We start from the raw sequence: 114,058 nt of genomic DNA on the forward strand, positions 1-114,058 counted from the left end.
GCGACGCCGCGGTGCACTGAGGCGAGTGGCGCCGCGGTGCCGCCGAGGCGAGTCGCGCTGCGGGGCCGCCTCCCCCGGAGGCGGACAGCGCCGCGCTTTATCATCGCCGGTATGTCCACCCCCGCGACCCCGAACAGCGCAGCGACGAACGCCGCCAAGGCTCGGGCGGCCCAGGCACCCCCGCCGCCGCCCGAGCCGCTGGCCTTCCCGGTCGCGGACTCCCACACCCACCTGGACATGCAGGAGTCCTCCGTCGCCGACGCGCTGACCGCGGCAGCCGCCGTGGGTGTGACGACGGTCATCCAGGTCGGCTGCGACCTGGAGCGCTCCCGGTGGGCCGCCGAGACGGCCGCCGCCTGGAAGAGCGTCTGGGCCGCCGTCGCACTGCACCCGAACGAGGCGCCCCGGCTGAGCGCGGAGGGCGGCCAGGAGGCGCTGGACGAGGCGCTCGCGGGCATCGAGAAGCTGGCCGGGCTCGGCCAGGTGCTCGCCGTCGGCGAGACCGGACTGGACTACTTCCGCACCGGCCCCGAGGGCATCGCGGCGCAACAGCGCTCGTTCCGCGCCCACATCGAGCTGGCCAAGCGGCTGGACAAGGCCCTGGTCATCCACGACCGCGAGGCCCATGCGGATGTGCTGCGCATCCTGGACGAGGAGGGCGCCCCCGAGCGGACCGTCTTCCACTGCTACTCCGGCGACGCCGAGATGGCACGGTTGTGCGCCGACAAGGGCTATTTCATGTCCTTCGCCGGAAACATCACCTTCAAGAACGCGCAGCCGCTACGCGACGCCCTCGCCGCGGCGCCGCCCGAGCTGCTGCTGGTGGAAACGGACGCGCCGTTCCTGACCCCGGCACCCCACCGGGGCCGCCCCAACGCGCCGTACCTGATCCCGCTGACCCTGCGGGCCATGGCCGCGACCAAGGGCATGGACGAGGAGCGGCTGGCCCGCCATGTGGCGGCGAACACGGCGCGCGCCTTCGGCTACTGAGAGCGGACGCCGGGCGTCGGGCGCCGGGCGGGGCCGTAAACTGGCGCGGTGAGCGCTGCCCCTTCCGACCCGTCCGCCGTCTCCGACGCCTCCGGCAGCGGTGTGCTGCTCGGCCCCGCGGAGGTGCGGGAGCTGGCCGAAGCGCTGGGGGTGCGGCCCACCAAGCAGCGCGGGCAGAACTTCGTGATCGACCCGAACACGGTGCGCCGCATCGTGCGCACCGCCGAGCTCGGTGGCGACGACGTGGTGGTGGAGGTCGGCCCCGGGCTCGGCTCGCTCACCCTGGCGCTGCTGGAGACGGCGGCGCATGTCACCGCGATCGAGGTCGACGACGTGCTGGCCGCTTCCCTGCCCGCGACCGTACGGGCCCGGTTGCCGGAGCGCGCCGGGCGCTTCTCCCTCGTGCACGAGGACGCCCTGCGGGTCACCGAGCTGCCCGGGCCGCAGCCGACCGCGCTGGTGGCCAACCTCCCCTACAACGTGGCCGTCCCGGTGCTGCTGCACCTGCTGGCGACGTTCCCGAGCATCGAGCGGACGCTGGTGATGGTGCAGTCCGAGGTCGCCGATCGGCTGGCCGCGCCGCCCGGCTCGAAGGTCTACGGGGTGCCGTCGGCGAAGGCCGCCTGGTACTGCGAGGTCAAGCGGGCCGGAGCGATCGGGCGCAACGTGTTCTGGCCGGCGCCCAACGTCGACTCGGGGCTGGTCTCGCTCGTACGCCGGGCGCATCCGCCCCGGACCCGCGCGAGCCGCACGGAGGTGTTCGCCGTCGTCGACGCCGCGTTCGCCCAGCGGCGCAAGACGCTGCGGGCCGCGCTGTCCGGGTGGGCGGGGTCGGGCGCCGCCGCCGAGCAGGCGCTGCGCGCCGCCGGGGTCTCCCCGCAGGCGCGCGGGGAGTCGCTGACCATCGCCGAGTTCGCCGCGATCGCGGAGCACGGCCCGCGCCGGGAGGCCGCGCCGGGCCGACGGGACGGAGACGACGAGGAGCACACCGCGTGATCCAGCCAGCCGCTGCCACCCCCACCGGCCCCACCGGGACGGTCACCGTGCGTGTTCCCGCCAAGGTGAATGTGCAGTTGTCGGTGGGCGGTCTACGTCCCGACGGCTTCCACGGCCTGGCCAACGTCTTCCTCGCCGTCGGTCTGTACGACTCGATCAGCGCGACCCGCGCCGACGCGCCACTGCTGACCGTCTCCGGACCGGACGCCGCGCAGGTGCCGCAGGACCGCACCAATCTGGCGGCACGCGCCGCCGAACTGCTGGCCGAGCGGCACGGGCTGGCACCCGATGTGCATCTGCACATCGCCAAGGACATCCCCGTGGCCGGCGGTATGGCGGGCGGCAGCGCCGACGCGGCGGGCGCCCTGCTGGCCTGCGACCGGCTGTGGGGCCTGAACACCCCGCGCGAGGAGCTGCTGGCGCTCTGCGCGGAGCTGGGCTCGGACGTGCCGTTCAGCTTCGCCGGCGGCGCGGCGCTCGGCCAGGGCAGGGGCGAGCGGCTGACCCCGCTGGAGGTGGGCGGCGCCTTCCACTGGGTGTTCGCGGTCGCGGACGGCGGCCTGTCGACACCGGACGTCTACCGCGAGTGCGACCGGCTGCGGGAAGCGGCCGGTACCGGCTCCTCGGCAGCCGATGTGCCCGAACCCGTCGCCTCCGAGGCCCTGTTGGCGGCGCTGCGGGCAGGCGAAGCGCAGGCGCTGGCCGCGACCCTGCACAACGACCTCCAGCCGGCGGCGCTCTCGCTGCGGCCGTCGCTCGCCGAGACTCTTGAGACCGGTCTGGCCGCGGGCGCACTGGCGGCGCTGGTCTCCGGCTCCGGCCCCACCTGTGCGTTCCTGACGGCCGACGCCGACTCGGCGAGCCGCACCGCGCACACCCTCACCGCCTCCGGCACCTGCCGCACGGCCCGCGCCACCACCGGCCCCGCGCCGGGCGCGACGGTGGTGTGACGGCGCGCACCGTCAGGGGCGCGGGGAACTGCGCGAGCGACCACAGCACACCCGCAGACTGCGACGAACAGCAAGGGGCAGCCCCTTTTCAGCCTGCGGCAGCCACAGCGGAGCGCAGCGCCCGGATCACAGCCTGCGGGCGGGGGTCGCTGGTGACGGAGCGGTGGTGGGTGTTGGTGACGTAGCCGAAGGACGTGGCCGTCTCCGGGTCGGCGAAGCCGAGGGAGCCGCCCCGGCCGGGGTGGCCGAAGGAGCCTGGGCCCAGCAGCGGGCAGGCCGGGCCGTGCAGCATGTAGCCGAGTCCGAAGCGGGTGCCCACGACCAGTACCCGGTCGGGTCCGTCGGACTCCAGCGAGCGTGCCTGGGTGAGCGTTGCGGGGGTGAACAGCCGGCGCGCCGTACCCAGCGGGCCCAGCAGCGCCGCGTAGAAGGCGGACAGGGAGCGGGCCGTGGCGATACCGTTCGCGGCGGGGAGTTCGGCGGCGCGGTAGGCGGGGTCGTTCTGGTCGGGTTTCGGCGCGATGGCGCCGAAGGCGCGGCGGGTCAGCGAGCCCGGGTCGGCGTAGGCGTCGGTCACCGCGCGCTTGGGGCGGGTCCGCAGCGCACCCGGCTCGGGCGCGGGCGCCTCCCGTTCGGCGACCCGGGCCACCCGGCCCTGGGCCGCGATCCGGTCGGGCAGCCCGATCCACAGATCGAGTCCCAGGGGCCCGGCCACCTCGTCGGCGAACCAGCGCCCCAGGGTGCGGCCGCCGCTGGCGCGTGCCACCAGTTCGCCCAGCAGCCAGCCGAAGGTGTGCGGGTGGTAGCCGTGTGCCGTGCCCGGCTGCCACTCCGGCGTCTGAGCGGCGAGCGCCCGGGCCGCCCGCCCCGGCTCCAGCGCCTCCTCCAAGGTGAGCGGGACGTCCAGCGCGGGCAGTCCCGCCCGATGTGTCAGCAGGTGGCGGACCAGGACGCGTTCCTTGCCCGCCCTGTTGAACTGTGGCCAGTACGCGCCGACCGGCGCGTCCAGGTCGAGTTGGCCGCGCTGGTGCAGCAGATGCGGGACGGCCGCCGCCAGCCCCTTGGTGACCGAGCGGACGACGACGGCGGTGTCCTCGCTCCAGGGCGCCGCCTGCGGGTCGGCCGGGTCGGTGCTGCCTGCCCACAGGTCGACGACCTTGCGGCCCTCCCGGTGCACGGCCAGCGCGGCGCCCTGCTCGCCGCGCTGCTCGAAGTTGCGTATGAAGGCGTCCCGGACGGGCTCGTACCCGTCCGCCACCGTGCCGTGCACCGCGATCTCAGTGCCGTGCCCCGCCACCGCTGTGTGAACGACCTCTGCCACGGTTCCTTCGCTCCTGTCGCCTTGAGGGCGCTTTTGTGACGCCGCGCCCCCCATGGTCCTACGGAGGGCTCAAGGCTGTGCGACGGGGGCAGGGCTGCACCCCGTCAGGCAACCGGCACCGTCACCGACCGAGGGTCGAAACCGAAGGGCAGCTCCAGCCGATGGGCCCGCATCAGCTCCACGTCGGAGAGCAACTCCTGCGTCGGCCCGTCGGCAACCAGCACCCCGTCGCTGAGCACCACCGAGCGGGGGCACAGCTCCAGCGCGTACGGCAGGTCGTGGGTGACCATCAGCACCGTCAGCTCCAGCGAGAGGATCAGATCGGCCAGCTCGCGGCGGGCCGCCGGATCAAGGTTGGAGGACGGCTCGTCCAGTACGAGGATCTCGGGCCGGCCGGCCAGCACGGTGGCGACCGCGACGCGGCGCCGCTGGCCGAACGAGAGGTGGTGCGGCGCCCGGTCCGCGTGCTCGGCCATCCCCACCCGCTCCAGCGCCTCGTGCACCCGCGCCTCCAGCTCGGCGCCGCGCAGCCCGGCGGCTGCCGGTCCGAACGCCACATCCTCCCGCACCGTCGGCATGAACAGCTGGTCGTCCGGGTCCTGGAAGACGATGCCGACCCGGCGCCGGATCTCCGCGAGATGAGGGCGCCCGGCCTTGAGCCCGGCGACGGTGACCGATCCGGCACCCGGCGTCAGGATGCCGTTCAGATGCAGCACCAGCGTGGTCTTTCCGGCGCCGTTGGGGCCGAGCAGCGCGACGCGCTGGCCGCGCGGCACGGTCAGGTCGACGCCGAACAGCGCCTGGTGGCCGTCGGGGTAGGCGTAGGCGAGACCGCTCACCTGGAGGGAGGGCACCTCGGCGGCGCCGGGGGCGGGGTCGGCGGTGCCGGGGGTGCGGGCGGTACCGGGGTTATCGGCGGTGGAGGTCAAAGGGTCCATCCCAACAGGCAGATCGCGAGGGCGGTGAGCGGCAGGGCGGCCGAACGGGCCCACTCGGCCCGGCCGGCGGGCCCGTCACCGAGGGCGGGCGGCATGGTCCCGGTGTAACCGCGGCTGAGCATCGCCAGGTGCACACGTTCGCCCCGCTCGTAGGAGCGGATGAACAGCGAACCGGCCGATTTGGCCAGTACCCCCCAGTGCCGGGGGCCGCGTGCCTCGAAGCCGCGCGAGAGGCGGGCGGTGCGCATCCGGCGCATCTCCTCGCTGATGACGTCGGCGTAGCGCACCATGAAGGTGGCGATCTGGCACAGCAGCGGCGGCATCCGCAACCGCGCCAGCCCCAGCAGGAGTTCGTCGAGCCTGGTCGTCGAGGCGAGCAGCACCGAGGCGGCCACTCCGAGGGTGCCCTTGGCCAGCACGTTGAACGCGCCCCACAGGCCCGACTCGGACAGCGTCAGCCCCCAGACGGTGATCCGCTCCCCCTCCGCGACGAACGGCAGCAGCACCGCGAACGCCACGAAGGGCACCTCGATCGCCATCCGGGTCAGCAGATGGCGCGGCGGCACGCGGGAGACGGCGGCGACCGCGGCCAGCAGCAGCGTGTAGGCGCCGAACGCCCAGACGGCCTCGCGCGGGGTGGCGACGACCAGCAGGACGAAGCAGAAGACCGCCGCCAGCTTGCAGTGCGCGGGCAGCGCGTGCACGGGCGAGTGGCCGTGCTTGTAGAGCTTGTGCGCGTGTCCTGCGCCCATCCCGGCCGGCCCCTAGCCCTCGGTGGCGGGCGGGGCGGTGGGGGCGCCCTCGGCGGTCCGGACCCCGGCGGCCTCCTGCTGGGCCTGGTCGCGACGGCGGCGCAGGAGGACGAAGACGCCCGAGCCGACGGCGAGGGTGGCACCCACCCCGATGACGCCCGCCAGACCGCCGGAAAGCCGTGCGTCGGCGATGTCCTTGACGCCGTAGTCGGCCAGCGGGGAGTCCTCCGCCGCGTGCTTCTCCGCCTTCTTGTCGATGCCGTGGTCGGCGGCGACCTTCTCCAGCCCGTCGGGGCTGGACGAGGCGTAGAAGCTGAGCCCTCCCGCACACAGCAGGGTGACGACGAGGCCGGTGATCCACAGCGGCCGGGTGGAGCGGCGCCGAGGGGTGGCGGGGGCCGCCGGGGAGGCGGGCGCGGGCGCGGCAGCGGGCCGGGGTGCCGCGTCGGGGTCGGCGGACAGCGGCGAGGGGCGCAGTTGGAGCCGTACGGTGAGCCGGTCGCGTGCCGCGTACACCAGGTCGGGTCGGACGGCCACCACCGCTCCCACGGTCGCTGCGGTGATCACCGCCTCCCCGATGCCGATGAGCACATGCACGCCGACCATCGCGCCGAACACCTTGCCCAGCGCGACGTCCGTCGTCCCGCCGAGCGCGTAGAGAGCGGTGAAGGCGACCGCTGCCGCCGGGACGGAGACGAGCGCGGCGACGAAGGAGGTGCCGGTCACCATGGACCGCCGGCGCGGCAGCACCCGCAGCAGCCCGCGGAAGATGCCGTAGGCGACCAGCACGGTCACCACGCCCATGTCCGTGATGTTGGTGCCCAGCGCGGTCAGCCCACCGTCCGCGAACAGCACGGCCTGCAGGAGCAGTACGACGGACACGCACAGCACGCCCGTGTACGGCCCCACGAGTATCGCCGCCAGCGCGCCACCCAGCAGATGGCCGCTGGTGCCCGCGGCCACCGGGAAGTTGAGCATCTGCACGGCGAAGATGAACGCGGCCACCAGTCCGGCCAGCGGCGCCGTCCGCTCCCCCGCCTCGCCGGGACCGCCGCCCAGTTCGCGCCGCGCGCCACGCAGGGAGACGGCGACAGCCGCGGCGGCGACGACTCCCGTACCGGCCGAGACGGGGGCGTTGATGAATCCATCGGGTACGTGCATCGAGGCACTCCGCTTCCTCACGGCTTCTCACAACGGCCCGGCAATGGCCTGGCAGCGGCCGTCTCCAGCCTTTTGAGAATAGCGGTCAGATGCAAAGAGTTCGCAAGAGGGCGATTCGAATGCCCGGAATTGGGAGGGCTCGTGGGGTCCTGTCCCCCACCCTGTGGCAGAGCTCACCAGGCCGTTCGGGTGACTGTGCCGCTTCAACAAGCGTCTGACAGAGCGAAGGGGCAACCCGGTCCGAGCGATGAGCGCACCGGGAACCCCCGACCCAGAGGAGCAGAAGTGTCCAAGGTCATCACCCGCATCGTGCAGGCTCAACTGATCACCCGGCCGCCCGCGACCCGGCCTTTGACACCCGCTCTCCGGTACGACACGGACGATCCGCTGGCCGTGCGGATCGTCTTCCCCTCCGAGATCTCCCTGGACGGCGAGGAAGTCGCCTGGGCCTTCTCCCGCGAACTGCTCGCCGAGGGGCTGCGCGGGCCCGCGGGCGAGGGCGATGTCCACATCTGCCCCTGCGGGCAGGAGCGGACAGTGATCGAGCTGTACGCCGGCGAGGGCGTCGCGGTGCTGGAGTTCCGCGCCGCCGATCTGGGGCGGTTCCTCCAGCACTCCTACGACCTGGTGCCGGCCGGTGCCGAGACGGCGCTGCTGGACCTGGAGGAGGGGTTCGCCGCACTGCTGCGCGGCGTATGACCGGGCGTCGGCGGGCCCGTCCGTCGGCCCGGCGGCCGACCGCCGCCGCTCCCGGCATGGGAAACCCCCGCCCACCCGCTCCCTTCGGGAGACAGCTGGACGGGGGCTCTTCTTTCAGCGTCGGCTCACACCCCGGTGCGCTCCGGCTCCCGCGGCGGGGGAACCACAGCGGGGGCCTGGTCCGAGTGCAGCTGCTTTTGCAGGCGTTCGCCCTCCACGTCGACATTGGGCAGGGCCCGGTCCAGCCAGCGCGGCAGCCACCAGGCGTGCCGCCCCAGCAGGGCGAGCACCGCGGGCACGATGGCCATCCGCACCACGAAGGCGTCGTAGAGGATGGCGACGGCGAGGCCGAAGCCCATCATCTTGATCATGGATTCGGACGAGCCGATGAACCCGGCGAACACGCTGATCATGATGACGCCCGCCGCGGTCACCACTCGCGCGCCCAGCCGGAATCCGCTGACGATGGCCTGGCCGGGGTTCTCCCCGTGCACATACGCCTCGCGCATCCGCGTGACGAGGAAGACCTCGTAGTCCATCGCGAGCCCGAAGATCACACCGATCATGAAGATCGGCATCATGCTCATGATCGGCCCGGTCTGTTCGACGCCGATCAGGCTCGCCAGCCAGCCCCACTGGAAGACGGCCACCACGGAGCCGAGTGCCGCCAGCACCGACAGCAGGAAGCCGAGCGCCGCCTTGAGCGGCACCAGCACCGAGCGGAAGACCAGCATCAGCAGTACGAAGGCCAGGCCCACGACCAGCGCCAGATAGGGCACCAGTGCGTCATTCATGACCTGCGAGAAGTCGATGGCGACCGCGGTGGCGCCGGTGACCAGCAGGGTGGCACCCGTCTCCTTCTCGATCGCGTCCGACTGGTCACGGATGTCGCGCACGATGTCCTCGGTGCGCGCGTCGCTGGGGCCGTACTTCGGGATGGCGGTCAGAGTGGCGGTGTCAGCGGCGTCCCACTGCTTCTTGTTCGGCTGCGCCGGGGTGACGGCGACGACGCCGTCCACCTTCTGCAGCCGCTTCTGGATCTCGGCGGCAGCGGCCTGCGGGTCGTCGGCGCCCTTCATATCGGCCACGGCCATCAGCGGGCCGTTGAAGCCCGCCCCGAAGCCGTCGGAGAGCATGTCGTACGCCTTGCGCTGGGTGGTCTTCTCCGGCTGGTTGCCCTCGTCGGGCAGGCCCAGCTTCATGGCGCCGACCGGCAGCGCCAGGGCGCCGAGCGCCAGTACGGCGGTGACCAGCACCAGTACGGGACGGCGCAGCACGAAGCTCGCCCAGCGGGCGCCGGCCTTGGGGCGCTGGCCCTCCGCGTCCGCGGCGGGCGGCACTCCGGTGGCGGGGTTGGCCTTGCGCACCCGGCGGCCGAAGATCCGCTTGCCGACCATTCCGAGCGCGGCGGGCACCAGCGTGAGTGCCACCAGCACGGCGATGACCACGGTGCCGGCGGCGGCCATACCCATCTTGGTGAGGACCGGGATGTTGACGACGGAGAGCCCGACCAGCGCGATCACGACGGTCAGACCGGCGAAGACCACGGCGGAGCCCGCCGTTCCGACGGCACGTCCGGCCGCCTCCTCGCGGTCCCGGCCCTCGGTCAGCTCCGCGCGGTAGCGGGAGGCGATGAACAGCGCGTAGTCGATGCCGACCGCGAGGCCGATCATCATGGCCAGCGTGGTGGTGTTGGCCGACAGGCCGAGGGTGGCGCCGAGCGCGGTGATCGAGGAGATGCCGATCATCACGCCGATCAGCGCGGTGATCAGCGGCAGCCCGGCCGCGATGAGGGAGCCGAAGGTGAGGATCAGTACGACGGCGGCGATGCCGATGCCGAAGATCTCCGCGTTGCCCATCTCGGGCTCGACCAGCAGCGCGTCACCACCGGTCTCCACCGTCAGGCCGGTGCCGCGGGCCGACTGTGCGGCGTCCTTGATCGTCTCGCGGGTCTTGTCGGTGATGTCCTGGGCCGGGACCTTGTAGGTCACCGAGGCGTAGGCGATGCTGCCGTCTTTGCTGATCGCCCCGCTGCCCTTGGCGAAGGGGTCGGAGACGGCTGCCGCCTGGCCGCCGCTCAGCTCCTCGCGCGCCTCCTGGACAGCGGCCTTGTTGTCGGAGGCGGTGATCTTCTCGCCGGTGGGCGCGCGGAAGACCATCCGGGCCGTCGCACCCTCCGCGTTGGCGTCCGGGAAGCGCTCTTCCAGCAGGTCGAAGGCCTTCTGGGCCTGGGTGCCTGGCAGTGCGAAGTCGTCGTCGGGCGGGCTGGAGGCAGTGGACGCGCCACCTATGGCGAGCGCCAGCAATGCCACCCATATCAGGGCGACGATGCGGCGGCGCCGGAAGGCGAGTCTGCCGATCTTGTACAGGAACGTGGCCACGAGAGAGGTTCTCCGGTCTCGAGGTCGGACAGTCGGACGGTGGATGGAGCAGAGCGGAACGGAAGCAGCAGAGCCGGGTGAGCCGAGGGATCTTGAGGGAACACGGCGGGGAGGTGCCGAGCCCGACAATGAGAGCTCATGTCAATCGACGCTCGCTCGCACCCGTAAGGGTGAGTCCGGACTCGGAAATGAGGGACACGTCACAACTTGCTTGGGTGCAAATACACACGAAACATGGAATAGATGACCGACGACGGCGCGTATCTCCGCTTTCCACATCTGCATGGCGATCTGCTCTGCTTCGCCGCCGAGGACGACCTTTGGGTGGCTCCTGTCCCCGAGGCCGGGGAGCCCTCGGAGCGGGCGTGGCGGCTGACCGTGGACCGGACCCGGATCGGCCACCCGCGCTTCTCGCCGGACGGGCAGCGCATCGCCTTCACCAATTGGCGCAGCCTGGACCCGGAGATCTACCTGATCTCCGTACGGGGCGGCCCCGAGCGGCGGCTGACGTACTGGGGCGCGACCGACACCCGGGCGCGCGGCTGGACCCCCGAGGGCGATGTGCTGGCGGTGGCCTCGCACGGGGAGCCGTTCGCGCACCGGGCGTGGGCGTACCGCATCCCCGTCGACGGACCCGACGGCCCGCCCGCCGGCCGCCCGGATGTCTCGTGCCCGGGCAGCAGGCTGCCGTGGGGGCCGGTCTCGGACATCGCCGTGGCCGAGCAGGAGGGCGAGCGCCGCACCCTGCTGCTGACCGGGACACCGCCGCATGAACCCGCAAGCTGGAAGCGGTACCGGGGCGGGGCCACGGGGCGCATGTGGCTGCAGGGCGAGCGGCTGCTGCCGGAGTTGGAGGGGAATCTGGACTCGGTGATGCTGGTGGGCGACCGGGTCGCCTTCCTCTCCGACCACGAGGGCATCGGCAATCTGTACTCCTGCCGCCCGGACGGCACCGATCTGCGCCGCCACACCGACCACGACGCCTTCTACGCCCGGCACGCGGCCACCGACGGACGGCGCGTGGTCTACCAGTGCGCGGGCGAGCTGTGGATGGTCGACGACTTCGCGCACGTGGCACGCCCCCGGCGGCTCGACGTGCGGCTGGGCGGCCCGCGCGCGGGACGGCGCTCCTACCAGGTGCCCGCCGCCGCGCATGTGAACGCGCTGGCCGTCGACCCCACCGGGCGGGCGAGCGCAGTGGGCGTACGCGGCAGCCTGTACTGGCTCACCCACCGCGACGGACCCGCGCGGGCGCTGGCGGACACCCCCGGGGTGCGGGTGCGGATGCCCACCATGCTGGGCGACACCGGACGGATCGCCTATGTCACCGACGCGGAGGGCGAGGACGCCATCGAGATCGCGGACCTGCCCCGCGCCTCCCGGCCCCGGCCCGCCTACCGGATCGCCGCCGGCCGGCTGGGGCGGGTGCTGGAACTGGTCGCCGCACCCTCCGGTGAGCGGCTGGCGGTCGTGGCGCACGACGGGCGGTTGCTGCTGGTCGATGTGCCCGACACCACCGAGACCCCCGAAGCGGACGGCGAGCCCGCTGCGGAAGTCCCCGTCAGCGAGGTGGCGTGCTCCGAGAACGGGCCGGTGCACGACCCGGCGTTCTCCCCCGACTCGCGCTGGCTGGCCTGGGCGCACCCGGGGGTGGGCCGGTCGCTGTCCTGCATCCGTATCGCGAAGGTCACCGGGAGCGTCGGCGGGCCGGAGGGCGAGCGCACGGTCCTCGACGTCACCGACGGGCGGTTCGAGGACGAGCAGCCGGTCTTCACCCGGGACGGGCGCTATCTCGCGTTCCTCTCGTGGCGCGGCTTCGACCCGGTCTACGACGTGCACACCGGAGATCTCTCCTTTCCGCTGGGCTGCCGTCCGTATCTGGTGCCGCTCTCCTCGGCGACGCTCTCGCCGTTCGCGCTGACCCCCGAGGGGCGCCCGGCGGCGGGCGGGCTCGACCCGCAGGACCGCCCGGCCCCCGGCGAGGAGGAGGGCCCCGAGGCGTCGGTGCTGGTGGAGGCGGAGGGACTGGCGAACCGGGTCACCCCGTTCCCGGTGACGGCCTCCAAGTACACGGCGCTGTGCCCGGTGGCCGGGGGCGGGCTGATCTGGCTGCGGTACCCGATCTCCGGCGCACTCGGCGAGACGTTCGTCAACCCGGCCGACACCTCCGGCCGCCCGACACTGGAACACTTCGACCTGACCACCGCCAAGCGCACCGAACTCACCAGCGACGTCGACTGGTTCGCACCCAGCGGCGACGGCACCCGGCTGGTCGTCAACGACGAGGGACTGCTGCGGGTCGTCCCGGCCGACCAGCAGGCCGACTCCGACACCACCACCTACATCGACCTGCGCCGCATCCTGCACGACGTCGACCCGGCGGCCGAGTGGCGGCAGTCCTACGCCGAGGCGGGGCGGCTGATCAGGGCCTACTTCTGGGACCCGGGGATGAGCGGCATCGACTGGGAGGCCGTCCTCGACCAGTACCGGCCGCTGGTCGAACGCGTCGCCTCCCCCGACGAGTTCGCCGACCTGCTGCGCGAGGTGCTCGGCGAACTCGGCACCTCGCACGCCTACGTCACCCCCGCCCGGCGCGACGAGGGCCCCTCGCACTACCAGCGGCCCATCGGCTTTCTGGGCGCTGATCTCATCCACACCCCCGAGGGCGACTGGCAGATCGGCCGCATCCTGCCGGGCGACTCCTCCGACTCCCGGGCCCGCTCCCCGCTGGCCGGCTCACCGGTGCGGGAGGGCGCGGTGCTGACGCATGTGGACGCCCGGCCCGTCGACTCCTGCAGCGGTCCGGCACCGCTGCTGGCCGCGGCCGGCGGCACCACCGTGGAGCTCACCCTTCAGCAGGAGGGACCGCGCCGGGTCGCGGCCGTCCCGCTGATCGACGAACGCCCGCTGCGCTACCAGGACTGGGTGGCGCGGCGCCGGGACGTCGTACGCGAGTTGAGCGACGGGCGCTGCGGCTATCTGCACATCCCCGACATGGGCGGCTCCGGCTGGGCGCAGTTCAACCGGGACGTACGCCTGGAGGTCTCCCGGCCCGCGCTCATCGTGGATGTACGGGGCAACGCGGGCGGGCACATCAGCGAACTCGTCCTGGAGAAGCTGACCCGCACCATCCTGGGCTGGGACCTGACGCGCAACGCGCAGCCCGTCACCTACACCAGCAACGCTCCGCGCGGCCCGGTGGTCGCCGTCGCCGACGAGGCCACCGCCTCCGACGGCGACATGATCATCGCCGCGTTCCGGCTGCTCGGTCTGGGTCCGGTCGTCGGCGCCCGCACCTGGGGCGGGGTCGTCGGTATGACGGGCAGGCACCGGCTCGGCGACGGCACGGTGATCACGGTGCCGATGAACGCCGCGTGGTTCGAGGGCTACGGGTGGTCGGTGGAGAACCGCGGTGTGGAGCCGGACATCGAGGTGCTGCGCACCCCGCTGGACTGGGCCGAGGGCCGCAGCTCCGTGCTGGGCACCGCCGTGAGCACCGCCCTCGACCTGCTGGAACGGCACCCGGCCCGGACCCCGCCCGACTACCGGGACGTCCCCGACCGCTCCCGCCCCCCGCTCCCGCCGCGTTACTGACCCGCACCGCTCCGCACCACCCCGCAGCGCTTTGCAGGCTTTGCACCTTTTGATACGGAATGCGGGTTACGGCGTGGCGTGGCAGGGTGGAAAGTGCCCATGAGGACATGCCCATGAGGACACGTATCCGATCCGTCCGAAGGAGTGACGATGGGCTTCGCAGACCAGTTCAAGTCCAAGGCAGAGCAGCTTCGGCACAAGGGCAAGGCAAAGGCGGAGGAGAGCAAGTCCCGCTCCGGCGGCAAGCAGGGCGGCGGCGGCCAGGACGCCCGCGAGAGGGCGCAGGAGCTCAAGGACAAGGCCCAGCAGCGCGCCCAGGAGTGGAAAGACAAGAACCGCTGACGCGCTCCCACGGCCGACAAGGGGCACCCTCCTGCTACGGGGGTGCCCCTGTCCGTCTTCCGCAGGCTGCGGGTGCGCTTGTGGTTGCTCGCGCAGTTCCCCGCGCCCCTTACTGGGCGCGGGGAACTGCGGGGCAGGCCCTACCGCGAGGCGCGGGCCTTTTCGTCGGCTTCGCCGCCCGCGCCGACCAGCCCCATGGACACCCCGCCCGCCGCCTGGAGCCTGGCGGCCACCGCCCGCATCTCGCGCCGCCCCAGCGGGCCGCCGATCAGCGGCGGCAGATAGCCGCGGATGCCCTGCATGCCGCGCAGCCACCACTGGCCGTACACATGCGGGGCGCGGCGCTCGATACCGGCGACGAGGCGGTCGACGGCGGGACCGAGCGGGTAGGTCTTGTTGGTGGGCCACGGCAGCCGCTGCCGTACGTCCCGCATCACCTCGTCCGCGTCGGCGCCGCGCACCATGTCGGTGTCCGTCCAGCTCAGATAGCCGACACCGACGCCCACCCCCTTGTAGCCGACCTCCGCGCGCAGGCTGTGCGCGAACGCCTCCACACCTGACTTGGAGGCGCAGTACGCCGTCATCATCGGGGCCGGCGTGATGGCCGCGAGCGAGGCGACCTGCAGGAAGTAGCCGCGCGACTCCTCCAGTACGGGCAGGAACGCGCGCCCGGTGACGGCGCCGCCGATGAGGTTGACCTCGATCACCCGGCGCCAGGCCACCGGGTCGGAGTCCATGAAGGGCCCGCCCGTGGCCACCCCGGCGTTGGCGACGGTGATGTCGACCTTCCCGAAGTGCTCCTTGACCTCGTCGGCGACCCGCGCCATGGCCTCGTGGTCGGTGACGTCGGCGTACCAGTGCGCCGAGTCCGTGTGCAGGGACTCGCTGACCCGCTTCAGCTCGTCCGGCTCCAGCCCGACCAGCGCGATCCTGGCACCGCGCGCCGCCATCTTCCGCGCCAGCAGCGCCCCCACACCACGGGCCGCACCCGTGATGACGGCGACCTGCCCCTCCAGACCGACCCTGCTCATGCGCTCTTCTCCTTCGTCATGGCTGCGGCGTCGTCGGCGGCGACGTCGACAGCCGGGAGGTGGTCCCTGGCGAGCCCCGCGAGGACGGCACCGACCGTCTCCGGCTCCTCCAGCGGCGTCATGTGCCCGCGCCGCTGCAGTTCGTGCACGCCTGTGCAGTCGGGCAGCATCGCGGCCAGCCGGTGGGCGTGCGGGAGCGGGGTGAGGCGGTCGTGGGTGCCGATGACGACGGCGGTGGGCGCGTCCAGCCGCGGCACCTTGGCCGCGAGGTCGAGCCCGGCCAGCACCCCGCCCCAGGCGGACCGGACGCGCGTCGGACAGGCGTGCACGATGTGCGCTGTGGCCTGCACGGTCTCCGGCTCCGGACGCGGCCCGAGGGTGCCGTACGCGAGGGCCTTGCGGGTCAGCGGGGTGACCGGGCCCAGCGGCGCCGCCGAGCCCAGCAGCGCCCGGTGTGCGACGGCGCGCACCGACTCGGAGCGGAACGGCAGCACCCGCGCCTGGCCCGTCAACTGCTCGGCGCCGGTGCTGCACAGCAGCAACGCGGCAGCGTGCTCGCGAAGTTGCCTTCTGCCCGCCGCCGCCATGATCGTCATGCCGCCCATGGAGTGACCGCCGACGACGGCCTGTTCGCCCGGCTCCAGTGCGGCGTCCAGTACGGCGCACAGGTCGTCGGCGAGCATGGCGGTGCTGTAGGCCAGGGGGGCGTCGGCGGCCGGGCTGCGGCCGTGCCCGCGCTGGTCGTAGACGATGACGCGGTGGCCGCTCGCGGTCAGCTCGCGGATCACCGGCGCCCAGAAGAGGGTCGAGCAGGTCCAGCCGTGGGCGAGGACGACGGCGGGGTCCTCGGGGCTGCCGTGCACCTCGACGGGGAAGCGCACCCCGTCCCCGGAGCGTGCGGTCAGCTCGCGCGCGGGCGCGGGCGGCGCATAGCGCCCGGTCAGCCCCTTGCGCGGACGGGTACCGGCTAGGCGGCTCATCGCACGTCCTCCCGCACATCCGAGGACGCGGCCGAGGGCAGATCCCCCGCGGCGGGGAAGGCGTCGATGGCGGCTCCCTTGCTGACGCTCCCGGCCGGCAGCGGCGCCTTGCCGCGCGCGGCCCTGCGCCCCGCGGCCTCTCCGGCACGCGGCGCGCGCAGCACCTCGTACTCCTCCAGCCACACCTCGCGGGTGATCTTGCGGAACTCGGCGGTGGTGCCCGGCCACACGGCCACCGGCCGCCCCTGCGCATCCAGATACCAGCTCGTGCAGCCGGTCTCCCAGACACTGGATTTGATGCGTTCACGCAGTTTCGCGTTGTAGGTGTGCTGCGCGATGGGCCGTACGTCCAGCGCGACCTTGTCGCCGCCGCCGAGGGTGTCCAGCTTCCGCATGTAGTCGATCAGATAGTTCAGCTGCGCCTCGATGATCAGCACCATCGAGCTGGTGCCCAGACCGGTGTTGGGACCGATGACGAACAGGAAGTTGGGGAAGCCGGTGGTGGTCGTCCCGCGCAGCGCGTTCATCCCGTCCGCGGCCCAGGACTCGGCCAGTGTCTCGCCGTCCGCGCCCTTGACGAGTTGGGCGACGGGCATGTCGGAGACGTGGAAGCCGCTGCAGAAGACCACCGCGTCGACCTCGGCCTCACGGCCGTCCGCCGACACCAGGGTGTTGCCGCGGATCTCCTTGAGCCCGGAGTCGATGACGTGGGTGTTGGGCTGGGCGAGCGCCGGATAGTAGTCGTCCGACAGCAGGGTGCGCTTGCAGCCCACGCGGTAGTCCGGCGTCAGCTTGCGGCGCAGCTCAGGATCCTTGACGGCACGCTTCATGTGCAGCTTGGAGACCTGTTCCACCGCGGGCAGCAGCTTCGGATAGTTGGCGAAGACCTGCGTCTCCAGCTCCCGTACGCCCCACAGCGCGAAGCGGCGCAGCTTCTGGGTGGCGGGGAAGCGGGTGTGCAGCTTCCGCTCCACCTTGCTGATCCGGCGGTCGCCGCGCGGCAGCACCCACGCGGGGGTGCGCTGGAAGACCGTCAGCTCGCCGACGACCGGCTGGATGGCGGGGATGATCTGGATGGCCGAGGCGCCGGTGCCGACGACGGCCACCCGCTTGCCGCGCAGGTCGTAGTCGTGGTCCCAGGTGGCGGAGTGGAAGACCTTGCCCTCGAAGGAGTCCAGCCCGGGGACGTCCGGCAGCTTCGGCTCGGACAGCGGCCCCGTCGCGGAGACGACGACATCGGCCGTCAGCGTGCCCGCCGAGGTCTCCACCCGCCAGTGCAGCTCTTCCGCGTCCCAGCTCAGCTGCTGGACCTCGGTGTTGAAGCGGATGTGCTGGCGCAGTCCGAAGGTGTCGGTGACCTGCTCCAGGTAGGCGTGGATGTCCGGTTGGGGCGAGAAGCTGCGCGGCCACTGGGGGTTGGGCGCGAAGGAGAACGAGTACAGGTGCGAGGGGATGTCGCACGCGCACCCCGGATAGGTGTTGTCGTGCCAGGTGCCGCCGACGGCGTCCCTGCGCTCCAGGACGACGAAGTCCGTCACCCCCGCGCGGCGCAACCGGACGGCGGCCCCCAGGCCGCCGAACCCGGTACCGATCACCGCCACCCTTACGTGCTCCTGCTCGTGCTCGGCCGCCATGCCGCCGCCTCCCGGGATCTGTCGCGTGCTGCTGTGTCGCTGCGCGCGCCGCGTCTGCTGCGCTGTTGTGTGCCGTGGTGCGCTGCGCCGTGCGCGTTGCCGCACACCGCGCTCCCGCGCCGCGGACCCACAACCGTGCCAGTAATCACTGGCACGGTCACGAGAGTAGGGCAGAGGGATACCCATGGGTAGGGGTCGGCGGCAGGAAAGTTACCGCCGGTTGCACCGAGGTGGTGCCGTACGGCGTCCGCCTAGGCTGGGGGACGTGGCGAGCAGGAACGAACGACAGGCGACGGACGGGGCGGGCGAGCCGACCGGGGGCGCTCCCGGCGAGCAGGCCGGGCACAGCCGGGAGTTCCGCGCGCACGAACTCGCGGAGGCCGCCGGCATCACCGCCCGCACCCTGCGCTTCTACCGCGAACGCAAACTCCTCCCGCCGCCCCGCCGCGAGGGCCGTATCGCCTGGTACGACGAGCACCACCTGGCACGACTGCGCAGCATCACCGCGCTGCTGTCCCGCGGCCACACCCTGGGCGGCATCGCCGACCTGCTCGACGCCTTCGAGAAGGGCCGCGACGTACGCTCGGCAGCCGAGGTCATGGGGCTGGACAGCACGGTCGTCACCCCGTTCTCCGAGGAGACCCCCGTCCGGCTCACCCCGGAGGAGCTCGCCGACTACTTCCAGGGCGAGGTCACCGTCGACAACCTGGCCGCCTCCCTGGATCTGGGCTACGTCGCGATCGACGGCGACGAGTTCGTCCACACCAGCCGCCGGCTGCTGGAGGGCTCCGCCGAACTGGTCGCCAAGGGCATCCCCCTTGCCGACGTCCTGGAAGCCGGCCGCGAACTGCGCGCACAGACCGACGAGATCGCCGCCACATTCGCCCGGCTGCTGCGCTCCCACCTCCTGCCCAGGGAGCGGTCCACCGACCCGGGCGAGCTGAACCAACTGCTCGCGCGCGTGGCCCCCGTCGCCAAACAGATCGTCGAGGCGGAACTCGGCCTCGCCCTGGACCGCCGGGTGCGGGCCGAGCTGGAGGAGTGGCTAGCCGGCCGGACGGATGGGGAGGGCCTTGATGCCGTGGATGAAGTTGGAGACTAGGCGCCGCACTTCCCCTCCCGCCCCGCGCGCCCGCTCCGGCGGCGGCAGCAGAGCGTACGGCGGCAGCAGCCGGGCCGCCTCCTGGTACAGGACGCGCAGCTGGAGGCGGGCGAAGTGGGCGCCCAGGCAGACGTGCGGCCCCTCCCCGAACGCCAGATGCGGATTGGGGGTACGCGCCAGATCCAGGGTGTGCGGCGCGGTGAAGACCCGCTCGTCGTAGTTGGCGGAGGCGTGGAAGACCACCACCTTTTCCCCGGCACTGATGCGACGTCCCGACAGTTCGAGATCCCGCGCTGCCGTACGCCGGAAACTGAGCACAGGAGTGTGCCAGCGCAACAGCTCCTCCACCGCGACGGACTGCGCCTCGATGTCCCCCTCGCGCACCAGGTCGCGCATGGTGCGCTGGGCCCGCGGGTGCTCCGCCAGTGCGAGCAGCCCACCAGGTGCCGCGCTGCGCACCGTGTCGTTGCCCGCGACGGTCAGCAGGAAGAAGAACATCTCCAGCTCGGCACCGGTCAGTTCATGGGCGAGCCCGGTCATCACATCGTCCGCCGGGTGTGCGCGTTTGTACGCCGCCAGCCCACGCGCGTAGTCGAACATCTCCGCCAGCATGGCGGGCGACCTCGGATTGGCCGGACGGCCGTCCGGCCCGAGCACGGTGTGGGCCTGATCGGGGTCCTGGTAGCCGATGATCCGTTCGGTCCACTCCAGCAACAGCCCCCGGTCCCCGGCCGGGACGCCCAGCAGATCGGCGAGGTTCAGCAGCGCGAAGTCGTCGGTGACGGCGGCCACCAGGTCGCAGCTGCCCCGCTCCCGCAGTTGCTCGCACGCCGCCGCCAGCGACCCCCGGGCCCGCGCCCGCACCTTTGCCTCGAACCGCTCCACCCTGCGCCGTGTGAAGGCCCGGCTGACCAGGGTGCGCAGCCGGTGGTGCGCGGGCGGGTCCTGGTTGAGCATCATCCGGCGGATGAACGGCAGATCCTCCGGGTCGGGATCACGGATCTGGGTCGCACCCTCGTGGGAGGAGAACTCGGCGGGCGAACGCAGCACCCGCAGCACATCCGCATGCCGCGTCACCGCCCAGAATCCCGGCCCCGCCGGCCAGCCCAGCACCTCGTACTCCTCCTGCCAGGCGACCGGAGCGCTCTCCCGCAGCACACGGAACGCCTCGTGCGGCAGACCGGAGGCGTAGCGGCGCGGATCGAACACGTCCACATCGGACGCTGCCGCGGCCGTCGCGGCGCTGCCCATCACGCACCGCCTTCCGCACGGAGGAAGTCCTCCACCGCGCGGACGGTCTCCAGCGGCGTCTCGTCGAGCGGATAGTGCCCTGCCGCAGGCACCTCCACCAGCTCGGCGGCGGTGTACCAGCGCAGCCATGTCGTACGCACCACCTCCGCCGACAGCACCGGGTCACCGTCTCCGACGACCAGCCGCACCGGTACCCGGCAGCCGCGCACCTGCTCGTGGAAGTCCTCCAGGGCCCACGAGTCCAACCAGGCCCGGAAAGCACCCGGGTCGGTGCACGACAGCGACCGCTCGACCATGAGGTCCAGCCAGGCGTCCGGACGGCGGTTGCCCGTACTCAGATCGATGATCGCCCTGCGGTTGGCCGGTCGCTGCGCGGCCTGCGCGAACAGCTCCCACTGCTCGCCCTGCAACGGCACCCCGCTCGCGGGCACCGGCGCGATGCCCACCATCCGGCGCACCCGCTCCGGCGCCGCCAGCACGACCCGCTGGATGACGGCGCCGCCCATCGAGTGCCCTACGAGCGAGAACCGCTCCCAGCCGAGCGCGTCCGCCAGCGCCAGGATGTCCCCGGCGGCCTCATCGGTCGTCCAGGAGCCGGGGATGTCCCGCGCCTCGCCGTAACCGCGCAGATCGGGAACGGCGTAACTGAACGTGCTCCGGTCGAGTACGTCGAAGACCGGCGCATACGCCCGCCGGTCGGCGAACCAGCCGTGCACGGCGATCACATGGTGCGCTCCGTCGCCGATCCGGGCGGCGGGCAGTGCAACGGCACCGGTCCCCTCTCCGACACCGGCCCCCGTCCCGTCCTCGGTACCGGACTGCGCTGCACCGTCCATGGCGGCCTCCCCTGGGCACGGCAGGGCCCCGTCACCCCGCCTGCTCCACGGTGGCCCGGCTTCTACCGAGGACACAAGACCGCGGCACGACCGGCCGACGGCCTCCGCGGGTTCCACGACCCGTCAGCCGTCAAAGCGCCCGCCAGCCGTCGAAGGCCCGTCAGGCGGCGAAGCGCCCGTCAGCCGTCGAAGCGACGGCGGGCGGCCTCGATGTGGCCGAGGTACTGGTGGGTCCAGCCGCACATTCCGTCGACCGTGGCCCGCAGTGCCCGGCCGGGCTCGGTGAGGGCGTACTCGACCCGTGGCGGCACGGTGGGATGCACCGTCCGCTCGACCAGCCCGTAGCGCTCCAGCATGCGCAGATTCTGGGTGAGCATCTTGTGGCTGACGCCCTCGACCTCGTTGCGCAACTCGCTGAAACGCAGGGTGCGCTCACCGAGCGCCTCGATGATCAGGAACGCCCACTTGTTGGCGACGTCCGAGAAGATCTGCCGCGCCAGGGAGTCCGCCCGCCGCAGGTCCGCGTCCTCGGGCGAGCCGCTGAACTGCTTGGTCACCATAAGGTTCCTCAGTTGCCGAAAAGTGCGTTCTTCCAGGTCAGCGAACACTCTCTTACAGTTCCGGGGTAACCACAAGAGAGTGGTGAGCCCGGGTTCGACGCAGCCGCAGGAGAACCCGAGCGCACTCCCGGCAGAAAGGCAGGCAGCATGGCCACCATCGGCGTCTTCAACCACAACGTGCCGGCCGAGAGCAGCTTCGGCTACTCGCAGGCGATCAAGTCCGGCACCCTGATCCACGTCTCCGGACAGCTCTCCCTCGACGAGGCGGGCGACTTCCTCCACCCGGACGACTTCGCCGCCCAGCTCGCGCAGGTCCACCGCAACTTCGACAAGGTCCTGGACCACTACGGCGCCACCCGCAACCAGATCGTCTCGCAGACCGTGTACATGGTGGACCTGCAGCGAAACGCCACGGCGATGTCCGAAGGAAACCTGGCGTACTTCGGCGACCACCGCCCGGTCAGCACGGTCCTCGGCGTCACCGGACTGTACTTCCCCGGCCAGGTCGTCGAGATCAGCTTCATCATCGACACCGAGCTGCCCGCCTGAGCGCCTGTTCGCAATGCCGATGTGCGGGCCGGGCCCGGTGTTTCGGAGTGGACCGAAACACCGGGCCCGAACCGTGTGCGGGGCGCAGGATGGCACAACAGGCCCCGCACACGACAACAGAGGGAGCCACGATGAAGAAGGCAGCAGCACGCGCAATGGCCGTCGCGTTGATCGCCACCGGATGCCTCACAGCCAGCACGGGCACCGCCCTGGCCGGCGACAACAGCGGTGCCCCCGGCGGGGGCGTGGCGCCGACGGGTGACAACAGCGGCTCGCCCGGCGGGGGCTTCGCGCCGACGGGCGACAACCACGGCGCGCCCGGCGGAGGCGTGGCGCCGACGGGCGACAACCACGGCTCGCCCGGCGGGACATAGGGGTCTGCATCCGGCGGCTTCCCAGGCGGTGGCCGTCGTGGGGTCTTCTTGGGGAGACTCCTGGGCATGCCTGACAACTCGTTGTTCGTCGCCGGCCTCACAGGGGTGACGGCGATCGCTGCAAGCTCGCTGGCGAGCTGGCTGACCAGCAGGGGCAACGCCCGCGCTGCTCGCGTCCAGGTCGATGCGACTACTGAGGCGCAGCGCCGCGAAGGCACCCGTCAGACCCGGCGGGCCGCCTACCTGAACCTCATTGAGCAGGCCCAGGTCGTCGCTGACGGACTCCGAGGAGTCGACGGTCTCTCGATCACCGAGTGTGAAACCGCGTTGGCCGCTCACCGCGACCGGCACCAGCAGTTGCGTCGGGCGGTGACGCTGGTCGACTTGGAAGGCCCTTCCACGGTTCAAGTCGCAGCATCGAACCTCTTGATCATGTCGGGCACGCTCGCCACAGCCCTGGCGGCCATGGCCGAGAACGCCGACCGGGAGAACCGCCGTGAGTTCCAAGAGACGTTACGTGCCTACATTCGGCTGATCACGCCCCTCGTTGACGCAGCTGCCGCAGCACTGAACGAGAGGTAGGCGCACCTGGGGGCAAGATGCCCGGCTGCACCGACTCGCCCGCACGACGTCGGGCCCATGGCGCCGGGCTCATCGCTGCCGGCTGCACGAGGTGCTGGTGCTCAGGGGCCGAAGTCGACGGTCACCGGCGCATGGTCGCTCCACCGCTCGTCGTGGGTGGCGGCCCGCTCCACGTACGCCTTCACCGCGCGCCCAGCCAGCCCCGGTGTGGCGATGTGGTAGTCGATCCGCCAGCCCGTGTCGTTGTCGAAGGCGCGCCCCCGGTACGACCACCACGAGTACGGGCCCGCCACGTCCGGGTGGAGCGAGCGGACGACGTCCGTGTAGCCGCCGTCGGCCGGGTCGAGGACGCGGGAGAGCCAGGCACGTTCCTCGGGCAGGAACCCGGAGCTCTTCTTGTTGCCGCGCCAGTTCTTCAGGTCGGCTTCCTGGTGGGCGATGTTCCAGTCACCGCAGACGAGCACCTCGCGCCCGGACGCCGCCGCGCGTTCCCGAAGGTCGCACAGGTAGGGCAGGAACGCGGCCATGAACCGCTCCTTCTCGTCCTGACGCTCCGTTCCCACCTCCCCGGAAGGCAGATACAGGCTCGCAACGGTCACCCCGGGCAGATCCGCCTCCACGTACCGGCCCGACGCCTCGAACTCGGCTGTGCCGAATCCCACACGTACGCTGTCGGGCTCCCGGCGGGTGAGCAGCGCCACACCGGCCCTGCCCTTCGCCGAGGACGGCGCCCAGAAGGCATGCCACCCTTCGGGAGACCGCACCGCCTCGGGCAGCTGCTCCGGCTCGGCGCGCACTTCCTGCAGGCAGACCACGTCTGCCTCACTGGTCGCCAGCCACTCCGCGTAACCCTTCTTGGCCGCCGCCCGCAGTCCGTTGACGTTCACCGTGCTCACCTTGTGCATCCGTGCACCTTACGATGCCCGCATGCAGATCGTTCCCGCCCCTTTCGATCACCCGGACGCCCGGAAGCTCAACGATCTCGTGCTCCAGGAGTACGCGCTGCGCTACGGCGACCCGGAAGGTGACGCGACCCCGCTGGACCCCTCGATGTTCCAGCCGCCGCGCGGTCTGTACGTGCTGGCCTACGACGACGAGCAGCGACCGGTCGCCACCGGCGGCTGGCGCTCCAGGGACGCCGCGCGGGGGCCGGACGAGGAGGACGAGAACTACGCGGACGGCGACGCCGAACTGAAGCGCATGTTCGTCCTGCCGGAGGCGCGGGGCCAAGGGCTCGCCCGCCGAATACTCGCGCTGCTGGAGCAGGACGCACGGGAGGCGGGACGCACCCGCATGGTGCTGGAGACGGGCCTCAAGCAGCCGGAGGCCATCGCGCTGTACACCTCGGAGGGGTACAAGCCGGCTCCGGCGAAATTCGGCCACTACCGGTTCCACGAGGAGAGCCGGTGCTTCGCCAAGCCGCTGCGCCGAACCGCCTGACCCGCCGAGCTGACGACCAGCCGAGCTCACACCGGCCGGGCTGACGACCGGCCGGGCTGACCGGTTCCACCGGGGCACCTGGCCCTCGCCGGGTCCCGTCGGCCGACGCCGTCGGCCGAAGTCGTCGGCTGGCGCCATGGGCCAACGCCGTCAGCCGACTGGCGCGACCCCTTCCCCGGCCGCACCGCGCGCGATGTCCGCGGCCTCGGCGATCCCCCGCTCCTCCACCGAGACCACCCGCACCATGGGCCCCACCGCGCCGGCTCCCCCTCCCGTCAGATCGGCGGTCAGTGCGCGACCGGGCGACAGCTCCACCCATCGGTCGGCTCCGGTGCTCCGCAGCGCCGCCGTCATCGCCTCCCAGCGCACCGGCAGGGCGACCGAGCGGGCCAGATCGTCGAAAACGCCGTTCGCGTCCCCGCGCAGACACGCACCGCTCGTGCCCGCCACATAGGGCAGCGTGTGCGTGCGGCGCGGAATGGTGGCCAGGTGCTGCGCCATCCGGATCCCGATGTCGTGCACCGGCTCCTCGGCACGCTCCAGCAGCTCGGCGCGCAGCCGGACCGCCCGCAGCGCCTCCTCGAAGGTGAGCAGGTCGGCGACGAGAGCCGCCGCGAAGCCCCCGAGGCCGTGTCCCGCCACGGCGGACGGGAGCACGTTCTCGTCCTCGATCAGCGCCCTGGCCCCCGCCACTCCGGCGACCAGCAGACACACGTGCCGCGCCACCTCCGACTCCGCCAGCGCCTCGGCCGTGTCCAGCTGCGCCACCCCTCCCGGGTGACCCCACTCGGCCTCGGCCAGCACGGTCGCCGAGGCTGCGGTGTCCGGCAGCCGGTGCAGCATGCCCGCCCGTAGCGAGGCCAGGCCGGGGAAGAGGAACGCGACGCTCATGGGGCCACCCTGACCCGGAGCACCCCGGCCGTGCCAGTCGCACCCCCGAACGGCTGCGGATGCCGGACGCCGCCGGAGCGCCGATGGTGGGCGTATGACGGAAAACATCTTGTTCGCCGACTTCACCGAGCGGGGCACCAGGGCGGCCCTGCACGCACTGGACGAGCTGGAGCAGGCGCATCGCCAGGGCGCGCTGGAACTGCGTGAGGCGCGTGTGATCGGCCGGGACGCGGACGGGAAGGCCGAGGTCGCCGGTGAGGTGGACCACACCGACAGCGCCACCGGCCTCGCCGTGGGCGGGCTCGTCGGCGCGTTGCTCGGTCTGGTGGGCGGCCCGGCGGGGGCGCTGCTCGGTTTCGGCGCCGGCGGGCTGATCGGCGGCAGCCATGACGCCCGCCGGGTGATCGAGACGAACGAGGGGCTGGAGGAGCTGACCGCGGAGATCCCGCCCGGCAGCACGGTCGTCGTCGCCGATGTCAAGGAGACCTCCACCGATCCGGCGGACCGGGCGCTGGGGCCGGGCGTCAGCCGCTATCTGGCCGCCACGGTGCGTCAGGAGCTGGAGGACATCCTGTCCACCCCGCAGCCGGCGCCCAACCCGTCGGACGCCCCCACCGGCCCCCCGACAGCGGGGCACGAGGTCGGGCCGCACGGCGAGGGCGAGCGGGAGCGGGCGAGCGGACGGGAGGAGCACTGGTGGCGGCGGTAGTGGGTACGTCGCCGCACCGACACGGACGGTATCGGCGGCGAGGGAGCACCGTATGGGGCTGGCGTGGGGCGTACTGATCGTCTCCGGGTGTCTGGAGACGCTGTGGGCGACCGCTCTGGAGGCGTCGAAGAACTTCCACCGGCTGTGGCCCACGTTGCTCTTCCTGGTCGCTCTCGCGGCCAGCATGGCGGGCCTGTCGTACGCCGTGTCGCAGATTCCGTTGGGCACGGCGTACGCGGTGTGGGTGGGGATCGGCGCGGTCGGTACGGCGCTCTACGGGATGGCCGTGTTGGGGGATGCGGTCACCGTGGCCCGGCTGCTGTGCCTGCTGCTGATCGTCGGCGGGGTGGTGGGGCTGAAACTGCTGCACTGATGCGTGGTCGCACTGCCTTACGCCTCCCGCACCGGGCGCCGGGCACGGAAGCGCAGTCCGCCGCTCTCCGGATGGCGGTCGACGGCGATGTCGGTGAACCCCGCGCTGGACAGCCGGGCGGGCAGTGTGTCGGGGTCGAGGGTGTTCATGGTGTCCCCGATGTGCAGCAGCCGGAAGCGGAAGTTGGGCTGGCTGTCGGCGCCGGCGAACGTCCCACCCGGTCGCAGCACGCGGTACGCCTCGGCGAAGATGTGGTCCTGCAGGGTGTCGGTGGGTACGTGGTGCAGCATCGTGAAGCACACCACCGCGGAGAACGCCGTGTCCGGCAGTGGCATCCGAGCACCGTCCGCGTGCAGGATGCGCGCGCGATCCCCCCACTTGTCGCGCAGCAGCTCGGCCGTCTTGCCGTCGATCTCGACGGCGGTCACCCGGGGCACGCTCTCGATCAGGACCCGCAGATTGGCTCCGTACCCGGGGCCGATCTCGACGATGTCCTCACCCAGTTCGACGTCCTCCAGCGCCCACGGCAACAGGTGCTCCCGCACACCGGTGGCCCACTTCTCGGAACTGCACAGTCTGCGGTGCGCTCTGTTCATCGGCATACGGGGAAGCTAAACGGCCCTGCCGGAAGTCCACTACGCCCTAGCTGCCAACTGATGCCGCCATACGGACAGCTTCCTGACCCGCTGCCCGGATGCGACTCCCCGCCCGGACAGCAGGCTGGTCGTGCGCAGCTTCCCGCTCCCACGGGACTCATGGTTCGGGGAGCACCGCCATCCGGCGCACCAGTCGGCTTGGTACGCCTGCGGTCTGCTGTCGGTACGCGCACCGGGCGGCACCTGGCTGCTGCCGCCCTCTGATGCTTCCGGCCCGGGAGCGTGCCAAGGGCGTGCTCTTCGATCCGCTCGGCCGGTGCCCGCGCGGGACATCGGGCTGACCTGGCCGACCGATCCGCGGGCCCGCACGGTGGCCGAGTCGCTCCTCGCCGATCTCACCGACTCCCGCCCGCTCGCCGACTGGAGTCGGTCCGCGGGTGCCGGCGCCCGCACGCCGGCGCGGCTGTTCGTGGCCGAGACCGGTCACGGTTTCGGCCGCTGGCGGGAGCGGCTCCGGGTGCAGGAGGCGATGCCGCTGCCGGCCCAGGGCCGTTCGGTCGAGTCCGTCACGCACCGGGTGGGCCACGCCTCTTCGAGCGCGTTCATGCCCGCGTTCCGCCGCACGGTAGGGCCTTCTCCGGGGCAGTTCTTCCGCTGACGGCCGGGGCGTACGGAAGGGCCGAGGGCGGGTCCCGCGCCGCCAATGGCCGTACCACTCCTGCACGTTGTTTACACGTCCCCGCCACCCCGCTACGTTGACGCCCGACCGCCGCCCGGACCCCGATCCGCGAGTCGTGCACCCCCCACCCGCCCCACCCCACTCGGGAAGGTAGGACCCATGAGACTCACTCGCCGTGCTGTGACCGGACTCCTCGGTACCCTGGCCGCCGCCGCCCTGACGCTCTCCGGAACGACGAGCGCCCAGGCCGCCCAGATGGCCCCTGCCGCCACCTCCCAGAGCCCCTCACAGGCCGCCGGGAGCCCTCAGCTCCTCGCGAAGCTCACGCACGCGCAGGCGACGGCCAAGTTCCGGGCCGCGGGCATCACCTGGACGTCCTCCGGCGGCTGCTCGGACCGCAACAACCCCACCTGCACCTCGTTCGACGGGCTGCGCTCGGCCACCGCTGACGGCGCCATCACGCTCAAGAGGGCATCCGGCTGTGCCGTCCGGCTGACCGGCGGAACGGAGACGGGGCACGCCTCCGGAACCTACAGCCACTGGAACGGCTACAAACTCGACATGTCCCTCTCCAGCTGTCTGACCAACTACATCACCGGGACGTTCACCTCCATCGGCGGCTCCAAGTGGAAGTCCGCCTCCGGCAACATCTACTACCGCGAGAGCAACCACTGGGACGTCACGTACTACAACTGCGGCGGCTGCTGAACCTCCGGCGTTTCTTGCAGCTGTTGCAGCTGTTGCGACGGTCGCAACTCCCGCACCTGAGCGAGCCACAGCTTGCGGTGCTGCTCACCGAGGACGTGGGCGCCGCCCGGGATCTCCACCAGGGTGGCGCCAGGGATGGCCTCGGCCAGCCGGCACTCGCCGCCACCGCGGCCTCGAACGCCTCGGCCGTGAGCTCGGCCAGATCGCTGCCCGGCGGTGGCCCGACGGCGGATCGACGACGGACCGACGGCCGTTCGAGCCTGCTGCAGCCTGGTTCAGGCCTGAACGCTGGGTGAGGAATCCGCCCGGTGGACCGAGACGCCGAAGGACGCCGTCACATCCACCGGCCCGCCCAGCGCGGCAACCCGCTCCCGCAGTTCCTCGGGGTCGATGTGCCGCGCGGCCGGTCCCATGGCAGCGAGGTTCTCCACATCCTGCGGGGGCAGCTCGACGGTGTACTCCAGTGCCTCGGTCCGCTCCCTCACGAAGTGGCCGGACAGTGTGCGCTCCAGGCGCTCCTCCTTGTCCGGGTCGACCTCCAGCAGCCCCAACCGGTCACGCAGCTCGTGCAGATGCCGTTCGGTCGGGGTGACCACCAGCAGCACTCCGTCGGGCTTCAGTACCCGGTGGAACTCCGCACTGTTGCGCGGCGCGAAGACGTTCAGCACAACGTCCACACAGCTGTCCCGTACCGGAAACGGCCGCCATACGTCCCAGCTGGCCGCGCCCGCCCGCGGGTGTGCCCGGGCGGCGCGGCGCAGCGCGTACGGCGACGCGTCCAGCGCCAGCCCCACAGCCCCCGGCAACGCCTCAAGAACAGCGGCGAGGTAGTGGCCGGTGCCCGCACCGGCGTCCAGCACGGTGCCGTCCTCGCCGCCCCCGGGCAGTCCCAGCGAGGCCGTGATCCGGGCCAGCGCCCGGGTCAGCGGCGCATAGTGTCCGGCCTCCAGGAACGCCGTCCGGGCCTGCACCATCGCCGCGCTGTCGGCGTTCACGGTGGGCTTGGCGCCCGAGAGCAGGCTGACGTAGCCCTGTCGCGCCATGTCGAAGGTGTGCCGCTGCGGGCAGCGCAGTGATCGTTCCACCACCTCAAGGCCGTCCCCGCAGACGGGACACCGCACCAGCCGCGTCAACGCCGCCCACGGCCCGCGGCCCGCCGGCGCACGGCCCGCCGACTCGCGGTCCGCCGACTCGCGGCGTACGGGCTCGTGGCGTGCGGTGGGGGGTTCGGACATGGTGCGGCGGCTTCCTCGGACGGCGGGGCTTCCAGGCTACCGTCGGACCGACCCGCCCCCGCCCTACGGAGCGGCCGGCCGGGACAGGCGCGCGGTGAAGCGCTCCGCCGCCTCGCCCCCCAGCCGACCAGGCGGCAACCTGCGCCCGAACGCGACCAGCAGCAGGTCCTGCGCCGCTCCCGACACGGGCGCCCCGGCGCCGTACGACCAGTCGAGGTCGTCGGCCCGAAGGGTGACTCCACCGAGGTCGGCACCGAAGAATTTCGCGCTCCTGGGTGTGATGCCGTCCAGCAGGACGCGGACCCGCTCCTCGGGTACGCGCCGCTCGTGGCCCAGCGCGACGGTGATGTCCAGGCCGTGCACCACGTCATGCCCCAGCGCCGCCGGCAGGCCGCCCACCGGGGGCTTCCATGGGTGGTGGGCGTTGTCCCGGAGTGCAGCCGCGATCTCGGTCGTACTCAGGGCCGCCGCGTCCCGGCGCGCACAGTGGTCGGTCATCCGGTGCAGATTGCCGCGTGCCCGCAGCAGTTCGCGCAGCACCTGGGAGCGGGAGGAGCGGAACCCGGACGACATGTGGGCCGCGACTTCCCGTACCCGCCACCCCGCGCACAAGGAAGGCGCCTGCCAGTCGGCTTCCGGCAGGTGCTCCAACAGCTCCGCGAGCTCCGTGCGTTCGGCAGCGATCGCCTGCTTGATGTCCATGGCCGCTCCCCGTGCAGCATCTGCGGTGATCTTCCCAGGGTGGCGTCGGGGCGGCGCATAAGTCCAAGACCAGGTGGTTCTGGCAACCAGAAGCAGCAGTTATGGAGCCGACTAGGCTGCCGGGCATGGATCTGCGGCAGCTGGAGTTCTTCGTCGCCGTGGTGGAGGAGGCCGGCTTCACCAGGGCCGCCGAACGCCTCCACCTTGCCCAGCCCGGCATCAGCGCCCGCATCCGCCGGCTCGAACGGGAACTGGGCCACCCTCTCCTGGATCGCACGGGGCGTTCGGTGACGCCCACCGAGGTCGGTGAGGCCGTACTGCCGTACGCCAGGGCCGCCCTGGAGGCCGTCGAGAACGTCCGCCACGCAGCGGACGCGTTCACCGGTCTGTTGCGCGGCCATGTGGCGGTCGGCCTTGTCTCCGGCGCGACCGGTCAGTTCGACATCGCCTCCGTGCTGGCCGACTTCCATCGTGAGCACCCGCGTGTCGAGATCGCCCTCACCGAGGACACCTCCGAGCGCATGCTCCAGGCCCTGCGCCGGGGCGAGCTCGACATCGGCGTACTGGGGCTCGCGGACGAGCATCCGCCCGAGGGCACCGCGGCCGAGATCGTGGTGGACGAGCCGGTCGTCGCGGCTGTCGCACCGGGCGACCCACTGCTGGCGCACGGGGCGGGACCTGTAGGCGTCACCGCCCTGCGGGACCGCGCCCTGATCAGCCTGCCCAGCGGCACCGGCCTGCGCGGCGTCCTCGAGCGTGCCTGCGCCGAGGCCGGGTTCCGGCCCCGGGTGGCCTTCGAGGCCGCCGCTCCGCCTCTCCTCGCCCGGCTGGCGGCGCGCGGGCTGGGCGTCGCCGTCGTACCGGACATGCCGCCACAGGTGGCCGCCTCACTGGGGCTGCGGACGCTGCGTCTGACGCCTCAGCCGCGGGCCCGGATCGCCCTCACCTGGCGCACCGGCGGCCCGGCAGCCCCCGCCGCCCGCGCCCTGCTGCCCCGGCTGCGCACCGCCCTGGAGGCGCCCAGAACGGGCGACCGCGGCCACGCCCTGGGTGAATGGAGCGCATGACGTACTTCCTCACCACCGACGTCGGCGAGTGCATCGACGAGCTCGACGACGCCACCGCGTGGCCAGGGCGGGGGCGGGGAGACCGTCCCCGCCCCCGGCGCACTGCCCGTCAGCCTTCGCGGCGGTCTTCCTGACGGCCTTCCGGTCGGCTTTCCAGCGGCCTTCAGTGGACCTCCGGCGGGCCGCAGGGCGGCTGTCGGCGGGGTCGGTCAGTCGTCGAACCCGCCGTACTGCTCGATGAGCTCCACAGCGCGCCGCGTACCCCCCTCGGCGCGCGCTTCGGCGCTCAACTCGGCGCACCGCCGGGCGACCTCCGGGTCACTGGTGAGTGCGGACAGCGCCGCACGCAGCCGCTCCGGGGTCGCCTCCTCGGTGTCGATCCGGTGAGCGACGCCCAGACCGACCAGCCGGTCGGCGTTCTGGAACTGCTCGGCCCCCTGCGGCACAGCGATCATCGGCGTCGCGGTGCGCAGCCCTTCGGCGCTGCCGCCCATCCCCGCGTGCGTGACGAACGCGTCGGCCTGCTCCAGGATCGCCAGCTGCGGCACCCAGGAGTGCACTTCCACGTTCTCCGGGATCTCTCCCAGCTCTGCCGGGTCGGTGTACTTGCCGATCTGCAGCACCACATGCCAGCCCGGCAGCCCGCCGAAGGCCGCCAGACAGTGCCGGTAGAACTCGGGCTGTCTGGTGTAGGCGGACCCCAGTGACACCAGCAGCACCCGCTCGGCGCCGTCGGGACGCCGCCATGTGCCACGGGCCGACGGCCCCTCGGCGGAGGGCACGCCGAAGCAGGGGCCGACGAAGGTGACGCGGTCGGTGTCCACCCGCTCGGCGTTGGGCTGCATCGCGCGCGGGATCAGGGCCAGTGCCCGCTCCGGCAGGCTCAGATAGGTGTCGACATCCTTCGTGGTCGCTCCGCAATCGGCCAGCCAGGAGGCGCACTTGGCGCGGAGGGCGTCCGCGCCCGGCAGCCCCCACAGCTGCGCCCCGACCTCCTCCCGGTAGCCGTCCCAGGCCACGAACGTGGGCGAGAGCTGCACAACGGGCCGGTCCTGCTCCTCGGCCAGTGCCCGGGCCGCCAGCGATCCGATGTCGTACAGGTACAGGTCCGGCCGGTCCTGGTCGTAGGCGGCCCGCAGCTGAGGAAGCACGGCTATCGCGTCGTCCAGGAAGAGCTCCATGGCGGCGATCGGATCGCTGGGCCAGTTGTTGTCCGCGACGGGCAGCGAGGAGGTGTAGGGCACCGGCTCGGCGCCCGTGGAGGCGAGGTGCGCGGCGGTCTGTTCGACCGCCGCCGGGTCGTTGGCGTAGGTCACCCGGTGCCCCCGGGCGACGAGTTGCCGGATGATCTCCAGGCTGGGCAGCACATGGCTGACCGCGGGAATGCCGATCATCGCGATATGGGCGCGGCGGTCAGCGGGCCGGGCCCCCGGAATGGCGTCGGACGAACGGGCCGTCGGGGAAATACGGAATTCACCGGATGTGCGGGACGCACGGGATGCGCGGGATGTACGAGACATGAGTGATCACTCGTTTCAGATCTACGGTTTCGCGCCGCGACGAGAATCCGCGGCGGGAAATGGACACGCTGAGCAGACCGGTGTGCGCATGCGCACCGGTGCGAGAGGGGGACGGGGCGCCGCCCCGCGCGTGTCAGCCGTAGATCTGGTGAAAGTACATGCCGCCCACAATACCGACATCCCGCTGTCTCACGCAGGAGTTACATACGTCGTGAAAAGCGCATGCTCATAAGTCTGAGTACTGCCCACAGGGGTTTCCGCTGGCTGGAGTAGTCGTTGACGGGGTTGTACCCGAGACGGTCATCCCCGGCATCCGCCCCTGGCGCTGGTCATCGCGGACGACACAGGGCTGCGCGCCATCGGTCACCACCGGAAGCGTGCGCGTGCGGGACCAGTCTCGACACAGTCGTCTGAACCTGCCCGCAGAAAAGAGAGTTCAGTCTTGACCGAGACGTCGCACTCGTACGCGCCCTATGCACCCCCTGATCCGGACACCGGCTTTCCCGGGCCGAGAAGAGCCGCCGAACCGGACCTGCACTCAGCTCACGCGTACGGCGCCTCGCCGGTCAGGAACGAAACCGCGGCGCGTCTGGGCCTCACCGATCCGACCGATACCGGCACTCTCGGACTGACCCGCTTCGGCTCGCCGCACTCCGAGCACGGCGAGCGCCCCGAGCACGCCGAGCACCCGGACCTGGACGCCGAACTCGCCCACTTCCTCGACACGGTCGAACAGCAGGGGTTCGCCGACTCCCCGGCCGCGCTCACCCGGGCCAGACACCGCAAGGAACGTCCCTTGGAGCGGGTGAAGCAGCAGCGCGGGGCGCAGCTGAGCTGGCGACGGATCCTCAGCGCCTTTTCCGTCACGCTCACTGCCATGATCGTGGTGCTGGTCAGTTTCCTGGGCGCCAAGGCGTCCTACCCGTCGCTCTACGACCTCGCTCAGGAGTCGGCGCCCCCGAGCGTCGCGCACGCCTGGCCGCTGCTGATCTACGCACCCTGGGTCGCCGCCACGCTCTCCATCCTGCGGACCCGCGCCTACCGCCGCCGCACCGTGCACTCCTGGCTCGTCGTACTGTTCTTCGCCGCCGTCGCCTCACTGCTGTGCGTCGCCGACGCACCCCCCACTCCGGCCGGCATCGCGGTGGCCGGCCTGCCGCCCATCACGGCGCTGCTCTGCTTCCACCAACTCGTCCGACAGCTCGACCTCCCTCCGGTGCCCACGGCCCCCTCCCGGCACGCCCGCCCTCCCCGTGGGACCAACCGCCACCGGTCCGCGGGCTGAGGGGCGGTCAACCGGGTTGACCACAAATGGACAACCCGGTTGACCGCTCCCCGCTCAGCACCGGGGACGACTCCGACAGCCGACCGGACCAGCGCTGCGGTCGGCACACTCGTCACCCCTCGTCGACGGCCCGCTCGCTCCCGTCGACGGCCCGGTCACTCCCGTCGGCGGCCCGGTCACTCCGGTCGGCGGGACGGCCTGCTCCCTCGACGGAACGGGCCTGACGGGGCTGCGCCCGGACATGCAGGCGCTCCCCCTGACGACCGAAGAGGCTGAGTATCTCCACGGGGCCGCTGCCCGTGCTGCCGAACCAGTGCGGCAGCCGGGTGTCGAACTCGGCGACCTCACCCGGGCCCAGCACCAGGTCGTGCGCGGCCAGCCGCAGTCGCAGCCGCCCCGAGAGGACATACAGCCACTCGTGGCCCTCGTGCGTGCACAGGTCCGGCTCGGACCGCTGTGCCGGGAGCACCATTTTGAACGCCTGCTGCGGCCCCGGCTGGCTGGTCAACGGCAGCACCGTGTTGCCGTTGACCCGCTGCGGCTTGAGCCGCACCCGGGGATCACCGACCTCCGGAGCGTCGACCAGTTCGTCCAGCGGCACCTGGTGGGCCTGAGCGAGAGGCAGCAGCAGTTCCAGGCTCGGGCGGCGTCGGCCGGACTCCAGCCTGGACAGCGTGCTCTTGGAGATACCGGTCGCCCGCGCGAGGGCGGCCAGGGTGAGCCCCCGCCGGGTGCGCAACCGCTTGAGCCGCGGACCGACCTGGGCGAGAGCCTGTGCGAGGGCGTCGGAGTCTGCCACCCGCCCATTGCACCCTGCTTTTCCCGGAAACGGCAACAAAGTTTGCCGCTCTGCCGCGGCTGGTCGCAGCCTGCGTCCAGGAGGTGATCGCGATGAGCGACACGAAGTCCCCCCGGCGCGCCGACGAAGTCGGCAACAAGGCGGCCGGGGCAGTCGAGAAGGTGTACGACGCGGTGGTGATCGGCGCGGGCGCCGGCGGTCTGAACGCCGCCCTCGTACTGGCACGGGCCCGCTGCACGGTGGCAGTGGTGGACGGCGGCCGACCCCGCAACGCACCCGCCGCACACATGCGGGGTTTCCTCTCCCGAGACGGCATGCCCCCCGCGGATCTGCTGGAGGCCGGCCGGGCGGAGCTCACCGGCTACGGTGCCGACATCTTCGACAACCACGTTGACCGGGTAGCCCCCGGCTTCTTCGTCCATCTGTCCGGCGGAGCAGTACTGAGGGCACGCCGCATCGTGGTGGCCACCGGACTGCGCGACCAGTTGCCCGACATCCCCGGCGTCCGCGAACGGTGGGGACGCGATCTGCTGCACTGCCCGTTCTGCCACGGCTACGAGGTCCGCGACCAGCCGCTCGGCGTACTGGGCACCCACCCCGACTCGGTCGACCAGGCGCTGCTGCTCGTCCAGTGGTCTGCCGACGTCGTCCACTTCCCGCACACCCGGCCACTGAGCGACCAGGACCGCGAACGGCTGACCGCGCGCGGCGTCCGCACGGTCGAGGGCGAGATCAAGCGCCTGGCGGTGACCGACGACCGGCTGGAAGGCGTCGAGCTGACCGACGGCCGCGTCGTACCGCGCAGCGCGGCGTTCGTCTTCCCCCGGATGGTGCCGAACGACTCCCTCCTGACGGAACTGGGCTGCGCCAAGGACGAACGGGGACTGGTGACCACCGACGGCTCGGGCCGCACCAGCGTGTACGGCGTCTGGGCAGTCGGCAACGTCGTGGACCCACGCGCCCAAGTGGTGACAGCCGCGGGCATGGGCGCCGCGGCGGCCTTCGCCCTCACCCACGACCTGGTGGACGAAGACATCGACCGGGCCCTCGAAGCACACCGCGCGGACGCTCTCGCCGTGCCCGCCCCGCAGGGAGCCGCCGTATGACGCAGACTCGCCCGACGGACGTGGACTGGGAAGCGCTCGGCGCGGCACTGGAGCGCGAGGCCGAACTCCACCTGCCCGCCCTGGAATCGGCGACAGCCTGGCTGCGCGACCTGCTGCGTACCGACGCCACGGACGACAGCGCGGTCGGCCGCGTCCTCGACATCGGCAGTGGACCGGGCGTCATCAGCTGCCTGCTCGCCGACCGCTTCCCCGGCGCGGAGGTCGTCGCCGTCGACCAGGCGCCCGGCCTCCTGGAACGCACCCGGGCCCGCGCGGACCGCCAGAACCCGGCCGGCAGAGTCGTCACCCACCGAGCCGACCTGCCCGAAGAGCTGGCCGACCTGGGAGCGGCCGAACTGATCTGGACGAGCCACGCGGTACACCACCTCGGCGACCAACAGGCCGCCCTGGACACCCTGGCCACCCGTCTGCGCCCCGGCGGCATACTGGCTGTCGCCGAACGCGGACTGCCCCCGCGCTTCCTCCCCCGCGACATCGGCATCGGCCGCCCGGGCCTGCAGGCGAGACTGGACGCGGCGTCCGAGGAGAGCTTCGCAGCAATGCGCGCCGCCCTCCCCGGATCGACGTCAACCGTGGAGGACTGGCCCGCCATGCTCTCCCACGCCGGCCTCGTCCCCACCGGCACCCGCACCTTCCTCACCGATCACCCGTCCCCCCTCGCCCTGCCGGCCCGGGAACACCTCCACCACCTACTGACCCGCCTGCGCCACCAACTGGCCCCCTACCTGCCCGAGGAGGACCTCACCACCCTCGACCATCTGTTGCACGGCGACGCCTGCACCGGCATCCTCTGGCGCCCCGACGCCTTCTTCCTCACCGCCACCACGATCCACACCGCCCGCGCCTGCCACCGCTGACCGTTCCCCGACATACGAAAGAGCCCCTGCCGGATGACTCCGACAGGGGCTCTGACGTGCGGTGGACCTGAGGGGATTTGAACCCCTGACCCTCTCGTTGCGAACGAGATGCGCTACCGGACTGCGCCACAGGCCCTTGCGACGGATGAAACTTTAGCATCCTCGCCGGGGCGGGAGGAAATCCGTTCCTGCGCTGGTCACAGGGGGAGGATCATTCGTTGGCGGCGCGGGGGCGGTGCTCGTCCTCGTACTGGTCGAAGAGGGGCGTGCGGTCGCGGCGGGGGTGCGAGGCCTCGTCGCCGGGGGCCGAGGGCTCGGCGGGGTGGGGCTCGGCGACGGGGGCGGTGCTGGAGCGGGCCGAGCTCCACGCGTCCGGGGCCTCCAGGTCGACGCCCCGGGTGGAGCGGGGGGCGACCGGGGCGCTCACATAGGTGGGCAGCGGGACCGGTACGGGATCCCAGCCTTCGCCCTCGGAGGAGTCGCGGTCCCGGGCACGCTGCTGGTCGACCCATTCGGCGTGGTCGGTCTGCTCGACCAGGGCACGCCGTTCGGCCGCCTCCTGCTGTTCCGCTTGGACGCGGGCCTCCTGCCGGGCGTCCATCCGGTCCTCACCGGAAGCGTCAGCGTGGGCACTGCCGCGCTCGCGCTCCCGCTCGGGCTGCGCACCGTCCGGAGCGGCAGCCGCCCGTGGGCGGCGCCCCTCGCGACCGGCTCCCTGCGCCGGACGGGCGGAGAGGCCTGGTTCGGTGTCCGTTTCCTGCGCCGCGGCCCGGCGGCGGCCGGAAGCGCTCTTGGCGCTGCCGCGCGGCCGCTGGGCGTGCAGGCTGCGCGCTGCCGCCTCGGCCTGGCGCCGGTCCATGGTGAACGCGAAACGGCGCCGCTCCTGCGCGCGGAGGTAGACGATGTAGGTGCTCAGCAGGACGGCGGGAACGGCGGGCACCCACAGGAGGGCGAGTCCGCGGACTGCCGCGATGACGGTGCCGACGGTGAAGGCCAGGAACAGCAGCATCGTCGTACGCCGCCGTCGCGCCAGCAGCTTGGCGCGCTTGGCCTGCTTGGCGCGTCTGCCTTCCAGTGCGGCAGCACGCGCGTCCGCCACCTGCCCCCGTACCGCGCCCGTGCGCGGGCCGTCGGGGCCGGCCTGGACGGGGTCCTCTCCGGCGCGCGGGTCTCGCCCGTGGTGCGCCTGCCCGGGACGGGCCTGCCGGGGATGCGCCTGCCGGGCGTGCTCCGCCGCGTCAGGGCCGCCTTCTGCGGCAGCAGGACTTTCGTGCGCGGCAGAGACTCGGTGAGCGTGCACTTCGGTCAGCGCTTCGGCACCGGGCGCGCCGACCATGGTCTTGGGGTCGGCAAAGGCCCGGACGTCCACCGCCTGCTCGGTGACGGCGTCCGGGTCACTCGTGTACGCGTCATCGTCGAAGCCGTACGCGGCGGGACCGCTCGGCTCTGCTGCGGCTTTCCGCTCGTACGGATCGTCCGCTGCCCACCCCTCGCGTGCCCGGCGTCGCTCCGCTTCTCTCGCGTAACGACGCTCCATGCCGGCCTTGCCGGACAGCAGCCGGATGGCGGTGCTGAAGCGTTCCGTCGGACGGGCTTCGTTCAGCTCGTCCTGTCGGCGAAGCCACATCGGCACCAAGTAGGCGGCCCAGGCCCCGACGATGACTGCGTAGATGAGGCCACTGCTGCTCACCCTCACACGGTAGAGGGGATCGCATGAGCCCATCTGCCAAATAGCCCGGTGTGTCGCACGATCTGGCTGATCCCTCGAACTTTTTTTGTGACTGCTCGTCCGGGCTACGCGGAAATGGCCGATAAATGGCCGGGCAGGGGCTGGCTATCCCGACAACCCCACAATTCGAACGTTTATTTTATTTCTGTCGAGCGACCGGGCTGCGACCGGTGCCAGCGGGCCAGCAGACCCTCTGGAACCTCCTCCGCCGTCAGGGCGAACACCAGATGGTCGCGCCAGGCGCCGTCGATGTGCAGATAGCGCGGGCGGGTGCCTTCTTCCCGGAAGCCGAGCTTTTCCACCACACGGCGGCTTGGGAGGTTCTCCGGTCGGATGCAGACTTCGACGCGGTGCAGTCCGACGGAACGGAAGCAGTGGTCCACGGCGAGTGCCACCGCTGTCGGCATCACACCCCGTCCCGCTACCGCGCGGTCGATCCAGTAGCCGATATGCCCGGAGCACATGGAGCCCCAGGTGATGCCCGCCACGGTCAGTTGTCCGGCGAGTTTTCCCTCGTACTCGATGACAAAGGGAAGCATCCGACCGGCCTGCGCCTCGGTCCGCAGATGCCGCACCATCTGGCGGAAGGTGGGGCGGCGCGGCGGCAGATGGCCGGGAGGCGCCGGCGGAATGGTGGCCTCCCATGGGCGCAACCAGTCGCGGTTGCGCTGGTTGACCTCACGCCAGGCTCGCTGGTCGCGCAGTCTTATCGGGCGGAGGGCCGTGGGACCGTCCGCCAGCTCGGCCGGCCACGGGGCGTTCAGCGGGGGTCGCCCCCTCTTGGGCCGCCGGACCCGTCGTCGGAACGGCTCTCGGGCCGGCTCTCCGACCGGCTCTCGGACCGACTGTTGCGCCGGCTGTCGGACTGATGTCCTGCTGACTGGTGTCCTGCCTGATGTCCTGCGGAGCCCGGTTCGGCGGGATGGTCACCGCCGTGCACCTGGTCGACAGCGTGCGGCAGCAGGCGGGTGAGGACGGCCAGCCCGTCCTTGACGCCACCGGTGGAGCCCGGCAGGTTGACGACCAGGGTGCGGCCCGCGACGCCGGCGACGCCGCGCGAGAGAGCCGCTGTGGGGACCTTCGCCAGCCCTTCGGCGCGGATCGCCTCGGGGATACCGGGGATCTCGTAGTCCAGAACGGCGCGGGTCACCTCGGGCGTCCGGTCGGTCGGGGAGATGCCGGTGCCGCCTGTCGTCAGAACGACGGCGTAGCCCGCCTCCACAGCCTCCTCGAGCACCTCGCGGACCGGCTCCCCGTCCGGCACCACCCGTGGCCCCTCGGCGGCGAATCCCATGGCCCTCAGGCCCTCCACGAGGAGCGGCCCGCCCTTGTCGGCGTAGACCCCCGCGGAGGCGCGGTTGGAGGCCGTCACAGCGAGGGCACGGTAGGGCTGCGCGGGGCGGCCGGAGCCGTCGTCGGCCCGGGTGCCGACGCTGGGGCCGGCACCGGTGCCGGGGTCGGTGCTGTGCGTGTGCGGGTGCCGCTCGGCCGCCCGCTGCTCGGGACCGCTCATGCGCCCTCCTCATCGGTGAGCGGCTGCCGACGGGTCCAGTCTCCGGACTTGCCGCCGGTCTTCTCCTCCACCCTGACGTCCGTGATGGCTGCCGACTTGTCGACCGCCTTCACCATGTCGATGACCGTCAGAGCGGCGACCGTAACCGCAGTGAGCGCTTCCATCTCGACGCCTGTGCGGTCGGTGGTCCTGACCTGGGCCGCGATCTCGACGGCGTCGTCGGCGACCGACAGGTCGACCTTGACCCCGGAGACGGCCAGGGGGTGGCACAGGGGGATGAGTTCCGGTGTCTTCTTGGCGCCCATGATCCCCGCGATACGGGCGGTGGCCAGTGCGTCTCCCTTGGGCACGCCCTCGCCCCTCAGCAGTGCGACGACCTGCGGGGAGACGAGCACGCGCCCGGTGGCGCGGGCCGTCCTGGCGGTGACGTCCTTCTCGGACACGTCGACCATCCGCGCGGCCCCGGACGCGTCGACATGGGTGAGGTGCTGCTGGGGGCTGGTCATGGTTCTCCCGGTCCTGTGCTGTGCCCAGACACGGTACCGGCAGCGGCAAGGGCGCGGCCTGCTGCATCAGTCCAGGGGGACGACCGTCACTCAGTCCAGCGGGACGACCGTCACTTCTTCGCCGGGGGCGAGCCGGTCGGTCTTCTCCGGGACGTCGATCAGGGCGTTGGCCTGTGCGAGAGCGGCGATCAGATGGGAGCCCGCTCCCCCGACCGCCCGAACGGTGCCCAGTTCGCCCTCCTCGCCGGGCGGTGTGTAGTCGCCCCGCAGGAACTGCCGTTTGCCTTCCGGTGAGGTCAGCGGGGAGTCGACGGCCAGACGGGCGCGCACTGTCCGCCGCCGGACGGACTCCTGGCCCATCAGCGTGCGCAGTGCTGGGCGGACGAACAGTTCGAAGGAGACATAGGCGCTCACCGGGTTGCCCGGGAGGGTGAGGATGGGCGTGCGGTCGGGACCGATCAGACCGAAGCCCTGGGGCTTGCCCGGTTGCATCGCCAGTCGGCGGAACTCCACCGCGTCACCGACGGCGTCCTCGCGGTCGTCCTCCTCGCCGCCCCGGAAGGCCTCCACCCGGGAGAGCGCCTCCTTGACGACGTCGTAGGCGCCGACGCTGACCCCGCCGCTGGTGATGACCAGGTCGGCACGGATCAGCTGGTCCTCGATGGTGGCCCGCAGCGTGTCGGCGTCGTCGGCCACGGCTCCGACCCGGTAGGGGATGGCTCCGGCCGCGCGTGCCGCGGCGGTCAGTACGAAGCTGTTGGCGTCGTGGATCTGTCCGGGCCCCAACGGTTCCCCTGGTGTGACGAGTTCGCTCCCGGTGGAGAGGACCACCACACGGGGACGCGGACGGACGGTCACAGCGCCGCGTCCGATGGCTGCCAGCAGTCCCACCTGTGCGGGGCCGAGGACGGTGCCCGCCTTGAGTGCGACAGTGCCCGGTTTCACGTCGCTGCCCTTGGCCCGTACGTGCTGGCGGGGAAGGACCGGGCGGTGCACACGTACCTGGCCCGAGGCGCCCTCCGGTGCGTCACTGTGCGCGGGCATGGCGTCCGCCGGACCGCCGCCTGTGCCGCCGTCGGTCCACTCCACCGGTACGACGGCTTCCGCCCCGGGCGGCAGCGGTGCGCCGGTCATGATGCGGGCCGCCTCGCCGGACGCCACGGTGGGCAGGCCCTGGCTGCCCGCCGCGATGTCGCCGATGACGCTGAGCACCGCGGGGAACTCCTCGCTGGCCCCGTCGACGTCGGCCGTGCGCACGGCGTAGCCGTCCATGGAGCTGTTGTCGAACGGCGGGAGCGCGGTCGGGACGACGACGTCGTCGACCAGGATGCAGCCCTGCGCGTCGAGCAGGTTCAGCTCGATGGGGTCCAGCGGGCGGACGCTGCGGAGGATGTCCTCCAGGTGCTCATCGACCGACCAGGTCTTGCTCAAAACTTACATCTCCTCGGTGACGTAACCGCGCAGCCAGTCCCGGAACTCCGGGCCCAGGTCCTCACGTTCGCACGCAAGCCTGACAATGGCACGCAGGTAGTCTGCCCGGTCTCCGGTGTCGTAGCGACGGCCGCTGAAGACGACACCGTGCACGGGGCCGCCCAGGGACTCGTCGGCGGAGAGGGCCTGGAGGGCGTCGGTGAGCTGGATTTCGCCGCCCCTGCCGGGCTCGGTCTTGCGCAGGACCTCGAAGACCGCCGGGTCGAGCACATACCGGCCGATGATGGCCAGATTGCTGGGTGCTTCCTCGGCCGAGGGCTTCTCCACCAGGTCGGAGACCCGCACCACGTCGCTGTCGGAGGTGGGGCCGGCCGCTGCTGCGCCGTACAGGTGGATGCTGCCGGGGTCGACCTCGAGCAGTGCGATGACGCTTCCGCCGCGCTCCTCCTGCACCTCGATCATGCGCGAGAGCAGTGGGTCGCGCGGGTCGATCAGGTCGTCGCCGAGCAGCACGGCGAAGGGCTGGTCCCCCACGTGCGGTGCGGCGCACAGAATGGCGTGCCCCAGGCCGCGCGGGTCGCCCTGTCGGACGTAGTGCATGGTGGCCAGATCACTGGATTCCTGCACCCGGGCGAGCTTCGAGTCGTCACCCTTGTCCCGCAGCACCTGCTCCAGCTCGTAGTTGCGGTCGAAGTGGTCCTCCAGGGGGCGCTTGTTGCGACCGGTGACCATGAGGACGTCCGAAAGACCGGCTGTCACCGCTTCCTCGACCACATACTGGATCGCGGGTTTGTCGACGACCGGGAGCATCTCCTTGGGTGTGGCCTTTGTCGCAGGCAGGAAGCGCGTGCCCAGGCCGGCGGCGGGGATGACTGCCTTGGTGATCGGTGCGCGGGGAGAAGTCATGTCCCGCACCATAACCGCTGACTTGATGTGGGAGATAAGCGTCCACGGCGTTTATCGCGTTTGTTGGGTTTGTTGCGTTTTACGGCGCGGAAGGGGCTGGGTTTTCCATGGGCGGACCGAAGGTCGTCGGCGACGGTAGTAAGCGTGAGTTGCGCCGCGCTGTCCTGTCGGTGAGGAGAACGTTGACTGCGGACGACCTCCAGGCAGCCGCACACGCACTGGCTCGTCACGTACTGGAGCTGCCCGAGCTCGCCGGTGCGGCCACGGTCGCCGGTTATGTGTCGGTGGGCAGCGAGCCGGGCACCGGCCCGCTGCTGGAGGCGCTGCGCGGGCGGGGCGTACGGGTACTGCTGCCCGTACTGCGGGAGGACAACGACCTCGACTGGGCGGCCTACGAGGGGCCTGACGCGCTCGTGGCGGCCGGGCGTGGGCTGCGCGAGCCGTCCGGGGCCCGACTCGGTCCGGAGGCGGTCACCCAGGCGGACGCGGTGCTGCTGCCGGGGCTGGCCGTGGATCGCGGCGGACTGCGGCTGGGTCGGGGCGCCGGCTGCTACGACCGGGTGCTCACCCGGCTGGCGGCCCGGGGCGCACAGCCGGCCTGTGCGGTGCTGCTGTACGACGGTGAAGTGGTCGACCGTATCGAGGGCGAGGAACACGACCGCCGGGTGGACACGGCCGTGACCCCGAGCGGAGTACACCGCTTCGGGGTCACGGAGGGCCCGGCGGAAGGCCCGGCGAAAAGCTGAGCACGGGACTGCCCGCAGGGGCGAGCCCAGCCGCTTGCCCCCGCGGGCTGAGCCCAGGCGCCGCTGAGCCGAGTGGCTCAGCGCATCGGCTCAGCCCAGTGGCTGAGCGCAACAGCTGAGCGCCGGGCCGTCAGGGAGTGAGGGCCATCTGGTCCTCGGTCGCCTTGTCGACCGCCTTCTCGCTGAACGGCCACTTGAGGAACTCGCCCTTGGCCCACTTGTCGGTCTGGTCGGTGTAGTGCGCGTTGTAGGCGTGCCCGGAAGCGCCGGTGAGGTTGATCCACCGGGAGTTGTCCATGTCGCTCAGGTCGACGACCATCCGCATGGACGGCACCCAGGTCACGTCGTATCCGCCCGCCGCGTTCCAGCCGGTGGCGTTGACGGCCGCCTCGCCGCCGCCCAGGTCCCAGGGACCGCGGTTGAGGAGCCACTGCATGAAGCCCGGCCCATCGGTGCCGATGGTCTGGTTCTTGAGCATCAGCCGGTGCAGCCTGCCCCAGCTCCAGGTGTTGATGTCCTTGCCGAGCTTGGAGGTGAGCTCCCAGCGCGCGTCCTTCATGGCGTGGGCCAGCAGGTCGTCGCGGTTCTTGTCGCCCTTGCGGGTCGAGGTGTCGCGAGTCTTCCACCACTCGCTGTCGGGCTGCTTGAGCAGCTTGCGTACGACCTCGAACCACCGGTCACCGCCGTCGGGCTGTGCGTCGTCGGGCGAGCGCTGTCCGCACTCGCGCACCAGTCGCTGGTTGCCGTTCAGATCGTCGACAGGGCCGGAGTCGTCGGAGGGCGCGACGTACAGGCAGTCGCCCTTGACCCGCAGCTCCTTGGGGAGCTTGTCGCCGAAGGCGAGCTTGAGCAGGTTGCGCCAGACGGCGTTGAAGTAGGCGGCCGGAGCCGAGTCGGAGTCCTGGGTGTAGTCCCAGCCCTCCAGCAGCTTCTGCGCGTTCCGTACGTACTTGTCGTCCACCTCGATCTTCAGCAGGTAGGGCACCAGCAGCTTGGCGATCTCGCTGCTGTTGTCCATCTGCATCGTCTCCATGTCGTCCATGGAGACCTTCCCGCCGTCCTTGATCTTCGACTGGATGAGGTCGTTGATCCGCTGACTGCGCGCTCCGTAGCCCCAGTCGTCGGTGAGCAGGTAGGGGTACTTCTCACGGTCCACGACGGCCTGGTTGGCGGTCACGATGTAGCCGCGCTTCGGGTTGTACTCCCACGGAAGGGCGCGCTGGGGGATGTAGCCCTTCCAGCGGTAGCTGGGGTCCCAGCCGGGTGCCGGGTAGCGTCCGTCGCCCTTGCCGCGCACCGGGATACGGCCGGGTGCCTGGTAGCCGATGTTGCCCTTGGTGTCGGCGTAGATCAGGTTCTGCGAGGGGACGGCGAACTCGCGGGCCGCCGCCCGGAACTCGGAGAAGTTCGAGGCCCGGTTGAGCTTGAAGACCGCGTCCATGGTCTTGGAGGGCTCCAGCGCGGTCCACCTCAGGGAGACCGCGTAGCCGTCACCGCGGTCCGGTGCGGCGTTTCCGACCGGGGACTGGTCGCCGACCTTGCGCAGTTCCTTGTCACGGTCGGAGATGATCGGCCCGTTGTTGGTCTCGCGGACGGTGATGGTGCGGTCCTTGCCGCCGGCGACCTTGATGGTCTCCTCGCGGGTGCGGTACGGCACCTGTTTGCCGTCGTACAGGTAGTGCCCGTCGCTGACCTTCTCCAGGTAGAGGTCGGTCACATCGGCGCCGAGATTGGTCATCCCCCAGGAGATGTCCTGGTTGTGGCCGATGACCACGCCGGGCATGCCCGAGAAGGTGAAGCCGGAGACGTCGTAGGGGCACGACTTGTCCACCGAGCGGCAGTGCAGGCCCATCTGGTACCAGACGGAGGGCAGTTGCGGCGCCAGGTGCGGGTCGTTGGCCAGCAGCGGCTTGCCGGTGGTCGTGTACTTCCCGGACACCACCCAGGAGTTGGATCCGATTCCGCTGCCGTTCGGGCCGAGCAGCCCGGGGATCTTGTCCAGCTTCTTGGCCACGGCCCCCAGTTGCGTCCTGGCCCCCTGAGCCGCCTCACCGGCTCCCTGAGCGCCGTTCCCGGTCCCGGAGGCGTCAGGGGTCGTCCCGCCGGCTCCGGCGCCCGCAGCGGGCAGCTCACCGCCGCCCGTACCCGATTGTCCGGTACCGGTGCCGGTGCCGGTGCCGGCCGAACCGTTCTCGCCGCCCTCGGCCTTCGGGTCGAACTTCTTGGTGGCGGGGTCGACCGAGCCCTTGTCGACGATGGGCTTGTTCCTGTCGAACGGGTACTCCGGATACAGGTCCTCGATCTGGTCCTTGTCCAGGCGGCTGGTCATCAGCGCCCGGTCGGTCTCGTCCGACAGGTTGCCGCGCAGGTCCCAGGCCATCGCCTTGAGCCAGGCGACCGAGTCGACGGGGCTCCAGTCGGCGGGCTGGTAGTTCTCGCCCGCCAGGTCGAGTGCCGCGTACTCGACGGAGAGCTCCGAGCCCTTGTGGTCCTTCAGATAGGCGTTGACACCCGCGGAGTACGCCTTGAGGAAGCCCTTGGTCTCTTCAGGGAGTTGCTTGTACTCCTTCTCGGCCACCCTGCGCCAGCCGAGGGTGCGCAAGAACGCGTCGGTCTTCACCTGGCTGTCGCCGAACATCTCCGACAGGCGCCCGGAGGTCATGTGGCGGCGCACGTCCATCTCCCAGAAGCGGTCCTGCGCCTGCACATAGCCCTGGGCGAGGAAGAGGTCCTTGGAGTTGTCGGCGTAGATCTGCGGAATGCCGCTGCTGTCCCGCTTCACGCTGACCGGCGCGGTCAGCCCCTTGAGCTTGAGCGTCCCGGTGGTCTGCGGGAAGGAGTCCCGGACAGTGCTGACGCCCCAGTAGGTGCCGCCGCCGATGCCGCCCACGAGCAGCAGCACGACGACGATCACGATGAGGCGGGCGCGTCGCGAGGTCTTCTTGGCGGGCATCGCTGTCCTTCGAGGGGCAGGGTGAACCTTGACTGAGGGGACCGGACGGGCTCGATCCGTACGGAGCAACCATAGGCCGACCCCCGACGCGCCCGGACAGCGAGTCACCCCCTGGGAATTCTCCCGGCGGCATATTCAAGCAATGGTAAATTGTTAGCTACCCAAACGAACTAGCCGCTGCCGGACATCCGTCCGGGAGCCGCGCCCCGCCATGGGCGGCGCGTTAAGAACTCATCAGGAAAGCGTCAGGAGACCGTCAGGACCGCCCCACGTACCAGTCCGCCCGCTCAAGAACCCGCCTTCAGGCGCCGATTCCCCGCGCCCGGAGCAACCGACTCGTGCACTCAAGGAGAGAGCCCCGGCCAGAGAGGACCGTGCCCTGACCGTCCACAGCCTCAACCAGCTACTGCTCTTCAGCGCCCTCGTCCTGCTCATCGCCGTCGCGGCGGTCCGTCTCTCCTCGCGCAGCGGGCTGCCCAGCCTGCTCGTCTACCTCGGGATAGGCATCGCCATAGGCCAGGACGGCATCGGCTTCGCCTTCTCCGACGCCGCGCTGACCCAAGTCCTCGGATACGCCGCCCTGGTGGTGATCCTCGCCGAGGGCGGACTCAGTACGAAATGGCGTGACATCCGGCCCGCTGTGCCTGCGGCCGCCGTGCTGTCGACGTTCGGCGTGGCCATCAGCGTGACCGTCACGGCGCTGGCCGCCCACTACCTGATCGGACTCGACTGGCAGGCCTCGCTCCTGATGGGCGCGGTGGTCTCCTCGACGGACGCCGCCGCCGTCTTCTCCGTGCTGCGCAGGGTGCCGCTGCCCAAACGGCTCACCGGCGTGCTGGAGGCCGAGTCCGGGTTCAACGACGCACCTGTCGTGCTGCTGGTCGTCACCTTTGCCTCGCTCGGCACGGAGCACCACACCTGGTACTTCCTACTGGGCCAGATCATCGTCGAGCTGGCCATCGGACTGCTGGTGGGTCTGGTCGTCGGCAAGCTCGGTGAGCTGGGCATGCGCCATGTGGCGCTGCCCGCGTCCGGGCTGTACCCCATCGCCGTGATGGCGCTGTGCTTCCTGGCGTACGCCGGCGGCGCGATGGCACACGGTTCCGGCTTCCTCGCCGTCTATGTCGCAGCGCTGATCCTGGGCAACGGCAAACTGCCGCACCGTCCCGCTGTCCGCAGCTTCGCCGACGGAGTGGCCTGGATGGCGCAGATCGGCCTCTTCGTACTGCTTGGGCTGCTGGTGACACCGCACGACCTGTGGAAGGACTTCTGGCCCGCCGTGCTGATCGGGCTGGCCCTCACCCTGGTCGCCCGCCCGCTGTCGGTCTTCCTCTGCCTGGAGCGGTTCCGCCTGCCCTGGCAGGACAAGGTGCTGCTCTCCTGGGCCGGGCTGCGGGGGGCCGTGCCCATCGTGCTGGCGACCATCCCGATGGTCGCCGACGTCGAGGGCAGCCGGCGCATCTTCAACATCGTCTTCGTGCTGGTCGTCGTCTTCACCGTGCTCCAGGGACCGACCTTGCCCTGGCTGGCCCGGAAGCTGCGGCTGAACGAGAGGGACGAGGCGGCGGACCTCGACATCGAATCCGCGCCACTGGAGCGGCTGCGCGGACATCTGCTGTCCGTGGCGATCCCCTCGACGTCCCGGATGCACGGCGTCGAGATCACCGAACTGCGCCTTCCGGCGGGCGCCGCCGTCACCCTGGTGGTGCGCGACGGTGCCAGCTTCGTACCCCTGCCCTCCACCGTGCTGCAACACGGTGACGAGCTTCTGGTCGTCACCACGGACCAGGTGCGCGACGCCGCCGAACGACGCCTGCTGTCGGTCAGTCGCGGCGGCAAGCTCGCCGGCTGGCTGAGCTCGGGAGGCAGCACGGCCATACGCCGGTGACCGCCGGGGCCGAGCGGCGACTGCCGAGACAGTGCGCAGTGCGCCGGTGGCCGCCGGCTGATGCAGCGGTGGCCACCGTGGCGGCGCTGTGGAGCCTGGGTGGTGCAGTGGCGCACGCCGTGGCGGCGCGGCAGGGCTGTGGGCCGGTGCCGCCGGGCTTGTGTCACGTTTTACGAAAAACTGCCTGAGCCCGTTATCCTCAGTGCGGAAAGAAACACCCCGACTCTGCCTGACGCAGAGCTGGCGCGACCGCTCGGCGGCCACGGTCCGGAAAGCCCACCCCTGCATCGGACCGGGTATCTACCCCGGTCCTGCGCGAGAGGACAGCTCTCGGCGCGTCACACCGAACGCGCTACCAGGCGGCAGAAAGGCCCGGCCGTGGAATCCCCGGCCACCGAGACCAACCACGCACAGACCGACGAGGCGCGAGAGAACCGGCGCTCCGGGCGCTCCTCCCAGCGCCCGGGATACGGACAGCTGCTGCGCACCGAGGGAGCTTGGTCCTTCCTGCTGCCCGGCTTCCTGGCCCGCCAGCCCTACGCGATGCTGACGATCAGCATCGTGCTGCTCGTCCAGCACACCACCGGATCGTTCGGCCTGGCAGGTGCCGTCTCGGCGACGGCGGGCATCTCGATGGCCCTCATCGCGCCGCAGAGCGGCAGGCTCGCCGACCGGTTCGGACAGGGCGCCGTCCTCGTCCCCCAGGTGTTCTTGCACGTGCTCACCGTCGCGGCCCTGATCGCCGCTGCCCTCCTGGGCGCGCCGCTGTGGGTGCTGTTCGTCGCGGCGGTGCCGGCCGGTGCCACCGCACCGCAGATCAGCCCCATGGTGCGAGCCCGCTGGGCGGCGCGGCTGCAGGGGTCCCCGCTGATGAACACGGCGGCGGCCTTCGAGTCGGTGACGGACGAGTTCACCTTCGTGGTCGGCCCGGTGCTCGCCACGGCGCTGTGCACGGGAGTGCATCCCGCCGCGGGTCTCGCCGCCGAGGCAGGCGTCTCGCTGGTGGGCGGCCTCGTCTTCGCCGCACAGCGCCGTACACAGCCTGCTCCGGCCCGTGCGCGCGCCGGCGCCGGTGAGCGGACCGGCACCGACGTCCCGCAGGCCGCCGGGCGGTCGACGTCCGCACTGGCCGTGCCGGGGGCGCGGGTGCTCGTGGCGGCGCTGCTCGGAATCGGGATGGTCTTCGGCGGGATGCAGGTCTCGCTCACCGCGTTCACCGAGTCGATCGGTCAGCCGGGCATCAACGGCGTGATGTACGGCGTCTTCGCGGCGGGCAACATGCTGGCTGCCGTCGTCGTGGGCGCCATCCGCTGGAAGCGCGGGCCCCAGACCCGGCTGCTGACCGCCTACCCGGCGCTGGTGGCGGCTGCCGCGCTGGTGGCGCTGACTGCGCAGCTGGGGCCGTGGGCGGTGCTGCTGGGCGCGCTCGGTGCGCTGACCGGGCTGTGCGTGGCCCCGTGCATGATCACCTGCTTCACGCTGATCGAGACGCTGGTCCCGGCCGGTGCCCGGACCGAGGCGCTCACCTGGCTGACCGGAGCGGTGGCGCTGGGCCAGGCGACGGGTTCGACAGTGGCGGGGCAACTCGCGGACCACTCCGGAGCCGGGTCGGGCTTCCTCACCCCACTGGCCGGTACGGGTCTCGCCCTGCTGGTGCTGCTGAGCTTCAAAAAGGCGCTGCACCCCGCCCACAACGGACTGGTCGCAGCACGTGGGCTGGGTCACCGAACCTCGGTCCCGGTGGACTGACGCGCTGGAATGCTGCACTATTGACCGTTGTTAGCACTCAACAAGTGAGAGTGCCAGGAGGAAGAACGTGCCGACCTATCAGTACCAGTGCACCGAGTGCGGCGAGGGCCTCGAGGTGGTGCAGAAGTTCACGGACGACTCGCTGACCGAGTGCCCCGGCTGCCAGGGCCACCTCAAGAAGGTCTACTCGGCGGTCGGCATCGTCTTCAAGGGCTCCGGCTTCTACCGCAACGACAGCCGTAGTAGCTCCTCGTCGAGCAGCAGCCCCGCCTCCAGCAGCTCGTCCTCGGACTCGTCCGGCAAGAACGGCGACTCCAAGGGCTCGTCCTCCTCTTCGGACTCGTCGTCCTCCAGCTCGTCCTCCTCGGAGTCGAAGTCCTCCGGCAAGAGCGACAGCAAGAGCACCGCCAAGGCGGGCACTTCGGCCTGAACCGAGCGCTCGGCAGGCCCGTCCGCCGGGCCTGCTTCGTCCCCCTGCCCAGCGCCAGGTGTGCGCCCTTAGGGTGACGGCATGAGCGAACAGGCAGAGATCGGCGTCATCGGCGGTTCCGGCTTCTACTCCTTTCTCGACAATGTGACCGAGATCACTGTCGAGACGCCCTATGGGTCGCCGAGTGACTCGCTCTTCCTGGGAGAGACCGGCGGACGCCGGGTGGCTTTCCTTCCGCGCCACGGCCGCGCTCACCACCTGCCCCCGAACCGCATCAACTATCGCGCCAACATGTGGGCGCTGCGCTCGGTGGGCGTACGGCAGATCATCGCTCCGTGCGCGGTCGGCGGTCTGCAGCCGCAGTACGGCCCGGGCACGCTCGTGGTGCCGGACCAGTTGGTGGACCGTACGAAGTCGCGGCAGCAGTCCTTCTTCGACGGAGAGCCCCTCGCCGACGGCAGCATTCCCCAGGTCATCCATGTCGCCTTCGCCGACCCGTACTGCGACGCCGGCCGCCAGGCGGCGCTGCGGGCCGCCCGGGGCAAGGGCTGGGAAGCGGTGGACGGCGGCACGCTGTGCGTGATCGAGGGCCCGCGTTTCTCCACCCGCGCCGAGTCCCGCTGGCACGCGGCACAGGGCTGGGCCGTCGTCGGCATGACCGGCCACCCCGAGGCGATCCTCGCCCGCGAGCTGGAGCTGTGCTACTCCTCGCTGGCCCTGGTCACCGACCTGGACGCGGGTGCCGAGGCCGGGGACGGCGTCTCGCACGAGGAGGTGCTTCGGGTCTTCGGCGAGAACATCGGCCGGTTGCGCGAGGTCCTGTTCGACGCCGTACGCGAGCTGCCCGCCGTGGACGCACGCAAGTGCGAGTGCGGTTCGGCGCTGGGCGGACTGCAGCCCGGGATCACCCTTCCCTGACCAGCCCCGTCCCCCTCCCGGGTGACGGAGTTGTCCACAACTCTCCGGTCATCCACAGATTTCCGGGGTCGTCAGCGGGATTCCGCCGATGGGTTCACCGTAGTCACCGAAGGCCGTGAACAGGCGGTTCTTCTCCCTGTGATGGCTGGTGGTGAACGTCGTGCCCCGATCCCGGAATCCCCTTCCCGAGCGTGCCCTCCCCGAGGACCTGCCCCTTCGTACGCGCTCACGCGCGCCCGTTCCCGACTTCCCCCCTGTACGCGCCGGGCGCGGTGGCCGCCGGTTACGGCGCGGGGCGCCGGGACGCCGCAGGGCCCTCTCGGTGGCGCTGGCCGTCACCGCGGCGGGCCTCGCGGTCGCCGCGCCGGGCGGCGGCGCGGCACAGGACGCCACCGACAGCAGGGCCGACGGGCGGGCAGGGACCCGGCCGGGCGATGAGAGATCCGTCACGCACGAGGGTGCTCAGACGGCTCCCGTCTCCGCACCTGTGCGCATCGCCGACCCGGCCATGGTCCGGCTGCTGAGCCCCGGCGACCGGATCGACGTACTGGCGAGCACGTCCAAGAGCACCTCCGCCCGAGTCGTGGCCACAAATGCCCGAGTAGCCCAGGTGCCGAAGTACCGGGACACTGTCTCGGGCGGCGGAGCCGAGGGCGCCCTGATCGTTGTCGTCGTCCCCCGGCGGACGGCGGCAGCACTGGCGGGCGCCGCGGCGAAGTCCCGGTTGGCGGTGACGCTGTGCTGAGTCGCCTCCTGCCCCGGTCACGCCGGGGGCACCTGGGTCGCCTGCGCATGGACCACCGTGTTCCGGGTCAGGCGAGCCGCCTGTTTCGTCCGTGGGTGCCGATCGCAGTCCCGTGCGCCCTCGGTCTCCCGCTCGCAGTCCGCATCGTCACCTGGTTCTGGAAGAGGAAGTCCGTTGAGCAACGACGCACCCGCACCCGAGAAGAAGGGCGTCCTGACCGGCTTCAAGGAATTCCTGATGCGCGGCAACGTGGTCGAGCTGGCCGTTGCCGTGGTCGTCGGGGCAGCCTTCAGCAAGATCGTCGACGCCGTCGTCAACGGATTCATCAACCCACTTGTCGGTGCTGTCGGGACCAAGGATCTGGACAAGTACCGCTCCTGCCTGAAGGGCCCTTGCGAGTACAGCTCGACGGGCGAGGTGGTGGACGGCATCCCGATCCACTGGGGCCCGGTGCTCAGCGCCACGCTGACCTTCCTGATCACGGCGGCGGTCGTCTACTTCCTCATGATCCTGCCGATGAACAAGTTCAAGGAGCGCCAGCAGGCCAAGGCGGGCCCGGTGGAGGTGCCCAAGACCGAGGTCGAACTGCTGACGGAGATCCGCGATGTGCTGCTCGCACAGCGCGCGGGCGAGAACGGCTCCCCCGAGGCCGACGACGGCAGCGCAACGGCCGGCCCGCACGGCTCGGTGGGACCGCAACGCGGCAGCGGCATCAGCACGAACAAGTAGCGCGGAAGTCCGCGCCCTCGGCGCCCCGCTCCCGCCCGGAGAGCAGGAACGGCCCTTGCCCGGAGAGCGGGAACGGCTCCCGCCCGGGTGACGGCGACCGTGCCCGTACCAAGAGCCGGGGCCGGGGCCCCCGGACCGGGCAGCGCACACCTGGGGGCCGGGAGCGGGCGCGGTACGGCCTGCTGGGCCGGGGTCAGAGGTGGTGGGGCGGCTTCTCGTCGAGGAAGCGCGCGAGGTCGGCCTCGGCTCCCCCGGACGCGCCGCCCGACCCCTCGCCCCAGCCCCGGTCCGTGTCGTCGGACGACGGACGGCTCAGCGGGTCGTCGAAGATCAGCGAGGCCACCGCGTCGCGCGGGGTGTCCGGCCGGACGGGGGGCTGCGGGTCGACGCTCATGGCTCAAGCGTACGGCCGTCGCATGCGCCTGCTGGTATTGATGCTTCATGGACACTCACGACGCCCAGGAGCCGCGCCCCGCGCAGCAGCAACCGCCGACCGGCGCGCGGGACGCGCTGACCGATGTGCCCGGCCTGCGCGTGGGTCACGCACAGCGGACCGAGGACGGCTGGCTGACCGGTACGACGGTGGTGCTGACTCCGCAGGAGGGCGCCGTCGCGGGGGTGGACGCTCGGGGCGGAGCCCCGGGGACCCGGGAGACGGACGCGCTGGACCCGCGCAATCTGGTCGAGCGCATCCACGCCGTCGTCCTCAGCGGCGGCAGCGCATTCGGTCTGGACGCCGCCTCGGGCGTGATGGGCTGGCTGGAGGAGCAGGGCCGCGGCGTCCAGGTGGGCGCCGACCCCTCACAGGTGGTGCCGGTCGTTCCGGCAGCGGTCATCTTCGACCTGGGACGGGGCGGACGCTGGAACGCCCGGCCGGACGCGGCGCTGGGTCGCGAGGCGGTGGAGGCGGCGGCCGCGACGGAACCGGGCGCGCCGGTGGCGGAAGGGAGTGTTGGCGCCGGTGCAGGTGCTGTTGTCGGTGGCCTCAAGGGCGGCATAGGCACGGCGAGTACCCGGCTGGCCTCCGGAACGGTGATCGGCGCCCTGGTGGTGCTCAACGCGGCCGGGTCGGCGACGGACCCGGCGACGGGCGTGCTCTACGGCGAACTGGCCGACGGCCTGCCGCACATCCCGACCGAGGACGAGCACGCGGAGGCGGAGATGCTGCGCTCGGAGGCGAAGGAGGAAACCGCCAGGCGCGCTGCGGGGACACTCCGGCCCGCCTTGAACACCACCTTGGTGGTGCTGGGAACGGATGCGGGACTGGCCCGCCCGCAGGCCCAGCGGATGGCGGGCAGCGCCCACGACGGGCTGGCGAGGGCGGTGCGCCCGGTGCATCTGATGCACGACGGGGACACGGTGTTCGCGCTGGCCACGGGCGCCCGCGAGCTGGGGAGCGGCGAGTTCAACGAAGTACTGGCCGCGGGAGCCGACGTGGTGACCCGCGCGGTGGTCAAAGCGGTGCGGGCAGCGGACGGTGTGGACGGCCCCGGCGGGGTCTTTCCCTCCTACAACGATCTCTACGGCCCTGGGCTCCGCGGGCCGGACGGGGACGGACGGACCGTGGCGGACCGGGAGCCCGACGCCGACAGCTGACGAGGGCAGCGCGCCGGGCGCCGAGGGGAAGGTGGCCACGCCTGGAGCCGACCCGCGCACCGCGCCGAGCGCGTGTGGAGCGGACGCCTGCCGGCACCGTCCCGGCGCCGCGCCGTCCAACCGGCACGGTCCCGGCGACGCACTGTGGAACAGCACTGTCGCCGGGACCGCCCGACAGGTCCGGTTCAGACACCTGCCGGGACGCGTGCATCCCCGCTGTCCTGCGCCGGGGCGCTCTCCGCCTTCGGGGCCTGCTTACGGGCGCCCTTGAGGACGAGAGTCAGACCGGCCGTGACAACAGTTCCGGCCGCGATGGCGACGAGGTAGAGCAGCGGGGACCCGATCAGCGGCACGACGAAGATTCCGCCGTGGGGGGCTCGCAGGGTGCTCCCGAAGGCCATCGAGAGCGCACCGGTGACAGCTCCTCCGGCCATCGAGGCGGGGATCACCCGCAGCGGGTCGGCCGCGGCGAACGGAATGGCTCCCTCGCTGATGAAGGAGGCACCGAGCACCCAAGCGGCCTTGCCGTTCTCCCGCTCGGTCTTGGTGAAGAGGCTGCCCCGCACGGTGGTGGCGAGCGCCATGCCCAGCGGCGGCACCATTCCGGCGCCCATGGCGGCGGCCATGACCATCAGGCTGCCGTTGCCGGGGTCGGCGCTGGCGATGCCTCCGGTGGCGAAGGTGTAGGCGACCTTGTTGACGGGCCCGCCCAGGTCGAAGCACATCATCAGGCCGATGAGGAGCCCGAGCAGGACGGCGTTGGTGCCGGTCAGTCCGCCCAGCCAGTCGGTCATGGCCTTCTGCGCGGTGGCGATCGGCTTTCCGACGACCACGAACATCAGCGCGCCGACGATCGCGGACGAGATCAGCGGGATGACGACGACCGGCATGATGCCGCGCAGTACGGCCGGGATATCGACCTTCTGGATCGCCATCACGATGGCGCCTGCGAGCAGTCCGGCCACCAGCCCGCCGAGGAAGCCCGCCTGAATCTGGACGGCCACAGCACCGCCCACGAAACCGGGCACGAGACCGGGCCGGTCGGCCATGCCGTAGGCGATGTAGCCCGCCAGGACGGGCACGAGGAAGCCGAAGGCGAGCCCGCCGATCTGGTTGAGCAGGGCGGCCCAGCTGTGGGCCTCGGTCCACACGAAGTGGTCGGCGACGGACTTGGCGTCGGCGATCTCGTACCCGCCGATGGCGAACGACAGAGCGATCAGCAGCCCGCCCGCGGCGACGAAGGGGACCATGTAGCTGACCCCGGTCATCAGCCAGGTGCGCAGCCGGGTCCCGAACCCGTCACCTTCTGCGGCCCCCTTGTCCATGGGGACGGCGGCCGAGGCCTTGGGCGAGGACTCACCGCGCGCGGCCTTGGTCCGGGCCTCCTCGATGAGTTCGGCGGGACGGTTGATGGCGGCCTTGACCCCGACATCGACGGTGGGCTTCCCTGCGAAGCGTTCCCGTTCCCGGACCTCGACGTCGTGGGCGAAGATCACGGCGTCCGCGGCAGCGATCACCGAGGGGTCGAGCCGCTGGAAACCGGCGGAGCCCTGGGTCTCGACCGTGACGACGGTGCTGGACGCGTCCTCCTCGGCCGCTCTCTCCAGCGACTCAGCCGCCATGTAGGTGTGGGCGATACCGGTGGGGCAGGAAGTGACGGCCACGATCCGGAAGGGCTCCGAGGCCGAGGCTCCGGACTCCCGGTCACTGGACCGCTGCGGCTGCTGCGGCTGCGACTGCGACTGCGTCGACGGCTCGGTGCGCTCGGCGTGCTCCGGCCCGGAGTCCGGGTCCGCCGATGTGTCGGACGTCTCGCCCGACGTCTCGGGCTGCCCGTCGGAGGAAGGCGTGCCCGGATCGGCGTCTCCACGGATGAGTGCCGACGCCCGTTCCGCGTCCGACACGGAGCGCAGAGCGGCAGTGAACCCGGGGTCGGCCAGATGGCGGGCGAGGGAGGACAGGATCGTCAAGTGGTCGCTGTCAGCGCCGTCAGGGGCCGCGATCAGGAAGATGAGGTCCGCCGGGCCGTCGGTGGCACCGAAGACGATCGGCGATCGGGGACGGCCGAACGCCAGCGTGGGCTCGGTGACGTGAGTGCTGCGGCAGTGGGGTATGCCGATGCCTCCTTCGAGGCCCGTCGGCATTTGAGCCTCGCGGGCCTCGACATCGGCGAGGAAACCTTCGAGGTCGGTGACACGGCCCTGCGAGACCATCCGCTCGGCGAGCGAGCGGGCGGCATCGGCCTTGGTGGTGGCGGACAGATCGAGATCGACCAGCTCCGCTGTGATCAACTGGCTCATCGGACGGCTCCGTTGACATCGGGGAGAAGGGGGAGGTCCAAGGGGACGTCGGTGGTCACGGTGACCGCTTCCGGACGGATGTCGTCCGGAGTGGGCATCTGGCTGCCGGGCAGTTGGACGGCGGCTGCGCCATGCGCCACGGCCGAGACCAGTGCCTGGGCCCGGGCGCCGCCGGCGGTCAGGAAGCCCGCCAACGAGGCGTCGCCCGCACCCACATCACTGCGGACGGTGGCGACGGGAGCGGTTGCGAAGTAGGTGCCGGTGGCGTCCACCAGGAGCTGTCCTGTGGCGCCGAGGCTGGCCAGCACCGCTCCCGCGCCGGCGCCCCGCACCTCGTCGGCTGCCTTGACGGCATCCCCGACGGTGGTGAGGGGGCGGCCGACGACCTCGGCGAGTTCGTCGGCGTTGGGCTTGACCACGTCGGGCTGCGCGGGGAGGGCTGCCGCGAGGGCGGGGCCCGAGGTGTCGAGCGCGACACGGACCCCGTTCTCGCGGGCCCGGGTGACGACTGCCGCGTACCACTCGGGCGCGAGGCCCCGCGGCAGGCTGCCGCAGCACACGAGCCAGCGCGCCCGGCTCGAGGCGGCTTCGGCGGCAAGAGTGTCTAGGAGCGACTGGGACTCCGCCGCGCCGATGTGGGGACCGGCAGCGTTGATCTTGGTCAGGGTGCCGTCCGGTTCGGCCAGGGAGATGTTGACCCGGGTCGAGCCCTGCACCGGCACACCGGCCACCGCGATACCGAGATCGCTGAGGAGCTGCGAAAGGAGGGCGCCTTCCGGGCCACCGACCGGCAGGACGGCGACCGTGGGATGGCCCGCAGCGGCAACCGCGCGGGACACGTTGACCCCCTTGCCGCCCGGGTCGACACGGTCGGCACCGGCTCGCAGCACGGCCCCACGGTCGAGAGCCGGAATCTCGTATGTGCGATCGAGGCTGGGATTGGGGGTGACGGTGAGGACGGTCATAGGTGGTTCCAGAGTTGTTGCGATGCGCCGGAGCGACGGGGACGGTGCCTGGCGGGGGGGACGGGGGAGGGAGAAGAAGGAGCAGGGGACGGAGGAGCGGGGACGGAAAAGAGGGGGCTGGGGTCGGAACGAGGTGGGGCGGGGGTGTGGGCAGTGGGCGGGCCCGGAGGCGCCTCAGACGCGTTTGACCTTGGTGCCTTGGGCTTCGATGGCGCGCGCCTCGTCCTGGCTCAGTCCGGTGTCGGTGATGAGGAGGTCGACCTGTGACAGGTCACCGAAGCGGGCGAAATACTCCTGTCCCGCTTTGGTGGAATCAGCGAGCAGAACGACGTGCCGGGCCGCCGCCATGATCGTGCGCTTGACGGCCGCCTCGGCAAGATCGGGGGTGGTGAGTCCACCGGCGACGGAGAAGCCGTTGGTGGCGAGGAAGAGGACGTCGGCTTTGATCTCCCCGTAGGTCCGCAGGGCCCACGCGTCGACGGCGGCACGAGTGCGGTGTCGTACCCGCCCGCCGACGATGTGCAGTTCGATCCCGGCATGGTCGGCCAGACGGGCTGCGGTGGGAAGGGCGTGGGTCACGACCGTCAGCGAGGCGTCCATGGGAATGACCGTGGCGAGCCGGGCCGTGGTGCTGCCGGCGTCGAGCACCACGCTTCCCTCCGGGGGCAGCTCGGCGAGGGCGGCCTGCGCGATGCGCTCCTTCTCGTCGGTCGCCGCCGACTCCCGGGAAGCCAGGTCGGGCTCGAAGTCGAGACGCCCTGCGGGGATGGCACCACCGTGGACGCGGCGCACGAGTCCGGCGCGGTCCAGAGCCTTGAGGTCACGGCGCACCGTCTCGGCGGTGACATCGAACTCGGCCGCCAGCGACAGCACGTCCACACGGCCCTGCTCCTCCGCGAGACGGAGGATGGCCTGCTGGCGCTCAGGTGCGTACATGTGGGTTCAGGTCCGTTCTGTGCCCGGTCATGTGGGTTACTCGGGAGACTACGACCGGGTGACCGGAAAGTAAACACGTTCGGGCGCCTTTTCGGGCACGAACAGACACGGCGCAGGAGGAGGGAGGCGGTGAGGGGTGGGGCGGGGGGCCGGGGGCCGGGGGGAGAGAAGGAGAAGCAGACAGGAAAGAGCCCCGGCGCTCGGGGGAAGGCACCGGGGCTCGTCTGTGGGGGCGACGGGCGGGGCGGGCTCGTAAGAGCCCGCCTGCGGGCTCTTACGCGGCCTCGTCGAAGCCCGTGTCATGGGCCATCTTCTTCAGTTCCAGAAGGGCATGCTTCTCGATCTGGCGGATGCGCTCGCGGGTGAGGCCGTGCTGCTTGCCGACCTCGGTGAGCGTGCGCTCACGGCCGTCGACCATGCCGTAGCGGGCCTTGATGATGGAGGCCGTGCGGTCGTCGAGCCTGCTGATGAGGTCGTCGAGCTCCTCCCGGCGCAGCACCGTGAGCACGGACTGCTCCGGGGACGCGGCCGAGGTGTCCTCCAGCAGGTCACCGAACTGGGTCTCGCCCTCGTCGTCGACCGACATGTTCAGGCTGACAGGGTCGCGTGCCCAGTCGAGCACGTCCGTGACCCGCTCCGGGGTGGAGTTGAGCTCCGCGGCCACCTCCGCCGGCTCCGGGTCGCGGCCGTGCTCGCGGTTGAACTCGCGCTGCACTCGGCGGATGCGGCCCAGCTCCTCCACAAGGTGGACGGGAAGCCGGATGGTGCGGGACTGGTCGGCGATGGAGCGGGTGATGGCCTGGCGGATCCACCACGTCGCGTAGGTGGAGAACTTGAAGCCCTTGGTGTAGTCGAACTTTTCCACTGCGCGCACGAGTCCGGCGTTGCCCTCCTGGATCAGGTCCAGCAGGGGCAGGCCGCTGCGCGGGTAGCGGCGGGCTACGGCCACCACGAGGCGGAGGTTGGAGCGGATGAAGATGTCCTTGGCCCGCTCGCCCTCGGCAACGACGGCTTCCAGCTCCTCACGGCTCGCGGTCGCGCTGGCCGAGTCGCTCGAGATCGGCTTCTCAAGACCGTCGAGGATACGCTGGGCATAGACGCCCGCTTCTATCGCGAGCGAGAGCTCGACTTCCTTGGCGGCGTCCAGCAGCGGCGTGCGGGCGATCTCGTCGAGATACATGCCGACCAGGTCGCGGTCCGCGACTTCGCTGCCTGCGGCGCGAACACTGCTTGCCGTGTCGGAGACACCGGTCGTGTTCTCCTGACGACGGGCGACGGCACGGGTTGCCATGCGTGCTCCCTTGCGAGTGGTCTGAAAACTTTGGCCTGGTGGCTGACTCGGACACTTCACGGGTGCCCGCCTTGCGTAGATGTCAACGGCTGGAATCCGGACTAAATTCCCAACCTGCGCAACATTTTTCCGATCATGCAGTAGACTGCGCGGCTACCCATGCGGGCAGGACAATGACAGAAAGCGCTCATGCGCTGGTCGGAGCGGTGTGGAGCTGCTCCGGGCAGGCTTTCGGGGGCCACTCCGCGACTGCCGGACGGGCATCCTCTTCGACACCCTTCACCCGACTAGACGGCTGATGATCCCCGTTGGTTGCGTGGACCTTCCGGCCTCACAGCCTTCCGGCCTCTCGGCTTCCCGTACTCCCGCGCTCCCGGCCTTGGCCACACTGCCGGTGCCGACCCACGGGGAGCGGAAGCAACCTGGGCCAGGGAAGCAGGGGGTGCTGGGACCGAAGCAGGGGGCGCCGGTAAGCGGGCAGAGGCACGAAAGCGGCCCTCGCCCTCCTGCTGAGGAGGTACGAGGGCCGCCGGTCACTCTGTGGGCCCGCAAGGCCCGAGCCGGGCGCCGCGCCAGTGTCGTACGCGCACCGTGCCGCGTCATGCACCGCGCCGTGCTACGCCGCACAGTGCCGTACGCCGTACGCCGTACGCCGTACGCCGCGCGCCTGGCGTCAGCGCCGTCGTGCCGTCAGTGCAGCCGGTGCCCGTCAGTGCATGGCCGCCAGCACCGGCTCCGGCTCGCCGCCGGGGGTGTCGCCGTCCGTCTCGCCATCGAGCTTCTTCTGGGCGGCCTGGTTGCCCCCGCCGCGGGCGTTCACGAAGACCGTGACGATCGTGGCCGAGACGAGCAGGATGCCCACCGCCCACCAGATCGCCGAGGTGTAGCCGTGCACCATGGCTTCCAGCTGCAGCATCTTCTGTGCGGGCTTGCTGGTGGCCTCGCCGACGTGCGAGGTGACGTACGAGGTTGTGGCGCTGGCTGCGATGGTGTTCAGCAGCGCGGTACCGATGGCGCCGCCGACCTGCTGGGAGGTGTTGACCATCGCGGAGGCGACACCGGCGTCACTCGGCCGTACACCGTGCGTGGCCAGGGACATCGCGGGCATGAACGCCGTACCGAGCCCGAGGCCCAGCAGAACCATGGCGGGCAGGATCAGCGCCGGGTAGGAGCTGTCCACCTCGAGCTGGGTCAGCAGCAGCATGCCCAGCGCCGCAGTCAGGAAGCCCGGCGCCATCAGCAGGCGGGCCGGTACGCGGTTCATCAGCCGCGCCCCGATCTGGGTCGAGCCGGTGATCATGCCCACCACCATCGGCAGGAAGGCCACACCGGTACGCACCGGCGAGTAGTCCTTGACCACCTGGAGGTAGTACGTCAGGAACAGGAAGAGGCCGAACATCGCGATGACGGCCAGGCCGAGCGACAGGTAGACCCCGCCGCGGTTGCGGTCGGTGACCACGCGCAGCGGCAGCAGCGGTGCCCGGACCTTGGACTCGACCAGGGCGAACGCGCCCAGCAGCACAGCAGCCGCGACGAACATGCCGATGGTGCCGCCCTCGCTCCAGCCGTCCGTCTCCGCACGGGTGAACCCGTACACCAGCGAGACGAGGCCGAGCGTGGAGAGAACGACGCCGGGGATGTCGAGCGCGGACCGGTTCCGGGTCCCGGACGGCTCACGGATGACGCTGGCGGCACCGAGGGCGGCGACGACCGCGAACGGGACGTTGACATAGAACGTCCAGCGCCAGTCCAGGTACTCGGTCAGCACACCGCCGAGGATCAGACCGATCGCGCCGCCACCACCCGCGATGGCGCCGTAGATGCCGAACGCCTTGGCGCGCTCCTTGCCGTCGGTGAACATCACCGCGAGCAGGGACAGTGCGGCCGGTGCGAGCAGTGCGCCGAACGCGCCCTGCAGCGCCCGCGCCGCCAGCAGCATGGCCTCTCCGGACGCGGCGCCACCGAGGGCGGAGGCTGCCGCGAAGCCGACGAGTCCGGTCACGAAGGCGCGCTTACGGCCCCACATGTCGGCGATCCGACCGCCGAAGAGCAGCAGTCCGCCGAACGCGAGGGCGTAGGCGGTGATGACCCACTGCCGGTTGGCATCGGATATGCCCAGGTCGGTCTGAGCGGAAGGGAGCGCGATGTTCACGATCGTCGCGTCGAGGACGACCATGAGCTGCGCGATGGCGATGAAGGCCAGCGCCTTCCAGCGCCGGGGGTCGAGCCCGGCCTGCGCGGTGGCCGGAGATGGCGTTTCTGGCATGGATGTGCCTACCTCACGGTGCGGAGTACGAAAAATGGGACGTTGAAGAGACGTTGCCGGAGACGTTGTTGTGACAACACCGCTCTCAGCAGGCGTCCAGGTCTGGTGTCTGGCGTCTGGCGTCTGAGGCCTGACGTCCGGTGTCAGGCCTCAGGCGTCCGGTGCCAGGCGTCAGCTGTCAGGAACGGGTGGCAGATGGGCAGGTGGTCAGGTGGGTCGGATCCGTGCGGGCCCCCCGTGCTCGTACGGATCCGATCCAGGTGCTGGGAGGAGGGACTCGGGAGGAGAGGGAAATTGAGCGGTGCGACGACCACTCGTACTGCGACGCAGCTGCCCGCCAGCTGTCCCCGTACGGGCTGCAGTCGTGGCTCCGCCTCCGGTTCCGGCTCCGTCGTTGGAGCCGGCCCAGCTGCGCTGCACTGACTGCGCCGCACTGGCTGCGCGGCACTGGCTGCACTGTGCCGGCGCTGCAAAGATCAGTTGTCCTGTCGCAGTTCCTCCAGAGTCGCGGCGTGGCCGGGTAGTTGGGACTTGGCGGGAGCGCGCAGCCCGTCGAGGAAGAGCTGCACATGGCGTTCGACGAAACGTTCGATGCGCTGGCAGCCGACGCCCGGCAGCGGCCGGGTGAGCTGGCTGAGCGCGACCATCACGTCACCGACGTCGATGTCGGATCGCACCTCGCCCGCCTCCTGGCCCCGCCGAATCAGCTCGTGGGTGAGCTCTTCGACCCGGGTACGGGCCGCCATACACTGCGGCTCCATGGGGTCGAAGCGGCCCGAGAGGATGGGGCAGAGCGCTCCGATGCGCTCTGCCGCCGCGCCGAACACGAAGCGGCGCAGCGCCTCGAAGGAGTTGTCCTCCTCCGCGAGCGCCTGCTCCGCCCGCTCCGCGATCCGCTCGGTGACGGCATGCATCACTCCGTGCACCAGCGAGTCCCGGTCGGGGAAGTGCCGGTAGAGGGTCGCATTTCCGACCCCCGCAGTGCGAGCGATTTCATCCAGGGACGCGTCCGCCCCATGGATGACGAACGACTCGCGGGCCGCGTTGAGGATGCGTTCGCGGTTGCGAGCCGCGTCAGCACGACCCTTGGGCGCTGCGCAGTCGGCAGTGTCGGCAGTGCCACGCCTGGTGGCGGTGGTTGCGCTGCCCATCTGTGACTCCTCACTCCCAGGGCGGACTGATGCGGTGGCTGACGTGACGAGCCGTGCAGTGACCCGCACGGACGCACTGACTGCGCTGCTCACCGACTGCGGTGGCCGGCGCGTACTCCTCGATCCGGGGACCCACTCCCCGTTTCGCTGGAACGCCTACGTAAACGGGGACGCACTCCCCGGTTATTTCCCCTGACGGCTGTGACTCACCTCACGCCCAACGGTTGGGTCGCGAGTCACTGGTCGCCGGACTTCCGGGCTACTCGACCACCGGTCGTTCAGCCCTCCGGCCACCCGGCCACTCGCCACCCCGCCAACAGGGTCGCTGAGGCACTGGGCTGCTGAGCCACCGAGCACCAAGCGCCAAATGAACAGCCGACGCCCAGCCGGTACACGCCCGCCAGGGCCGGTTGTACCCGCCCCCACGAGAGAACGGAGCGGCAATGTCCACATCCACCCCCGTCAAGGTCGCGGTCATCTACTACTCGGCGACCGGCACCATCGCCACCCTCGCCAAGGAGATCGCCGACACGGCGGAGAAGGCCGGCGCCGAGGTCCGGCTGCGCCGCGTGCGGGAGCTTGCTCCGCAGTCCGCCATCGACTCGAACCCCGCCTGGGCCGCGAACGCGCGCGAGACCTCGGACATCCCCGAGGCCGCACCGGACGACATCGACTGGGCGGACGCGGCGATCCTGGGCACCCCCACCCGCTACGGAAACGTCACCTCCCAGCTGAAGCAGTACCTCGACGCCCTCGGACCGCTGTGGGCGGAGGGACGGCTCGCCGACAAGGTCTACAGCGGCTTCACCTCGTCCTCCACGGCACACGGCGGGCAGGAGAGCACGTTGCTGGCGCTGTACAACTCGGCGCACCACTTCGGCGGCATCATCGTCCCGCCCGGATACACAGATGCCTCGAAGTTCGAGGACGGCAACCCCTACGGCACCTCCCACGTCGACGCGCAGGGCCAGAAGCCGGTCGACGGCACGGCGCTGAAGGCCGCCCGCGTACAGGCCGAGCGGGTCGTACTGATGACACGAGCTCTCAAGGCCGGTCTCGCCGAGCAGTGAGCGGCGCGCGGCGCCACGGGACGTGTGGTCGCCACGGTTGACGTGACGCCGCAACGGTTGACCTGAGAGTCGCCGCGGTTGACGTGAGCGTCGCCACGGCGAAACACGCGCGTCCCCGTCGGGAACGCGCGCATCACCACGCGTGAACGGACCGGACGCCACTGGACTGGACCCATGAAGTCCCGCGCGGCGTCTGGTCCGATCCGCCGCCACGCTGGGACGATGCTGTTGCATCCAGCGGTGACCCCCACATGACCACGTGCTCCACCCACACATGTGAGGAGCGTTCCGATGCAACAGCAGCCCACCTCTCGCCGACACGTCCTCGCTGCCGCGGCCGGCACCGCGGCAGCGATCGGCGTCACGGCCCCCTCGTCACCGGCCGCCGCACACACCGCCCGCTCCGCGACCCCTGCCCTCTCCGGCCAACTGTCCGCCTCCCTGACCGGCAGACACGCCACGTCCGCGCCTCTGGCCGGCTCGACGACGGGCGCGTCGGGGCACGCCTCTTCGTCCGCCGTCCGGGCCCGGGCGGCGGCCCTGCTGCAACGGATGAGCCTCGACGAGAAGATCGGGCAACTGTTCGTCATCGAGGTCTACGGCCAGACGGCGGACACGGAGCACGACGGAAATCGCAAACTGTACGGCGTCCCGACGCCGGCAGAAGTGATCGAGAAGTACCGTCCGGGTGGCGTCATCTACTTCGACGCCCGCCGGGGGCCCGACAACGTACGCGAGCCGCGCCAGATCGCGCGCCTGTCCAACGGGCTCCAACGCGCCGCCGTACGCACTGGTGCACGCGTACCGCTGCTCGTCTCCATCGACCAGGAGGGCGGCAGCGTCGTCTACCGGATGCTGGAGCCCGCCACCCAGCTCCCGGGCAACATGGCACTGGCCGCGAGCCGCTCGGCGCGGGACGTCTACGACAGCGCCGACATCATCGGCACCGAACTGGCTGCCGTCGGTATCAACCAGAACTACGCACCCGTGGCGGACGTCAACATCAACCCCGCCAACCCGGTGATCGGAGTTCGCTCGTTCGGGTCGGACACCACGCTGTGCTCGAAGTTCGTCTCGACCGCCGTACGCGGCTATCACCGGGGTGGTGTCGCCAGCGCGGCCAAGCACTTCCCCGGGCACGGCGACACGGACATCGACAGCCACAGTGGCCTCCCGGAGATCAAACACACCCGAGCCGAACTCGACCGCATCGATCTTCCACCGTTCCGGGCAGCCATCCGGCGCGGGGTGGACACGATCATGACGGCACATATCGTCGTGCCCTCGCTGGACCCCTCCAGGGTGCCCGCCACCATGTCCCGGCCGATCGTGACCGGGCTGCTGCGGGAGGAACTGGGATTCGGCGGCGTCATCGCGACGGACGCCCTGGACATGGGCGGCGCCACCGCCGACTTCCCACCCGACGTCGCACCAGTACGCGCTTTCCAGGCAGGCTGCGACCAACTGGTGCTGGCTCCGAAGCTGGAGGTGGCCTTCACCGCCGTACGGAACGCCGTACGGTCGGGCACCATCACACAGGAGCGGCTGGACGAGTCCGTCCTCCGCATCCTCGAACACAAGCTGCGGCGCCGCCTGTTCCCCTCCCCCTACGTGAGCGAACGGCGCGCCGCACGGATCGTGGGCAGCCGACGGCACCGGTCACAGGCCCGGCAGATCACCGAGCGGACCATCACCCTGCTCCGGAACGAGAGCGGTGCTCTCCCGCTGCCCCACTCCCCCGCCACCGTCCTGCTCACCGGCTGGGGCACCGCCCCCCTCGCCGCCCTGGCACGCGCCGTCGGCGAGCGGCGCGGCCAGCGGACGACCACCCTGGAGACCGGCACCAGACCGAACACCACCAAGATCACGGAAGCGACGGAAGCGGCCCGCACCCACGACGTCACGATCGTCCTCGCCAACGCCGCCGCGGCCGGCAAGGAGGACGGCGCCGCCCAGGCCCAGCTGATCGAATCCCTGGTCGCCACGGGCCGACGGGTGATCGCGGTGGGCGTCCGCCTGCCCTACGACATCCGCCGCTTCCCCGATGTCCCCGCCTACCTGGCGACGTACAACTACGGCACTCCCTCCATGACGGCCCTCGCCCGCGTCCTCTACGGCGAAGTGACCCCCCGCGGAAAGCTCCCCGTCCCCATCCCCACCCTCGACCCCTCCGACCGCCCCCTCTACCCCTTCGGCCACGGCCTGCGCTACTGAGCCACCACCACACTGCACCGCCGACTCACAACGACGTTGCCGACGCCGATCCCGCATCCGCTAGGCTAGGCGCGCGGATCACCCTGATCCGCGCGCCTCCGTAGCTCAGGGGATAGAGCACCGCTCTCCTAAAGCGGGTGTCGCAGGTTCGAATCCTGCCGGGGGCACCAGCGAAAGGGCCCCGGACCGATCATGGTCCGGGGCCTTTGGCGTCCGGGAGCCCGCCCCCCCCCCGACCGGCAGCGGTGGTGACGCGGGTGGCAGGTCGGTTCGGGGTGCGGCTCGGCCGGTGGCCGTCCAGTGGGGGTGGTGGGGGCTGTGGCTCGGTTGCGGCTCCCGTTGCTTGTCCGGCGGGGTGTGATCGTCCTCGCCGAGAGCTTGGTGAAGCGCGGGTGGGATCTCCGCCGGGTCGTTGATCGCTGTGCGTGGGCGCCGAGCGTGGCGTCCAGGTCCCGGAGGGCGAGTGTGTGGCTGCAGCGGGCCTTGAGGGTGCTCCCGGCTGGGGGAGGCAAGTGGCGCCTCCTGACCAGCGCGATGTCACAACTGGCGTCCCAGAGTGCACTACTGACGGCCTGAAGGAACAGGGCCCCTCCGTTCACAGTGGCGGGTTGGGGAGAGGACGAGGAGGCAACAGTGGACCCGGTGTGGATCGGGGTGGGGGCGACCCTGCTGGCGGCCGTGGTGGACGGAGCGGTGCGAGTGGCTCGTCGGCGTCGTGTGGGGCGCGAGGCCGACAAGTCCCCCGAGCAGGCGGCTGAGCACTTGCGTGTGGTGGCTGCCGAGGCTTCGCTGGAAGGTGGCGGGCACCGCCTGCGCCTCGCCGTCTCCCTCCGCACGAGCGGGGGTGAGGACGGTGGACGAGGCGCTGAGTGACGAAGTCAGCCTGACGTATCTGGCGGAGCAGGACGTCGCGGTCCCGGGGCGGGAGCTGGCGGAGGAACTGCACGACAAGGAGTACGCCGGTCTCGTGCGCTTCCTCCTCCTGCAGGGAGCTACCTGGGCCGAGGCGCAGGACGCCGCTCAGGAGGCCTTCACCAGCATGTGCCGGCCGGGCACGCGCATCACCCGTGCTCGGGCGTGGCTGCGGACGGTCGCTTGGCGGTCCTGGATCAAGCAGCAGGTCCGCTGGGAGGACTCGTGCGCGGAGATGCACGAGGCCCATCTCAGCTTGAAGTGGGACACCCCTGCCCACGCCGCGGAGCTCTGCGAGGAGGCGCGGCACGTCGTGCGGTTGCTCTCCGGCCTCCCGCCCAAGCAGCGTGCCGCGATGGCCTGGCACATGGACGGATTCACCACGGAAGAAAGCGCCCGCGCCATGGGTACGTCGTCGGCTGCGGTCCGACAGAACCTGGCCCGGGCCCGAGCAGCTCTGAAGGCCGGCCTGGGCCTGGGAGAGGTCTCCCCGGCCGGGAACGCAAGGGAGGGGGAGGTCTCGTGACGGACGGCAACGAGGCGGAGCGGCCCGAGTTCAGCGGCCCCGCGACGGGGGGTGCGGAGACGTTGTTGGAGGAGATGCTCTCGTCCACGTACCAGGACTTGGGCACGGCCGTCGGCGACCGGCTCGCAGCCCGGGGAGGGCCGCCGGAACTCTGCGACCCCGACCTCGCACTCGACCGGCTTCTCGCGTCCGTCCATCGGCAGACGCGTGTCGCGATCGACAACCGGCTGTCCGCCGGGCACGCAGAACGCAAGAACAGCCTCGACGCCCTTGCGAAGCGGAAGTTCCCCTACCAGGAGTTGCGGGACCGGCCGGCGGATCTACGGCTCAAGCACCGCCAAAAGGCACTCACGCTCGTGGAACTCTTCCGTGCCCCGAACAGGACGCACACGCTGCGAAGCGCTGTGTCGTATCTGGAGGAATTGCACGGTCTGTTGGAACTCTCGGGGGAGCGGGAGTTCGCGGAAGAGCTGATGGGCAAGGTCGTCCACCGGCTCGACGCGATTCCGCGGCCGTACGTCAGCCCGGCGACGGCTCGGCCGGGTGACGGCTACGAGGACGCCGTCAGGGCCCACTTGGACGCTCCCGCACGGCGGCTCGCCCACCGGCTCCAGGGCATCCGGCGCCTCCTGCACGAAGTGGTCGCCTCCTACCTGCCCGGGGGCGGTGGTCGGACGGCGGAGTCGTTGGGCGGCGCCACCGAAACCGTCCAAGATCTCTGCAACGACGTGGAGCGGGCTCTTGAGGAGGCCGTCGCTCTTGAGGCCGCGATCGAGTCGGTGGTGAGCGCGAGCAACGACTTTTGCGGTGCCGACTTGAATTCTGCTGCCTTGGAAGGGGTCTCCCTGACAGGAATCATCTGGAATCTCGACACCGTCTGGCCTGCTGGGTGGGAAGAGCGCATCCTACGAACTTCTCTGCCGAGGAACGAGGCCGAGACGGAACTCGTCGTCGCTGCCGAGCCCAGCGCGCAGTCGATGCACGCCGACGTATGAACCGCGACCGACCCGACTCTCTTTCGTGCCTCCGCATGTCGGCCCCTTGAGTCCACTTGGGTCCACTTCGGCCCACTTCGACCCACCTGGGCCGCGCCATGGCGCGGTACAGGTTGCGGGTCAGGCGATGTGGAAGACGGACTCCAGCCCGTCGGTCCGCACGGTGATGCCCAGGCCGGGGCCGGTCGGTGCTGCGCCGCGGCCGTTCCGGGAACGGGGCTGGTGGCCGGCGACGTGTCCGTCGGTCCAGTCGTTCATGAACGAGGCGTTCTGGAAGTTCTCCGGTTCGGTGCTCGCCGCCAGGTGGCTCACCGCCGCACTGACGATGTCACCGCCCCAGGTGTCCTCGATCGAGACCATCATGTCCAGGTCCTGCATGAGGTCGCGCATGCGTGCCGCCCCGGTCAGCCCTCCCACGCGGCTGATCTTGATGTTGACGGACACGGCTCCCGCGTCGTACTTGGCGCGGAAGACGTCGGTCGTGGTCAGAACCGTCTCGTCGAGCACCAGCGGAAGGCTGGAGTGGCGCATCGCGAAGACGCAGTCCTCGGTCTCCCGGCAGGGCTGCTCGACGAAGACCGGAAGTCCGGCCATGGACGCCACGGCGAGCTGGGCCGCTCGCAGATTCCAGCCACCGTTGGCGTCGGCCACCACCAGGGTGTCGGGCGCGGCGGCGTCCACGACGGCGCGGGTGCGGGCCGCGTCCTCCAGCGGGTCGTTGCCGACCTTGAGTTGGAAGCGTGCGATACCGGCCTCTTCCCGGCGTACCACGAAGTCGGCCATCGCCTCCGGTGACGTCAGCGGGACCGCCTCGTAGAGCGGGAAGTCCTCCTGCAGCACACCGCCGAGCAGTGTGGCGATCGGCTGCCCGCAGGCCTTGCCGAGCAGGTCCCAGCATGCGACATCGATGGCGGCCTTGGCGTAGGTGCCGCCGAGGAGTACGCCGTCCAGGGTGCGGCGGACCGCGGACACGTTCGTCGGGTCCTGCCCGAGGAGCGCGGGGGCCAGTGTGTGCAGGGCCGCGCGCACCTCGGCCCAGTGGGTGGGCAGATACCGGTTGCCGAGCGGCGTGATCTCGCCCCAGCCCTCAAGGCCCTCGTCGGTACGCAGGCGGACCAGCGTACCGATCTCCGACGTCGCCGCCCGGCCGCCCGACATGACGTACTCGCCATGGGCGTACCGCAGGTTGTAGCCGAAGCAGTCGATCCCGACCACTCTCATGCCGTCACCCCGATCTTCGCGTGGTTCCTTCTCGACAGTCGCAGCGTGGTTCGTTCTCGGCGGTCGCTGCGTGGTTTGTTCTCGGCGGTCACTGGGTGATTCGTGTTCGACAGTCGTTGCGTGGTTGTTCTCGGCCTCTCGTCGTCCTCAGCACCGCTCGGTTGCCGACTTCGCGGTCGCGGGGGCAGGGGGCGGGCAGCCGGCCGATCTCGTGCCCCCCGGCCGCCCGGGTCCGGGGCCGGTTACGCGGGCTCCGGACCCGGGCGCGGCTCACTCGGCGCTCGGCTCGGCACCGTTGCCGTCGGCGGTGCTCTCCCTCTCCTTGCGCCACGCGACGTAGCCCAGCCACACGACGGCCAGCACGGTTCCGCCGAAGAGAATCAGCGTCCAGATCACGGTTTCCGCGTCCACGGGTCAGACCGCCTCTCCCTGGTGCGTGGGCGACGCCTGCTCGTCGCCGTCGGTGGTGAGTGAGCTGCGGCTCGTCTTCCGCGCGAACAAGTTGTTGAGCAGCAGCATCACGACGAAGAGGACCGTCCACTGGAGCACCATGGTCCCGATGCTGAAGGTCTGGAACGGGTCGTACCACGTCTGCGAGGAATCGGTGATGGACAGGTACATGAACCAGCCGAAGACGACGGCGAACATCAGTGGGAACAGTCCGATCAGCACCTTCCACCACGCACCGACCTTGAAGTCGCTCGTGAGGTCCAGTGCGCGGCGCGCACGCTCCAGGCCGAACCGCATCATGGCGATGGCCGCGAACAGGCCGCTGATCAGCAGGCCGACGCCCCAGACGTTGTCCTGGTTGGTGAGCACATCCAGGTCGAGTGCGGACGGGACACCACCGACGAGCGTGAGGAGGACGATCGCGACGACGGCCTTCTTCCGCTTCACTCCGAGGTCGATCACGTTCCGCACGGCGAGTTCCATCATGGCGATCAGGCTGGAGAGACCGGCGAGCACGAGAACGAGGAAGAACAGCGGGCCGAAGAACCAGGTGCCGCCGGGTATCTGGCCGAACAGAGCGGCCAGATAGACGAACATCAGCCCCTGGTCGCCGGCTGCGACCGCCTCTTCGGCGTACTGCGGCGACTGCACCGCGAAGACCGTGCAGATGACCGCGATACCGGCGAGCATCGAGGCGAGGTGGTTACCAGCGACCACGATCCCCGAGTTCAGCGCGAAGTCCTCCTTCTTGCGCATGTACACCGAGTAGGTCAGATAGAGCCCCCAGCCGGCGCCGGTGGAAAAGGCCATCTGCACGAACGCGCCGAGCCACATCTCGCCGTCGAGCATCTTGCTCCAGTCGGGCACGAACAGATAGCGCAGTCCCTCGTCGGACCCCGTCAGGGTCATTGCGCGGATCGCGAGCAGCACCAGGACGACGAACAGCATCGGCACGGTGATGTTGAGGACCTTCTCCAGGCCGCCCTTCAGACCGCGCAGTACGACGAAGCCGACGAGGAGCGCGGCGACCACGTGGAACAGGAGCGTCTGCGCCGGGTTCCCGACGAAGTCGTCCCACAGCTGCTGCGTCTGCTTTCTGCCCACACCCGAGGAGAACTTGCCGCTGACCGCGTAGACGAAGTAGCGGATCGCCCAGCCGCAGATCACTGTGTAGTAGAAGAGGATGCCGACCGTGACCACGGCCATGAATCCGCCCATCCAGGCGAACTTGCGGCCCATGAAGGCACGGAAGGCGCCGATCGTGCCGAGCCGGCTGCGGGATCCGAGCAGTGACTCCGCCATCAGCAGCGGGATGGCCCACACGAGGTTGGCGAGTACGACGGCGATGATGAAGACGCCGCCTCCGCCCGCTCCGACATCTCGCGGGAATCGCCAGATGTTGCCGGTACCCACCGCCATCCCGATGGCGGCGGCCACGAACGCGAAGCGGCTGGAGAATATCTCTCGCTTCGCGTCGGATGTCTGACGCGCCATGATCAGGTTCCCTCCGTTCAGCCGGTTGGGGACTACCGCGCTTCGGCAGGTCAGCGCCGCCCCAGTGGGTCGCCCTCCCCCTGACGCCGGGTACAGCTCTCCTGGCGCGTGGCCGGTAATGTATTACACCTCACGCGGAACTCCGCAAGGGTCGCGCGACGAACTTCTTCGTGACCGGCAGCAGCCCGACCCCGCCCCGCCACCTGCCCCGGTCCGCCCCCGCGCCCGCCGGATCCGCCGCAGCGACGACAGCTCCGCGCGGTGGAGCGCCCGCGCAGTGGAGCCCGCCCCCTCGGCGGCCGACCGGCGACCGGCCGACAGCGGCAGACAGGCTGCCGACAGCGGCCCTCGAAGACACCAGAGAGCCGCCAGGGAGGCGTCAGGCGGTGCCTTCCGTCCGGCCGGCCCAGATACCGCGGCTGTGGGTCAAATGCCTACGCACCAGTTCCGCCGTCAGTTCGCCGTCACTTGCTTCGACGGCGTCGACGATGGCGATGTGCTCCTCGCCGGACTGGGTCAGCTCACCGTGGTCCGCGAGCTTCTGCAGGCCCTGCATACGGGCCTGGTCGCGCAGTTGGCCGACCATCTCCACGAGGCGGCGGTTGCCCAGGAGTTCCAGCAGGCCGAGGTGGAACTGCCGGTCCAGGTCCAGGAAGGAGACCAGGTCTCCCTGGCGTGCGGCGTCGGTGAGCTGCTCGGCGAGTTGACGGAACCGGGTCAGGGGGGCCCGGTCCTGGAGCTGGGCGAGCTCGACCATGGCCGGGACCTCCAGCATGGTGCGCAGGCGGAAGATCTCTTCGAGATCGTGGTCGGTGAGCACCGGGACCCTGAAACCCCGGTTGCGGATGATCTCCACCATGCCGAGATTGGCGAGGTCCATGACCGCTTCACGGACCGGCGTGACGGAGACTCCCAGCTCCGAGGCCACATTGATGACGCTCTCCACCCGCCCTGGCTCGATCTGCCCCAGCACGATCCGGGTGCGCAGCGCCTCCCGGGCCTGTTGGCGGAGGCTGACCGACTTGAGCTGCGGACCGCGGGCGGCGGTCACCGGGGGGTGAGGAGTTGTCACGCCTTATGCATAACACGGAACTCCCGGACCGTACGAAGGGACCTGGACGCTCCTTGCCCGGAGAAGTGAGGTGTCATACCTTACACACTCCTAGGTGATCGAGGGCCGCTCGGCGGAAGAAGTGGGGTGCCATGAAGACCATCACCGTCGGTGAGCGCGAGATTCGCGCCGCCGTGACGATGGGCGAGGCGATCGAAGCCGTACGTCGGGGCTTCGTCGATCTCGTCGGCGGGGAGTTCGAGATGCCCACCCGCACCGCGCTGCGGGACGGGCAGTTCCTGGTGATGTCGGCTCACCACCGGTCCACGGCCTCCGCCATGTTCAAGACGCTGAGCGTCAACTTCGCACGCCGGCCCGCCATCGCCGGAACCGTGATCTGGAGTGAGACCGGCCGGCTGGACCAGTTGGTCGCCGACGCCGGAGCGGTGACCGCTCTGCGCACCGGCGCGGTGGTCGGCGTTGCGACCGATCTCCTCGCCCCGCCCGAGGCCGGCCGACTGACCCTGATCGGCGCCGGCGGCCAGGCGCCCGACCAGGTGCGCGCCGTCCACGCGGTCCGGCCTCTGCGCCGGTTGACCGTGGTGGACGCCGATGCGCGCCGCGCCCGGGCCCTCGTCGGGACGCTGGAGAGCGAACTGCCGGGGGTGGAACTGCGCACGGTGTCGGACGCGGAGGCCGCCGTGCGGACGGCCGAGATCGTCTGCTGTGCGACCAACGCGACCACTCCGCTCTTCCCGGCCTCGGCGCTGCCCGCCCATGTGCATGTCAACGCCATCGGCGCTTTCCGCCCCACCATGCGCGAACTGCCCGACGAACTGCTCGCCGACAGCACCGTCGTCGTCGACGAACTCGATGCGGTCCTGGCGGAGTCGGGCGAGATCCTCCACGCCCTCCAAGCCGGGGCCGTCACCAAGGACGCCCTCACCGAGCTCGGCACCGCGCTGACCGCCACCGCTCCTTCTCCCGCCTCCCCTGCCGCACACGGCAACCGCACCGTGTTCAAGTCCGTCGGTGTCGCCGTACAGGACTGGGCCCTCGCACGCCTCCTGGCGGACAAGTTCCTCCCCTGATCCGGCCGATCCGCGCCATGGGCAAGGGGCGGCGCGGACAGGGTCGCGCACGTCACGAGAAGGACGAAGACGAGAAGGACGACGGGACAACGATGACGCACAGTGCAGTGATCGTCGGTGCGGGAGTGATCGGGCTGGCCACCGCCTATCGGCTGGCCCGGGACGGGCTGGCCGTCACCGTCGTGGACGCGGCTTCCGAGGGCGCAGCCGGTACGTCCGTCCACAACGCCGGATGGATCGTCCCGATCATGTCGGCTCCGGTGCCCGCTCCCGGGATGCTCGGAAAGGCGGTGCGGTGGATGGTCCGCAGGGACAGCCCGCTGTACATCCACCCCTCCCCGCGTCCCGACCATGTGCGCTTCATGCTCCGCATGCTGCGCCACTGCAACACTGAGGACTTCGCGCACGGTGTCGAGGCTCTCACCTCTCTCAACGAACGGACGCTTGCCCTCTTCGACGAGTACGAGGAGGACGGCGTGCGCTTCGAACACCACCGCGCGGGGCAGCTCCTGGTCTTCACCTCCCGGCGGACCATGGAGGAGTACCGGGCGGCGACGGCCCCCATGGAGCGGATCGGCCACTCCGCCGTCCCGCTCTCCGGTGACGAACTCCGCGACCTCGAACCCGCGCTCGGCAAGCAGGTGCTGACCGGGCTTCGCTGCCCGCGGGAACGCCATGTGGACCCCGTAAGTCTCATCAGAGGCCTGGAAGACCGTTGCCGGGGGCTCGGCGTCCGGTTCCTGCGCGACAGCCGGGTTGTCGCTGTGCGGTCCAGGGGCCGGGCGGTGGACTCGGTGCTCGCCGGGGGCGAGGAGGTCGAAGGCGACCTCTTCGTCCTCGCTGCCGGGGCGCACACCGGTTCGCTGGCGCGGCTGGCCGGGCACCCTCTGCCCGTCCGGCCCGGCAAGGGGTACGGGTTCGACGACACCAGCGGGTCCGTGACGCTGCGGCACTCGGTGTACCTCGGCGAGGCGAAGGTCGCCGTCACACCGCTGTCGGACCGGCTCCGCCTCGCCGGGACGATGGAGTTCGGCAGCTTCGACGGGGCCGTCGATCCGCACCGTCTGCGAGGCATCACCCGCTCCGCCCGCACCTATCTGCCGGGTCTTCCGTCGGCGGTACAGCCGCACGGCTGGACGGGGCTGCGTCCGATGACTCCGGACGGGCTGCCGGTCGTCGGGCCGCTTCCGGGCAAGGACAACGTGCTCGTCGCCACCGGACACAGCATGCTCGGGGTGACTCTGGCGCCGGTGACCGCGGACCTCGTCTCCGCGCACATCGCCGGAGGCCGACGGAGTACGGGAACGGCCCACACGGCAGCCCCCTTCTCCCCGCGGCGCTTCACATGACGACTCCCGACGTCTCATGGCGCCTCCTGCATCCCATGACGTGCCACGGCCATCCCATGACGTCCCACGGCGAACATGCGACAGGGCCGCACTCCCGTGTCGGGGAGGCGGCCCGTGTGGTCGTCGGAGTCGTTGGGGTTCGCGGTTACTTGGGGTCGCGGTTGAAGGTGGAGGCCGACCAGAGGTGGCCGAGGGCTGCGAGTCCGAGGCACCAGGCGATGGCGAGCCATGCGTTGTGGCCGATGTGGCTGCCCAGCAGGAGTCCGCGCAGGGTCTCGATGGCGGGGGTGAAGGGCTGGTATTCGGCGATCGGCTGGAACCAGCCGGGCATCCCGTCGACCGGGACGAAGGCGCTGGACAGCAGGGGCAGCAGGATCAGCGGCAGGGCGTTGTTGCTGGCGGCCTCGGCGTTCGGGCTGACCAGGCCCATGCCGACCGCGATCCAGGTGAGTGCCAGGGCGAACAGGACGAGCAGTCCGAAGGCGGCCAGCCATTCCAGGGCTGTGGCGTCGGTGGAGCGGAAGCCGATGGCCACGGCGACGGCCCCGACGAGGACCACGCTGAGGACCGATTGCAGCACGCTGCCGACGACGTGGCCGATGAGGACCGAACCGCGGTGGATGGCCATGGTGCGGAAGCGGGCGATGATGCCCTCGCTCATGTCCGTGGAGACGGACACCGCGGTGCCGATCGTGGTGCTGCCGATGGTCATCAGCAGCAGACCCGGGACGAGGTAGGCGATGTAGTCGGAGCGGTCGGCGCCACCGCCGATGCCCGCGCTCATCACATCGCCGAAGATGTAGACGAACAGCAGCAACAGCATGATCGGCGTCAGCAGCAGGTTCAAGGTCAAGGACGGGTAGCGCCGTGCGTGCAGCAGGTTGCGGCGCAGCATGGTGTTCGAGTCGCGCAGGGCGAGGGACAGGCCGCTCATCTGACGGTCTCCTTGGACTGGGACTGGGTGGGCAGGTCGGCCGGGCCGGTGAGGGCGAAGAAGACGTCGTCGAGGTCGGGGGTGTGCACGCTCACCTCGTCGGCCTCGACGTCGGCGGCTTCCAGCTGGTCGAGGACGGCGCGGAGTTCGCGGTGGCTGCCGTCGCCGGGTATCTGCAGGGTGAGGGCTTCGTCGTCGCGGGTGGCCTCGCGCAGTGCGGTGGCGGCGCTCCGGTAGGTGGACGGGTCGGTGAAGCGGAGGCGGATGTGGCCGCCGGGGATGAGCCGCTTGAGCTCCTCGGCGCTGCCTTCGGCGGCGATCTTGCCGTTGTCGAGTACGGCGATACGGTCGGCGAGTTGGTCGGCCTCTTCCAGGTACTGGGTGGTCAGGAAGACGGTGACGCCGCCGGCGACCAACTCGCGGATGATCTGCCACATGGTGTGGCGGGAGCGGGGGTCCAGGCCGGTGGTGGGCTCGTCGAGGAAGATGATCCGCGGGTCGCCGACCAGGGTCATGGCGATGTCGAGACGCCGCTTCATCCCGCCGGAGTAGGTGGAGGCGGGCTTCTTCGCGGCCTCCACCAGGTCGAACCGCTCCAGCAGTTCGGCGGCCACCCGTCGGCCCTCCCGCTTGGACAGGTGGTGCAGATCGGCCATCAGCAGCATGTTCTCCTCACCGGTGATCAGGCCGTCCACGGCCGAGAACTGCCCGGTGACACCGATGGCCGCCCGCACCGCCTGCGACTCGGTGGCCAGATCGTGGCCGCCGACCCGGGCCTGCCCGTGGTCGGTGGCGATGAGGGTGGAGAGGATCTTCACGACGGTGGTCTTGCCGGCCCCGTTCGGCCCCAGCAGGGCGAAGACCGATCCCTGCGGGACGGTGAGGTCGATACCGTCGAGCACGACCTTCTCGCCGTAGGACTTGCGCAGACCGTTCGCCGCGATCGCCGGATGCGTCATGACGGTTACTCCGTTCTTCACAGGCTGCGGGCGCTGATGTCGCCGTGAGCGGTGGTCGCGTGGATGGTCAGACCGGCGGCGCCGTCGGTGTTCTTGAGCGTGTTGCGGATCCGGCCGAAGGAGGTGCCGGCGTCCAGCGAGGCGGACACTCCCCGGGCGGCACCGACCGAGATGCCGCCGTACTCGGTGCGCAGGGTGACCGTGCCGCGCTCGGCCTCGGCGATGTGGATGTCGCCCTTCTGTGTGCGGATCTCCCCGGCGCCGCCCAGGCGGCCGACCATGACGTCACCGGCGAGGGTGGTGAGGCGGACGCCTTCCGCCTCGTCCAGCTTGATCTGCGCCCGCTGGCCCTCGAAGGCGACCTCACCGAGCCGTCCGACCCCTCGGAACTCGGCGTCGGCCGCCGTTGCCTCGACCCGGGACCCGGTGGGCAGCTGAACCGTCACCTCGATCGAACCGGAAGGGCCCAGCAGCCGGTTGCCGCCCTTCGCGCCCTCGATCCGCACGACGCCGTCGTCGTAGGTGACCTCGGTCTGCTCCGCCGCCTTCACGTCCCGGCCCTTGGTGGGGTCGGCGGGCAGGACCTCGACCGTGGTGTCGGCCCGGTCGGCGGCAATGAAACGGATGCTTCCCGCGGGGATGTCCAGGACGGCAAGGACGGGGGCGGGGGTCTTGAACTGCATTGTGCTCTCCTTCGGTTCGCTGTTTCCGATGAGAGAAACGCTACGTTGCATTCATAGACCTGGCAACAAGCTCGTTGCATAGAAGAGACATCCCTGCAGGTGAGAGCAATTATTTCGTTGCAACGGGTCAGAAGATAACGCAACGCCGCCAGACCGTTCGTTGCAATGGAATGAAGGTGAACGCTATTCTGGGGGCACCAGGGACCACGAAGGAGGCCGCGATGCCGGGAGGCAGACTCACCCAGCAGGAACGCCAGCAGATCGCGCTGGGGCTGTCCGAAGGCCTCGCCTACGCGCAGATCGCCAGACGTCTCGACCGTCCGACCTCGACCGTCACCCGCGAGGTGATGCGCAACGGCGGCCCCACCGGCTACCGCGCCGACCTGGCGCACCGCGCCACCGAACACCGCACCCGCCGCCGCAGGCAGGCCGCGCCCCGGGGCGGGCCGCAGGTGTCCCCGCAGGCCCACGGACGGGACGCCGAGGCCCTGCGCGAGTACGAGGAGACGCTCACCACCGTCTTCATGCAATCGGGCGTGCCCAAGATGATGGCCCGGGTGCTCGTCTGCCTCTACACCACCGACACGGGCAGCCTCACCGCGTCCGAACTGGTCCAGCGCCTGCACGTCAGCCCGGCGTCCATCTCCAAAGCCATCACGTTCCTGGAGGGGCAGGGCCTCGTCCGCCGGGAGCGCGACGAAGGCCGCCGCGAGCGCTACGTCGTCGACGACGACGTCTGGTACCAGTCGATGATCGCCAGCGCCCGCTCCCTCGCCCAGGTCGTCGAGACCTCACGACAGGGCGTCGGCATACTCGGCCGCGACACCCCGGCCGGCGCCCGGCTGGAGAACATCGCCCGCTTCCTCGACTTCGTCACCGAGAGCACGATCCGGGCCGCAGAACAGGCCCGCGAAGTCCTCCACACGGATCCCGGAACGACCACGGGCGGCACCACCGGGCCGCATACGGACGGCGGATGATCCGCCGCCTCGCTGCTCACGGGCAACCCGATGGCCGCGGCCGGGAGTTCAGCACTCCGGCCGTTCGGCGTTCGCCCGACTCGGCACCCGGAGCGCGCGACCTCGTGCCCCCCTGCCCAGCGGCGGGGCAGGGCAGGGCGGTCGGTCGAGTCACTGTGGCTCAGTGGGGGGCGTGGTCTGCCGGGGGCGCGGGCCGAGGTTCTGGGTGATCGTGGCGTGGAGGGCGGCGTGCAGGGTGGCCGCCGGCGTCAGGGAGCCGGCCGGGGTGCAGGGGACGGCCCAGTGCGGCCCCGGAGGGTGCAGGCGGCTGCTGGGCGGAACGGTCACCCAGCTCGCCGCGCCCAGCACCTGTACGGCGGCGAACTCGCAGAAGGACCATCCCTGCGCGCTGCCCGGCTCCACCAGCCAGTAGAGCCTGCTGCCGTACGGGTCGCGGATGACCGCACCCGAGGAGGTGCCGAGCCGGGTCAGTACGCCCTCTCCCAGGTACGCGGGCACGCGCACCGCGTCCCACCACTCCCCGGCGGGTAACAGCACGGCATCCAGGCCCTTCGGCAGTGGCCAGCACACGGTCACGGCTTCTCCTGTGCGTCTTCAGCGACTTCGACCCGTTCGGCACCGGCAGTCGACCTGCCGGCACTTCGCGACGTCAGGTCTCCCCGCACTGTCGGGCGCATCTCACGGTTCCTCACGCTCTCCACATGCCCTCACCTGACAGTCCTTCGCCTGTCAGGGCTTCACCTGTCAGGACGTGTCCCACCCTGCCGACTGTGAAGGCCGGAAAGTGTCACCAATGTGTGACACTCCCGTCGCACACCGTGTCCGCTCTCCCGCCACCGTCCGGTACATCACAGGCAGAGCCACGCCGCCATGTTGTCGAGCGAGTCGGGTGTGCGGCGGCGCTGCGCCACCAGGCCGCTGATGGTCTCGCGCGCCCCTGGGTGGTAGCGGGTCTGCTCCGGTGCCAGTTTGCGGGCCGTCACGACGGATCCCAGTGCGGCGTCGCTGTGTCCGGTCTCCATCTCGGCCCGCGCCCGGTCCACGTAGAAGTGCGCGCGGCGCGACATCGGCCAGCCGTGCGGGAGGCGCACATCGCGGGACTTCTCCAGCGCCTTGCCGTAGCGCCGCATCTCCACCTGCGCCGACACCTCGTGCACCGCCACATTGGCCGGTCCGAAGCTCAACCAGTACACCCGTTCCGCCTCCCCTGTGCGCCGCGCGTAGGAGGCGGCCTCGCGCAGGTGGCTGCCGACCGCGTCGGCGTCGTGGGCGCGTGCCGCGATGACGCTGGCCCCCAGATGCAACTGTCCCCGTACGACGAGGGTGTCGCGGGCTTCCTGCTCCGCGCTGTCGACTCGGGAGAGCACCCGGTGGCCTGCGTCGATGAGCCGCAGCCCGATGGTGTGCTCGCCCTCGCGGAAGTAGGTCAGTGCGCGCATGTACTGGCGTACGGCGGCCAGCAGCGGGTCCGAGCCGCGTTCGGCGGCCCAGCCGAGCCGGTCCAGGGCGATGGTCGCCAGGTCGTAGAAACCGAGCTTGGTGGCGATGTCATGTGCCGTGCGGTAGGCCGAACCCAGCGTCTGCCACAGCGCGGTGGTCCGGCTGCGGTGGGCTGCGGCGGTCACCTCGGCGATGAAGGCCGGCAGCGCGTGGGCCGCCTTGCTGAGCTGGGTGGCGCGCACCATACGGCACAGCTCGTCGGCCTGTGCGGCGAGTTGGGCGGGTGTACGGGCGTCGTGCTGTGCACGCGTCCCGCCTGCGTCGTGCGGTCCCGAAACCGCGCACCGGTCGGACACGTCACGCCGGTCGGCGGCGCGTTGGTCGGACATGTCGTGCCGGTCGGACACATGGCGCCCGTCGGACGCATGACGCCCGTCGGACGTGTGGCTGAGATCGGAGACGTCGTACAGGTCGTACAGATCGAGGGCTTCCCGGATGGGCCGGATGAGCGCGGCGAGCCGGTCCTGCTGCAGTTCGGTGACGTACGGCTGGCCCGTCAGCACCGTCACATCGATACGCAGCTCCCGCGCCACCGCCGAGACGAGGTCGGGCGAGGCGTTCTTGCGGCCCTCCTCGACCTGTCGTAACAGGCTGTAGGAGTAGGGCAACCTGGCGGCCAGACCGCGCTGGGTCAGTCCGGCCAGCTTGCGCTGATGGGCGATGCGGACGCCCGCGTGTTCTTCCTCAAGCCCGCGCATCCGCGACTCCGTTCCTCGATGTCCGGAACCGTATGCACGGTCTGCGACAGCGATGCTTTTCGGACGCGAGCACCACTCGATCGGGTTCCACCGAGTTGCGTGGGCGCGGCGGGGTGTGAGAAGCCCGCTGCGCTGCGCCGGACAGGGTGGCCGGAAGAGATGCGGAGACTGCGGAGACTGCGGACTTCGTGGTGAGATGCGCGTATGGCCTCTCGCGTCCTGTATCTGCTCGGTTGCGCGGCGCCACCTGTGCTGCGGATCGCCGATGTCGTCGACGACGCCCAACGCGCGGGCTGGGACGTGTGCCTGGGGCTCACGCCCACTGCGGCGCACTGGCTGTCGGACCAACTGCCCGCGCTGGAGCAGCAGTGCGGTCACCCGGTGCGCTCCCGGTACAAAATGCCGGGCCAGCCCGATGCCTGGCCGCCCGCGACGGCCGCGCTGCTGGCGCCCGCGACGTTCAACACCGTCAACCAGTGGGCGCTGGGGATCACGGAGAAGTTCGTCGTCGGCTTCGCGGCCGAGGCGATCGGCAAGGGCATCCCCCTGGTGACGATGCCGTGTGTGAACGCCGCCTATGCCCGCCATCCCCAGTTCGACCGCTCCGTCGAGACGCTGCGCCGGGCCGGCGTACGGGTGCTGTACGGGGAGGGCGGCTTCGTACCGAACGCACCGGGCGAGGGCCGCCCGGAGGCGTACCCGTGGGGGCGCGCGCTGGCAGCCGCGGCAGAGGCCCTGGCGTCCACCGGCGCACCGGACTGACGGCCACGCTGCCTCCGGCGCAGCGCGTCCCCCGTGCGCACCCACGCACCGACGCGCAGACGCACCGACGCGCCCATGCGGGGTGGCGACGGCCCGTGTCCGCATCGGTCGAGAGGGCACCCGGGCGCTTGCCCGTTCCGGTTCGAGACGCGGTACTCTTTGGTCATTCGCCTTGGTCGAACGCCCAAGGCGGGCGCCCGAGAGTGAACGCCTCACCGCGACCGATCCCCCAAGGAGGCCTCCATGCCACCTCCCCCTCCCCCACCCCCTCCCACCGCTGCGGACCGGGGCCGCGAAGTGCGGCAGCGGCTGCTGCGGGCCGGCGCGGAGCTCATCGCCGAACGCGGCTGGTCGGCGGTGAGCACCCGCGCGGTCGCCGAGCGGGCAAAGACCGCTCAGGGCCTGGTGCACTACCACTTCGCCTCCCTCGGCGCGCTGCTGCGGCAGGCGGCGCTCGGCGGCGTCGAAGCGCTCTTCGACGAGCTGACGACGCTGCTGAAGACCGCCGCCACCTCCCAGCAGGCGCTGGATCGCGTACTGGGCGCACTGGACGCCTATTCGGGCACGGACCCGACCTCCTTGCTGTTCACCGAGACCTATCTGGCAGCCGCCCGCGACGAGGAGCTCAAGGACGGTCTGGCGGGCATCCTCGCGGGCGCGCGTGACGCGCTCGCCGACCACCTCGGCGACCAGGGAGTGCCGCAGCCGCAGGAGACCGCCGTCGTGCTGCTCGCGGCGGTCGACGGGCTGATGCTGCACCGCCCCACGTCGCCCGCCCTCACCTCGGCAGCCGTCGGCCCGGTCCTGCGCCGGCTCTTCACCGAAGCGAACCCGGGAGGTGGGACCGTATGAAGGCGGTCATCTGCGGCGCCGGCATCGCCGGACTCGCGCTCGCTCATCAACTGGCGGCGCACGGGTGGCAGGTCGAGGTCGTCGAACAGGCCCGGGGCCCGCGCGAACAGGGCTACATGATCGATTTCTTCGGCATCGGCTACGAAGCGGCCGAGGAAATGGGGCTGCTGCCCAGGCTGCAGGAGCTGGGCTACATGATCAGTGAGGCGGCCTTCATGGACGAGCGGGGCCGCCGCCGGGCGGGACTGGACTACGGGGAGTTCTCCGACGCGACGGGCGGCAAACTGCTCAGCATCATGCGCCCCGACCTGGAACTCGCCCTGCGGGAGAGCCTGCCCGCCGAGGTACGAGTGCGCTACGGCATGACCGTCACGGACGTGATGGAGGAGGCAGACAGGCCAGGTGTGGCGCACAGGGCAGAAGGGGCGGACAGGGACGCCGGGGTACGCGTCACGCTCAGCGACGGCAGCGTCCGGGAAGCCGACCTGCTGGTGGGCGCGGACGGAATCCACTCCACCGTGCGTTCCTTGGTCTTCGGCCGGCAGGGCACCGACGAGCAGTGCCTGCGCCATCTGGGCTTCCACACCGCGGCGTTCGTCTTCGACGAACCTCAGGTGCGCGAGCAGGTCGCGGGCCGCTTCTGCCTGACCGACACGGTCGGACGTCAGATGGGGTTCTACGCACTGCGCAACGGCAAGGTCGCCGCCTTCGCGGTGCACCGGGTGGACGACCCGTCCGCACCGCTTCCGAAGGACACACGAAGCGCGGTGCGGGAGATCTACGGTCCGCTCGGCTGGGTGGTGCCGCGCGCGCTGGCCGCCTGTCCTCCTTCCGAGGAGATCTACTACGACCATGTGGCGCAGACGGTCCTGCCCCACTGGAGCCGCGGCCGGACCGTACTGGTCGGCGACGCCTGCTACGCCGTCTCGCTGCTGGCGGGCCAGGGCGCCTCGCTGGGCGTCGCGGGCGCCCACGTGCTCGCCGCGCAACTGGCGGCCGCCGGCGGGGACGTACGCGCCGGACTGGAGCGGTACGAGCAGCTGTGGCGCCCGGTGGCCGAGGACAAGCAGCGCGTGGCCCTCCAGGGGACGCGCTGGTTCCTGCCCAACAGCAGGGCCCGGCTACGGATGCGCAGGGCGGCGATGCGGCTCTCGGGGCTGCCCGGGGTCAACCGGCTGATCGCCTCGGCGGTGACGGGCAAGCCGGCGGAACTGGGCCAGCTGACGAAGTGACGCGCCCCTTTCGAGAGGCCACCGAAAATTCTTCCGGAACAGCGATGAGTTCCGTCGCCGCGCCTTGTCTACTACTGCGTGGAGCCTTTCACCCCCTGTCGGGCCAGGGCCCACAAAGAAGGACAGCAAGAGGAACGACACCAACTGTCAGGATGCGCAGCGGAGCGCAGAGAAGAGGCACATCATGTCCCGGAAGATCTTCGTCAACCTGCCGGTGAAGGACCTGGACCGCAGCGTCGACTTCTTCACCAAGTGCGGCTTCTCGTTCAATCCGCAGTTCACGGACGAGAACGCCACCTGCATGGTGATCAGTGACGACATCTTCGTGATGCTGCTGGTCGAACCGTTCTTCACGTCCTTCTCGAAGCGGGAGATCCCCGACACCGCGCGGACCAGCGAGGTGCTGGTCGCCTTGTCGGCCGACAGCCGCGAGGAGGTCGACGAGCTGGTGGACACCGCGCTGACCGCCGGCGCCCAGCCGCACGGCGACACGCAGGAGGAGGGCCCGATGTACGGGCGTTCCTTCGCCGACCCGGACGGCCACATCTGGGAGGTCATGTGGATGGACCCGACGGCCTTCGAGGGCTGACCACCGGGCTGCGCCCCCGGCCACGGCGAGGGGCCCGCGAGCTGCGGGCCCGCCCGGCGGTCAGCAGCCTCAGCGGAAGTCCTCGGCGTGGTCCCGGGCCCACTGCGCGAAGCTGCGGCCGGGACTGCCGGTGAGCTGCTCGACCCCCGGGGAGACCTGTGCCGGTACGTCCACCGAGTGGGCGGCGATGTCGAGCAGCACTTCGGCGATCTCGGCGGGGGTGCCGGCGGCGATCATGTCCGCGCGGGCCTCCTGCTGCGAGATCTCCTCGTACCGCAGGCTCCGTCCTGTCGCTTCCGCGATGAGGCGGAGCTGATCGGCCTGGCTCAGCGACGCCGGGCCCGTCAGCGCCGGGGTGGCTCCGCGGGCCTCCAGCGCTCCGGTCAGCGCGAGGACGGCGACGGCGGCGATGTCGTCCTCGTGGATGGGCGCCACCTGGGCCCGGGCCTGGGCGGCGCGCAACACCCCGTCGCGCCGCAGGCCGGCGGCCCACGCGAGGGTGTTGGTGGCGAACATGCCGGGCCGCAGATGCGTCCACCGCATGCCCGCGGTCGCTGCCACCGCCTCCACCTCTTCCTCCATCGACCGGTGGTGCTCCGCGATGGGGTTGTGCGGGTCCACGGGCATGGCGGACTCGATGACCGAGGACGACGAGAGGGTCACCACCTGCTCCACTCCGCGCTCGGCCGCGAGCCGGAGCAGCTCGCCGACTCCGCTCCGAAGAGCCGCGGGGTTCAAAAAGACGGCAGAGACGCCCTCCAGTGCGGCGCCCAGGTCATCCGCCCCCACCGGTGTGGCGCCGTCGGGCAGCCGTGCGCGGTCGGGGCTCCTGGTCAGACCGCGGACCTTGTGCCCCTCGGCGGTCAGACGGGAGACGAGTGGGCGGCCGACGTTCCCGGTCGCTCCGGTCACCAGAATCATGCTGCTCTCCTTCTTGTCGCCTTCTTGCCACCGCACACTCTTCAACCAATTGGGTGAAGAAGTCAACCAGGTGGATGAACTCGCTCGGCACCGCTACGCTGGCGCCGTGAGTGACGAACCCGCGCCCCCGTCCGACGCACCCGGCCCGCGCCGTGCGCGCCGCCCGGAGGCCCGCAAGCTCGACCCGGAGCGCTCCTGCCGGCTCCTGCTGGAAGCGGCCATGGAGGAGTTCGCCGCCAAGGGGTTCGCCGGGGCACGGGTACAGGACATCGCCGACCGGGCAGGACTCAACAAGCAGCTGATCGCTTACCACTTCGGTGGCAAGGAAGGGCTCTGGAACGAGCTGAGCCGGCTCTGGGTCCACCAGGAGGAGACGTTCAACCAGCCGGACACGCCGCTGGAGGAGGTGCTGGTCCGCCATCTGCACCAGGCCCTGGACGACCCCAGGGGTTCCCGGCTCAACGCCTGGGCGGGGCTGACCGGTGCGGGCCCTGAGGTCGAGCGCGAGGACCTGTCGGACATGGAGCGCCGTAAGGAAGCCGGGGAGATCGGCGAAGACCTCGACCCGGGCGCCGTCCTGCTGCTGCTGATGGGGGCGGTCGCCCTGCCCGTGGTGACGCCGCACACGGTCCGTTCGGTGCTCGGTATGGACCCGCGGTCGTCCGAGTTCCGGGAGTTCTACACCGAACAACTGCGCCGGATCGTCCGGCGCCTCGGCTGAGGCGGGCGCCTCGGCCGAGGCCGTCACACGTCTCGTCGGCCCGGCCTGGTACGGCCCGGGCACGCCGTCGCGGACGGCTGCAGGTCCTACGACCAAGGTCCGACCCGGAACCCGGCATTCCGTGCGCTCTCCCGGAGTTGTACCCGGTGAGCGGCCGACGCCGATCCCGCCTCCCCGGCACCGTCGCCGCCTTTGTCGTCCCTGTCGTCCTTGCGGCGGCCTGCCGTCGGCCTGTCGTCGGCCTGGTCGCCGTTCGAGCCAGAGGAGTATCCGGATGCCGGTTCAGCTCAATCACACCATCGTGTACTCCAGCGACAAGAAGCGGTCGGCCGAGTTCCTCGCCGACCTGCTGGGGCTTGAGGTGCGTCCGCAGTACGGTCCGTTCCTGCCGGTCGTCACCGCCAACGATGTGGCGCTCGACTTCGCGGACGCCGGGGAGGAGCCGATCACGCCGCAGCACTACGCGTTCCTCGTCTCCGAAGAGGAGTTCGACACCATCTTCGCCCGGATCCAAGAGGCACGGCTCACCTACTACGCCGACCCCATGCGCAGCCGCCCCGGCGAGATCAACCACAACGACGGCGGGCGCGGCGTCTACTGGGCCGACCCGGACGGGCACATGCTGGAGATCATCACGCGCCACTACGGCGGCGAAAAGCCCGCCTGAGGGCCGGGAGTCCGCCCGGCGGTCGCGATCAGTCCGCCGTGTCCCCGCCGTCCTCCTTGTCGGGGCACGGTGTGCCGCGCGGCAGCTTGTAGGGGGCAGCGATGCGGTAGACGCCCGGGCGCGGCGCGTCCAGCACCGTCCAGGTGTCCAGCACCGGCTCGTCCTTGCCCTCCGGCGGCGGGCCGCCGAAGGTGGGTTCTGCCTTGCGCAGACAGCCGTGGGTGTTGTCGCCCTCGCCCGAGGGCGGCGCCACCCGGCCCCCGTCCTTGTCGACCAGCCCGAGCCACGGCGAGTACGGCACCCGCACCAGCACGCGTCCGCTCTCCCGTACGCGTACGGTCACGCTCTCCGCGTCGGCACGCTCGACGGACGCCGAGGAGTCGACCAGCGGCACCGGATCCTTGACCCGGAAGAGCCGCCAGCTCTCGTCGGACCAGATCTCCTCCAGATACGGCTGGCCCTGCCCCACCAGCTTGGCCTCGGCGACGCCGCCGGCGATGTCGGGCGGGTCAGCGGGGAGGACGACGTAGTGCACGGCCCAGCGGCGCAACCACGCGTGGTAGCGCTCGGGGCTGAGATTCTCCTCGTAGAAGAGCGGATTGCGCTCCAGGTCGGCCTGCCGGTTCCAGCCGCGCGCCAGATTGACGTACGGAGCCAGCGCCGAGGCCTCCCGGTGGCTGTTGACGGGCACGACCTCGACCCGCGCCCGGTCCGCGTCGACCTTCTTGAGCTGGGCGAGCAGTGGCTTCAACTCGCGGGACCAGTTGGTGTCGGGAGTGGTGTGCAGCACGTCCCAGGTGGGCTTGCCGATCTGCCAGCCGAATGTCACCAGCAGCGCCAGCGCCATGGCCAGGCCGCGCCGGGACTTCCACGGCTGCCACCCGTGCCCCACCGCGATCGGCACGGCCGCCAGCAGCGCCACCCCGCCGAACAGCAGTCCGAGCCGTTCCACGTTGGAGCCGACCTGCGAGGGGATCGCCCAGGTCAGCACGATGCCCAGGGCATAGATGGCGCCGCCGACCCGTACCGCCATCCACGTCTTGGGGACGAGGAGCACCACGGCTACGGCGCCCAGCACGGGGAAGATCAGCGACACGAACGGCATCGGCTGCACCCCGGTGAACGGGAAGAGCAGCGCCGAGCAGGCCACGACCGCCGGCGGCGGAAGGGCGACCGCGAACATCGCGGCGGGCCTGCGCGCCAGCAGCAGCGAGGCCGCGACCACCTCCAGGAACAGCCCGGCGACGGGGCTGGCCGCCGTCGCCAGCGCGGCCAGCAGTATCGCGAGCGCAGCCCGCGTATACCGCGCGGGGCGGCTGGCGCGCCCACCGCGCCAGCGCGCCGGCCACGTCCAGACGACGGCTACCGCGCCGAGCCCGAAGAGCACGCCCAGCGCGAAGGTCACCCGCCCGGAGGCGGCGTTGCACGCGAAGGCGAAGGCGCCCCACAGCGAGGGCAGCAGCGGTTTGGGCACGGTCCGCGCCAGGAGCAGCGACAGCAGTCCCGCGGAGAGCACTCCGGAGATGATCAGCGTCGTACGGACCCCGATCACCGCCATCAGATACGGCGAGATGACGCTGTAGGAGAAGGGGTGCAGCCCGCCGTACCAGGCGAGGTTGTAGGCGGAGCCGGGGTGCTCCCCGGCGAACTCGGCCCAGGCGTCCTGCGCGGCCAGGTCCCCGCCGCCGCTGGCGAGGAACCACAGCCAGAGCAGGTGGAGCACCGACGCGACCGCCAGCGTGATACCGACGACGGGCAGCGGCCGGGAGACCTCGTTCCATCGCCGTAGCCCACCGCCGAGGCCGCCGACACCGACGCCGACACCTGCACCTTCGGCCCCCGCCGCCCCGCCGCTGCCGTCGCTGTCGGCCTTGCCTGCCTTGTCGGCGTTGCCGGTGGTGCCGGTGGTCTTGTCGGCAGCGGTTCCGCTGTCGGCCGTCCCGCTGTCCGGGGGATCGCTGCCCGAGGGCTCCGCGTTCGCCGCCGGGTGCGCGTCCGTGCCCGCCCGACCCGGCTCCGGGCGTTGCCCGGGCACGGGTGTGCGAACGGCGCCCGCGGCGTCGTTCACGCCCGGGCTCTCCGCTATCTCACCTGCGCCGGGGTCGGGGTCCGACTCCGGCATACGTGGTGGGTGCACAGTGGCCACTGCGCTCTCTCCCCGTCCTCCCCGTACGGATGTGCGGCTCAGATCCGCACGACGTTACCGGACGACACCCCGGCGCCTCCCGCTGGCCCACGCGCCCGGGCCCGTGGGGGAACGAGCGGGACGCGCGGGCCCGGCGAGCCATGAGCCGGACATGCCGACGGAACGGTGGACGCAGCGCGGCGCGGATTGGTTCAGCCGACGCGGGTCAGCTTGTCCGAGAACCCGGGCTCGCTCAGCTCCTCCTGGAGGGCGACCGGGACCCTGACCTGGCCCGGGCCGTCCCCCACCGTCAGAGTGCCGACCTTGGTGCCCGGCTCGGCCGTGTGCGGGACGGTCTTGCCGCTGTCGGTCAGCCCCAGCTTCACCTTCAGGCCCGGCCAGCCCACGGCCGTCACGTCCTTGGTGGCCACGACGGGGGTCTTGCCGCCCATCTGGTCGTCCACATAGCCGACGACCTGGCCCTTCTTGACCACCTTCTTGGCGGTGAGCGCGTCCTGGCCGGCGTCGATCAGCTTCTTGCTGGCGGCCAGCACGGTGTCCAGGATCGACGGCTCGTACTGCCCGAGCACCGCACCGATGATCAGCTGCTTGGTGCCACCGATCTCCTTCTCGGCGGCGAACAGCAGATTTCCGCCCGCCTTGGTGGTCGTTCCCGTCTTGATGCCGACGACGCCGTCCATCGGGACGAGCCTGTTCCAGTTGCTCTGCGTCTTGCCGTTGCCGTCGACGTACTGCGGCTGCCGCACGACCTCACGGAAGAGCGGGCTCTCCATCACCTTCTTGCCCAGCTTGACCTGGTCGGCAGCCGTGCTGACCGTCGAAGCCGTGAGACCGCTGGGGTCGGTGTAGTGGGTGTTGGTCATGCCCAGGTCCTTGGCGGCGGCGTTCATCTTCTTCACGAACGCCTTCTCCGAACTCGCGTCCCAGCGCGCCAGCAGCCGCGCCACATTGTTCGCGGATGCGATCATGATCGCATCCATCGCTTCCCGCTGGGAGATCTTCGTGCCCGCCTCGACCTTGACGGTCGACTCGTTCTGCGCGCTCAGCCCGGCCTCGTCCTCAGCCTTCTGGTCGACGGGGATCATCTTCCCCTTCGACCCCTTCTTCACCGGGTGGTCCCGCAGGATGACGTAGGCGGTCATCACCTTCGCAACGCTGGCGATCGGCACCGGCTTCTGCTTGCCGTACGAGCCGAACGAGCCCAGCCCGTCCACATCGATCACGGCCTGCCCCTCGGAGGGCCAGGGCATGGACGGCTTGGAGCCCTCGAACGTGTACGTCTCGGAAGCCGTCATCGACAGCTCGGCCTCCGGCAGCGGACGCACCGCCTGCACGACGACGAAGACCACCGCGAGCAGCAGCACCAGCGGCGTCCAGATCTTCACCCGGCGGGTCAAGGTGCGCAGCGGCGTCTCGGGCGGCGGCGGGCTGTTGGTCAGCTGCGCCAGCAGGTCGAGCGGCTGCGGCTGGGAACCGCCCGCCTGCGCCGCCTCCGGGCTGCCCGGCATCGGCTGCTGCCGGGTGCGCTCCGGCTCGCTCTCGGCCGGGCTGGACGGCGGCGCCTGGGGCGCGCCCAGAGCCCCGGAGGCGCTGCCCGGAGCCGCCGCAGCCGGTCCCTCCGGCGCCCCTGCGGGGCGCGCCGGGGCCGCCGACCACGGATTCGCGGTGGGCGCCGACGGCGACGCAGCGGGTTTGCGGGGCGCCGTCGGAGCCGCGGCACTCGCAGCCGCGGCCGCCGACGTGGCCGGCTTGGCGGGGGTGCGGGGCTCGTCGGCGGACCGGAGCGGGACGAACTGGCTGGTCCGCTCGGCGTCCGACTCCTCGCTGCCCCCCTTGTCCCGGTCGTCCCGTTCCCGGGGATCGGTCACCCCCGAAGGCGCGGCTGAACCCTTTCTTCCGGCCTTATCGGTCTTTGCGGCCTTATCGGTCCTATTGGTCTTTTCGGTCCCGTCGGCCCCGCTGGCCCCATTGGCCCCGTCGGCCTTGGTGGCCTCATCGCCCTTGGGGCTCCGGTCGGCCTTGTCGGCCCTCTCGGGCTTTCCGGCCTGTGCCGACTTCTCCCCGATGCCGTTGCTGCCACTGGCGCCGCCGGACGGGCCCTGGGCACGCCCGACATCGGGGGCGCGGAAGACCGCCGTCGCCTGATCGACAGCGGGGGTGTCCTTCTCGCCCTCGCCGCCCGCGTCAGCCTTGCCGACCTTGCCGGCCCCATCAGCCTTGCCGTTCTTGCCGCCCCGGCCGGACTTGTCGGCCTCCTCGGCGTCCTTCGCCTCCTTGGCCGCTCCGAAGAACGCCGAGGTCAAACGCTCGGCGCGGTCGGCTGCCGCAATGTCGTCCTCGGTGCCGGCGCGGTCGCCCTCACGCCGCAGGACTCCGAACATTGCGGTCGGCGCGTCGCCCTGGGCGGCGGTGTCGGCACCCTTCGCCGGTGCGTCGTCGGACCCGGTCCCCTCCGGCTTCGGGCGGACGGGAAGATCGCTGGAGGCGGCGCCGTCGCCGGTCTCCGCGGCGCGCTCGCCGTCACCGGTTCCCTCGCCCTTGCCGTCGTCCTGGGCGGCCTGAGAGCCGTCGCCGCCCTCCGCGTCGGCCGGGGCGCTGTCGCCCGCGACCCAGGCCGCCACGGCGGACTTCAGCCGCTCGTCACCCTCGTCGCCCCCATCCCGGCTCTGGTCGTCCCGCGCCTGCCGGTCGCCGTCGGGTCCGTCGGCCGCGCCGTCCCGCTCCGTCGCCCCGTCCGGCGTGCCGCCGGGAGGTGTGGGCGCGGGGATCTTCGACGGGTTGCCGTCCTGTGTCGCGGTTCCGGCGCCGTTCTCTGCCCCGGAGCCCTTCGCCCGCTTCTTTTCGGCCGTCTCGTCGGGCCGTGCAACCGTCCCGCTGCTCCCCGTCGTCTCCCCCGACGACCTCTCCCGCTCCGACCTGTCGGGGGATTCGCCCGCCACCAATGCCTCCTGATGCTGCTGCTCGCCGCTCGCCATACCAGTTAACAGTGTCCTACGCACCGAAGGCGCCACCGGCGTGGCGGGGCTCCTTCGGAGGGCGGCCTCCGTGGCCCCCCTCAGCGCCAGACGAGAACGACATACCTACTGGTTCCCACCCATAAGGTTCGGGCGCTCTCGACAGACCATTGTGAGAGGGGTCACCCTGTCATTCATCCACGCGGGGAGGCATGGATGGGCAGGAGCCGCAGAACAATTCCCGAGGAGTTGCTGCTGCTCGCTCTGGACCCGGCCACGGGTACCACGGCGCAGCCGCAGTCGCTCGACCTCGGCCTGGCCGGAGCACAGCTAGTGGAGCTGGCTCTGGCAGGACGGATAGCCCCTGATGGGGATCGTATCGCCGTGGTGCTGCCACGGCCGACCGGAGATCCGACTCTGGACTCCGCGTTGGAACTGCTGCGCAGGCGTGGCAGTCCCGTACGCGCTGTCCACTGGATCGGCGGGCCTCGGCTGGGGCTGCGCCAAACCTATCTCACACATCTGGAACGGTGCGGCATGGTGCACGCCGTTTCCGGCCAGATGTGCGGAGTGCTGCCGACGACGCGCTACCAGGCGACGGAGACAGCCATCAGCCGGGAGATCAGGGCCCGGCTGGACACCGCCATCCGCACCGGAGTCCCACCGGACCCGCGGACGGCGGCGCTCGCCGCACTGGCCCACGCGGTCGGTCTCGGCAAGCACCTCTACCCCGGCAACGAGGGACGGTCGTGCCGTTCCCGGCTGCGGGACCTGATCAGGCACGACCCGATGGGCGGTCTCGTCGCGCACGCGGTGATGGACGTGCAGAACGGCGTCGGGGCGCAGCCCAGGCGGGCCCAGGCGGGCGCGGCGAGCGGACCTTCCTCGGGACGTTCGGCCGCGCGGGCGACAGCGTCCGCCGCGGGTCCGACGCGGCATGTGCCGGAGCAGGCCCGGCACCTGGCGGGCGGCATGGTCAGGGCAGGAGCACGCTGACCGGCTCGCCCGCGTCCCGGCGCCGGGCACGTCTTCGGGCACGACGCACAGGTCCCGGTCACCACGCACGGGGCTGAGCACGGCACAGGAACGGGCTGCGCACGGCACCCGGACCGGCTGAGCCGCACACGGGCCGAGCGCTACGCGCGTACGAGCACTACGCGCGTGGCTCGGCTCCGCGGTGCGGCGAGGACGGCAGTGCCGAGTGCGGCGGGTGTGCCGAGTGCCGGGCGCGTCGGCTGTCGGGTGTGCCGACCGCGGGTCGCGGGCGGCAGGCCAGGTGCAGGATTCGTACGCACGCGCGGGACGGTGGTCCGGTCGTCGGGAACGACGGCCGGATTCGCCTCCCGTGCGTGCAGTTTTTCGTGTCCGCTGTACTCGTGCCCGCACTCTCTGTTGCCATTTTCCAGCGGGAGCGCACATGTTGGTGGCAACCTGCTGGAGTAGTCGTACTTACACGGAGGTGCGGTCCCGTGGCGTCGAACGTCAACCCCACAGTCCGGCGTCGCCGACTGGGCCAGGAGTTGCGCCGCCTGCGCGAGCAGCGGGGCATGACGGCCGAGGAGGTCGCGGACCGGCTGCTGGTCTCCCAGTCGAAGATCAGCAGGCTGGAGAACGGCCGGCGCAGCATCAGCCAGCGGGACGTACGCGATCTGTGCGGGGTCTACGAGGTCGAGGACCGGCGGATAGTCGACTCGCTGATGCAGATGGCGAAGGAGTCGCGCCAGCAGGGCTGGTGGCACGCGTTCGGTGACATCCCCTACAGCGTCTACATCGGCCTGGAGACGGACGCCGCCTCGCTGCGCGTCTACGAACCCCAGGTCGTGCCGGGGCTGCTGCAGACGCGGCCGTACGCGGAAGCCGTCGTCGCCGGTGCGCTGCCCGAGGCCACGGCGGCGGACATCGAGCGGCGGGTGCAGGTACGGATGCGCCGCCAGGACCGCATCAAGGACGAACGCAACCCGCTGCGGCTGTGGGCGGTGCTGGACGAGTCGGTGCTGCGCCGCGAGGTCGGCGGCAAGCACACGATGGCCGAGCAGCTCGAGTACCTCAACGAGATGTCGCAGCAGCCCCATGTGACGCTGCAGGTCATGCCGTTCTCGATGGGTGCGCATCCCGGAGTGAACGGGCAGTACGCCATTCTCGAGTTCCCGGAGGCGACGGACTCGACCGTCATCTACCTCGAAGGGGTCACCAGCGACCTGTATCTGGAGAAGGCGAACGACGTGCAGAACTACAGCGTCATGTACGAGCATCTGCGGGCCCAGGCGCTGAACCCGGACCAGACCCGGGAATTCATCGAGAAGGTCGCCAAGGAGTACGCCCGGGGCTGAGCGGACCCGCCCCGAACGAAACGGCCCGGCAACTGCCGGGCCGTTTGGCATGTGCCGCACGAGGTTGCCGAAAAAGGCGGGAAGGCTACACCGCTGGGCACCGCGATGTGAAGAGCTGCTTGGAATATGCCATCCGGTTGAGTGAACGACGGCTTCCCGCGCCCGAATCGCCGCGTAATGTCGTTCGCACGTCAGGAACAACCCGGAACAACCGGAGCAGATATGCCGATTCAGCAGGGAAACACTCACGACTGGACCAAGTCCAGCTACTCGACCGGTAACGGTGCCTGCGTGGAGGTGAAGTCGCCGGCCGTGCGCACGGTGGCGGTGCGTGACTCCAAAGAGCCGCAGGGGCCCGCGCTCAGCTTCCGGCCGGAGGTGTGGGGCGCGTTCGTGAGCCGGGTGAGCGCCGAACACTCCGGCGTCGCCCGGGCCTGAGGCCGGCGCCGGAAGCCCGTACGGTGTCGGCGGCGCGCCCTCGCGGCGCTGCCCGGACGGCGCCCCAGTGACGTAGGAGCCCTCTCGACTGGCCCGCCGTCCCGGCCGAGGGGGCTCAGCACTGCGCGCGGCGGCTCACCGCCTCAGCGGAGCTGGTCCACATAGGTGTCCGTGCCCGGGATCGTCGGGACGAAGGGCGCGACCAGTTCCGTCCGCCCCAGCCCGGACTCCGCCACGGTCTCGTCCAGGCCCGTGAAACTTGCCTCCCAGCGTTCGCGCGGGTCCTCCTGGAGGAACCACAGCAGGGTCAGCCGGGTGTCGACACCCTCGACCTGCTCGACGTACGACATCCGGTCGACGGGCAGCGGGGTGGGGCGGAAGACGGTGACCATGGCGGCAGGGGAGCCCTTCAGCCGGGCCGGGAGGTGGCGGGCACGCAGCCACTCCAGCAGTTCGGCCCGCTCCCCCGCGCTCCTCGCGTCGACGACCTGGAGCACCAGGCCCCGATAGGGGTGGTCGAGCGCGTGGTGGTCGCGGGGACCGGCGGCACCGTCGCGATAGACGGTCGCCTCGTGGTCCTGGAAGCTGGTGAAGACGTGGGTGCGGGCGCGGTGGACGCGCCCGTCGCGGTTGAGGCGCTTGTTGATCGCGACGGTCCACCGCATGTGCTCCGCGTAGCGGCCCTCGGTGATCCAGTACGTGGCCAGATAGCAGCCCGTGGTGACCGGTTGTGCGACAGCGGACTCGGCCGGGTAGCGCAGTGCTCGCAGCTCCCGGGTGGCCACCCAGCGGCGTCCGGCGTAGATCCAGGGCATGGCCATGGCGCCCGCGATGTAGTGGTCGTCCTCGTACCAGCGGTTGTAGGCGTACTCGTGCCCCGGGTGGGGCTCGACCATCGTGATGAGGGCGTGTCCGGGGCGTACGCCGTAGGGGCCGACCGAGGCCAACTCGGCGTAGGTGTCCGGCCGGGTGCCCGGATCGGTGCGCTTGTCCGCGGGGGTGTCGTCCTGGGCCGTGGCGGGCGGGTCGGTCGGTGTCTCCATTGGGGTTCCTCCGGCTCCTCGGCTCCCGTACGGTGTCCTGACTGTGTAGCTGACTGGGCGTCAGAATTCGAGACCCCGGTCGACCGGACGGCCCTGGGCGGGAGGCGATCTGTCGTGCTGCTTGCGGACAAGACCGTGGTGGTGTCGGGAGTCGGCGCCGGTCTCGGCCACGAAGTGGCCGCCGCCTGCGTGCGGGAAGGCGCCCGTGTCGTACTCGGCGCCCGTACGGAGGCGAACCTGGCGGCCTGCGCCGCCGCCGTCGACCCCGACCGGACGCACAGCGCCTACCGCACCGTCGACATCCGGGACGAGGACCAGTGCGCGGCACTGGCCGCGCTGGCGGACGAACGCTTCGGCGGTATCGACGCGGTCGTCCACGTCGCCGCGCTCGACACCGTGATGGGCGGCCTGGAGGACGCCGACCTCGCCGAGTGGCAGCAGGTGCTGGATGTCAATCTGCTGGGGACGCTGCGCATGACCCGGGCCTGTCTGCCCGCGCTGAAGGCGGCCGGGGCACGCGGGGACGGCTCCGTCGTGATGATCGGCACCCAGTCCTCCGTCGCCCCTCCCACCCAGGTGCGGCAGGCGGCCTACGCGGCCTCCAAGGGCGCCCTCGTCTCCGCCATGTACTCCCTCGCCAGGGAACTGGGGCCGCACCGGATACGGGTCAACACCGTGCAGCCCGGCTGGATGTGGGGGCCGATGGTGGAGGGATATGTGACCTGGACGGCGGAGTCGGAAGGGTCGGCGCCCGAGGCGGTGCGGGGCCGGCTGGAGGAGCGCATGGCGCTGCCGCGGATGGCCGAGGACGGGGACGTGGCCGAGACGGTGGTGTTCTTCGCCTCCGGGAGGGCGCGGGGCATCACGGGGCAGTGCCTGCTGGTGAACGCGGGCGAGCTCATGCGGTGACCCGTGGCCGTGCGCCGTGGCCCTCCTTCGTCGCGGCGGCGGCCCGGTCCTCCGACTCCTGCTGGAAGTGCTGTACGACCTGGGATGCGACGGCGCGTGCCGCGCGGGAGGGCAGGCGCCGTCGGTGACGCGCCAGGTGGACGGAGACATCCGGGAGGGAGGGGCCGCGTACTGCCGTGAGGCGGCCGTCGCGCAGCGCCTCGATCACGTTGGCGCGCGGGAGGATGGTCAGACCGAGCCCCGCTGCGACGCAGGAGCGGGCGGCTTCGATGCTGCCGAAGCGGGTCAGCCGAGGCCGGACACCGGCGACCGCCTGCAGCCGTTCAGCCAGCCAGTCGCTGTAGGAGCAGCCCTGCTCGTGCAGGAAGAAGTTCTCCCGCGCCAGCTCATGCCACGTGACCGGTCCTTCGCGGGCGGCGAGGGGGTGACCGGGAGCGCACACCAGCACCAGGGGCTGACCGGCGATGCGCTCAGCCGTCACGCCGGGGAAGTCGACCTGCTCCTCCAGGAGGAGAGCACAGTCCAGTCGTCCTGCCCGCAGCCCCTCCACGGCGCTGGTGGTCCCGCACGGCTCCAGGTGCACCTCCACCTCGGGGTGGAGGCTGCGCAGCGCGGCGATCACACCCGGGAGGTGGGCCGAGCACTGGGTTTCGCCCGCTCCTACCACCACCGTCCCGCTGACCGGGCCGTCCTCGGTGGCCGCCGCGAACAACCGTGACTCCGCCTCCAGGACCTCCTCGGCCACGCCGAGCAGCCGCCGCCCCGCCTCGGTGAGCAGCGCACCTCTGGCCAGCCGGTCGAAGAGCCGCGTGCCCAGCGCCTTCTCCAAAGCTTTGACCTGCACGGTGACCGTGGACTGCGCCAACCGCAGTTCGGCGGCAGCGCCGGTGAAGCTTTCCGTCCTGGCGAGTGCGGCGAAGGTCTGGAGCAGTCGGGTGTCCATGCCAGGACCCTAACAAGCCATCGAGCTGTTCGATCGCTCTCATACATAACTATCGTTGGTAATAATGTGGCCAGGGTGGAAGGGTGCAGGCATGACTTCCTCAGCGGCCGAAACGCCCACTCCAGCCACGACAGCGGCAGCGGTTGCCGACGCCGGCATCCTTCGCTACACCGCCTTCACCTCCGACCCCGACGGCGGCAACCCGGCCGGTGTCGTCCTCGACGCCACGCGGCTCGACGAACAGCAGATGCTGGCGATCGCCGCCGAGGTCGGATATTCCGAGACGGCGTTCATCACCGCCGGGGACGAGCAGCAACGCCGCTTCACCCTGCGGTACTTCAGCCCGCTCGCCGAGGTGGCCTTCTGCGGGCACGCCACCGTCGCCGCGTCGGTGGCACTCGCCGAGCGCATCGGCCCCGGCACGCTGCTCTTCGATACTCCCGCCGGGGAGATCACAGTGGCGACCGGGACCGATGGACAGGGCGCCGTGCGGGCGACGCTCACCAGCGTCCCCACCCGGTCCCGGCCCGCGCAGGACGCCGAGGTGGACGCCACGCTGTCGGCCCTGGGATGGAACAGGTCCGAACTCGACGCGGAGCTGCCGCCGCACGTCGCCTTCGGCGGTAACGAGCACTTGGTACTCGCAGCCGGCTCCAGCGCCCGACTGGCCGACCTCGACTACGACTTCGAGGCGCTGGCCGGTGTCATGCGGCAGTACGGCTGGACGACGGTGCACCTGGTCTGGCGGGAGAGCGCCGACCGCTTCCACGCACGCGACCCGTTCCCCGTCGGCGGCGTCGTCGAGGACCCGGCCACCGGAGCGGCGGCCGCCGCGTTCGGAGGCTACCTGCGCACGCTCGGGCTGCTGCCCGCGGCGGGCGTGGTCGCCATCCGGCAGGGAGAAGACATGGGGCGGCCGAGCGATCTGCTCATCGAGGCGGAGCCCGGCGGCGCACGGATCCGCGTCACCGGCCACGCCGTGCGGATCACCGACAGCCAGGGCTGATCCGGCAGTCTTGCGCACCCCGGCCCCGCACGCCCGCAGGCTCCGCAGGACCGCAGCCCGCAAGCGACCCGCAGGGGCAACCCCTACCCGGACAACCCGTCCAACCGCCGCTCGAACAGCAGGGGTACAGGCATCGAGGGGACGACCGCAAGGTGGCTGGTGGACCGGTGGTTCGCGGCTTGTGGGAGGTGAGGCAGCTTGGGGGCCTCCAGGGGCAGCCGGGGTGAGGTGCGCTCGTGCCAGAGGCCGGGCACGAACAGGCTGCGGCCTGCTCGGGGGCGGGTGGCCAGGAGCACCAGCGGGGTCGCGGCGAGCTCCGCTGCCGCCTCCTTGAAGCGGGCGGGCTTCCAGCCCGTCCACGCCTTCACCCGGCGGTCCGTGGGATCCGGGAGGGCCAGCAGCATCAGCTGGAGCGCCGCCGCGTCCTCGCTCAGGCCATGCTGCTCCGCAAAGCGGGCCACCAACTGCGGGACCGAGCGGACCGGGTACTGCTCCCAGCCGGGGGGCAGCTCCGCGTCAGCTGCCAGATGGGCGCCCAGCGCGGCGAAGTCCTCGCTGAGCAGCAGCCGCAGGTCCGCCAGCGCCGGCAGGCCCGAGGGAGTGGGGAGCCACTGGGAGGGCAGGACGGAGTCCAGGTAGGTGTCCAGCGCTTCGAGCACCGGATCGTTCGCGCCCGACAGCTGGTCCGGGTCCACGGACACATGGCGGACTTCGTGGGTCTTGTCCTCCACCACCGTCACGGCCGGGTGCGCGGTGAGTGCGTCGGTGGCCGGCGGGGCGCCCATCAGATGATTGCTCTGCAGGGAGAAGACCCGCAGCGGGCCGGGTCCCGCCGCCAGTTCCTGGCGCAGCCGGGAGATGGCCGCTCCGAGAGTCGGGCGCAGCGGATCGCCCGCGGGCGTGCGGTAGGCCGCCCAGGCGGCGAGGCGGGGCAGCGCCAGCAGTTCGGGCTCGGGGCTCAGCGGTACGCCGGGCGCGAGGCAGTCGGCGCCGGCGGCGAGCCGGCCCAGGAGTGCGGAGCGCCGCAGTGGCGGCCACCACAGCCGGCCGGTGGAGTCGGAGGTGTGGGTCTCGCTCTCGGGCCGGCGGCGTGGTGGTGCCGACTCCCCCGTGGGCGCGGCGACTTCCTTGTGCACCGGTGTCGTCAGCGCGGACGGTGTGGGCAGCGGCCTGCCGATCTCGCTGAGCCACCACTCGGCGGCGCGCGGCACGTCCGGACCTTGGGTCCACAGCAGCTCGGGGGCGTCCGGCAGCAGCCTGTCGTAGAGCGCCGAGAGTTGTTTGGGGGTGAGGAAGTGGTGGAGCCCGTCCAGGGCTCTCTCATACTCCTTCTCCGTCACCTCCCAGCTCTTGATGCCATAGGAGCCCGTGGTCGAAAGGAGGCTCTGTGCGACGCCCTGGTGCGGAGCGCAGGGCAGCACTCCACGCAGCAGGACCACCGCCTCGGGGTGTGAGAGGCCGAGCCGTCCGGCGAAGTCGGCGGCCAGTTCCGGGCGTGCGGGGGCCGGGCCGTGCTGCTGGTACGACTGAGCGAAGCGCGTGAACCAGCTGCCGGGACGCGCGGGCTCCAGCACATCGGCCCTGACCGGTTCGAGGCCCGCGGCGGCGAGCGGGCCGACCGCCGGGAAGTCGCCACCGGGTGCGTACTCCAGCACCCGCAGCGGAACCGGTTCCCGGGCCACCGACCCGGTTCTGCGCTCCTGGAGAACCAGGGCAGCCGAGGCCCCGGTGCGGATCGGCCAGGTGTACAGCGCGGGCAACTGCCGCATCGTCGCGGTGGGCAGCGTGTACTCCACGATCCGCCACTCCCCCGAGGCGAAGGGGCAGTCCGCGTACTGGGCCAGTTCGGCCACCGTCCTGGACGCGTCGCGGGTGAGGCCCGTCGCGGCGCGCAGGGCCTCCACCAGAGCGTACCCGTGGACGGGCCCGACCCTGAACCGCTGCCAGGCGTGGTCCCGCTCCTGGCTGCCCTTGCGGAGGTCGCCGTCCCAGGGCGGGGTGTCGGAGACCGCCAGCCGCATCAGCCGTTGGGCGAGGGACCGCCAGGAGGTGTCCTCTTCCGGGGCGGGCGCCGGGGCGGGGACCCGCTCGGCGTCCGGGGTGAAGCGGCGCACCAGGCGGGCCTGGCCTTCGAGGCAGTTGGCGGCCATCACCAGCAGGTGGGTGACCCGGTGGAAGCTCAGGCCCGCCTCCTGCCAGGTGGCGCCCTGGGCGAGCTCGGGCAGTTCGTCGCGGAGCAGGACGAAGTTGTCGCCTCGTGCTCCGTCGCCCGGGCTGAGGTGTTCGGGCTTCACCTTGGCGACGATCTTCTCGACCCGTTCGCGGTCCAGCTGAGGCGGCAGTTCGCGCATCAGCAGCCCGATGACGTCGACCGCGGCGAACTCGCGGGCCGCCTCGGGGTCCTGGAGCAGTTGGTCGACCGCTCCCCCGACGTGGACGAACCGGCCGAGGACCAGCACCAGTCCGTCGAAATCGACCCCGGCGCGCAGCAGCGCCCGCTCGCGCGCGCACCAGGCTCGCAGTTCCTCGTGGCCGACCCAGGTGGTGTACAGGTGGTCGAGCCTGCCCCAGCCCTTGGTCTGGTGCGGGTTGTACCAGCGGTTGGACGACATCGCGTCGGCGGCCTTGTCGCCTTCCACCGTCATATCGAGGTCGGCGCGCATCCACGCTCGCACCTCGCTCTCGAAGCGCGCGTCGGCCAGCAGGTGGCGCAGCTCGGGGCGGCGCGAGACCAGCAGGTCGTACGGGCGCGCCGTGGCCAGCCGTTCCGGTGGGTCGCTGACCGGGACGCCGTGCTCCAGGAGCAGGTCCATCAGGTCGAGGGGGATGCGCTTGCGCTCTCTCCAGTCGCGGTACGTCCAGTGCCGGAACTCGACCGGGACGCCGTCGGCGGCTGCCCTCGGGGCGACGCGCTCGGCCAGCTCGTACACCATCGGCCACGGGCCGCTGTCCCGGACCGGCGCCGTGTTGACGCAGTCGGTCAGCCAGGCGGCGGTCGCTCCCCGCTCAAGTCCGGGGAGCTCCCCGGTGAGCTGGGCCAGTGCTCCGGTGCGCTCCAGCAGGCTGCGCCACACCTCGGCCCGTCCCCCTGAGGCGTAGCCGCGGGGGCGCAGCCGCAGGACGGCTTCGCGTACGGTCTCCGCGCACCGCTCGACCAGTATGTCGATGGCACGGCCCTTGCAGCAGCGGGTCCAGAACTCGGTGTCGTCGAGCGAGAGCGCGCCGTCCTCGATCAGCTCCGCCATCATGGTGGCCAGCTCTTCTTCCGGGTCCTGCCCGGCCGCCTTGGCGAGCTTGCGGATGTCGGCCGCCAGCTGCGGGTGGAGTTCGCCGTGACCGCGGCGCCTGGCCCGCACCACCTCGCGGAAGCGGGCCAGGTGCTCGCCTGATCCGCTGCCCCGGGAGGCCAGTTCGTTCACCCACGCACGCAGCACGGTCGCGGAGAGTGCTCCTGCCTCGGCGTAGCGCAGCAGGCGGGAGTGCAGCCAGGCGTGGTCGGGCGTGCGGCCGAGGTTGCGCTCCGTCTTGCGGGCCCGGCCGAACCAGGCTGCCGCCTCGGCCTCGCTGCCCTTTTGGAGGGCGAAGTCGGCCATCTCGTCCAGCAGTGTGACCGCCAGCGCGGGTGCGGTCTCCTCCAGCCCGGCCAGCACGCGGTCCATGTCCTTCTTGAAGACGTACTCCCAGTCCACGGTCTCGTGCTGGAGAGCGCGAATCTTCTCCAGGGCGAGGCGCTGCTGCTGCGGGTGGGCCGCCAGCACCCGCTCGGGGAACGGCAGCCGCCTCTCGTGATCCGGTGCCCCGTCCGGAATGCCGGTGGTGAAGAGGCCCTCCGGCAGCCAGCCGTCCTCGCGCATCAGCAGATCGCGGTAGGGGACCACGTCCTCGGGCAGGAGCTGGGTCAGGGTGAGGCCGTGCGGGCCCGCGTAGGTGCGGGCGAACAGGCCGTCCTCGCCGCGCTCCTCGGTCAGCGGCACGCCGGCGTCCTCCAGCGCGCTCCACCACTCCGGGTCGACCTCGACCAGTGCGCGCGGGGCGCCTGCTCCCGCTTCGGCCCACGCCTGCGCGTACCCCTGGCACGCCTTACGGTGTGCGCGCAGCACCTTTCCCATGGCGATCAGTGAGATCAGCCCGGGGTCGCCGGCGAGCTGGGCCGGGACCGTCTTCAGCTTGCGGCCCTTCGGGTTGCGGTAGACCACCTCCAGGCCGTCCTCCGTCAACTCGGCCGTGTAGCCGTCCTTCTCCACGCTCGCGGCCATGGGTTGCTGCCTTCCGTCGTCCCCGTTGCCCCGTTCGTCCCCGCACGGACCGCTGCCGCCATGGCACAGCTGTTCCCTGGGCGATCTGCCGTGCGGGGATCTTGCAAAACACCTTATGCGCGGCCACCGACAGCCGCGGAGCCCTGTGGAAAACCCCGGTGCGGGCCAGGGCTTGCCCGGCGACGAGCGTCGAGCGACGATCTCGCGTACCCCGCCCGGGGGGGGGGCTGCGCTCACGCCCGCGGGTAGCGGGCCAGCCAGGCGGGGGAGGCCGTGCCGGGGCCGTGCAGCGCGGGACCCTGCGTCATCTCCATCGCGAAGTCGTCGGCCAGCTCCAGGATCGTGGCGCGGCCCTCCAACTCGGCCACCCAGCCGGGCGGAAGCGCTGTCTCACCGTGCATGGCGCCCAGCAGGTTGCCGCAGACCGAGCCGGTCGAGTCGCTGTCCCCGCTGTGGTTGACGGCCAGCAGCAGGCCGTGCCGGACGTCCTCGGCGACCAGCGCGCAGTAGACGCCGATGGACAGCGCCTCCTCGGCCGTCCAGCCCTCCCCCAGCGCCGCCACCCGATCCGGTGACGGCATGCCCTGGCGGACGGCGCCCAGGGCCCGCTTGAGCGCGTCGGTCGTCTCCTGGTGCCCCGGACGGGCCGACAGGTGCACCAGGGCGCGCTGCACGGCGGTGTCCAGGTCGTCGCCGCGGGCGAGCGTGTGGACGATCGCGGCGAACGCGCCGGCAGCCAGACAGCCGGTGGGGTGGCCGTGTGTCTGTGCGGCGCACTCGACAGCCAGTTGGAAGACCAGTCCGGGCTCCCAGCCCACCAGCAGCCCGAACGGCGCCGAGCGCATCACTGTGCCGCAGCCTTTGGAGTCGGCGTTCTTGGGCTGCTCCAGGGTGCCCATACGGGGATCCGCCAGTCCGCTGAGGCAGGCGTTGCCGGGAGCGCGGCGGGCGTAGAGCCACTCCTCGCGGGCGAGCCAGCCGTCGTTCTCCCGGCGCTCGTCGGGGCCCCAGTCCCGCTGGGTGGTCGCCCAGCGGCGGTAGGCGGCGTGCACGTCGGTGGGCGGGTGCCAGGCGCCGGTGTCGCGGCGTACATGGGCGCGGATGAGGCCGTCCACGGTGAACAGCGTCATCTGGGTGTCGTCGGTGACCGCGCCCCTGCGGCCGTACGCGGGCACATAGTCGGTGACACCCTGCGGGCCCCACTTCTCCCGGATGGCGGCCAGCGAGTCGAACTCGACGCCCGCACCGAGCGCGTCACCGATCGCACCGCCCAGCAGGCAGCCGCGCACCCTGCTGCGGAAGTCCTGCTGCTCGGCACGCCCCCATATGGCCGTCGGGGCACCGTCCCCGCCACCCGCACCTGTCACGATTCGCTGCCCTTCCTCGCCTCCTTGTGGCTCCCGCACTGTAGTAAAGATCCGGCCGGGCGGAGGGGGGAGTGCGGGAGCCGTCCGGCGTCACACCACCGGCAGCAGGTCCGGCAGATGACCGTCCGAGGCGTGGGCCGCCTCGACCCGCTCCGGCGGCACCTCGCCGTATCGGGTCGTACGGGGACGGGCGGGACGGCCCGCCGCTTCGGCGATGGCGACCAGGTCCTTGATGGACCGGTAGGAGCCGTAGGAGGAGCCCGCCATGCGGGAGATCGTCTCCTCCATGAGGGTGCCGCCCAGGTCGTTGGCGCCGGAGCGGAGCATCTCGGCAGCCCCTTCGGTGCCCAGCTTGACCCAGCTCGTCTGGATGTTGGGGATCCAGGGGTGGAGCAGCAGCCGCGCCATGGCGGTGACGGCGCGGTTCTCGCGCGCGGTCGGCCCCGGGCGGGCGATACCGGCGAGGTAGACGGGCGCGTTGGTGTGGATGAAGGGCAGCGTCACGAACTCGCTGAAGCCGGGCACCCCCTTCTCCTGGGCCGACCGCTGGATGTCGGCCAGCAGCCGCAGATGGCCCAGCCAGTGGCGGGGCTGGTCCACGTGGCCGTACATCATCGTGGAGGTCGAGCCCAGACCCACCTCGTGCGCCGTCTTGACGACCTCGACCCAGGTGGCCGTCGGGAGCTTGCCCTTGGTGAGGATCCAGCGGACCTCGTCGTCCAGGATCTCGGCCGCCGTGCCCGGGATGGAGTCCAGCCCGGCCTCCTTGGCGGCGGTCAGCCACTCGCGGATGGACATGCCGGTGCGGGTGGCGCCGTTGACCACCTCCATGGGGGAGAAAGCGTGCACATGGATGCCCGGTACGCGTTCCTTGACGGCTCGTGCGATGTCGAAGTAGGCGGTGCCCGGCAGATCGGGGTGGATACCGCCCTGCATGCACACCTCGACCGCTCCCACGTCCCACGCCTGCTGGGCCCGTTCGGCGACCTGCTCCAGGGAGAGCGTGAAGGCGTCGGCGTCCGTACGGCGCTGCGCGAAGGCGCAGAAGCGGCAGCCGGTGTAGCAGACGTTGGTGAAGTTGATGTTGCGGGTGACGATGTACGTCACCTCGTCGCCGACCGCGTCACGGCGTACGTCGTCCGCCGTGCGGCACAGCGCGTCCAGCGCGGGCCCGTCGGCGTGCAGCAGGGCGAGGGCCTGTTCGTCGGTGAGCCCGGTCGGGTCGTCGGCGGCCTGGCCCAGGGCCTCCCGCACATCGGAGTCGACGCGCTGGGGCGCCATCCCGGGTGCGGCGCGCTCGCGCAGCTCCTGCCAGTCGCCGTACACCTCGTCGAAGTCGTCCCGCCGGTCGGCGCTGCGGCCCTCGGTGTCGATGGTGCGGTGCAGATCGGTGCGGCCCATGGGGGTGAAGCCCTCGTCCGGCTCCTGCCAGGGCAGCCCCTCGGGGCGTACGTCGGTACGTGCCAGCCCCGTGTCCGGGTCGGCCAGCGCCTGTACGTGCGGCAGGACGCGCGGGTCCAGCCACGGCTCGCCGCGCCGGACGAACTCGGGGTAGACGGCGAGGCGTTCGCGCAGCTCGAACCCGGCCGCCGCGCTCTTGTCGGCCAGCTCGTCGATGTGCGGCCAGGGGCGCTCGGGGTTGACGTGGTCCGGGGTGAGCGGGGAGACGCCGCCCCAGTCGTCGATGCCCGCCCCGATCAGCCGCGCGTACTCGGCGTCCACCAGGTTCGGCGGCGCCTGGAGGCAGCCGGACGGGCCCATGATGTGCCGCGCCACGGCGACGGTCGCCACCAGGTCGTCCAGTTCGGCGTCGGGCATACCGCGCATCGCCGTGTCCGGCTTGGCGCGGAAGTTCTGGATGATCAGCTCCTGGATGCCGTGGTACGCACGCTGCACACGGCGCAGCGCGAACAGCGACTCGGCACGCTCCTCGTGCGTCTCCCCGATGCCGATGAGCAGCCCGCTGGTGAACGGGACGTTGGAGCGGCCGGCGTCCTCCAGCACCCGCAGCCGGACCGCGGGCTCCTTGTCGGGCGAGCCGTGGTGCGGGCCGCCCGGCTCGCTCCACAGCCGTTCGGCGGTGGTCTCCAGCATCATGCCCATGGAGGGTGCGACGGGCTTGAGCCGCTGGAAGTCCGTCCACGACAGCACCCCGGGGTTGAGGTGCGGCAGCAGGCCGGTCTCCTCCAGGATGCGGATGGCCACGGCGCGGACGTAGGCGAGCGTGTCGTCGTAGCCCTCCGCTTCGAGCCAGGCACGGGCCTCGGGCCAGCGGTCCTCCGGCTTGTCGCCGAGGGTGATCAAGGCTTCCTTGCAGCCGAGCTCGGCCCCCCGGCGGGCGATGTCGAGGACTTCGTCCATCGACATGTACATCCCGTGTCCCTCACGCCGCAGCTTGCCGGGCACGGTCACGAAGGTGCAGTAGTGGCACTTGTCGCGGCACAGCCGGGTGAGGGGCAGGAAGACGCTCTTGGAGTACGTGATGACACCGGGCCGCCCAGCAGCGGCCAGACCCGCGTCTCTGACGCGGGCCGCCGACGCGGTGAGGTCCGCCAGGTCCTCGCCCCGCGCCTGGAGCAGCACAGCGGCTTCCGTCACATCGAGCGCGACCCCGTCCCGCGCCCGCTTGAGGGCTCGCCGCATCGCGTTGGCCGTCGGCGTCTGTCCGTGTGAGGTCATCCCCCGAGCGTAGCCCTCGACACGGACGGCGCAGGTGGCGCGGGGTGGCCGCCCAGCCGGCCGGCGCTCGGGCCCTCCTGCTCCCGGACTGAGTCCAGCAGGTGCTCGGCCGCTCGGCGGACGACCGCACCGCGGACGACCGCCCACCGCCTGTCTGTGCACGCCTCACAGGTACCGCGCGTAGTCGTCCAGGGTGCGCAGGACCTCCGGTTCGGTGCCGGAGGGCAGCTGCAACAGGACCTCCTCGGCGCCCAGGTCGCGGTAGTGCCGCAGTTTGCCCGGGGACGGGAGGACATAGGCGGGGACGACGGCCGGAGCGCCCGACCGGCCCGCCGAGCGCCAGGCGTCGTGGAGAGGGGTGAGGGCGTCCTTGAGGCCGCTGCCGCCGATCGGCAGCCAGCCGTCCGCGTACTCGGCGACGTGGGCGAAGAGGGTGGGGCCCGCGGCTCCGCCCACCAGCAGGCGGGGGCCGCCGGGGCGCACCGGTTTGGGGTGCGCCAGCGAGGCGCGTACGGAGCCGAACTCGCCCTCGTAGGCCGTGGGCACCGGCGCCCAAAGGGCCCGCATCAAGGCGATGCGCTCGCGTACCAGGTCGCGGCGGCGGCGCCAGGTGACGTTGTGGTCGGCGGCCTCCTCCACGTTCCACCCGAAGCCCACGCCCAGCGTGAACCGGCCGCCGCACATCCGATCCAGGGTGGCGATCTGCTTGGCCAGCACGATGGGATCGTGCTGGGCGACCAGCGTGACGCTGGTGCCCAACGCGAGCCGTTCGGTGACGGTCGCGGCGGCGGCCAGGGCCACCATCGGGTCCAGGGTGCGCCCGTAGGGGCGGGGTAACAAGGGCACCTCCCGGCCGTCGGCCGGGGCGGGTCCGCCCATCGGGGCCGGTGTCCGCCTGCTGACCGGGATATGGGTGTGCTCGGGCAGATACAGACCGCCGAAGCCGCGCTCTTCCAGCGCGCTGGCGAGCCGGGCGGGCACAATGGTCTCGTCGGTGAGCATGACTGTCGTCGAGATCCGCATGCGGTCACTGTGCCCGCGCCGGGTGGGGAACTCCATGGCCACGCGGCGCCTTCAGGGGCGGCGCCTTTTGATGCGGCGCCTTCGCGAGCGGCGCGGCAGTTGGCCCACACGCCACCGCGGGGACTTCTCCCTCTCACCGACCGCGCGTACAACTCCCCCATGGACACCCCGACGGACACTCCCATGGGCAGACGCGACGCGCTGCGGCTCTCTCTCGCTGCCGGGGCCGCGACAGCAGTGACACTCTCCCAAGCCGGCTTCGCCCGCGCCGAGGACGGTGCGACAGCGCAGCTGACCTTGCGCGGGCACCTGCCGCCCGGTGCACCCGACTTCGTGTACCTGCCGATCAAGATTCCCGAGGGGGTGCGCGAGATCGCGGTCTCCTACCGCTACGACAAGCCGGACGTGCCGCAGGGCACGCCCGGCAACGCGCTGGACATCGGCATCTTCGACCAGCGCGGCACGGCGCTGGGGGGACGCGGATTCCGCGGCTGGTCCGGCGGTTTCCGGGACTCCTTCGTGATCAGCGCGCAGAAGGCGACCCCCGGCTATCTGGCCGGCCCGGTGCGGGCGGGCACCTGGCATGTGGTGCTCGGTCCCTACACGGTGGCGCCGCAGGGCATGGACTACGAGGTGACGGTCACGCTGCGGCACGGTGAGCCGGGTCGGACCCCGCGGCCGGAGTACCCGCCGGAGCGTGCCAAGGGGCGGGGCCGGACCTGGTACCGGGGCGACTGCCATCTGCACACGGTGCACTCGGACGGGCGCCGTACGCCGGAGGAGGTGGCGGCAGCGGCGCGCGCCGCCGGGCTGGACTTCCTGACCACCACGGAGCACAACACCACCTCCGGGCACGCCGCCTGGCAGGGGTTGTGGGGAGACGACCTGCTGGTGCTGTGCGGCGAGGAGATCACCACCCGCAACGGCCACTACCTCGCGCTCGGCACCGACCCTGGCACCTTCCTCGACTGGCGCTACCGGGCCACCGACGACGCCTACCCGCGGTTCGCGCGGGCCGTCCACCGGGCGGGCGGCCTGGTGGTACCGGCGCATCCGAACTGCCCGTTCGTGGGGTGCCGGTGGAAGTTCGGCTACGACCACGCGGACGCGGTCGAGGTGTGGAACGGGCCGTGGACGGCCGACGACGAGCTCGCGCTGGCCGCCTGGGACAACATGCTCGTCAGCCGCGAGGGGTGGCTGCCCGCCATGGGGAACAGCGACGCGCACCGCGAGGGGCAGGACGTGGGTGCGCCGCAGACCGTCGTCCACGCGGACGCTCTGGAGCGCGGCCCGCTGCTGGAGGGGATCCGGGCGGGGCGGTCGTATCTGGCCGAGTCCTCGAAGATCTCCGTCGAGCTGCGGGCCACCACCCCCGGCGGCGGACACGCGACGCTCGGGGAGACGCTGCGGGCCCGGCCCGACACCTCGGTGGACGTCACCCTCACCGTACGCGGCGCTCCGAAGGGCGCCACGCTGGAGCTGATCACGGACCAGGGCACCATGCGCACCGGCACCGGTCCGAGGCTCACCTGGCGGACGACTCCCTCGCAGGCCCGGTATGTGCGGGCCGAGGTACGCCACCCCGCGCAGGAGGGCGCCGGGCTGCCCGGCGCCATGGCGGCCATGACGAACCCCGTCCGGCTGGGCGACGAGTGGGAGTGAGGCCGCGGCGTCGGTGAGGGTGGTGGCAGCGGGGGCCCGCCCCGGGCGGGCTACCGCGTGCCGACCGTCTCCGTGTCGCGGCCCGAGCGCAGGATCTTGCCGGGGACGGCACCGGTCACCCTGTCGTCGCGGATGGTCTCCACACCGTTGACCCATACGCCGACGATGCCCACCGCGCGCGAGTCGAGCCGGGGGCTGTCGCCGGGCAGGTCGTGGACGAGTCTGGCCTGGCCCGCGTCGATGCGTTCCGGGTCGAAGAGCACCAGGTCCGCGTGCCAGCCCTCGCGCACCCGGCCGCGCTCGCGCAGTCCGAACAGCCGGGCCGGTTCGTCGGTGAGCATCCGCACGGCGTGCTCCAGGCCGACCAGTTTCCGGCCGCGCAGACAGTCGCCCAAAAAGCGCGTGGTGTACGGCGCGCCGCACATGCGGTCCAGGTGGGCACCGGCGTCAGAGCCGCCCAGCATGACGTCCTGGTGTTCCCAGGTCTGCCTGCGCAGCTGCCAGCTCGCCGGATCGTTGTCGGTGGGCATCGGCCACAGCACGGTACGCAGGTCGTCCTCGGCGCAGATGTCCACCAGGCAGGCGAAGGGGTCCTGGCCGCGTTCGGCGGCGATGTCGGCGACGACGCGGCCCGTCAGTCCCTCGTTGGCGGGGGCGTAGGTGTCGCCGATGACGTACCGGTCGAAGCGGGCCAGCCGCCGGAAGACGCCTGCTTCCTTGCTGTCGGCGCGGCGCAGCATCTCGGCGCGTACGTCGGCGTCCCGCAGGGTGGCGATGCGTTCGGGCACGGGCAGCCCGAGGATGTCGCCCCAGCCGGGGATGAGGTTGAGCGCGCAGAAGGTGCCCAGCGACATGTTCATGGGGGTGAGGATGGGCATGGTGAGCGCGACGACCCGGCCTCCCTCCTTGCGGGCGTGCTCACTGGCGGCCAGCTGCCGTGGCACCCGTTCGGGTACGGCGGCGTCGATGGTGAGCACGTTCCAGTTCAGCGGCCGTCCGGCGGTCGCCGACATGCGCGCCAGCAGGTCGATCTCCTGGTCGGAGAACTGGTCCAGGCAGCCGGCGACGATGGCCTCGATCTGGGTGCCCTCGTGGTCGGCGACGGCGCGGGAGAGCGCCAGCAGTTCCTCCGGCCCGGCGTGCCGGGAGGCGACGGGGTTGCCGTCGCCGTCGGAGTGGGTGGACGACTGGGTGGTCGACAGCCCCCAGGCGCCCGCCTCCATCGCCTCGTGGAAGAGCCGCAGCATACGGGCGAGCTGTGCGTCGTCGGGCTGTCCGCCGATGGCGTCCGGGCCCATCACGTGCCGCCGCAGCGCGCAGTGGCCCACCATGAACCCCGCGTTGACGGCGGTACGGCCCTCCAGTGCGTCCAGGTAGTCGCCGAAGGTGTGCCAGTTCCAGGGCGCCCCTTCCTCCAGCGCGACCAGGGACATGCCCTCCACCTTGGACATCATCCGCCGTGTGTAGTCGGCGTCCTGGGGGCGCTGCGGGTTGAGCGGAGCCAGGGTGAAGCCGCAGTTGCCGCCGGCGACGGTGGTGACGCCGTGGTTCATGGAGGGGGTGGCGTACGGGTCCCAGAACAGCTGGGCGTCGTAGTGGGTGTGCGGGTCGACGAACCCGGGGGCGAGGACCAGTCCGGTGGCGTCCTGGCTGCTGCGGGCCTCCTCGTGGAGCGTCCCGGGTTCGGCGACGTGGGCGATGCGGCCGTCCCGGATACCGACGTCGGCCCGGTGGGCGGGGGCGCCGGTGCCGTCGACGACGGTGGCGCCCGTGATGAGGTGGTCAAGCATGCTGCGCGGTCCTCCTTCGGTCGTCCTGCCGTCCGAGCTGCGCGCGGCGCCTGCGGGGCGCGGGTCAGCTGTTGCGTGCCGCGTCGCGGAAGCGGGTGGTCCGGTGCACCGGGTCGGTGTCGATCTGCGGGATCACGTGCTCGCCGATGAGCTTGATCGTGTTCATGGTGTCCTCGTACGGGATACCGATGGGCAGGCCGAAGGAGAGCTGGTCGGCACCCGCCTGTTCCCAGCGCTTGCACTGGCGCAGCACTTCTTCGGGGTTGCCGCAGATCATCAGTTCCTCGGCGATCAGCAGATCGACGACTTCCTCGGTGTAGTCGGGGATCAGCTCCGGCCACTGCGGGATGCCCTGGGGCCGGGGGAAGGTGTCGTGGTAGCGGAAGAGAAGCGACTGCAGGTAGTTGAGGCCGCCGTCGACGGCGATCTGCTTGGCCTTCTGCGTGGTCTCGGCGCAGATCGCGGTCGAGGTCACCATGACGTTGTCGTTGACGTAGCCACCGATGGGCCGGGCATCCTTGACCGCGCCCTTGTAGGACTCGAGGACCCACTCCATGTCGGAGACCTTCTGGACGCTGAAGCCCAGCACCCCGAGCCCCTTCTTCGCGGCCATCGCATACGAGGAGGGCGAACCGGCCGCGTACCACATCGCCGGGTGTGAGCCGCCGTACGGCTTGGGAAGGATCTTGCGTGGGGGCAACGACCAGTGCTGCCCCTGGAACCCCTGGTATTCGTCCTGCAGCCACATCTTGGGGAACTCGGCGATGGTCTCCTCCCAGATCTCCTTGGTGTGGTTCATGTCGGTGACTCCCGGCAGGAACCCGAGGATCTCGTGGGAGCCCGCGCCCCGCCCGGAGCCGAACTCGAAGCGCCCGCCGGTCAGGTGGTCGAGCATGGCGACCTTCTCCGCCACCTTGACCGGGTGGTTGACCTGCGGCAGCGGGTTGAAGATCCCGGAGCCGAGGTGGATGCGGTCGGTGGCGTGCGCGAGGTAGCCGAGGAAGACGTCGTTGGCCGACAGATGGCTGTACTCCTCCAGGAAGTGGTGCTCGGAGGCCCAGGCGTACTTGAAGCCGGACTTGTCGGCCTGGATGACGTACTCGGTCTCCTCGACCAGTGCGTTGTGCTCGGCCTGCGGATCGGTCCGGGCCCGCGCGGCGGGCACGTACCCCTGAACAAAGAGCCCGAACTCCACGGTGTCATCTCCTTGGGCGACTGTTTCTGACGTACCGTCAGATTGCGATGGAACCGACTCTGGCACCGCCGGGTGAGGCCGTCAATACGACGGAAACCCCTCCATGACCCCGGACGGGCCGGTGCACACGTGAAGGTGACGTGAAGGAACGATCATGAAATGCTGAAGGACTTGCGAAGTCTTCCTGCCGGAAATCGGGGCACCCTCCGGTACATCGGCACCCTCGTTCCGCAAGCGAAGGAGCAAACGCCGAGTGCGGCGGGTGGGGAGCGCTGCCGCAACGAAGTGGAGCGAACGGGTCCGCCCTCAGAGCACCGAGACGCCAGCAAGCCAGCCGCCGTCGACGACGAACGGCTGCCCCGTCACATACGAGGAGTCCGCGCAGCTGAGGAAGAGCGCCAGCCTGGCGACCTCCTCCGGGCGGCCCATCCGGCCCTGCGGGATGAGCTTGGCGTAGAAGGCGTCGAGGCTGCCGTCACGGTCGGCGCCACTGCCGCTGCCACTGCCGGCACCGGCGTCGGCGTCGGCGTCGAGGACGGCGTCGCGGTCGAGCCGAAGGCCGCTGTCCACCGCCTTCGCGGGGTTCGTCATCGCCGTGTCGATCGCGCCGGGGCACATGGCGTTGACGCGGATGCCCCGGCTCGCGAGCTCCATCGACGCCACCCGGGTCATACCGACGATCGCCGC

100 protein-coding genes and 2 tRNA genes (1 of these 102 running past the window's edge) are annotated in these 114,058 nt (G+C 71.2%); 48 read left to right on the forward strand and 54 right to left on the reverse strand.

From position 1 onward, the window contains the following. The first annotated feature begins 111 nt into the window (after positions 1-111). From JW613_RS15270 to JW613_RS15280, 3 genes are read left to right on the forward strand one after another with little or no spacing between them, the layout of a single operon-like run. Positions 112-990, forward strand: coding sequence for a TatD family hydrolase (locus JW613_RS15270; protein ID WP_209211357.1), 879 nt, complete (start codon positions 112-114; stop codon positions 988-990). A 48-nt stretch (positions 991-1,038) separates the two neighbouring features. Continuing rightward, positions 1,039-1,986, forward strand: a complete 948-nt coding sequence (gene rsmA / locus JW613_RS15275) for a 16S rRNA (adenine(1518)-N(6)/adenine(1519)-N(6))-dimethyltransferase RsmA (protein ID WP_307865908.1) — start codon at positions 1,039-1,041, stop codon at positions 1,984-1,986. After that, positions 1,983-2,936: a 4-(cytidine 5'-diphospho)-2-C-methyl-D-erythritol kinase gene (locus JW613_RS15280; protein ID WP_209211358.1), complete on the forward strand. Its 954-nt coding sequence runs from the start codon at positions 1,983-1,985 to the stop codon at positions 2,934-2,936. The genes rsmA and JW613_RS15280 overlap by 4 nt, the downstream gene beginning before the upstream one ends. A gap of 88 nt (positions 2,937-3,024) precedes the next feature. On the opposite strand, the gene JW613_RS15285 is transcribed toward JW613_RS15280, so the two are convergent. The 4 genes from JW613_RS15285 to JW613_RS15300 all read right to left on the reverse strand — a co-directional run bounded on the left by JW613_RS15285 (position 3,025) and on the right by JW613_RS15300 (position 7,108). Then, positions 3,025-4,257 carry a serine hydrolase domain-containing protein gene (locus tag JW613_RS15285; protein ID WP_307865909.1) on the reverse strand — a complete coding sequence of 411 codons (1,233 nt, stop codon included), beginning with the start codon at positions 4,255-4,257 and terminating at the stop codon, positions 3,025-3,027. Between the two features lie 104 nt (positions 4,258-4,361). Beyond that, positions 4,362-5,195: an energy-coupling factor ABC transporter ATP-binding protein gene (locus tag JW613_RS15290; protein ID WP_245225704.1), complete on the reverse strand. Its 834-nt coding sequence runs from the start codon at positions 5,193-5,195 to the stop codon at positions 4,362-4,364. Beyond that, positions 5,183-5,947 carry a cobalt ECF transporter T component CbiQ gene (gene cbiQ / locus JW613_RS15295; protein WP_209211360.1) on the reverse strand — a complete coding sequence of 255 codons (765 nt, stop codon included), beginning with the start codon at positions 5,945-5,947 and terminating at the stop codon, positions 5,183-5,185. Before cbiQ ends, JW613_RS15290 begins: the two co-directional genes overlap by 13 nt. Before the next feature lie 12 nt (positions 5,948-5,959). Beyond that, positions 5,960-7,108 (reverse strand): energy-coupling factor ABC transporter permease, encoded by a 1,149-nt coding sequence (locus JW613_RS15300; RefSeq protein ID WP_209211361.1) that lies wholly within the window; start codon positions 7,106-7,108, stop codon positions 5,960-5,962. 285 nt (positions 7,109-7,393) lie between these two features. Here JW613_RS15300 and JW613_RS15305 point away from each other — a divergent pair, with 285 nt between their 5' ends. Further along, positions 7,394-7,807, forward strand: a complete 414-nt coding sequence (locus JW613_RS15305; protein ID WP_209211362.1) for an SsgA family sporulation/cell division regulator — start codon at positions 7,394-7,396, stop codon at positions 7,805-7,807. A 125-nt stretch (positions 7,808-7,932) separates the two neighbouring features. Here JW613_RS15305 and JW613_RS15310 read toward each other — a convergent pair whose 3' ends face one another. After that, a complete protein-coding gene (locus JW613_RS15310) occupies positions 7,933-10,188 on the reverse strand; it encodes an MMPL family transporter (RefSeq protein WP_209211363.1) in 2,256 nt (751 codons plus the stop codon). A 243-nt stretch (positions 10,189-10,431) separates the two neighbouring features. Between JW613_RS15310 and JW613_RS15315 the strand changes: the two genes are divergently transcribed. Next, positions 10,432-13,782 (forward strand): S41 family peptidase, encoded by a 3,351-nt coding sequence (locus tag JW613_RS15315; protein ID WP_209211364.1) that lies wholly within the window; start codon positions 10,432-10,434, stop codon positions 13,780-13,782. A 150-nt stretch (positions 13,783-13,932) separates the two neighbouring features. Further along, positions 13,933-14,124 carry a hypothetical protein gene (locus JW613_RS15320; RefSeq protein WP_209211365.1) on the forward strand — a complete coding sequence of 64 codons (192 nt, stop codon included), beginning with the start codon at positions 13,933-13,935 and terminating at the stop codon, positions 14,122-14,124. Positions 14,125-14,264: 140 nt separating this feature from the next. On the opposite strand, the gene JW613_RS15325 is transcribed toward JW613_RS15320, so the two are convergent. From JW613_RS15325 to JW613_RS15335, 3 genes are read right to left on the reverse strand one after another with little or no spacing between them, the layout of a single operon-like run. Further along, positions 14,265-15,155 carry an SDR family oxidoreductase gene (locus tag JW613_RS15325; protein ID WP_209211366.1) on the reverse strand — a complete coding sequence of 297 codons (891 nt, stop codon included), beginning with the start codon at positions 15,153-15,155 and terminating at the stop codon, positions 14,265-14,267. Next, positions 15,152-16,135 (reverse strand): alpha/beta fold hydrolase, encoded by a 984-nt coding sequence (locus JW613_RS15330; RefSeq protein ID WP_209211367.1) that lies wholly within the window; start codon positions 16,133-16,135, stop codon positions 15,152-15,154. Before JW613_RS15330 ends, JW613_RS15325 begins: the two co-directional genes overlap by 4 nt. Continuing rightward, entirely contained in the window at positions 16,132-17,769 is a 1,638-nt protein-coding gene (locus JW613_RS15335) for a flavin-containing monooxygenase (RefSeq protein ID WP_209211368.1), read from the reverse strand. The genes JW613_RS15330 and JW613_RS15335 overlap by 4 nt, the downstream gene beginning before the upstream one ends. A 265-nt stretch (positions 17,770-18,034) precedes the next feature. Here JW613_RS15335 and JW613_RS15340 point away from each other — a divergent pair, with 265 nt between their 5' ends. After that, the gene (locus JW613_RS15340; RefSeq protein WP_307865910.1) at positions 18,035-18,871 is read left to right on the forward strand and encodes a MerR family transcriptional regulator; all 837 of its coding nucleotides are present in this window, start codon (positions 18,035-18,037) and stop codon (positions 18,869-18,871) included. Here the strand turns inward: JW613_RS15340 and JW613_RS15345 are convergent. From JW613_RS15345 to JW613_RS15355, 3 genes are all read right to left on the reverse strand, one after another. After that, positions 18,815-20,122, reverse strand: a complete 1,308-nt coding sequence (locus tag JW613_RS15345) for a cytochrome P450 (protein ID WP_209211370.1) — start codon at positions 20,120-20,122, stop codon at positions 18,815-18,817. The genes JW613_RS15340 and JW613_RS15345 overlap by 57 nt on opposite strands. Further along, complete coding sequence (locus JW613_RS15350) at positions 20,122-20,958, reverse strand: alpha/beta fold hydrolase (protein ID WP_209211371.1); 837 nt, start codon at positions 20,956-20,958, stop codon at positions 20,122-20,124. The genes JW613_RS15345 and JW613_RS15350 overlap by 1 nt, the downstream gene beginning before the upstream one ends. 179 nt (positions 20,959-21,137) lie before the next feature. Beyond that, positions 21,138-21,518 carry a winged helix-turn-helix transcriptional regulator gene (locus JW613_RS15355; protein ID WP_099881827.1) on the reverse strand — a complete coding sequence of 127 codons (381 nt, stop codon included), beginning with the start codon at positions 21,516-21,518 and terminating at the stop codon, positions 21,138-21,140. Positions 21,519-21,665: 147 nt separating this feature from the next. Between JW613_RS15355 and JW613_RS15360 the strand changes: the two genes are divergently transcribed. The 3 genes from JW613_RS15360 (at position 21,666) to JW613_RS15370 (ending at position 23,023) form a co-directional block, all read left to right on the forward strand. After that, positions 21,666-22,067: a RidA family protein gene (locus tag JW613_RS15360; protein ID WP_209211372.1), complete on the forward strand. Its 402-nt coding sequence runs from the start codon at positions 21,666-21,668 to the stop codon at positions 22,065-22,067. Positions 22,068-22,198: 131 nt separating this feature from the next. Continuing rightward, entirely contained in the window at positions 22,199-22,441 is a 243-nt protein-coding gene (locus JW613_RS15365; RefSeq protein WP_245225705.1) for a hypothetical protein, read from the forward strand. A gap of 66 nt (positions 22,442-22,507) precedes the next feature. Next, a complete protein-coding gene (locus JW613_RS15370) occupies positions 22,508-23,023 on the forward strand; it encodes a hypothetical protein (RefSeq protein WP_209211373.1) in 516 nt (171 codons plus the stop codon). Between the two features lie 101 nt (positions 23,024-23,124). Here the strand turns inward: JW613_RS15370 and JW613_RS15375 are convergent, their stop codons facing one another. Next, the gene (locus tag JW613_RS15375; protein WP_209211374.1) at positions 23,125-23,928 is read right to left on the reverse strand and encodes an exodeoxyribonuclease III; all 804 of its coding nucleotides are present in this window, start codon (positions 23,926-23,928) and stop codon (positions 23,125-23,127) included. 22 nt (positions 23,929-23,950) lie between these two features. Here JW613_RS15375 and JW613_RS15380 point away from each other — a divergent pair, with 22 nt between their 5' ends. Further along, on the forward strand, positions 23,951-24,463 hold the full coding sequence (locus JW613_RS15380; RefSeq protein ID WP_209211375.1) for a GNAT family N-acetyltransferase: 513 nt from the start codon (positions 23,951-23,953) through the stop codon (positions 24,461-24,463). 150 nt (positions 24,464-24,613) lie between these two features. On the opposite strand, the gene JW613_RS15385 is transcribed toward JW613_RS15380, so the two are convergent. Continuing rightward, positions 24,614-25,354: an ACP S-malonyltransferase gene (locus tag JW613_RS15385; protein ID WP_209211376.1), complete on the reverse strand. Its 741-nt coding sequence runs from the start codon at positions 25,352-25,354 to the stop codon at positions 24,614-24,616. A gap of 94 nt (positions 25,355-25,448) precedes the next feature. Between JW613_RS15385 and JW613_RS15390 the strand changes: the two genes are divergently transcribed. Together JW613_RS15390 and JW613_RS15395 are read left to right on the forward strand one after the other, a co-directional pair. Further along, positions 25,449-26,063, forward strand: a complete 615-nt coding sequence (locus tag JW613_RS15390) for a DUF1269 domain-containing protein (RefSeq protein WP_209211377.1) — start codon at positions 25,449-25,451, stop codon at positions 26,061-26,063. Between the two features lie 52 nt (positions 26,064-26,115). Then, positions 26,116-26,436, forward strand: coding sequence for a DMT family transporter (locus tag JW613_RS15395; RefSeq protein ID WP_280635172.1), 321 nt, complete (start codon positions 26,116-26,118; stop codon positions 26,434-26,436). A gap of 17 nt (positions 26,437-26,453) precedes the next feature. On the opposite strand, the gene JW613_RS15400 is transcribed toward JW613_RS15395, so the two are convergent. After that, positions 26,454-27,038: a class I SAM-dependent methyltransferase gene (locus JW613_RS15400; RefSeq protein ID WP_209211378.1), complete on the reverse strand. Its 585-nt coding sequence runs from the start codon at positions 27,036-27,038 to the stop codon at positions 26,454-26,456. A gap of 310 nt (positions 27,039-27,348) precedes the next feature. Between JW613_RS15400 and JW613_RS36400 the strand changes: the two genes are divergently transcribed. Then, a complete protein-coding gene (locus JW613_RS36400; RefSeq protein ID WP_307865911.1) occupies positions 27,349-27,690 on the forward strand; it encodes a helix-turn-helix domain-containing protein in 342 nt (113 codons plus the stop codon). A 180-nt stretch (positions 27,691-27,870) separates the two neighbouring features. Beyond that, positions 27,871-28,419 (forward strand): hypothetical protein, encoded by a 549-nt coding sequence (locus tag JW613_RS15410; protein WP_209211379.1) that lies wholly within the window; start codon positions 27,871-27,873, stop codon positions 28,417-28,419. 275 nt (positions 28,420-28,694) lie between these two features. Here JW613_RS15410 and JW613_RS15415 read toward each other — a convergent pair whose 3' ends face one another. Both JW613_RS15415 and JW613_RS15420 read right to left on the reverse strand, forming a co-directional pair. After that, entirely contained in the window at positions 28,695-29,654 is a 960-nt protein-coding gene (locus JW613_RS15415; protein WP_209211380.1) for a putative RNA methyltransferase, read from the reverse strand. A gap of 63 nt (positions 29,655-29,717) precedes the next feature. After that, on the reverse strand, positions 29,718-30,356 hold the full coding sequence (locus JW613_RS15420; RefSeq protein ID WP_209211381.1) for a maleylpyruvate isomerase family mycothiol-dependent enzyme: 639 nt from the start codon (positions 30,354-30,356) through the stop codon (positions 29,718-29,720). Positions 30,357-30,481: 125 nt separating this feature from the next. Here JW613_RS15420 and JW613_RS15425 point away from each other — a divergent pair, with 125 nt between their 5' ends. Beyond that, complete coding sequence (locus JW613_RS15425; protein ID WP_209211382.1) at positions 30,482-31,423, forward strand: LysR family transcriptional regulator; 942 nt, start codon at positions 30,482-30,484, stop codon at positions 31,421-31,423. Positions 31,424-31,632: 209 nt separating this feature from the next. On the opposite strand, the gene JW613_RS15430 is transcribed toward JW613_RS15425, so the two are convergent. Then, positions 31,633-32,817 carry a macrolide family glycosyltransferase gene (locus tag JW613_RS15430; protein ID WP_209211383.1) on the reverse strand — a complete coding sequence of 395 codons (1,185 nt, stop codon included), beginning with the start codon at positions 32,815-32,817 and terminating at the stop codon, positions 31,633-31,635. A 568-nt stretch (positions 32,818-33,385) separates the two neighbouring features. On the opposite strand from JW613_RS15430, the gene JW613_RS15435 reads away from it, so the two are divergent. Continuing rightward, positions 33,386-34,228, forward strand: a complete 843-nt coding sequence (locus JW613_RS15435) for a DUF2637 domain-containing protein (RefSeq protein ID WP_209211384.1) — start codon at positions 33,386-33,388, stop codon at positions 34,226-34,228. A gap of 112 nt (positions 34,229-34,340) precedes the next feature. Here JW613_RS15435 and JW613_RS15440 read toward each other — a convergent pair whose 3' ends face one another. After that, positions 34,341-35,027 (reverse strand): helix-turn-helix domain-containing protein, encoded by a 687-nt coding sequence (locus JW613_RS15440; protein WP_209211385.1) that lies wholly within the window; start codon positions 35,025-35,027, stop codon positions 34,341-34,343. Positions 35,028-35,119: 92 nt separating this feature from the next. Here JW613_RS15440 and JW613_RS15445 point away from each other — a divergent pair, with 92 nt between their 5' ends. Together JW613_RS15445 and JW613_RS15450 are read left to right on the forward strand one after the other, a co-directional pair. Then, positions 35,120-36,133, forward strand: coding sequence for an NAD(P)/FAD-dependent oxidoreductase (locus tag JW613_RS15445; protein ID WP_209211386.1), 1,014 nt, complete (start codon positions 35,120-35,122; stop codon positions 36,131-36,133). Then, complete coding sequence (locus tag JW613_RS15450; protein WP_209211387.1) at positions 36,130-37,011, forward strand: class I SAM-dependent methyltransferase; 882 nt, start codon at positions 36,130-36,132, stop codon at positions 37,009-37,011. Before JW613_RS15445 ends, JW613_RS15450 begins: the two co-directional genes overlap by 4 nt. Positions 37,012-37,073: 62 nt before the next feature. Here the strand turns inward: JW613_RS15450 and JW613_RS15455 are convergent. The 7 genes from JW613_RS15455 to galU form a co-directional block, all read right to left on the reverse strand. Continuing rightward, positions 37,074-37,147 (reverse strand) — tRNA-Ala (locus JW613_RS15455). Positions 37,148-37,222: 75 nt separating this feature from the next. Continuing rightward, on the reverse strand, positions 37,223-38,701 hold the full coding sequence (gene sepX / locus JW613_RS15460; RefSeq protein WP_209211388.1) for a divisome protein SepX/GlpR: 1,479 nt from the start codon (positions 38,699-38,701) through the stop codon (positions 37,223-37,225). Positions 38,702-38,874: 173 nt separating this feature from the next. Next, on the reverse strand, positions 38,875-39,504 hold the full coding sequence (locus tag JW613_RS15465; protein ID WP_099881862.1) for a GNAT family N-acetyltransferase: 630 nt from the start codon (positions 39,502-39,504) through the stop codon (positions 38,875-38,877). After that, positions 39,501-40,253 (reverse strand): MogA/MoaB family molybdenum cofactor biosynthesis protein, encoded by a 753-nt coding sequence (locus JW613_RS15470; protein ID WP_209211389.1) that lies wholly within the window; start codon positions 40,251-40,253, stop codon positions 39,501-39,503. The genes JW613_RS15465 and JW613_RS15470 overlap by 4 nt, the downstream gene beginning before the upstream one ends. Continuing rightward, complete coding sequence (gene moaC, locus JW613_RS15475) at positions 40,250-40,759, reverse strand: cyclic pyranopterin monophosphate synthase MoaC (RefSeq protein ID WP_209211390.1); 510 nt, start codon at positions 40,757-40,759, stop codon at positions 40,250-40,252. The genes JW613_RS15470 and moaC overlap by 4 nt, the downstream gene beginning before the upstream one ends. Positions 40,760-40,849: 90 nt before the next feature. After that, a complete protein-coding gene (gene glp, locus JW613_RS15480; protein ID WP_209211391.1) occupies positions 40,850-42,190 on the reverse strand; it encodes a molybdotransferase-like divisome protein Glp in 1,341 nt (446 codons plus the stop codon). A gap of 3 nt (positions 42,191-42,193) precedes the next feature. Beyond that, positions 42,194-43,108 carry a UTP--glucose-1-phosphate uridylyltransferase GalU gene (gene galU, locus JW613_RS15485; RefSeq protein WP_372447947.1) on the reverse strand — a complete coding sequence of 305 codons (915 nt, stop codon included), beginning with the start codon at positions 43,106-43,108 and terminating at the stop codon, positions 42,194-42,196. A gap of 95 nt (positions 43,109-43,203) precedes the next feature. Here galU and JW613_RS15490 point away from each other — a divergent pair, with 95 nt between their 5' ends. Further along, positions 43,204-43,842 carry a 5-formyltetrahydrofolate cyclo-ligase gene (locus JW613_RS15490; RefSeq protein ID WP_209211393.1) on the forward strand — a complete coding sequence of 213 codons (639 nt, stop codon included), beginning with the start codon at positions 43,204-43,206 and terminating at the stop codon, positions 43,840-43,842. A 130-nt stretch (positions 43,843-43,972) separates the two neighbouring features. Here JW613_RS15490 and JW613_RS15495 read toward each other — a convergent pair whose 3' ends face one another. Next, a complete protein-coding gene (locus JW613_RS15495; protein ID WP_209211394.1) occupies positions 43,973-46,795 on the reverse strand; it encodes a penicillin acylase family protein in 2,823 nt (940 codons plus the stop codon). A 211-nt stretch (positions 46,796-47,006) separates the two neighbouring features. On the opposite strand from JW613_RS15495, the gene JW613_RS15500 reads away from it, so the two are divergent. The 6 genes from JW613_RS15500 to mscL all read left to right on the forward strand — a co-directional run bounded on the left by JW613_RS15500 (position 47,007) and on the right by mscL (position 53,254). Next, complete coding sequence (locus tag JW613_RS15500; RefSeq protein WP_245225709.1) at positions 47,007-48,683, forward strand: potassium/proton antiporter; 1,677 nt, start codon at positions 47,007-47,009, stop codon at positions 48,681-48,683. A gap of 378 nt (positions 48,684-49,061) precedes the next feature. Further along, entirely contained in the window at positions 49,062-50,432 is a 1,371-nt protein-coding gene (locus JW613_RS15505; RefSeq protein WP_209211395.1) for an MFS transporter, read from the forward strand. A gap of 67 nt (positions 50,433-50,499) precedes the next feature. Continuing rightward, a complete protein-coding gene (locus tag JW613_RS15510) occupies positions 50,500-50,862 on the forward strand; it encodes an FmdB family zinc ribbon protein (protein WP_099881877.1) in 363 nt (120 codons plus the stop codon). Between the two features lie 81 nt (positions 50,863-50,943). Further along, positions 50,944-51,780 carry an S-methyl-5'-thioadenosine phosphorylase gene (locus JW613_RS15515; RefSeq protein ID WP_209211396.1) on the forward strand — a complete coding sequence of 279 codons (837 nt, stop codon included), beginning with the start codon at positions 50,944-50,946 and terminating at the stop codon, positions 51,778-51,780. 160 nt (positions 51,781-51,940) lie between these two features. Then, positions 51,941-52,525 carry a hypothetical protein gene (locus tag JW613_RS15520; protein ID WP_307865912.1) on the forward strand — a complete coding sequence of 195 codons (585 nt, stop codon included), beginning with the start codon at positions 51,941-51,943 and terminating at the stop codon, positions 52,523-52,525. A 174-nt stretch (positions 52,526-52,699) separates the two neighbouring features. Beyond that, positions 52,700-53,254 carry a large conductance mechanosensitive channel protein MscL gene (gene mscL / locus JW613_RS15525; protein WP_209211397.1) on the forward strand — a complete coding sequence of 185 codons (555 nt, stop codon included), beginning with the start codon at positions 52,700-52,702 and terminating at the stop codon, positions 53,252-53,254. A 193-nt stretch (positions 53,255-53,447) separates the two neighbouring features. Here the strand turns inward: mscL and JW613_RS15530 are convergent, their stop codons facing one another. Continuing rightward, the gene (locus JW613_RS15530) at positions 53,448-53,648 is read right to left on the reverse strand and encodes a hypothetical protein (protein WP_209211398.1); all 201 of its coding nucleotides are present in this window, start codon (positions 53,646-53,648) and stop codon (positions 53,448-53,450) included. Positions 53,649-53,695: 47 nt separating this feature from the next. On the opposite strand from JW613_RS15530, the gene JW613_RS15535 reads away from it, so the two are divergent. Continuing rightward, positions 53,696-54,850 (forward strand): P1 family peptidase, encoded by a 1,155-nt coding sequence (locus JW613_RS15535; protein ID WP_209211399.1) that lies wholly within the window; start codon positions 53,696-53,698, stop codon positions 54,848-54,850. A 185-nt stretch (positions 54,851-55,035) separates the two neighbouring features. Here the strand turns inward: JW613_RS15535 and JW613_RS15540 are convergent, their stop codons facing one another. The 6 genes from JW613_RS15540 to JW613_RS15565 form a co-directional block, all read right to left on the reverse strand. After that, positions 55,036-57,150 carry a PTS fructose transporter subunit IIABC gene (locus JW613_RS15540; RefSeq protein WP_209211400.1) on the reverse strand — a complete coding sequence of 705 codons (2,115 nt, stop codon included), beginning with the start codon at positions 57,148-57,150 and terminating at the stop codon, positions 55,036-55,038. Further along, the gene (gene pfkB / locus JW613_RS15545) at positions 57,147-58,115 is read right to left on the reverse strand and encodes a 1-phosphofructokinase (protein WP_209211401.1); all 969 of its coding nucleotides are present in this window, start codon (positions 58,113-58,115) and stop codon (positions 57,147-57,149) included. Before pfkB ends, JW613_RS15540 begins: the two co-directional genes overlap by 4 nt. Positions 58,116-58,289: 174 nt before the next feature. Continuing rightward, a complete protein-coding gene (locus JW613_RS15550; protein ID WP_209211402.1) occupies positions 58,290-59,051 on the reverse strand; it encodes a DeoR/GlpR family DNA-binding transcription regulator in 762 nt (253 codons plus the stop codon). A 274-nt stretch (positions 59,052-59,325) separates the two neighbouring features. Beyond that, entirely contained in the window at positions 59,326-60,342 is a 1,017-nt protein-coding gene (locus JW613_RS15555; protein ID WP_099881893.1) for a sigma-70 family RNA polymerase sigma factor, read from the reverse strand. A gap of 709 nt (positions 60,343-61,051) precedes the next feature. Then, positions 61,052-62,608 (reverse strand): MFS transporter, encoded by a 1,557-nt coding sequence (locus JW613_RS15560; protein ID WP_209211403.1) that lies wholly within the window; start codon positions 62,606-62,608, stop codon positions 61,052-61,054. 476 nt (positions 62,609-63,084) lie between these two features. Continuing rightward, entirely contained in the window at positions 63,085-63,759 is a 675-nt protein-coding gene (locus JW613_RS15565) for a TetR/AcrR family transcriptional regulator (RefSeq protein WP_209211404.1), read from the reverse strand. A gap of 443 nt (positions 63,760-64,202) precedes the next feature. Here JW613_RS15565 and wrbA point away from each other — a divergent pair, with 443 nt between their 5' ends. From wrbA to JW613_RS15595, 6 genes are all read left to right on the forward strand, one after another. Further along, the gene (gene wrbA / locus JW613_RS15570) at positions 64,203-64,829 is read left to right on the forward strand and encodes an NAD(P)H:quinone oxidoreductase (protein ID WP_209211405.1); all 627 of its coding nucleotides are present in this window, start codon (positions 64,203-64,205) and stop codon (positions 64,827-64,829) included. A gap of 291 nt (positions 64,830-65,120) precedes the next feature. After that, complete coding sequence (locus tag JW613_RS15575; protein WP_209211406.1) at positions 65,121-67,043, forward strand: glycoside hydrolase family 3 protein; 1,923 nt, start codon at positions 65,121-65,123, stop codon at positions 67,041-67,043. Between the two features lie 94 nt (positions 67,044-67,137). Further along, a tRNA-Arg gene (locus JW613_RS15580) sits at positions 67,138-67,213 on the forward strand. 463 nt (positions 67,214-67,676) lie between these two features. Then, a complete protein-coding gene (locus JW613_RS15585) occupies positions 67,677-67,916 on the forward strand; it encodes a hypothetical protein (protein WP_209211407.1) in 240 nt (79 codons plus the stop codon). Then, complete coding sequence (locus tag JW613_RS15590) at positions 67,897-68,481, forward strand: RNA polymerase sigma factor (RefSeq protein WP_209211408.1); 585 nt, start codon at positions 67,897-67,899, stop codon at positions 68,479-68,481. Before JW613_RS15585 ends, JW613_RS15590 begins: the two co-directional genes overlap by 20 nt. Then, the gene (locus JW613_RS15595; protein ID WP_209211409.1) at positions 68,478-69,476 is read left to right on the forward strand and encodes a hypothetical protein; all 999 of its coding nucleotides are present in this window, start codon (positions 68,478-68,480) and stop codon (positions 69,474-69,476) included. The genes JW613_RS15590 and JW613_RS15595 overlap by 4 nt, the downstream gene beginning before the upstream one ends. Positions 69,477-69,596: 120 nt before the next feature. On the opposite strand, the gene JW613_RS15600 is transcribed toward JW613_RS15595, so the two are convergent. The 4 genes from JW613_RS15600 to JW613_RS15615 all read right to left on the reverse strand — a co-directional run bounded on the left by JW613_RS15600 (position 69,597) and on the right by JW613_RS15615 (position 73,713). Beyond that, positions 69,597-70,697 (reverse strand): mandelate racemase/muconate lactonizing enzyme family protein, encoded by a 1,101-nt coding sequence (locus JW613_RS15600; protein ID WP_209211410.1) that lies wholly within the window; start codon positions 70,695-70,697, stop codon positions 69,597-69,599. A gap of 270 nt (positions 70,698-70,967) precedes the next feature. Then, positions 70,968-71,108: a hypothetical protein gene (locus JW613_RS15605; RefSeq protein WP_209211411.1), complete on the reverse strand. Its 141-nt coding sequence runs from the start codon at positions 71,106-71,108 to the stop codon at positions 70,968-70,970. Between the two features lie 3 nt (positions 71,109-71,111). Further along, on the reverse strand, positions 71,112-72,641 hold the full coding sequence (locus JW613_RS15610) for a sodium-dependent transporter (protein WP_209211412.1): 1,530 nt from the start codon (positions 72,639-72,641) through the stop codon (positions 71,112-71,114). A gap of 379 nt (positions 72,642-73,020) precedes the next feature. Then, entirely contained in the window at positions 73,021-73,713 is a 693-nt protein-coding gene (locus JW613_RS15615; protein ID WP_209211413.1) for a GntR family transcriptional regulator, read from the reverse strand. 131 nt (positions 73,714-73,844) lie between these two features. Between JW613_RS15615 and JW613_RS15620 the strand changes: the two genes are divergently transcribed. Then, positions 73,845-74,783 carry an ornithine cyclodeaminase family protein gene (locus JW613_RS15620; protein WP_209211414.1) on the forward strand — a complete coding sequence of 313 codons (939 nt, stop codon included), beginning with the start codon at positions 73,845-73,847 and terminating at the stop codon, positions 74,781-74,783. Between the two features lie 92 nt (positions 74,784-74,875). Continuing rightward, entirely contained in the window at positions 74,876-76,132 is a 1,257-nt protein-coding gene (locus JW613_RS15625) for an NAD(P)/FAD-dependent oxidoreductase (protein ID WP_209211415.1), read from the forward strand. Between the two features lie 145 nt (positions 76,133-76,277). Here JW613_RS15625 and JW613_RS15630 read toward each other — a convergent pair whose 3' ends face one another. Genes JW613_RS15630 through JW613_RS15640 form a run of 3 tightly spaced genes read right to left on the reverse strand, consistent with a single transcriptional unit; the run spans position 76,278 to position 78,708 of the window. Next, positions 76,278-77,066, reverse strand: coding sequence for an ABC transporter permease (locus tag JW613_RS15630; protein WP_209211416.1), 789 nt, complete (start codon positions 77,064-77,066; stop codon positions 76,278-76,280). Further along, complete coding sequence (locus JW613_RS15635; RefSeq protein ID WP_209211417.1) at positions 77,063-78,025, reverse strand: ATP-binding cassette domain-containing protein; 963 nt, start codon at positions 78,023-78,025, stop codon at positions 77,063-77,065. The genes JW613_RS15630 and JW613_RS15635 overlap by 4 nt, the downstream gene beginning before the upstream one ends. A gap of 17 nt (positions 78,026-78,042) precedes the next feature. Continuing rightward, complete coding sequence (locus JW613_RS15640; protein ID WP_209211418.1) at positions 78,043-78,708, reverse strand: DUF4097 family beta strand repeat-containing protein; 666 nt, start codon at positions 78,706-78,708, stop codon at positions 78,043-78,045. Positions 78,709-78,929: 221 nt separating this feature from the next. On the opposite strand from JW613_RS15640, the gene JW613_RS15645 reads away from it, so the two are divergent. After that, on the forward strand, positions 78,930-79,688 hold the full coding sequence (locus tag JW613_RS15645) for a GbsR/MarR family transcriptional regulator (RefSeq protein WP_209211419.1): 759 nt from the start codon (positions 78,930-78,932) through the stop codon (positions 79,686-79,688). Between the two features lie 150 nt (positions 79,689-79,838). Here the strand turns inward: JW613_RS15645 and JW613_RS15650 are convergent, their stop codons facing one another. Both JW613_RS15650 and JW613_RS15655 read right to left on the reverse strand, forming a co-directional pair. Beyond that, complete coding sequence (locus JW613_RS15650; protein ID WP_209211420.1) at positions 79,839-80,264, reverse strand: hypothetical protein; 426 nt, start codon at positions 80,262-80,264, stop codon at positions 79,839-79,841. A gap of 272 nt (positions 80,265-80,536) precedes the next feature. Beyond that, positions 80,537-81,886 carry a helix-turn-helix domain-containing protein gene (locus tag JW613_RS15655; RefSeq protein WP_209211421.1) on the reverse strand — a complete coding sequence of 450 codons (1,350 nt, stop codon included), beginning with the start codon at positions 81,884-81,886 and terminating at the stop codon, positions 80,537-80,539. A gap of 204 nt (positions 81,887-82,090) precedes the next feature. Between JW613_RS15655 and JW613_RS15660 the strand changes: the two genes are divergently transcribed. From JW613_RS15660 to JW613_RS15675, 4 genes are all read left to right on the forward strand, one after another. Beyond that, the gene (locus JW613_RS15660; protein ID WP_209211422.1) at positions 82,091-82,648 is read left to right on the forward strand and encodes a flavoprotein; all 558 of its coding nucleotides are present in this window, start codon (positions 82,091-82,093) and stop codon (positions 82,646-82,648) included. Positions 82,649-82,891: 243 nt separating this feature from the next. Next, the gene (locus tag JW613_RS15665) at positions 82,892-83,500 is read left to right on the forward strand and encodes a TetR/AcrR family transcriptional regulator (RefSeq protein WP_209211423.1); all 609 of its coding nucleotides are present in this window, start codon (positions 82,892-82,894) and stop codon (positions 83,498-83,500) included. Next, a complete protein-coding gene (locus JW613_RS15670; RefSeq protein ID WP_209211424.1) occupies positions 83,497-84,732 on the forward strand; it encodes an FAD-dependent oxidoreductase in 1,236 nt (411 codons plus the stop codon). The genes JW613_RS15665 and JW613_RS15670 overlap by 4 nt, the downstream gene beginning before the upstream one ends. Before the next feature lie 184 nt (positions 84,733-84,916). After that, positions 84,917-85,321 (forward strand): VOC family protein, encoded by a 405-nt coding sequence (locus tag JW613_RS15675; RefSeq protein ID WP_209211425.1) that lies wholly within the window; start codon positions 84,917-84,919, stop codon positions 85,319-85,321. 69 nt (positions 85,322-85,390) lie between these two features. Here the strand turns inward: JW613_RS15675 and JW613_RS15680 are convergent, their stop codons facing one another. Further along, on the reverse strand, positions 85,391-86,242 hold the full coding sequence (locus JW613_RS15680; RefSeq protein WP_209211426.1) for an NAD(P)H-binding protein: 852 nt from the start codon (positions 86,240-86,242) through the stop codon (positions 85,391-85,393). Between the two features lie 106 nt (positions 86,243-86,348). Between JW613_RS15680 and JW613_RS15685 the strand changes: the two genes are divergently transcribed. Next, a complete protein-coding gene (locus tag JW613_RS15685; protein WP_209211427.1) occupies positions 86,349-86,963 on the forward strand; it encodes a TetR/AcrR family transcriptional regulator in 615 nt (204 codons plus the stop codon). 274 nt (positions 86,964-87,237) lie between these two features. Continuing rightward, positions 87,238-87,630, forward strand: a complete 393-nt coding sequence (locus JW613_RS15690; protein ID WP_209211428.1) for a VOC family protein — start codon at positions 87,238-87,240, stop codon at positions 87,628-87,630. Between the two features lie 28 nt (positions 87,631-87,658). Here JW613_RS15690 and JW613_RS15695 read toward each other — a convergent pair whose 3' ends face one another. Further along, positions 87,659-89,752, reverse strand: coding sequence for a DUF8823 domain-containing protein (locus JW613_RS15695; protein WP_245225710.1), 2,094 nt, complete (start codon positions 89,750-89,752; stop codon positions 87,659-87,661). Positions 89,753-89,967: 215 nt separating this feature from the next. Further along, positions 89,968-92,751, reverse strand: coding sequence for a serine hydrolase (locus JW613_RS15700; RefSeq protein WP_245225711.1), 2,784 nt, complete (start codon positions 92,749-92,751; stop codon positions 89,968-89,970). A gap of 195 nt (positions 92,752-92,946) precedes the next feature. Here JW613_RS15700 and JW613_RS15705 point away from each other — a divergent pair, with 195 nt between their 5' ends. From JW613_RS15705 to JW613_RS15715, 3 genes are all read left to right on the forward strand, one after another. Then, on the forward strand, positions 92,947-93,726 hold the full coding sequence (locus JW613_RS15705) for a GOLPH3/VPS74 family protein (RefSeq protein ID WP_099881968.1): 780 nt from the start codon (positions 92,947-92,949) through the stop codon (positions 93,724-93,726). A gap of 473 nt (positions 93,727-94,199) precedes the next feature. Beyond that, positions 94,200-95,060: a helix-turn-helix domain-containing protein gene (locus JW613_RS15710; RefSeq protein ID WP_099881970.1), complete on the forward strand. Its 861-nt coding sequence runs from the start codon at positions 94,200-94,202 to the stop codon at positions 95,058-95,060. A gap of 222 nt (positions 95,061-95,282) precedes the next feature. Next, positions 95,283-95,498 carry a DUF397 domain-containing protein gene (locus JW613_RS15715; RefSeq protein WP_209211430.1) on the forward strand — a complete coding sequence of 72 codons (216 nt, stop codon included), beginning with the start codon at positions 95,283-95,285 and terminating at the stop codon, positions 95,496-95,498. Positions 95,499-95,641: 143 nt separating this feature from the next. Here the strand turns inward: JW613_RS15715 and JW613_RS15720 are convergent, their stop codons facing one another. Then, positions 95,642-96,541, reverse strand: coding sequence for a hypothetical protein (locus JW613_RS15720; protein ID WP_245225712.1), 900 nt, complete (start codon positions 96,539-96,541; stop codon positions 95,642-95,644). Positions 96,542-96,655: 114 nt separating this feature from the next. Between JW613_RS15720 and JW613_RS15725 the strand changes: the two genes are divergently transcribed. Then, entirely contained in the window at positions 96,656-97,450 is a 795-nt protein-coding gene (locus JW613_RS15725) for an SDR family oxidoreductase (RefSeq protein ID WP_209211431.1), read from the forward strand. Here JW613_RS15725 and JW613_RS15730 read toward each other — a convergent pair. After that, on the reverse strand, positions 97,440-98,393 hold the full coding sequence (locus tag JW613_RS15730; RefSeq protein ID WP_209211432.1) for a LysR family transcriptional regulator: 954 nt from the start codon (positions 98,391-98,393) through the stop codon (positions 97,440-97,442). The two genes, JW613_RS15725 and JW613_RS15730, sit on opposite strands and share 11 nt — an antisense overlap. A gap of 91 nt (positions 98,394-98,484) precedes the next feature. Between JW613_RS15730 and JW613_RS15735 the strand changes: the two genes are divergently transcribed. Further along, positions 98,485-99,399: a PhzF family phenazine biosynthesis isomerase gene (locus tag JW613_RS15735; RefSeq protein WP_209211433.1), complete on the forward strand. Its 915-nt coding sequence runs from the start codon at positions 98,485-98,487 to the stop codon at positions 99,397-99,399. Between the two features lie 83 nt (positions 99,400-99,482). Here the strand turns inward: JW613_RS15735 and JW613_RS15740 are convergent, their stop codons facing one another. The 4 genes from JW613_RS15740 to JW613_RS15755 all read right to left on the reverse strand — a co-directional run bounded on the left by JW613_RS15740 (position 99,483) and on the right by JW613_RS15755 (position 108,724). Beyond that, positions 99,483-103,655, reverse strand: coding sequence for a hypothetical protein (locus JW613_RS15740; protein ID WP_209211434.1), 4,173 nt, complete (start codon positions 103,653-103,655; stop codon positions 99,483-99,485). 233 nt (positions 103,656-103,888) lie between these two features. Continuing rightward, positions 103,889-105,022, reverse strand: coding sequence for an ADP-ribosylglycohydrolase family protein (locus JW613_RS15745; protein ID WP_209211435.1), 1,134 nt, complete (start codon positions 105,020-105,022; stop codon positions 103,889-103,891). Positions 105,023-105,112: 90 nt separating this feature from the next. After that, a complete protein-coding gene (locus JW613_RS15750) occupies positions 105,113-107,701 on the reverse strand; it encodes a bifunctional FO biosynthesis protein CofGH (protein WP_209211436.1) in 2,589 nt (862 codons plus the stop codon). Between the two features lie 165 nt (positions 107,702-107,866). Then, positions 107,867-108,724 carry a TIGR03619 family F420-dependent LLM class oxidoreductase gene (locus tag JW613_RS15755; RefSeq protein WP_209211437.1) on the reverse strand — a complete coding sequence of 286 codons (858 nt, stop codon included), beginning with the start codon at positions 108,722-108,724 and terminating at the stop codon, positions 107,867-107,869. 183 nt (positions 108,725-108,907) lie between these two features. Between JW613_RS15755 and JW613_RS15760 the strand changes: the two genes are divergently transcribed. Beyond that, entirely contained in the window at positions 108,908-110,386 is a 1,479-nt protein-coding gene (locus JW613_RS15760) for a CehA/McbA family metallohydrolase (RefSeq protein WP_209211507.1), read from the forward strand. 50 nt (positions 110,387-110,436) lie between these two features. Here JW613_RS15760 and JW613_RS15765 read toward each other — a convergent pair whose 3' ends face one another. The 3 genes from JW613_RS15765 to JW613_RS15775 form a co-directional block, all read right to left on the reverse strand. After that, the gene (locus tag JW613_RS15765; RefSeq protein ID WP_209211438.1) at positions 110,437-112,176 is read right to left on the reverse strand and encodes an N-acyl-D-amino-acid deacylase family protein; all 1,740 of its coding nucleotides are present in this window, start codon (positions 112,174-112,176) and stop codon (positions 110,437-110,439) included. Between the two features lie 64 nt (positions 112,177-112,240). Then, on the reverse strand, positions 112,241-113,371 hold the full coding sequence (locus JW613_RS15770) for an LLM class flavin-dependent oxidoreductase (protein WP_209211439.1): 1,131 nt from the start codon (positions 113,369-113,371) through the stop codon (positions 112,241-112,243). Positions 113,372-113,677: 306 nt separating this feature from the next. Beyond that, on the reverse strand, positions 113,678-114,058 hold the 3' portion of the coding sequence (locus tag JW613_RS15775; protein ID WP_209211440.1) for an SDR family NAD(P)-dependent oxidoreductase. Its footprint extends 471 nt past the window's final position; the window shows 381 of its 852 coding nt (coding positions 472-852); its start codon lies beyond the right edge, outside the window; its stop codon occupies positions 113,678-113,680.

The organism is Streptomyces smyrnaeus (genome assembly GCF_017676345.1).
Classification (GTDB): Bacteria; Actinomycetota; Actinomycetes; order Streptomycetales; family Streptomycetaceae; genus Streptomyces; species Streptomyces smyrnaeus.

Coding starts and splice junctions, on each gene's coding strand:
- JW613_RS15270 (WP_209211357.1), top strand. CDS start 112: ATGTCCACCCCCGCGACCCCGAACAGCGCAGCGACGAACGCCGCCAAG.
- JW613_RS15290 (WP_245225704.1), bottom strand. CDS start 5,195: ATGGACCCTTTGACCTCCACCGCCGATAACCCCGGTACCGCCCGCACC.
- cbiQ (WP_209211360.1), bottom strand. CDS start 5,947: ATGGGCGCAGGACACGCGCACAAGCTCTACAAGCACGGCCACTCGCCC.
- JW613_RS15300 (WP_209211361.1), bottom strand. CDS start 7,108: ATGCACGTACCCGATGGATTCATCAACGCCCCCGTCTCGGCCGGTACG.
- JW613_RS15315 (WP_209211364.1), top strand. CDS start 10,432: ATGACCGACGACGGCGCGTATCTCCGCTTTCCACATCTGCATGGCGAT.
- JW613_RS15320 (WP_209211365.1), top strand. CDS start 13,933: ATGGGCTTCGCAGACCAGTTCAAGTCCAAGGCAGAGCAGCTTCGGCAC.
- JW613_RS15325 (WP_209211366.1), bottom strand. CDS start 15,155: ATGAGCAGGGTCGGTCTGGAGGGGCAGGTCGCCGTCATCACGGGTGCG.
- JW613_RS15330 (WP_209211367.1), bottom strand. CDS start 16,135: ATGAGCCGCCTAGCCGGTACCCGTCCGCGCAAGGGGCTGACCGGGCGC.
- JW613_RS15335 (WP_209211368.1), bottom strand. CDS start 17,769: ATGGCGGCCGAGCACGAGCAGGAGCACGTAAGGGTGGCGGTGATCGGT.
- JW613_RS15345 (WP_209211370.1), bottom strand. CDS start 20,122: ATGGGCAGCGCCGCGACGGCCGCGGCAGCGTCCGATGTGGACGTGTTC.
- JW613_RS15350 (WP_209211371.1), bottom strand. CDS start 20,958: ATGGACGGTGCAGCGCAGTCCGGTACCGAGGACGGGACGGGGGCCGGT.
- JW613_RS15355 (WP_099881827.1), bottom strand. CDS start 21,518: ATGGTGACCAAGCAGTTCAGCGGCTCGCCCGAGGACGCGGACCTGCGG.
- JW613_RS15360 (WP_209211372.1), top strand. CDS start 21,666: ATGGCCACCATCGGCGTCTTCAACCACAACGTGCCGGCCGAGAGCAGC.
- JW613_RS15365 (WP_245225705.1), top strand. CDS start 22,199: ATGAAGAAGGCAGCAGCACGCGCAATGGCCGTCGCGTTGATCGCCACC.
- JW613_RS15370 (WP_209211373.1), top strand. CDS start 22,508: ATGCCTGACAACTCGTTGTTCGTCGCCGGCCTCACAGGGGTGACGGCG.
- JW613_RS15375 (WP_209211374.1), bottom strand. CDS start 23,928: ATGCACAAGGTGAGCACGGTGAACGTCAACGGACTGCGGGCGGCGGCC.
- JW613_RS15380 (WP_209211375.1), top strand. CDS start 23,951: ATGCAGATCGTTCCCGCCCCTTTCGATCACCCGGACGCCCGGAAGCTC.
- JW613_RS15385 (WP_209211376.1), bottom strand. CDS start 25,354: ATGAGCGTCGCGTTCCTCTTCCCCGGCCTGGCCTCGCTACGGGCGGGC.
- JW613_RS15390 (WP_209211377.1), top strand. CDS start 25,449: ATGACGGAAAACATCTTGTTCGCCGACTTCACCGAGCGGGGCACCAGG.
- JW613_RS15395 (WP_280635172.1), top strand. CDS start 26,116: ATGGGGCTGGCGTGGGGCGTACTGATCGTCTCCGGGTGTCTGGAGACG.
- JW613_RS15400 (WP_209211378.1), bottom strand. CDS start 27,038: ATGCCGATGAACAGAGCGCACCGCAGACTGTGCAGTTCCGAGAAGTGG.
- JW613_RS15410 (WP_209211379.1), top strand. CDS start 27,871: ATGAGACTCACTCGCCGTGCTGTGACCGGACTCCTCGGTACCCTGGCC.
- JW613_RS15415 (WP_209211380.1), bottom strand. CDS start 29,654: ATGTCCGAACCCCCCACCGCACGCCACGAGCCCGTACGCCGCGAGTCG.
- JW613_RS15420 (WP_209211381.1), bottom strand. CDS start 30,356: ATGGACATCAAGCAGGCGATCGCTGCCGAACGCACGGAGCTCGCGGAG.
- JW613_RS15425 (WP_209211382.1), top strand. CDS start 30,482: ATGGATCTGCGGCAGCTGGAGTTCTTCGTCGCCGTGGTGGAGGAGGCC.
- JW613_RS15430 (WP_209211383.1), bottom strand. CDS start 32,817: ATGATCGGCATTCCCGCGGTCAGCCATGTGCTGCCCAGCCTGGAGATC.
- JW613_RS15445 (WP_209211386.1), top strand. CDS start 35,120: ATGAGCGACACGAAGTCCCCCCGGCGCGCCGACGAAGTCGGCAACAAG.
- JW613_RS15450 (WP_209211387.1), top strand. CDS start 36,130: ATGACGCAGACTCGCCCGACGGACGTGGACTGGGAAGCGCTCGGCGCG.
- JW613_RS15470 (WP_209211389.1), bottom strand. CDS start 40,253: ATGAGCGGTCCCGAGCAGCGGGCGGCCGAGCGGCACCCGCACACGCAC.
- moaC (WP_209211390.1), bottom strand. CDS start 40,759: ATGACCAGCCCCCAGCAGCACCTCACCCATGTCGACGCGTCCGGGGCC.
- galU (WP_372447947.1), bottom strand. CDS start 43,108: ATGGTGCGGGACATGACTTCTCCCCGCGCACCGATCACCAAGGCAGTC.
- JW613_RS15490 (WP_209211393.1), top strand. CDS start 43,204: ATGGGCGGACCGAAGGTCGTCGGCGACGGTAGTAAGCGTGAGTTGCGC.
- JW613_RS15495 (WP_209211394.1), bottom strand. CDS start 46,795: ATGCCCGCCAAGAAGACCTCGCGACGCGCCCGCCTCATCGTGATCGTC.
- JW613_RS15500 (WP_245225709.1), top strand. CDS start 47,007: ATGGGCGGCGCGTTAAGAACTCATCAGGAAAGCGTCAGGAGACCGTCA.
- JW613_RS15515 (WP_209211396.1), top strand. CDS start 50,944: ATGAGCGAACAGGCAGAGATCGGCGTCATCGGCGGTTCCGGCTTCTAC.
- JW613_RS15530 (WP_209211398.1), bottom strand. CDS start 53,648: ATGAGCGTCGACCCGCAGCCCCCCGTCCGGCCGGACACCCCGCGCGAC.
- JW613_RS15535 (WP_209211399.1), top strand. CDS start 53,696: ATGGACACTCACGACGCCCAGGAGCCGCGCCCCGCGCAGCAGCAACCG.
- JW613_RS15540 (WP_209211400.1), bottom strand. CDS start 57,150: ATGAGCCAGTTGATCACAGCGGAGCTGGTCGATCTCGATCTGTCCGCC.
- pfkB (WP_209211401.1), bottom strand. CDS start 58,115: ATGACCGTCCTCACCGTCACCCCCAATCCCAGCCTCGATCGCACATAC.
- JW613_RS15550 (WP_209211402.1), bottom strand. CDS start 59,051: ATGTACGCACCTGAGCGCCAGCAGGCCATCCTCCGTCTCGCGGAGGAG.
- JW613_RS15555 (WP_099881893.1), bottom strand. CDS start 60,342: ATGGCAACCCGTGCCGTCGCCCGTCGTCAGGAGAACACGACCGGTGTC.
- JW613_RS15560 (WP_209211403.1), bottom strand. CDS start 62,608: ATGCCAGAAACGCCATCTCCGGCCACCGCGCAGGCCGGGCTCGACCCC.
- JW613_RS15565 (WP_209211404.1), bottom strand. CDS start 63,759: ATGGGCAGCGCAACCACCGCCACCAGGCGTGGCACTGCCGACACTGCC.
- wrbA (WP_209211405.1), top strand. CDS start 64,203: ATGTCCACATCCACCCCCGTCAAGGTCGCGGTCATCTACTACTCGGCG.
- JW613_RS15575 (WP_209211406.1), top strand. CDS start 65,121: ATGCAACAGCAGCCCACCTCTCGCCGACACGTCCTCGCTGCCGCGGCC.
- JW613_RS15600 (WP_209211410.1), bottom strand. CDS start 70,697: ATGAGAGTGGTCGGGATCGACTGCTTCGGCTACAACCTGCGGTACGCC.
- JW613_RS15610 (WP_209211412.1), bottom strand. CDS start 72,641: ATGGCGCGTCAGACATCCGACGCGAAGCGAGAGATATTCTCCAGCCGC.
- JW613_RS15620 (WP_209211414.1), top strand. CDS start 73,845: ATGAAGACCATCACCGTCGGTGAGCGCGAGATTCGCGCCGCCGTGACG.
- JW613_RS15625 (WP_209211415.1), top strand. CDS start 74,876: ATGACGCACAGTGCAGTGATCGTCGGTGCGGGAGTGATCGGGCTGGCC.
- JW613_RS15630 (WP_209211416.1), bottom strand. CDS start 77,066: ATGAGCGGCCTGTCCCTCGCCCTGCGCGACTCGAACACCATGCTGCGC.
- JW613_RS15635 (WP_209211417.1), bottom strand. CDS start 78,025: ATGACGCATCCGGCGATCGCGGCGAACGGTCTGCGCAAGTCCTACGGC.
- JW613_RS15640 (WP_209211418.1), bottom strand. CDS start 78,708: ATGCAGTTCAAGACCCCCGCCCCCGTCCTTGCCGTCCTGGACATCCCC.
- JW613_RS15645 (WP_209211419.1), top strand. CDS start 78,930: ATGCCGGGAGGCAGACTCACCCAGCAGGAACGCCAGCAGATCGCGCTG.
- JW613_RS15655 (WP_209211421.1), bottom strand. CDS start 81,886: ATGCGCGGGCTTGAGGAAGAACACGCGGGCGTCCGCATCGCCCATCAG.
- JW613_RS15660 (WP_209211422.1), top strand. CDS start 82,091: ATGGCCTCTCGCGTCCTGTATCTGCTCGGTTGCGCGGCGCCACCTGTG.
- JW613_RS15665 (WP_209211423.1), top strand. CDS start 82,892: ATGCCACCTCCCCCTCCCCCACCCCCTCCCACCGCTGCGGACCGGGGC.
- JW613_RS15670 (WP_209211424.1), top strand. CDS start 83,497: ATGAAGGCGGTCATCTGCGGCGCCGGCATCGCCGGACTCGCGCTCGCT.
- JW613_RS15675 (WP_209211425.1), top strand. CDS start 84,917: ATGTCCCGGAAGATCTTCGTCAACCTGCCGGTGAAGGACCTGGACCGC.
- JW613_RS15680 (WP_209211426.1), bottom strand. CDS start 86,242: ATGATTCTGGTGACCGGAGCGACCGGGAACGTCGGCCGCCCACTCGTC.
- JW613_RS15690 (WP_209211428.1), top strand. CDS start 87,238: ATGCCGGTTCAGCTCAATCACACCATCGTGTACTCCAGCGACAAGAAG.
- JW613_RS15695 (WP_245225710.1), bottom strand. CDS start 89,752: ATGCCGGAGTCGGACCCCGACCCCGGCGCAGGTGAGATAGCGGAGAGC.
- JW613_RS15700 (WP_245225711.1), bottom strand. CDS start 92,751: ATGGCGAGCGGCGAGCAGCAGCATCAGGAGGCATTGGTGGCGGGCGAA.
- JW613_RS15705 (WP_099881968.1), top strand. CDS start 92,947: ATGGGCAGGAGCCGCAGAACAATTCCCGAGGAGTTGCTGCTGCTCGCT.
- JW613_RS15715 (WP_209211430.1), top strand. CDS start 95,283: ATGCCGATTCAGCAGGGAAACACTCACGACTGGACCAAGTCCAGCTAC.
- JW613_RS15720 (WP_245225712.1), bottom strand. CDS start 96,541: ATGGAGACACCGACCGACCCGCCCGCCACGGCCCAGGACGACACCCCC.
- JW613_RS15730 (WP_209211432.1), bottom strand. CDS start 98,393: ATGGACACCCGACTGCTCCAGACCTTCGCCGCACTCGCCAGGACGGAA.
- JW613_RS15735 (WP_209211433.1), top strand. CDS start 98,485: ATGACTTCCTCAGCGGCCGAAACGCCCACTCCAGCCACGACAGCGGCA.
- JW613_RS15740 (WP_209211434.1), bottom strand. CDS start 103,655: ATGGCCGCGAGCGTGGAGAAGGACGGCTACACGGCCGAGTTGACGGAG.
- JW613_RS15750 (WP_209211436.1), bottom strand. CDS start 107,701: ATGACCTCACACGGACAGACGCCGACGGCCAACGCGATGCGGCGAGCC.
- JW613_RS15755 (WP_209211437.1), bottom strand. CDS start 108,724: ATGCGGATCTCGACGACAGTCATGCTCACCGACGAGACCATTGTGCCC.
- JW613_RS15760 (WP_209211507.1), top strand. CDS start 108,908: ATGGGCAGACGCGACGCGCTGCGGCTCTCTCTCGCTGCCGGGGCCGCG.
- JW613_RS15765 (WP_209211438.1), bottom strand. CDS start 112,176: ATGCTTGACCACCTCATCACGGGCGCCACCGTCGTCGACGGCACCGGC.